Source organism: Xylanibacter oryzae DSM 17970 (assembly GCF_000585355.1).
Classification (GTDB): Bacteria; Bacteroidota; Bacteroidia; order Bacteroidales; family Bacteroidaceae; genus Prevotella; species Prevotella oryzae.
Genome location: NZ_KK073873.1, coordinates 2706774 through 2822116, shown reverse-complemented (window position 1 = coordinate 2822116; position 115343 = coordinate 2706774). Strand labels below are relative to the sequence as shown.

At 37.9% G+C, this 115343-nt stretch carries 83 protein-coding genes, 2 tRNA genes, 3 rRNA genes and 1 CRISPR repeat array (2 of these 89 cut by a window edge); of the genes, 33 read left to right on the top strand and 55 right to left on the bottom strand.

Features of this window, described 5'->3' with window-relative positions:
- From metK to XYLOR_RS11425, 3 genes are all read right to left on the bottom strand, one after another.
- Positions 1 to 201, bottom strand: partial view of a methionine adenosyltransferase gene (metK, locus tag XYLOR_RS11435; RefSeq protein ID WP_036879656.1) — the beginning only. The gene continues 1056 nt to the left of window position 1, outside the view; the window shows 201 of its 1257 coding nt (coding positions 1-201); the start codon lies at positions 199 to 201; its stop codon lies off the left edge, out of view.
- Between the two features lie 149 nt (positions 202 to 350).
- Positions 351 to 3167, bottom strand: coding sequence for a M16 family metallopeptidase (locus XYLOR_RS11430; protein WP_036879653.1), 2817 nt, complete (start codon positions 3165 to 3167; stop codon positions 351 to 353).
- Positions 3168 to 3267: 100 nt separating this feature from the next.
- Complete coding sequence (locus tag XYLOR_RS11425; RefSeq protein WP_036879649.1) at positions 3268 to 4191, bottom strand: site-specific tyrosine recombinase; 924 nt, start codon at positions 4189 to 4191, stop codon at positions 3268 to 3270.
- A gap of 46 nt (positions 4192 to 4237) precedes the next feature.
- On the opposite strand from XYLOR_RS11425, the gene aroQ reads away from it, so the two are divergent.
- The 4 genes from aroQ to XYLOR_RS11405 all read left to right on the top strand — a co-directional run bounded on the left by aroQ (position 4238) and on the right by XYLOR_RS11405 (position 7914).
- Positions 4238 to 4663: a type II 3-dehydroquinate dehydratase gene (gene aroQ, locus XYLOR_RS11420; protein WP_036879647.1), complete on the top strand. Its 426-nt coding sequence runs from the start codon at positions 4238 to 4240 to the stop codon at positions 4661 to 4663.
- Positions 4663 to 5301, top strand: a complete 639-nt coding sequence (locus tag XYLOR_RS11415; protein WP_036879646.1) for an O-methyltransferase — start codon at positions 4663 to 4665, stop codon at positions 5299 to 5301. The genes aroQ and XYLOR_RS11415 overlap by 1 nt, the downstream gene beginning before the upstream one ends.
- A gap of 1021 nt (positions 5302 to 6322) precedes the next feature.
- On the top strand, positions 6323 to 6667 hold the full coding sequence (gene rbfA, locus XYLOR_RS11410; protein WP_036879643.1) for a 30S ribosome-binding factor RbfA: 345 nt from the start codon (positions 6323 to 6325) through the stop codon (positions 6665 to 6667).
- A gap of 11 nt (positions 6668 to 6678) precedes the next feature.
- Entirely contained in the window at positions 6679 to 7914 is a 1236-nt protein-coding gene (locus tag XYLOR_RS11405) for an FtsX-like permease family protein (RefSeq protein WP_036879639.1), read from the top strand.
- Here the strand turns inward: XYLOR_RS11405 and murI are convergent.
- The 9 genes from murI to pckA form a co-directional block, all read right to left on the bottom strand.
- Positions 7901 to 8737: a glutamate racemase gene (gene murI / locus XYLOR_RS11400; protein ID WP_036879635.1), complete on the bottom strand. Its 837-nt coding sequence runs from the start codon at positions 8735 to 8737 to the stop codon at positions 7901 to 7903. The genes XYLOR_RS11405 and murI overlap by 14 nt on opposite strands.
- Positions 8734 to 9237: an OmpH family outer membrane protein gene (locus tag XYLOR_RS11395; protein WP_036879633.1), complete on the bottom strand. Its 504-nt coding sequence runs from the start codon at positions 9235 to 9237 to the stop codon at positions 8734 to 8736. The genes murI and XYLOR_RS11395 overlap by 4 nt, the downstream gene beginning before the upstream one ends.
- 136 nt (positions 9238 to 9373) lie before the next feature.
- Positions 9374 to 9877 (bottom strand): OmpH/Skp family outer membrane protein, encoded by a 504-nt coding sequence (locus XYLOR_RS11390; RefSeq protein ID WP_036879631.1) that lies wholly within the window; start codon positions 9875 to 9877, stop codon positions 9374 to 9376.
- 47 nt (positions 9878 to 9924) lie between these two features.
- The gene (locus tag XYLOR_RS11385) at positions 9925 to 10443 is read right to left on the bottom strand and encodes an OmpH/Skp family outer membrane protein (protein ID WP_036879628.1); all 519 of its coding nucleotides are present in this window, start codon (positions 10441 to 10443) and stop codon (positions 9925 to 9927) included.
- Positions 10444 to 10473: 30 nt separating this feature from the next.
- The gene (locus XYLOR_RS11380; protein WP_036879626.1) at positions 10474 to 13098 is read right to left on the bottom strand and encodes a BamA/OMP85 family outer membrane protein; all 2625 of its coding nucleotides are present in this window, start codon (positions 13096 to 13098) and stop codon (positions 10474 to 10476) included.
- A 31-nt stretch (positions 13099 to 13129) separates the two neighbouring features.
- Positions 13130 to 13870 carry an isoprenyl transferase gene (locus XYLOR_RS11375; RefSeq protein ID WP_036879622.1) on the bottom strand — a complete coding sequence of 247 codons (741 nt, stop codon included), beginning with the start codon at positions 13868 to 13870 and terminating at the stop codon, positions 13130 to 13132.
- Entirely contained in the window at positions 13863 to 14552 is a 690-nt protein-coding gene (porG, locus tag XYLOR_RS11370; protein WP_036879619.1) for a type IX secretion system protein PorG, read from the bottom strand. Before porG ends, XYLOR_RS11375 begins: the two co-directional genes overlap by 8 nt.
- Before the next feature lie 31 nt (positions 14553 to 14583).
- The gene (bamI, locus tag XYLOR_RS11365; RefSeq protein ID WP_036879618.1) at positions 14584 to 15999 is read right to left on the bottom strand and encodes a BamI family beta-barrel-assembly machinery protein; all 1416 of its coding nucleotides are present in this window, start codon (positions 15997 to 15999) and stop codon (positions 14584 to 14586) included.
- 519 nt (positions 16000 to 16518) lie between these two features.
- On the bottom strand, positions 16519 to 18132 hold the full coding sequence (gene pckA, locus XYLOR_RS11360) for a phosphoenolpyruvate carboxykinase (ATP) (RefSeq protein WP_036879614.1): 1614 nt from the start codon (positions 18130 to 18132) through the stop codon (positions 16519 to 16521).
- 242 nt (positions 18133 to 18374) lie between these two features.
- On the opposite strand from pckA, the gene upp reads away from it, so the two are divergent.
- A complete protein-coding gene (upp, locus tag XYLOR_RS11350; protein WP_036879608.1) occupies positions 18375 to 19034 on the top strand; it encodes a uracil phosphoribosyltransferase in 660 nt (219 codons plus the stop codon).
- A 76-nt stretch (positions 19035 to 19110) separates the two neighbouring features.
- On the opposite strand, the gene XYLOR_RS11345 is transcribed toward upp, so the two are convergent.
- The 3 genes from XYLOR_RS11345 to XYLOR_RS11335 all read right to left on the bottom strand — a co-directional run bounded on the left by XYLOR_RS11345 (position 19111) and on the right by XYLOR_RS11335 (position 23928).
- Positions 19111 to 20118: a 2-oxoacid:ferredoxin oxidoreductase subunit beta gene (locus XYLOR_RS11345; RefSeq protein ID WP_036879605.1), complete on the bottom strand. Its 1008-nt coding sequence runs from the start codon at positions 20116 to 20118 to the stop codon at positions 19111 to 19113.
- A 22-nt stretch (positions 20119 to 20140) separates the two neighbouring features.
- A complete protein-coding gene (locus XYLOR_RS11340) occupies positions 20141 to 21988 on the bottom strand; it encodes a 2-oxoacid:acceptor oxidoreductase subunit alpha (protein WP_036879602.1) in 1848 nt (615 codons plus the stop codon).
- Positions 21989 to 22266: 278 nt separating this feature from the next.
- On the bottom strand, positions 22267 to 23928 hold the full coding sequence (locus tag XYLOR_RS11335) for a nucleoside kinase (RefSeq protein WP_036879599.1): 1662 nt from the start codon (positions 23926 to 23928) through the stop codon (positions 22267 to 22269).
- An 88-nt stretch (positions 23929 to 24016) separates the two neighbouring features.
- Between XYLOR_RS11335 and XYLOR_RS11330 the strand changes: the two genes are divergently transcribed.
- Together XYLOR_RS11330 and XYLOR_RS11325 are read left to right on the top strand one after the other, a co-directional pair.
- On the top strand, positions 24017 to 25708 hold the full coding sequence (locus XYLOR_RS11330; RefSeq protein WP_036879597.1) for a Na/Pi cotransporter family protein: 1692 nt from the start codon (positions 24017 to 24019) through the stop codon (positions 25706 to 25708).
- Positions 25709 to 25747: 39 nt separating this feature from the next.
- Positions 25748 to 27199 (top strand): hypothetical protein, encoded by a 1452-nt coding sequence (locus tag XYLOR_RS11325; protein ID WP_036879594.1) that lies wholly within the window; start codon positions 25748 to 25750, stop codon positions 27197 to 27199.
- A gap of 13 nt (positions 27200 to 27212) precedes the next feature.
- Here XYLOR_RS11325 and XYLOR_RS11320 read toward each other — a convergent pair whose 3' ends face one another.
- From XYLOR_RS11320 to XYLOR_RS11300, 5 genes are all read right to left on the bottom strand, one after another.
- Positions 27213 to 27563 (bottom strand): hypothetical protein, encoded by a 351-nt coding sequence (locus tag XYLOR_RS11320; RefSeq protein WP_036879592.1) that lies wholly within the window; start codon positions 27561 to 27563, stop codon positions 27213 to 27215.
- 9 nt (positions 27564 to 27572) lie between these two features.
- On the bottom strand, positions 27573 to 28058 hold the full coding sequence (locus XYLOR_RS11315; protein ID WP_036879589.1) for an HD domain-containing protein: 486 nt from the start codon (positions 28056 to 28058) through the stop codon (positions 27573 to 27575).
- Positions 28059 to 28168: 110 nt separating this feature from the next.
- Entirely contained in the window at positions 28169 to 29506 is a 1338-nt protein-coding gene (gene rmuC / locus XYLOR_RS11310; RefSeq protein WP_036879588.1) for a DNA recombination protein RmuC, read from the bottom strand.
- Positions 29507 to 29518: 12 nt separating this feature from the next.
- Entirely contained in the window at positions 29519 to 29989 is a 471-nt protein-coding gene (locus tag XYLOR_RS11305) for a C-GCAxxG-C-C family protein (protein ID WP_036879586.1), read from the bottom strand.
- Positions 29990 to 29993: 4 nt separating this feature from the next.
- Complete coding sequence (locus tag XYLOR_RS11300; RefSeq protein ID WP_036879584.1) at positions 29994 to 30695, bottom strand: NAD-dependent deacylase; 702 nt, start codon at positions 30693 to 30695, stop codon at positions 29994 to 29996.
- 1381 nt (positions 30696 to 32076) lie between these two features.
- Here XYLOR_RS11300 and XYLOR_RS11295 point away from each other — a divergent pair.
- Genes XYLOR_RS11295 through XYLOR_RS11250 form a run of 10 tightly spaced genes read left to right on the top strand, consistent with a single transcriptional unit; the run spans position 32077 to position 44585 of the window.
- A complete protein-coding gene (locus XYLOR_RS11295) occupies positions 32077 to 33261 on the top strand; it encodes a glycosyltransferase family 87 protein (RefSeq protein WP_036879581.1) in 1185 nt (394 codons plus the stop codon).
- A complete protein-coding gene (locus tag XYLOR_RS11290) occupies positions 33258 to 35081 on the top strand; it encodes an LTA synthase family protein (RefSeq protein WP_036879579.1) in 1824 nt (607 codons plus the stop codon). Before XYLOR_RS11295 ends, XYLOR_RS11290 begins: the two co-directional genes overlap by 4 nt.
- Positions 35078 to 36232 (top strand): glycosyltransferase family 4 protein, encoded by a 1155-nt coding sequence (locus XYLOR_RS11285; RefSeq protein ID WP_036879577.1) that lies wholly within the window; start codon positions 35078 to 35080, stop codon positions 36230 to 36232. Before XYLOR_RS11290 ends, XYLOR_RS11285 begins: the two co-directional genes overlap by 4 nt.
- Positions 36233 to 36245: 13 nt before the next feature.
- Positions 36246 to 37259 carry an NAD-dependent epimerase/dehydratase family protein gene (locus XYLOR_RS11280; RefSeq protein WP_036879575.1) on the top strand — a complete coding sequence of 338 codons (1014 nt, stop codon included), beginning with the start codon at positions 36246 to 36248 and terminating at the stop codon, positions 37257 to 37259.
- An 18-nt stretch (positions 37260 to 37277) separates the two neighbouring features.
- The gene (locus XYLOR_RS11275) at positions 37278 to 38261 is read left to right on the top strand and encodes a phosphatase PAP2 family protein (RefSeq protein ID WP_036879574.1); all 984 of its coding nucleotides are present in this window, start codon (positions 37278 to 37280) and stop codon (positions 38259 to 38261) included.
- Positions 38262 to 38311: 50 nt separating this feature from the next.
- Positions 38312 to 39622 carry a tRNA (N6-isopentenyl adenosine(37)-C2)-methylthiotransferase MiaB gene (gene miaB / locus XYLOR_RS11270; RefSeq protein WP_036879573.1) on the top strand — a complete coding sequence of 437 codons (1311 nt, stop codon included), beginning with the start codon at positions 38312 to 38314 and terminating at the stop codon, positions 39620 to 39622.
- An 11-nt stretch (positions 39623 to 39633) separates the two neighbouring features.
- Positions 39634 to 41463, top strand: coding sequence for an ABC transporter ATP-binding protein (locus XYLOR_RS11265; RefSeq protein ID WP_036879571.1), 1830 nt, complete (start codon positions 39634 to 39636; stop codon positions 41461 to 41463).
- Between the two features lie 3 nt (positions 41464 to 41466).
- Positions 41467 to 42372, top strand: coding sequence for a lysophospholipid acyltransferase family protein (locus XYLOR_RS11260; RefSeq protein ID WP_036879569.1), 906 nt, complete (start codon positions 41467 to 41469; stop codon positions 42370 to 42372).
- A 60-nt stretch (positions 42373 to 42432) separates the two neighbouring features.
- Complete coding sequence (gene glf, locus XYLOR_RS11255) at positions 42433 to 43560, top strand: UDP-galactopyranose mutase (protein ID WP_036879567.1); 1128 nt, start codon at positions 42433 to 42435, stop codon at positions 43558 to 43560.
- A gap of 23 nt (positions 43561 to 43583) precedes the next feature.
- Positions 43584 to 44585: a glycosyltransferase gene (locus XYLOR_RS11250; RefSeq protein ID WP_036879565.1), complete on the top strand. Its 1002-nt coding sequence runs from the start codon at positions 43584 to 43586 to the stop codon at positions 44583 to 44585.
- A gap of 37 nt (positions 44586 to 44622) precedes the next feature.
- On the opposite strand, the gene XYLOR_RS11245 is transcribed toward XYLOR_RS11250, so the two are convergent.
- Positions 44623 to 45384, bottom strand: coding sequence for a lipopolysaccharide kinase InaA family protein (locus XYLOR_RS11245; protein WP_036879563.1), 762 nt, complete (start codon positions 45382 to 45384; stop codon positions 44623 to 44625).
- Positions 45381 to 46160: a glycosyltransferase family 2 protein gene (locus tag XYLOR_RS11240; protein ID WP_036879561.1), complete on the bottom strand. Its 780-nt coding sequence runs from the start codon at positions 46158 to 46160 to the stop codon at positions 45381 to 45383. The genes XYLOR_RS11245 and XYLOR_RS11240 overlap by 4 nt, the downstream gene beginning before the upstream one ends.
- Before the next feature lie 442 nt (positions 46161 to 46602).
- Between XYLOR_RS11240 and XYLOR_RS11235 the strand changes: the two genes are divergently transcribed.
- The 5 genes from XYLOR_RS11235 to XYLOR_RS11215 all read left to right on the top strand — a co-directional run bounded on the left by XYLOR_RS11235 (position 46603) and on the right by XYLOR_RS11215 (position 51889).
- The gene (locus XYLOR_RS11235; RefSeq protein ID WP_036881056.1) at positions 46603 to 47388 is read left to right on the top strand and encodes a glycosyltransferase family 2 protein; all 786 of its coding nucleotides are present in this window, start codon (positions 46603 to 46605) and stop codon (positions 47386 to 47388) included.
- 4 nt (positions 47389 to 47392) lie between these two features.
- Positions 47393 to 48418 (top strand): glycosyltransferase family 2 protein, encoded by a 1026-nt coding sequence (locus XYLOR_RS11230; RefSeq protein WP_051508988.1) that lies wholly within the window; start codon positions 47393 to 47395, stop codon positions 48416 to 48418.
- A 24-nt stretch (positions 48419 to 48442) separates the two neighbouring features.
- Complete coding sequence (locus tag XYLOR_RS11225) at positions 48443 to 49411, top strand: glycosyltransferase family 2 protein (RefSeq protein WP_051508987.1); 969 nt, start codon at positions 48443 to 48445, stop codon at positions 49409 to 49411.
- Positions 49412 to 49977: 566 nt separating this feature from the next.
- On the top strand, positions 49978 to 50901 hold the full coding sequence (locus tag XYLOR_RS11220; RefSeq protein ID WP_036879558.1) for a glycosyltransferase family 8 protein: 924 nt from the start codon (positions 49978 to 49980) through the stop codon (positions 50899 to 50901).
- 139 nt (positions 50902 to 51040) lie between these two features.
- Entirely contained in the window at positions 51041 to 51889 is an 849-nt protein-coding gene (locus XYLOR_RS11215; RefSeq protein ID WP_211242076.1) for a glycosyltransferase family 2 protein, read from the top strand.
- A gap of 2 nt (positions 51890 to 51891) precedes the next feature.
- Here the strand turns inward: XYLOR_RS11215 and XYLOR_RS11210 are convergent, their stop codons facing one another.
- Both XYLOR_RS11210 and XYLOR_RS11205 read right to left on the bottom strand, forming a co-directional pair.
- Complete coding sequence (locus XYLOR_RS11210; protein WP_036879553.1) at positions 51892 to 53865, bottom strand: LTA synthase family protein; 1974 nt, start codon at positions 53863 to 53865, stop codon at positions 51892 to 51894.
- Between the two features lie 112 nt (positions 53866 to 53977).
- Positions 53978 to 55981: a helix-hairpin-helix domain-containing protein gene (locus XYLOR_RS11205; protein ID WP_245602007.1), complete on the bottom strand. Its 2004-nt coding sequence runs from the start codon at positions 55979 to 55981 to the stop codon at positions 53978 to 53980.
- Positions 55982 to 56072: 91 nt separating this feature from the next.
- On the opposite strand from XYLOR_RS11205, the gene XYLOR_RS11200 reads away from it, so the two are divergent.
- Entirely contained in the window at positions 56073 to 56729 is a 657-nt protein-coding gene (locus XYLOR_RS11200; protein WP_036879550.1) for a DUF4294 domain-containing protein, read from the top strand.
- Between the two features lie 3 nt (positions 56730 to 56732).
- Here XYLOR_RS11200 and XYLOR_RS11195 read toward each other — a convergent pair whose 3' ends face one another.
- The 29 genes from XYLOR_RS11195 to XYLOR_RS11060 all read right to left on the bottom strand — a co-directional run bounded on the left by XYLOR_RS11195 (position 56733) and on the right by XYLOR_RS11060 (position 93972).
- Positions 56733 to 57764 carry a M28 family peptidase gene (locus XYLOR_RS11195; protein WP_036879547.1) on the bottom strand — a complete coding sequence of 344 codons (1032 nt, stop codon included), beginning with the start codon at positions 57762 to 57764 and terminating at the stop codon, positions 56733 to 56735.
- Positions 57765 to 57778: 14 nt separating this feature from the next.
- On the bottom strand, positions 57779 to 59536 hold the full coding sequence (locus XYLOR_RS11190) for a membrane dipeptidase (protein WP_036879545.1): 1758 nt from the start codon (positions 59534 to 59536) through the stop codon (positions 57779 to 57781).
- Positions 59536 to 60006, bottom strand: a complete 471-nt coding sequence (locus XYLOR_RS11185; protein WP_036879543.1) for an Lrp/AsnC family transcriptional regulator — start codon at positions 60004 to 60006, stop codon at positions 59536 to 59538. The genes XYLOR_RS11190 and XYLOR_RS11185 overlap by 1 nt, the downstream gene beginning before the upstream one ends.
- A 200-nt stretch (positions 60007 to 60206) precedes the next feature.
- Complete coding sequence (gene bamJ, locus XYLOR_RS11180; RefSeq protein WP_036879542.1) at positions 60207 to 61199, bottom strand: BamJ family beta-barrel-assembly machinery protein; 993 nt, start codon at positions 61197 to 61199, stop codon at positions 60207 to 60209.
- 15 nt (positions 61200 to 61214) lie between these two features.
- Entirely contained in the window at positions 61215 to 62090 is an 876-nt protein-coding gene (bamJ, locus tag XYLOR_RS11175) for a BamJ family beta-barrel-assembly machinery protein (protein WP_036879541.1), read from the bottom strand.
- A gap of 17 nt (positions 62091 to 62107) precedes the next feature.
- Positions 62108 to 62713, bottom strand: a complete 606-nt coding sequence (bamJ, locus tag XYLOR_RS11170; protein ID WP_036879535.1) for a BamJ family beta-barrel-assembly machinery protein — start codon at positions 62711 to 62713, stop codon at positions 62108 to 62110.
- Between the two features lie 234 nt (positions 62714 to 62947).
- Positions 62948 to 65050, bottom strand: a complete 2103-nt coding sequence (locus tag XYLOR_RS11165) for a glycoside hydrolase family 97 protein (protein WP_036879531.1) — start codon at positions 65048 to 65050, stop codon at positions 62948 to 62950.
- A gap of 4 nt (positions 65051 to 65054) precedes the next feature.
- Positions 65055 to 66833: an endo-dextranase gene (locus XYLOR_RS11160; protein WP_036879529.1), complete on the bottom strand. Its 1779-nt coding sequence runs from the start codon at positions 66831 to 66833 to the stop codon at positions 65055 to 65057.
- A gap of 12 nt (positions 66834 to 66845) precedes the next feature.
- On the bottom strand, positions 66846 to 68342 hold the full coding sequence (locus tag XYLOR_RS11155; protein WP_036879527.1) for a SusE domain-containing protein: 1497 nt from the start codon (positions 68340 to 68342) through the stop codon (positions 66846 to 66848).
- 23 nt (positions 68343 to 68365) lie between these two features.
- Positions 68366 to 69850, bottom strand: coding sequence for a RagB/SusD family nutrient uptake outer membrane protein (locus tag XYLOR_RS11150; protein ID WP_036881048.1), 1485 nt, complete (start codon positions 69848 to 69850; stop codon positions 68366 to 68368).
- A gap of 12 nt (positions 69851 to 69862) precedes the next feature.
- Positions 69863 to 73096 carry a TonB-dependent receptor gene (locus XYLOR_RS11145; protein ID WP_245602005.1) on the bottom strand — a complete coding sequence of 1078 codons (3234 nt, stop codon included), beginning with the start codon at positions 73094 to 73096 and terminating at the stop codon, positions 69863 to 69865.
- 138 nt (positions 73097 to 73234) lie between these two features.
- A complete protein-coding gene (locus XYLOR_RS11140; RefSeq protein ID WP_036879526.1) occupies positions 73235 to 74236 on the bottom strand; it encodes a FecR family protein in 1002 nt (333 codons plus the stop codon).
- Between the two features lie 40 nt (positions 74237 to 74276).
- Positions 74277 to 74825, bottom strand: a complete 549-nt coding sequence (locus XYLOR_RS11135) for an RNA polymerase sigma-70 factor (RefSeq protein ID WP_036879524.1) — start codon at positions 74823 to 74825, stop codon at positions 74277 to 74279.
- Positions 74826 to 74982: 157 nt separating this feature from the next.
- Positions 74983 to 77614: direct repeats of the CRISPR family, unit length 30 nt; unit sequence GTTTCAATTCCATATAGGTACGATTAAGAC.
- Between the two features lie 215 nt (positions 77615 to 77829).
- Complete coding sequence (cas2, locus tag XYLOR_RS11130) at positions 77830 to 78093, bottom strand: CRISPR-associated endonuclease Cas2 (RefSeq protein WP_036879523.1); 264 nt, start codon at positions 78091 to 78093, stop codon at positions 77830 to 77832.
- A gap of 1 nt (position 78094) precedes the next feature.
- Positions 78095 to 79111 carry a type I-B CRISPR-associated endonuclease Cas1b gene (gene cas1b, locus XYLOR_RS11125; RefSeq protein ID WP_036879521.1) on the bottom strand — a complete coding sequence of 339 codons (1017 nt, stop codon included), beginning with the start codon at positions 79109 to 79111 and terminating at the stop codon, positions 78095 to 78097.
- Positions 79108 to 79620, bottom strand: coding sequence for a CRISPR-associated protein Cas4 (gene cas4, locus XYLOR_RS11120; RefSeq protein WP_036879519.1), 513 nt, complete (start codon positions 79618 to 79620; stop codon positions 79108 to 79110). The genes cas1b and cas4 overlap by 4 nt, the downstream gene beginning before the upstream one ends.
- Positions 79621 to 79679: 59 nt before the next feature.
- Positions 79680 to 80783, bottom strand: coding sequence for a CRISPR-associated protein Cas7/Cst2/DevR, subtype I-B/TNEAP (locus tag XYLOR_RS11115; protein WP_036879517.1), 1104 nt, complete (start codon positions 80781 to 80783; stop codon positions 79680 to 79682).
- Between the two features lie 6 nt (positions 80784 to 80789).
- Positions 80790 to 82109: a hypothetical protein gene (locus XYLOR_RS11110; RefSeq protein ID WP_036879515.1), complete on the bottom strand. Its 1320-nt coding sequence runs from the start codon at positions 82107 to 82109 to the stop codon at positions 80790 to 80792.
- Positions 82110 to 82121: 12 nt separating this feature from the next.
- Complete coding sequence (locus XYLOR_RS11105; RefSeq protein WP_036879513.1) at positions 82122 to 84251, bottom strand: CRISPR-associated helicase/endonuclease Cas3; 2130 nt, start codon at positions 84249 to 84251, stop codon at positions 82122 to 82124.
- A complete protein-coding gene (locus tag XYLOR_RS11100) occupies positions 84244 to 84819 on the bottom strand; it encodes a hypothetical protein (protein WP_036879511.1) in 576 nt (191 codons plus the stop codon). Before XYLOR_RS11100 ends, XYLOR_RS11105 begins: the two co-directional genes overlap by 8 nt.
- A gap of 11 nt (positions 84820 to 84830) precedes the next feature.
- Entirely contained in the window at positions 84831 to 85499 is a 669-nt protein-coding gene (cas6, locus tag XYLOR_RS11095; protein WP_036879509.1) for a CRISPR-associated endoribonuclease Cas6, read from the bottom strand.
- 195 nt (positions 85500 to 85694) lie between these two features.
- Positions 85695 to 85807, bottom strand: a 5S ribosomal RNA gene (rrf, locus tag XYLOR_RS11090).
- A gap of 84 nt (positions 85808 to 85891) precedes the next feature.
- A 23S ribosomal RNA gene (locus tag XYLOR_RS11085) occupies positions 85892 to 88790 on the bottom strand.
- A 166-nt stretch (positions 88791 to 88956) separates the two neighbouring features.
- A tRNA-Ala gene (locus XYLOR_RS11080) sits at positions 88957 to 89030 on the bottom strand.
- A gap of 30 nt (positions 89031 to 89060) precedes the next feature.
- Positions 89061 to 89134: transfer RNA gene (locus XYLOR_RS11075), tRNA-Ile, on the bottom strand.
- A gap of 180 nt (positions 89135 to 89314) precedes the next feature.
- A 16S ribosomal RNA gene (locus XYLOR_RS11070) occupies positions 89315 to 90843 on the bottom strand.
- Together the 16S, 23S and 5S rRNA genes with 2 tRNA genes alongside form the textbook arrangement of a ribosomal RNA operon.
- A 137-nt stretch (positions 90844 to 90980) precedes the next feature.
- Positions 90981 to 91127, bottom strand: coding sequence for a hypothetical protein (locus tag XYLOR_RS13940; RefSeq protein WP_169730537.1), 147 nt, complete (start codon positions 91125 to 91127; stop codon positions 90981 to 90983).
- Positions 91128 to 91250: 123 nt separating this feature from the next.
- Positions 91251 to 91667: an HU family DNA-binding protein gene (locus XYLOR_RS11065; RefSeq protein WP_036879507.1), complete on the bottom strand. Its 417-nt coding sequence runs from the start codon at positions 91665 to 91667 to the stop codon at positions 91251 to 91253.
- Positions 91668 to 91872: 205 nt separating this feature from the next.
- Positions 91873 to 93972 (bottom strand): VapE domain-containing protein, encoded by a 2100-nt coding sequence (locus tag XYLOR_RS11060; protein WP_036879505.1) that lies wholly within the window; start codon positions 93970 to 93972, stop codon positions 91873 to 91875.
- A 387-nt stretch (positions 93973 to 94359) separates the two neighbouring features.
- On the opposite strand from XYLOR_RS11060, the gene XYLOR_RS11055 reads away from it, so the two are divergent.
- The 6 genes from XYLOR_RS11055 (at position 94360) to XYLOR_RS11030 (ending at position 105080) form a co-directional block, all read left to right on the top strand.
- On the top strand, positions 94360 to 94926 hold the full coding sequence (locus tag XYLOR_RS11055) for an RNA polymerase sigma-70 factor (RefSeq protein WP_036879502.1): 567 nt from the start codon (positions 94360 to 94362) through the stop codon (positions 94924 to 94926).
- Positions 94927 to 94975: 49 nt separating this feature from the next.
- Complete coding sequence (locus tag XYLOR_RS11050) at positions 94976 to 95977, top strand: FecR family protein (protein WP_036879501.1); 1002 nt, start codon at positions 94976 to 94978, stop codon at positions 95975 to 95977.
- Positions 95978 to 96102: 125 nt separating this feature from the next.
- Positions 96103 to 99480: a SusC/RagA family TonB-linked outer membrane protein gene (locus XYLOR_RS11045; protein ID WP_036879499.1), complete on the top strand. Its 3378-nt coding sequence runs from the start codon at positions 96103 to 96105 to the stop codon at positions 99478 to 99480.
- 69 nt (positions 99481 to 99549) lie between these two features.
- On the top strand, positions 99550 to 101238 hold the full coding sequence (locus XYLOR_RS11040) for a RagB/SusD family nutrient uptake outer membrane protein (RefSeq protein ID WP_169730566.1): 1689 nt from the start codon (positions 99550 to 99552) through the stop codon (positions 101236 to 101238).
- Positions 101239 to 101255: 17 nt separating this feature from the next.
- A complete protein-coding gene (locus tag XYLOR_RS11035; RefSeq protein ID WP_036879495.1) occupies positions 101256 to 102602 on the top strand; it encodes a glycoside hydrolase family 27 protein in 1347 nt (448 codons plus the stop codon).
- A 300-nt stretch (positions 102603 to 102902) separates the two neighbouring features.
- Positions 102903 to 105080, top strand: a complete 2178-nt coding sequence (locus XYLOR_RS11030; protein ID WP_036879493.1) for a bifunctional alpha,alpha-trehalose-phosphate synthase (UDP-forming)/trehalose-phosphatase — start codon at positions 102903 to 102905, stop codon at positions 105078 to 105080.
- Positions 105081 to 105108: 28 nt separating this feature from the next.
- Here the strand turns inward: XYLOR_RS11030 and XYLOR_RS11025 are convergent, their stop codons facing one another.
- Together XYLOR_RS11025 and XYLOR_RS11020 are read right to left on the bottom strand one after the other, a co-directional pair.
- The gene (locus XYLOR_RS11025) at positions 105109 to 106908 is read right to left on the bottom strand and encodes a glycoside hydrolase family 15 protein (protein ID WP_036879492.1); all 1800 of its coding nucleotides are present in this window, start codon (positions 106906 to 106908) and stop codon (positions 105109 to 105111) included.
- Positions 106909 to 107060: 152 nt separating this feature from the next.
- Positions 107061 to 107948, bottom strand: a complete 888-nt coding sequence (locus XYLOR_RS11020; RefSeq protein WP_036879490.1) for a TIGR01777 family oxidoreductase — start codon at positions 107946 to 107948, stop codon at positions 107061 to 107063.
- A gap of 754 nt (positions 107949 to 108702) precedes the next feature.
- Here XYLOR_RS11020 and XYLOR_RS11015 point away from each other — a divergent pair.
- From XYLOR_RS11015 to XYLOR_RS11000, 4 genes are all read left to right on the top strand, one after another.
- On the top strand, positions 108703 to 110883 hold the full coding sequence (locus XYLOR_RS11015) for an alpha-galactosidase (RefSeq protein ID WP_036879488.1): 2181 nt from the start codon (positions 108703 to 108705) through the stop codon (positions 110881 to 110883).
- A 155-nt stretch (positions 110884 to 111038) separates the two neighbouring features.
- On the top strand, positions 111039 to 113237 hold the full coding sequence (rnr, locus tag XYLOR_RS11010) for a ribonuclease R (protein WP_036879486.1): 2199 nt from the start codon (positions 111039 to 111041) through the stop codon (positions 113235 to 113237).
- Positions 113238 to 113391: 154 nt separating this feature from the next.
- The gene (trhA, locus tag XYLOR_RS11005; protein WP_084608602.1) at positions 113392 to 114042 is read left to right on the top strand and encodes a PAQR family membrane homeostasis protein TrhA; all 651 of its coding nucleotides are present in this window, start codon (positions 113392 to 113394) and stop codon (positions 114040 to 114042) included.
- 16 nt (positions 114043 to 114058) lie between these two features.
- Positions 114059 to 115343: the 5' portion of a ligand-binding sensor domain-containing protein gene (locus tag XYLOR_RS11000; protein WP_051508985.1), read on the top strand. Its footprint extends 971 nt past the window's final position; 1285 of the gene's 2256 nt are visible here — the first part of the coding sequence; it begins with the start codon at positions 114059 to 114061; the stop codon falls past the right edge of the window.

Below are 115343 nucleotides of genomic sequence, written 5' to 3'. Positions count from 1 at the left end.
TACATTCTGTAAGTCAATATAAGTATCGCTGTGTACCTCTCCGGCTATAACGACCTGTCCTGTTGTGACAAGTGTTTCTACAGCTACTCTGGCTTTGTCGTCATAAGCCAAGAACTGATCTAGTATTGCGTCTGATATCTGATCAGCAACCTTATCAGGATGCCCTTCAGATACTGATTCTGATGAAAATAGATATGCCATATTTTTTATATTTATTTTAATCTGCAAAGATAATGCAAGTTGCCCATACTACAAAATAAAAAACGAAGTTTCATATTATTTCATATAAAAAGCAGCCTGTTTCCACGAGATGATGGAACAGGCTGCTTAATGTAATCTAGAAGATAGTATTACTTTTGTGGTAACATTATTACTTCCATTCTATTATTTTCTTTCAAGAAATTTTTCACAAAAATACTTATGCTTTCTGGGGTTTGGGCCTTTATCACATTTTTGTATTCTGTATGGAAATCTAATCCGTATTTTCTGAAATTGTCTATTACACCAAGCCAATAGTTGTTAGTCTTTACCGCATCATCTGCGTTTTTCAGCATAAACTCTTTCACTTTAGAAAGCATAGCCGGATCACATTTACTTGATAATGTAGTGACTTCAGAACGCAGAATAGAAAGGGCTAAATCACTCTTTTCCGGTTTCATTGGGCAACTTGCATAGATAAGTGATTCTGTATAACCATCATCTGAGTGACTTACATTGCCACCGGCACCAACTGAATAAGCAGCACTGGCATCTTCTCTTATTTTCTTGAGATATACCATGTTCAATATCTGGCCTGCAATATCTGCTTTAACACTATTCTCTAGTGTGTATGGCATTTTATCATTCTTCCATATCATAACTGCCTGTGCCTTAGGCATCTCCATCTTGCGATAGAATTTATTTACCACAACTCCGTCTGCGGTATAGTTAACTTTATGTCCCTTAACAATATTCTTCTGAACTGGTAAAGAAGCTATATACTCTTCTAACAAAGGACGAATCGAATCTTCATCGAAGTTACCAATTATAGAGAATGTATATGCACCTGCATTAGTCGTAAGTTGTTTAGCGATGTCCAATATACGATCATAGTTTATGTTCTTAAGATCATCCAATTTCATTGCTTTGAAACGTGGATTATGCATATATCTTGTATCCGTAAGAGAGTCTCCGAAAGCCTTATCAGGATCCAATGCTCTATTTTTGAGGGATATCTCATATCCATTCATAAGATTATTGAATGACTCCTGATCTTTATTGATATGTGTAAAGTATAGATAAACCAGTTGGAACATAGTTTCCATATCTTTAGGCGTCGAGTTGCCATTGATATACTGGTGTTGCGTTGATATGTTCATAGTTGCACCGGCTATCTTTCCGGCTAAAGCTTTGGTCAATTCATTATGAGAGAAATTTCCCAGTCCACTTGCTTCTATCACATCGTCAAACACTCCCAGGTTGTTGAAATCATTTTTTTCATAAAGAGATGAACCGCCAAAGCCTTCTGCTGAAAGTGATACCTGATCTTTCTTAAAGTCAGTTTTCTTAAGTACAACTTTTATTCCATTAGACAATGTAAGTTCTTTATAATCAAATTTTTTGTTTACTGATTCCTTAACGATAGAACCTTTCTTAGGCATTTCTGTTATAAGTGGTTCGTTTTTGACATTATCAACATAAGCTGTAAGTTTTTCAGCTCTTGCCTCTGCGATTGCTTTCTTAAGACCTTCTTCAGTAGGGTATATTTTGCCCTCTTTCTCGTTGTTAAAACTTAACACTATCATATTGGTATCTGATTTTGATACCATTTCTTTCATTGCTGCATTTACTGCTTCCAGAGGAATCATTGGTACAACACTCTTCAATGTAGTATAGTAATAATTAATAGACGGCATAGGTTCTTTACTCAAGAAGTTAGCTTTGTACGAATTATAAAACTCTGAGTTGTAGCGCTTATCACGGTTGCTATACATCTTGTCAAGTCCACTAAGTGTATTAGCCTTTGCACGATCATATTCTGAAGGAGTAAAACCGAATTCAGCAGCTCTGTCAGCCTCTGCCAACATTGATTTAAGAGAGGCTTCAATCTTACCATCTTTAGGTTGGGCATAAATAGTGAATGCATCTTTTGTCTTAGATAACAGATAGTTATCATCTGAGGCCTGAGCCCCTACGAAAGGACTTTCCGGTTTATTGGCATAGTCATTAAAACGTTCGTTAAGCATAGTGATAGCTGTCTGCTTTACATAGTTGGTAAGCAGATAAGCCAAATTACCTTTTACAGAATCTGGTACAGCGTCATGCTTAAACATCAACTGTATGTTATTCTGCTGTTGCTCTTTATCTTTATCTATTACAAATATTGGAGAGTTATTGTCAGGAACAGCTTCATCCACTACCTTAGCAGCATTAGCCTGCAACTTTATACCTCCAAAAAGTTTTTTTATTTCTGCTTCTACGTGATTAACATCCACATCACCTACTACTATTATGCCTTGGTTGTCTGGACGATACCATTTCTCATAATAATCACGAAGGACTTTCGGTTTAAAATTGTCAACAACGCTCATAAGTCCGATAGGCATTCGCAATCCATATTTACTATTAGGATATAGTTTAGGAAGATCACGCTCAAGCATACGTGTTTCAGGACTTGTGCGCATACGCCATTCCTCATGTATTACACCTCTCTCCTTGTCTATTTCTTTTGGATCAAGAGTCAGTCCGTCGGCCCAGTCGCTTAATATAAGCAAACATGAATCAACAGCTGTTTGTCTCGTTGTAGGAACATTAGATATGTTATAGACAGTCTGATCTATTGATGTATATGCATTGAGGTCACCACCAAACTGTACACCAATGCTCTCACAATATCTTATAAGATCATTACCCTTGAAATGTTTAGTACCATTAAAACACATATGTTCCAGGAAATGGGCAAGTCCACGCTGACTTTCATTTTCCTGCAACGAACCCACCTTCTGCGCTATGTAGAAGTCTGCTCGGTGTTCCGGCCAGTTATTATAACGAATATAATAGGTAAGCCCATTAGATAGTTTTCCTACGCGGACAGCCGAATCTGCTGGCACATTAGGTAGGGTCATCTGTGCCATTACCGTTTCTGCGGTAAGCACTAGAATGAGAAGGAGTAAATTTTTAAGTTTCATTTATTTGTGTGTATTTTGAAAATATTTTCGCAAAGATAATACTTTTAAGGTAATTAACGTTTCATTTTTTGATAAAAAAGTGAATATTAATAACAATAAGCTACCTAATAGATGATTTTATATTACGAGGATGATGATTTAAGATCTCTTCTCTTAACTTTGTGGTATCTATATGTGTATATATTTCTGTTGTTCCTATGCTTTCATGTCCAAGCATAGCTTGTATGGCACGAAGGTCAGCTCCACCTTCAAGAAGCACTGTCGCAAAAGAATGCCTTAGGGTATGCGGACTTATTGTCTTCTTAATGCCTGCCATAGCAGCTTGTTTTTTTATCATTATCAATATCATGGTACGTGTAAGATGAGAGCCGCGTCTATTCAGGAATACATAATCTTGTTCTCCCGGTTTGATATCCATAAGATTACGGTCAAGAAACCAATAGTCAAGTTCGTCTAGTGCTCTCTGCGATATTGGCACAAGGCGTTCCTTACGGCCCTTACCTGTTATACGTACGAATTTTTCTTCAGCATAAAGGTTGGAAAGTTTAAAGTTGGTAAGTTCGCTTACACGAAGTCCACAACTAAAAAGGACTTCTATAATAGCTTTATTACGATGCCCTAACGGATCAGAAAGGTCTATACATGCTTCCATTCTGTCCACCTCTTCGGTAGATAGTACTTCCGGAAGATGTTCTCCTATTTGTGGAGACTCCAACAACTCTGTCGGATCGTCTTTTAAATATCCATCTAATACCAGAAATTTATAAAATGAGCGTACTCCACTGAGTATCCTGCACTGAGATCGCGGATGGATACCGATATCATGCAGTCCGGCGGCAAAATGTCTGAGGTCTTCCAACTTTACATCAAGTGGATCAAGACCTTCTCCATGCAGATAATCTGATAATTTCTGCAAGTCACACAGATATGCGTCAAGGGTATTAGGCGAATAATTACGTTGTAATTTCAGATACCGTCGGTAGTCTCTTACCACATTAGTTACGCTTTTCTTGTCACTTTCCATTTATTTTATTAATTTTGCCAACAAATATAATAAATTATTCTGGAATATGAAAATACTTATCGTTAACGGACCGAATTTAAATTTACTTGGTGTACGCGAACCTGGAATATATGGTAGTAACTCTTTTGAGACATATCTGCCTGAGCTCCGCAAGAAGTATCAGGATATTACTATAGAATATTATCAGAGCAACATAGAGGGTGAGCTGATCAATAAGATGCAGGAGGTTGGTTTCAGTTACGACGGCATTGTATTGAATGCAGGAGCATATACGCATACCAGCATAGCTCTGCAAGACTGTATCCGAAGTCTGAAATGTCCTGTGGTAGAGGTGCATATCTCTAATGTACACAGCCGTGAAGAGTTCCGCCATAAGTCGATGATTTCATCTGCCTGCCTTGGTGTGATATGTGGTTTCGGACTTGATTCGTATCGTCTGGCTATTGAAGGTATAATATCTAACATTGGATAATGACCGAATCAGAACAGCTAGACAAGTACATTCTTAAGCACATAGACCCGGAAGGGGACTATCTGTATAGATTATATCGCGCAACCAATATTCATCTTTTGCGTGGCAGGATGGCAAGCGGTCATCTTCAGGGGCGCCTGCTAAAAATGCTTGTTGAAATGATACGCCCTAAGAATATTCTAGAGGTGGGCACTTTCAGCGGATACAGTGCTATATGCATGGCAGAAGGCCTGGAAGATGAAGGCAAAGTTTATACTTTCGAGATTAACGATGAACAGGAAGATTTTACCCGTCCATGGATTGAGGGTTCACCAGTAGCTGATAAGATAAATTTTATTATAGGTGATGCAATAACCGAAGCGCCGAAACTAGGCATAACATTTGATATGGCTTTCATAGACGGCGACAAGCGTACATACCTTGCAACATATGAGATGGCCCTAAGGATAATAAGGAAAGGTGGTTTCTTGCTTGCCGACAACACATTATGGGACGGTCATGTATTGGAAGTACCAAAAAGTAGCGATGGACAGACTAAAGGGATTGAAGATTTCAATGACTACGTAGCCCGCGATAATCGTGTAGAAAGAGTTATACTGCCTCTACGCGATGGACTTACACTCATCAGAAAGAAGTAATCTTTTTATACTATTTGCTCTACTTAATGTTATTTCTACATAAGATTATTTTTATTCTGAATACTTTTTTATTTTCACCTCCCTGAGGTGTTTTCTTTGCAACTCATTTATTATTAGTATTTTATATCCGGGGATGTGAAATTTTCACCTCCCCGTTATACTTCTAGCAGTTAATTTAAATTGAATTGCATACCAACTTAACTTGAATTGGTAACCAATCTAAATTGAATTGGCATGTAACTCAAGTTAAGTTAGTAGTATATAACTATCGCTTCATGGCACTATATAATGTCTTTCTTTCACATTTTATACGTTTATTGTCAGAAATAAATATATGCTTCTCCATATTATATAGTTTGATTATATTATTACAATACTTTCAGGGCACACTTTTATTGACTCCATTGAATTTGTAATAAAGATAGTAACATTTATCACTATCTATTTTTGGTACAAAAAGAGAATATTTGCACCACAAAGAGATGTAAAATGGCAAAAGATGACTGAAAAAAGCGGAATACGGGGAGGTAAAATTTTCACCTCCCCGCATTTAAACATTTAGAAATCAATAACTTATAGCATTTCATACCAGTGGAAGTGAAAATTCACTTTTATTTTTTTTTGTAAAGTATAATATTGAATTAAGAAAAACACAAATACTTGCATTTGATAATGATAGATTCGCTCTATATTTGTATCGGCCAATATAGCAGAGAGGCTGTCTAATGAGTCGTCCTTTAACTTTATCTTTTGAATGTTGAGGTTGTAGTATAAGATAGGATATCCGAACAGCATGCAACTTATATACATGATAGTAGATTGCTTGTGAAGAACACTATTATACTGTAAGTATTACGATGAGTTTGTGATATTAAATCCTTTATTATAAATTATATTGAGCTCACGTCAATTATACCAAGAACCTAAACCTCAACATGTTCTTTTTAACAACAAAAACAGTCCTTTCTTTGCTGAATTAAAAAAATAGATGTATTTTTGCATTAAATAAAAGAAATACATTATGCAAGAAACAAGACAAAACAAAATATCAAGACTGCTGCAAAAAGAATTGAGCGTCATATTCCAGTCACAAACTCGTATGATGCACGGTGTGATGGTTTCAGTTACACGCGTCCGCATCAGTCCTGACCTGAGTATATGCACTGCTTATTTAAGTATTTTCCCATCCGAAAAAAGTGATGAAATTCTTAAGAATGTCACTGCCAATGAGAAGACAATACGTTATGAACTCGGCACTCGCGTTCGCCATCAACTACGCATAATACCAGAACTAAGATTCTTCGTCGACGACTCTCTTGATTATATAGAACATATAGATAGTCTGCTTAAAGAAGACGAAAAATAAGAAGGCAAATAATGAATTTCCCGTTTTACATTGCACGACGTTATCTGTTCTCAAGAAAGAGCACTCATGTTATCAATATCATCAGCGGCATATCTGTCGTAGGTGTAGCTGTTGCCACTATGGCACTAGTTGTTACTTTAAGTGTGTTCAATGGTTTTGAAGACCTTGTTGCATCATTCTTTACAAGTTTCGACCCGCAACTGAAAGTAATGCCTGTGCAAGGTAAGAGTGCTCCATCTGATGATCCCATACTTACAAAGATTCGCCATCTACCGGATGTTGATGTGGCAACTGAGAGTGTAGAAGATCAAGCTTTGGCTGTATACGGAGACAGACAGGCTATGGTAACAATAAAAGGTGTAGATGATAATTTCTCGGATCTTACTCATATCAATGACATTCTGTATGGTGACGGAAGATTTGAGTTGCATGCAGCCGACCTCAATTATGGTGTACTAGGTATACGCTTGGCCGAAGATTTAGGTACAGGCGCACAATTTAAGGATGCGCTTAAGATATATGCTCCTAAGCGTGATGGACAACTCGATCTGTCAAACCCAACAGATGGATTCGTTGAGGATGAATTGTATTCTCCGGGGGTACTATTCACAGTAAAACAAGCAAAATATGATAAGAATTATATCATAACCCCTATAGCTTTCGCCCGTAACCTATTTGGACAGCAGGGAATGCTTACATCGCTTGAGTTGAGACTTAAACCCGGCTCTGACTTTGATGCAGTGAAAAGTGAAATGCAGCAGATTGCCGGCAAAAAATACAGTGTACTTGATCGTTATGAGCAACAGGAAGACACTTTCAAGATAATGAAGATAGAGAAATTTATAGCATATATATTTCTCACATTCATTTTAATGGTGGCATGCTTTAATATTATAGGAAGTCTATCAATGCTCATCATCGATAAAAAGGATGATGTTGTAACACTAAGAAATCTAGGTGCTACAGACCATCAGATAATAAGAGTATTCTTGTTTGAGGGCAGAATGATATCTACAATAGGAGCTATAATAGGCATAGGCATAGGATTATTGCTTTGTTGGCTACAACAGACTTATGGACTTGTGTCACTTGGAGAATCAAGTGGAAGTTTCGTTGTTGATGCATATCCGGTAAGCGTTCACCCGATAGATATCCTTGTAATATTCGGTACAGTCGTAATTGTAGGATATATATCTGTATGGTATCCTGTAAGATACCTAAGCAAGAGGTTGCTTAGTCAAGATTGACTTTATCAACCTCAATGCTTTTGTGTAGGAATACTTGTGCAGATTCCTTAAATTTCTCGGGACTTTCTGTAGTAAGATAACGGCATGTTCCGGCTTTAGTGCATTTTTCCTCCATTGCAGGATGACGCATGAAATAATCTTTCAGACTATTTGCCACGTATTCTCCTTGAGTTATTACCTGTACACATTTTGGAACGTACTTGATGATCTTGTTAAGTAACAGAGGATAATGAGTACATCCTAATATTATAGCGTCTATTTCAGGATCTTTCCTCATCAGATTATTAATGCGCTTCTCAACAAAATAATCCGCTCCCGGACTATCAAATTCATAGTTTTCTACCAAAGGAACCCACATAGGACAAGCTTCACCTGTAACCTTTACGTCCGGATAGAACTTATTTATCTCAAGAGGATAACTATTGCTCTTTATAGTACCCGGTGTCGCTACAATACCAACATGGCGACTATTTGTTATCTTACCGATACACTCAGCCGTAGGACGTATTATTCCAAGCACGCGACGATCCTGATCTATCTTAGGCAAATCATTCTGCTGGATAGTTCGCAAAGCCTTTGCAGATGCGGTGTTGCAACCCAAGATAACAAGATGACAGCCCATCTCGAAAAGCTTCATTACGGCCTCGCGGGTAAATTGATAGACAATATCAAAAGACCTTGTACCATACGGTGCACGGGCATTATCACCTAAATATAGATAATCATATTGAGGAAGAATCTGACGCATTTGATGTAGTATTGTCAGTCCTCCATAGCCAGAATCGAAAACACCTATTGGCCCTGGTTCTTGAGATAATTTCATTTTAACCTGTCTTTTACAATTGTACTGATATCTTCTCCTAATGTAGTATCTATATAAGGACAAGAGTTGTTGTCTGTATTGATTATAAAAGCGTAACCACGCTCTTTCCCAATTGCCTGCAAGATAGTATTCAGTTGGTCTTGAAGTGGCGCATATGCGTCATTTTCTGCTTGTTCAAGCAATCGTTTTGACTCTTCTTTGAAAGCTATATTCTTATCCATGAGTTCCTGCAGTTCTGCCTGACGCTTCTGTAGAATTGTCGGTGGAAAATCTTTCTGCCCATCAAGGAAATCTTCATATTTCTTATTAAACTCATCAGTGGCACGCTTGGTCTCAGCTTCGTATTTAGTCTTGAGATCACTGATATTCTTCATCGCTATAGAATAGCCTGGCATCGACTTAAAGGCCGCATCATAACTCAAGAAGCCAAACTTAAGAGTCTGTGCAGCAGCCATTAAAGGAAGTAATAATATTAATATAGATAGAATTGTTTTTTTCATTATCGATACTATATAATTTATTTGAGTATTCTTATTTAAAGACTAAAAGAGCATGTCATCAATAAAATAGTTTACGGATGACATACTCTGATATTTTATTAGAGTTTTACTCCTAAAGGAGCATAAATGCTAAATTCTACTTAATACCAAGTTTTACCTTAACTTCAGCTGTAACATCTTTGCTCAATGTTGTGCTTATGAATGGTAGAGAACCTGACTGCATGATGTACACATATCCACCTGTCTGACCAACAGCTTTGATAGCGTCAAGCATCTTTGCCTGTACGGGAGCCATCTTCTCCTGCTGAGCCTTTTGGAATGCCTGTGCATCGTCCTGCTGAGCCTGCTGGTATTTCTGATACAACTGCTGAACATCTTCAGTATGTCTTTTCTTTATATTCTCAGGCATCTTAGGATCTGCCTGTTCAGCTTTCTGATATTCGTCACCCTTTTTTGTTATCTCATCTTCCATAGACTTTAGTTCGTCTGTGTACTGCTTCTGAAGAGCCTGAAGATCAGATGTTGCCTTTGCATACTCAGGCATAGCTTTCATGACTGACTCAAGATCTACGTGTCCAAATTTCTGAGCAAACATTGTCAGAGGTGCGAACATAAAAAACATTAAAACTAACTTTTTCATTTTTGCGTTTAATATTAAATTGATTATTAATTATTCTTATTATTGTGTTATTGTCCTGTGTAACCCAACTTAGATAATACTTCGTTGCTAATATCGATTTTGGGTGAACCAAAAATAATACCGCTGTTAGAGGCTCTATCCAGTACAAGTGAATAACCTCTGAAATCTGAAATCTCTTTTACGGCATTGTATATTTCATCTTGTATAGGTGCCATCAGACTCTCTCGTTTCTTAAATAGTTCTCCCTCGGGGCCAAAGTATTTTTTCTTTAGTTCACTGGCTTCTTTTTCCTTGGCTACAATAGCATCCTGTCTTTTTTGTTTCTGTTCTTGCGACAGGAAGACCACCTCGTTCTGATAGTTCTTATATAGCGTCTGTGACTGTGCATTTATAGCATCCACTTCTGCCTGCCATTTTTTAGACACCTGATTTAATTGTTCGTTAGCCCTTTCATATGATGGAATATTCTTTAGTATATAGTCCATGTCTATAAGAGCTATTTTCTGAGCACTTGCTGCAATAGCCATAAATGCGAACAAACAAACAAACAATAATTTCTTTTTCATTTTTAATCTCCTCTCTAATAATTAACTCAATTAGAATTCCTGACCTAAGATGAAGTGGAACTGGCTGCCACCTTTTGTGCCATACACTTTGTCGAAACCGTAAGCCCAGTCAATACCCATAAGTCCAACCATAGGCAGATACAAACGAACACCAATACCGGCAGAACGTTTCATATCGAATGGGTTAAACTTACTTGTCTCATGCCATGCATTTCCTCCTTCCAAGAACGTCAAGCCATAAATAGTGGTGTTACCCAACATAAATGGATATCGAAGTTCCATCGTGAAACGATCGTATGCATATCCTTCTTGATAATAAGGTGTAAGAGAACCGTTCTCATATCCACGTAAACCAATTGTTTCTTCGGCATAACCGCTTGAGTATCCACTCATACCATCACCACCAACATAGAATGTTTCAAAAGGTGATTTCTTATATTTGTTATACGATCCTAATAGTCCTAATTCCACACGTGTCATCAATACGAAACACTTATCTCCTCCGGTCAGAGCTGTATATGTTTTAGCACGGAATTTCCATTTGTGGTATTCAATCCATCTGTATTTATCTTGGAGTTCATCCTTATATGTAACAGAACTTGGATTAGTAGCCAAATGAGCATAATCTTTTCCATCCCACAATGACCAAGGAGGTGTGATCGTAACTGATGCAGAGAACTCAGAACCACGACGTGGGAACAACTGGTTATCTGTAGATACACGAGATAATGTAAAGTTCAAGTTCAAGTTATTACTATTGCCATCTGTAATAAGGAAGTACTGCCAGTTTTTAAGCATATATCTCTGATAAGCCAACTGTACAGACAACTGGAAGTAATCATCAGGCCAGCGTAAACGCTTTCCCCATCCTACTGACAATCCCAAAAGTTTTACATATTTATCAGGATCAAGATAATTCTCATAATTATATCCATAGTTACTACTTGTACCGTATCCTGAATAATAATTATAATAGTTATTCATATAACTACTGTTGTAATAGTTACTTGATACGTCTGTCTGCTTTGAATAGTATGCACCTATGTTAAATGCATTTGGCCTCTTTCCACCGAACCATGGAGATGAATAGTTTACGCTATATGACTGATAATAAGAACCATTGGTCTGTGCACTTAATGCTAACTGCTCTCCATCTCCTATAGGCATTATACCTCTATGTTCTTTATTCTTATTAAATAAGTTTGACATCGAGAAGTTGTTCAATTTCAAACTTATACGTCCAATAACACCAGTCTGTCCCCATCCCAATGAGAACTCTACCTGGTCGTTTGATTTAGATGTCAAATTATAGTTTACGTCTACCGTTCCATCTTCATAATTAGGTTTAACATCCGGAGTACATTTTTCAGGATCAAAATGCCCCATTGATGCTATTTCACGAACAGAACGTTCGAGTGCATCTTTAGAGAACAAATCGCCTGGTTTGGTACGCAACTCTCTACGTACGACATTTTCATACAGTCGGTCATTACCATTTATACGTACACGGTTAATATGAGCTTGCTGACCTTCGTATATACGCATTTCCAAATCTACAGAATCGGCAACGATATTAACCTCAGTCGGCTGAAGATTATAAAATACATAACCACTATTATAATAGAGATTTCCTACGGCATCTTCATCGCTCGTAAGACGTTTGTTCATGAAAGTCTGGTTGTAGACATCTCCCTTTTTCATTCTAAGTATAGAATTCAATACATCAGTAGAATATACCGTGTTACCTACCCAGGTGATGTTACGAACATAATATTTTTTACCTTCGTTTATCTTAATATATATATTGACATGCTTTTCATCATAATTCCATACACTGTCTTTCACAATGTACATATCACGGTATCCAAGTTCGTCATATTTCTCTATAAGTTTTTCCTTATCCTTCTTATATCTCTCATCTGTAAATTTCTTAGACTTCAGGAAAGAACCGATTGTGCCGGCTTCATGCGTCTTTGAAAATACGCCCTTGCCAAACAATTTGCCCTTTATCTTTGATGATTTTAGATTATTGTTACCCTCAAGCATGATTTTGTGCACTTTCATCTTATCCTTCTTATCTATATCGACATCAAGGATTACCTGATTTTTGTTAGCCACATCCTCACGCTGAGTGATATTTATTTCAGCATTTTTATATCCTTTGTCATCAAAATATTTCTTGGCAAGAATCTTTGCACGGTCTATCATATTAGGAGTAATCTGGCTGCCCTTTATTATTCCGAGCTTTGCCTCCATATCTTCACGTTCCGATTTTTTAAGTCCAATATAATTAATATTGCTTACACGTGGACGCATTCCCAGATGAAAACGCAAATAGATCTTATTACCTACTATAGAATCTGCAGTAACGATTACTTTTGAGAATAATCCATGATGCCAATAGCGCTTAACTGCCTCTGTAATATCCGTTCCTGGAACAGATATCTCCTGACCAAGAGACAATCCTGACAAACCTGTGAGGACATAGTCTTCATAACCTTCGATACCATCTACAGCGATACCTCCGATGATACAAGTACGCGGGGTTCCACTATATGAAATATCAGGATTAATTATTTTATCCTGCGCTTCCATAATCTGGCTGAAGCCAAACGCAATTACCAATAGGATTATTACCTTTCTTATTTTATTCATCTTATATGGTTTTCTATCTTTCTAATTAGTCTTATTTTTGTGTGTCTTCAACTTGTTTTTCTGTCTTACCAAACCTGCGTTGACGACTTTGATAACTTGCAATAGCTTTGGATAATGCTTCTTCATCAAAATCTGGCCAATAAGTATCGCAGAAATATAATTCAGAATAAGCTATCTGCCATAAAAGGTAGTTTGATATTCTTACCTCTCCACCTGTTCTTATAAGCAAGTCAGGATCGGGCATAAAATTAGTTTCCAAATGACCTGATATCTTTTCCTCGTCAATATCATTTACATCAATCTTGCCTTCTTTAACTTCCTCAGCAATATCTTTCAATGCTTTTGTTATTTCCCATTTAGATGAATAGCTTAATGCTACCACCATCGTCATGGTTTTATTTTTTGATGTGTGCTCCTCTGTTTCCTTCAGTTTGGCATAGACATCTTTTGGTAAACGGTTTACATCACCAATAACTCGGAAACGAACATCGTTTTTCATAAATATTTCATCTTCCAGAGACGACAATACCAAACCCATCAGGGCAGATACTTCATCTACAGGACGGTTCCAATTCTCTGTAGAGAATGTGTAAAGTGTAAGATACTTTACGCCCAATCTAGTGCATTCTGATGTAATACGTCTTACTGAATCTACGCCAGCCTGATGTCCATAGCTGCGTGGTTTCCCTCTTTCAGCTGCCCAACGTCCATTGCCATCCATTATTATGGCTATGTGTTGAGGTATATTGTTCATGTCTATTCTATCAGTCATCATTATTATTACAAGTTTTGCATTTTGGCATTATATCATATGTTAGTGTAAACTGCAAAGCCGAGTAGCAGTCAGTGTTTTTAAAGATTCCAGTACTTTCTATCCCGTATGGATCTTTCACACCATCTAATTTATCACTAAGAGAAAAATGCAGAGCCCATTCCAAACCTATGTTTAATCTATGGCCTACTTTATATTTGACTCCTGCTCCCAAAGGCACATTCATAGTAAAAGCACTACTTCCATCACCAGAAACAGACGTTACTCCTAGTCCCATTGTTATATATGGTGTGAACCTAAGTGCTCCTCTATATTCTCGTCCTGTACCATATGGCAAGAAATTATATTCGTATCTCAGACCTGCGTCCATAAGGCTCTTGCTAAAACTTACAGGGTTTGTATCCATTCCAGGATAACTTGTTCCGGCATTTTGGGAGTTTCCTTTTATCCTCCCATAAGATACATTAAGTCTCAAGGCCATCCTTGGGTTAAGAACTCTTCTGGCTATAACCGACGCCATTGGCTGCATATTCTTTGTTATATTGCTATTAAAGTCTCCTTCGTAAGCGACAAGTCCTGTTCCACAGCCAATTTCCATCTTATATTCATAATCATCTTCTTGAGCACTTGCCTCTATAAAAGAGGATGCAATTAATATTATAAAGAGGATGATCTTTTTCATAATCCAACTTTAAAGGCCGACACCAAAACTTTTAGTTTACAAACGATGTCTGACCTTTTGTCCAGCCTAATCTGTTAAGTCGACCTTTCCATACTTGTCCTGTGCTTCCACAGAATATCCATATATAGTTGTCGTTATCTTTTAATGCAGTAAACGAAGTATCACTGCAAGTAAATCCTTTAGGGAAATAATAGTGCTTATTGTTTATCCAAGTTATGCCACTATCATAACTTTGATAGAACTGCGAAAACTTTGTTGTCTTCGAATTCTGTCCGTAGCCTCCGAAGGCCAACATTCCATTGTCGTAAGATATCATAACCAGTGATGTAAGGTCAGGAAGATAGTTCTTAACATTATCCTCACTCTTTTCTACCGTTTCCCAAGAACCTGCAGCACTTCCTTTCGAATATTCTACGAGTTTTGTCCATACTGTAGCTGTTATATCTCCTGCAGAAGTGGCACGATTACCCACAACAAGTACTCTGTCTGTTGAATCGTTTGACGACAAATTATATGTAGTATAATTGATGTCATTTATCGGAAGTAACGCTGCATCATTACCCAACTTATCATCGGACCATGTTGCACCGTTATCTTTTGATACTGATATCGTGTTATTATTGTTCAATGCATATAATTCTGTTGTACTACAACCAACCAACTGTTTCAAACTTGAATTGGTATTTACAGAAGTCCATTCATTCATGTTTGTAGATTTAAGGACTTCTCCATCACTAATTATGTAAGCACTTCCACCATTTATTATAATGCTTTTGTATGAATCCGAAGAAAGGGATCTATTAAATTGAACTTGGTTCCATGTCTTTCCATCGCTTGCAGAAGATGCATAAGCAACTGTACTTGTACCGGTTGAACCAAATACATACAAATTGCTATTATATTCAACAGCCTTCATAGCTTTTAAATTTCCAATATTACTATTGTTTACCATGTTTTTCCATACTATCGTATCAGAATCCTGCTGATGAACATTCAGCGTAATTTTGTATTTACGATAACTGGAACCATTACTTGCATACACACGAAACTCTCTCGGTGAAGAAAAATTCACTGAATCACTGGTTGAAAAATATAAAAGGGAGTCTCCTTTAAGATTAGAATAAACAACAGTTCCTGCATTCTTGGTATTGACTGTACAAAGAGCCATAGGCTTAGTACCAATAGGTAGAGAATCTGCATTATATATTTGTCCAGCAAACTGATCTATATTAAACAGATAGTTACTTCCTGTCACAGAAGTTGTATAAACGCTATCAGTTCCCTTTGAACTAGTAGTATGCATTGTTCTCGCAAGCGTACCCAGAGAGAATGATGTTATTGCCGTATCACCGTAAGATGTCGTATTCTGGTCATTACTGCCCAAGCACGAAGCAAAAATAAAAACTGCTGACAACAGCGTTAATAGGGATAATATGTTTCTTCTCATCAGTTACTATTTTGATTTTAGCTGCAAATTTACTCACATTTCCTCAAATAGAGCAAATTTTAAGTGCTTTATTATGTAAATTATTAGAAAAAGAACTTATTTTAAGTACAATTTCATGAATTTATAGTTCAATATTAAAGGAATTTACAAAAAAATGAGAACGATGTGATCACTCATACCGTTCTCCTGAAAATTTTCTCAACGTAAGTTGGTGTAAACCAAAGCTATAATGCTTAGTATTGCCGCTAAAGTAACGGCGGCCAACATTACCGTTGTTTCAAAATCTAATAACATAATCTTTACCTTAAATCTATTAACTATTAACCTAATGAATAACTAGTATTCTCACGAACACGATGCAAAGATAATTATAATTGTGCCCGTACACAAAATATTTATGGCTATTTTTGCATATTTAGCGGATTTTATTGATTTATATCAAATAACATAATAAAAAAAATAAGACTCACACCCTTACAGGTGCAAGTCTTATTGATATGTATTATTCTAATTAGCGAATTAGAGTTTTGGACCAGCAGCAACAAGTGCCTTACCAGCTTCATTTCCTTCATATTTAGCGAAGTTCTTGATGAAACGTCCAGCAAGATCCTTAGCTTTAACATCCCATTCAGAAGCATCCTTGTATGTATCACGAGGATCAAGGATTTTTGAATCTACGCCACCCAACTCTGTAGGAACTACGAAGTCGAAGAAAGGAATAGTCTTAGTAGGAGCTTTGTCAATAGAACCGTTCAGGATAGCATCAATGATACCACGTGTATCGCGGATAGAGATACGTTTGCCTGTTCCGTTCCAACCTGTGTTAACCAAGTATGCCTTAGCACCGCTCTTCTCCATGTGTTTAACCAATTCTTCAGCATATTTTGTTGGGTGCAATTCCAAGAATGCCTGACCGAAACAAGCTGAGAATGTAGGAGTTGGCTCTGTGATACCACGCTCTGTACCAGCTAGTTTAGCTGTGAATCCAGAGAGGAAGTAGTACTGTGTCTGATGTTTGTTCAGGATAGATACTGGAGGAAGAACTCCGAAAGCATCAGCTGAAAGGAAGATTACCTGTTTAGCAGCTGGAGCATGAGAAACAGGACGTACTATATTCTTGATATGATAGATAGGATAAGAAACACGAGTATTCTCTGTTACACTCTTATCATCAAAGTCTATTTTGCCATCAGCAGCTACTGTTACGTTCTCAAGAAGAGCGTCACGACGGATAGCTCCGTAGATGTCTGGTTCTGATTCTTTGTCAAGTTTGATAACCTTAGCATAGCAACCACCTTCGAAGTTGAATACACCATTGTCATCCCATCCGTGCTCATCATCACCGATCAACTTACGTTTAGGATCAGTAGACAATGTTGTCTTACCTGTACCAGAAAGACCGAAGAAGATAGCTGTATTCTCACCGTTCATGTCACAGTTTGCAGAGCAGTGCATTGCTGCGATACCCTTCAATGGCAAGAAGTAATTCATCATTGAGAACATACCCTTCTTCATTTCACCACCGTACCATGTATTGATGATTACCTGCTCTTTAGAAGTTACGTTGAATACAACGGCTGTCTCAGAGTTAAGGCCTAATTCTTTATAGTTAGTAACTTTAGCTTTTGATGCATTGTAAACGATAAAGTCTGGCTCCTGTTCGAAATCTGCCTCGTTCTGAGGACGGATGAACATGTTTGTTACAAAATGAGCCTGCCAAGCTACCTCTACGATGAAACGTACTTTCATACGTGTATCGTTGTTAGCTCCACAGAAACCGTCTACTACATAAAGTTTCTTATTAGAAAGCTCTTTCTTAGCTATTTCCTTAACTACATTCCAAGCCTCTTTAGAAGCTGGTTTGTTATCATTTTTATACTCGTCTGATGTCCACCAAACTGTATCGTGAGAAGTTTCATCGTCAACGATGAATTTGTCTTTAGGAGAACGGCCTGTGTATACACCAGTCATTACATTGACTGCGCCTAACTCTGTTTCCTGACCTTTGTCAAAACCTGAAAGACCTTCTTTGGTCTCCTCATTGAACAATACTTCGTAAGAAGGATTGTAGAGAACCTCAGTTGAACCTGTGATTCCGTACTTTGCTAATACTGACTTATCAAACTTTGCCATTTTGTAATGTATTTAGTTGTGAATGTTTACAATTAAGTTACCTTAAATCGACCGCAAAGATACTAAAAATGACTTTAACAGCAAAGTTTAAATCAACAAAAATACTATTCATAAATCTTTTTAGGTTAAAGTATTTAAATTTTATAGACCCATGCTTATATTTGTAATTTGCACTTTGCAAAAATACAAATATTTTTTCTACTTTTGCAGCCAAATAATTATTTGCTAACGCACAACACTTTATGAAAATTATTAATTTAGGCGAAAATAACACCATAATAAATCAATATATGGCTGAAATTCGCGACAAAGATTATCAGCAGAACCGTCTGTTGTTCCGTAATAATATTACCCGTATCGGAGAGTTGGAAGCATACGAGTTGAGTAAAACATTAGATTATACTGAACGTGAAGTACAGACTCCTCTTGGAGTCTCTAAAATTAATGTACCGACCGACAAAATCGTACTGGCCACGATCTTTCGTGCAGGACTTCCTTTCCATGGAGGTTTCTTGAATATATTCGACCATGCCGGCAATGGATTTGTAAGTGCATTCCGCGAATATACTGATGAAGACAAGACTCAGGTTGGTATACATATAGAATATCTGGCCACTCCAGAAATAGAGGATAAGACTCTTATCATCGCCGATCCAATGCTTGCTACCGGTGGTTCTATGGAACTGGGATACAAGGCTTTTCTTTCAAAAGGTACTCCTAAACGTATTCATGTAGCATGTGTGATAGCGACCCCCGAAGGTATAGAGCACATCTCTAGTGTTTTCCCTGAGGATAAGACTACAATTTGGTGTGCAGCCATCGACCCCGGAATGAATGAACATAAATATATTGTACCTGGATTTGGTGATGCCGGAGACCTATGCTACGGCGACAAATTATAAACGACACATCTATATAATATATAAGCCTCGACTTTTAATAGAAGTCGAGGCTTATTCTTTTTCAGTCAGTCAACTTTTATTTTACTTCCCAGGTGTCATTTGTCTCTAGCAGTTCCATAAAGTTATGATAAGGCTTCTTTGCCTTAACTTCCTCTATCTGCTCGTTAACGGCATCATTATATGTTGGAGCCTCAACGTCACGGATTACTCCGAGTGCTACGGGGAAGCCATTTTCATTGTCCATCATAGCCAACTTCAATTGTAATGTGTTGTCAAGACTGTGTGGGTTGTGTACCAGAATATCTTTCATCGTTACACCATTCTCGCCTATCTTAACTACTTTCAGTCCGAAACCTTCCTGAACCAATCCGAATTCATTATTTTCTCCGAACACTAGCGGTTCACCATCCTTTACATAGATAGCATTTTTAGAGCGGCCCTCCTTAGTATATATAGGGTCGAAAGCGCCATTATTGAAAATTACACAGTTTTGTATAATCTCACAGACAGACGCACCCTTATGCTTATAAGCAGCCTGCAGAACATCAACAGTACCTTTTGCATCTGTTGCCACAGCACGTGCAAAGAAATGTCCGCGCGCTCCGAAGCATAATTCAGCCGGGCGGAACGGATCCTCAACAGTGCCGTAAGGAGATGACTTGCTTACAAAACCACGTGGAGATGTAGGAGAATACTGTCCTTTAGTAAGACCATAGATACGATTATTAAGAAGTATCATATTAAGGTCTATATTACGACGCATTGCATGTATAAAGTGATTACCACCGATAGCCAGTCCATCACCGTCACCGCTGATCTGCCAAACTGTAAGTCCAGGATTTACCACCTTAGTACCTGTAGCAATGGCAGCAGCACGTCCATGTACAGTCTGCATGGCATAAGTATTGACGTAATAAGGCAGACGGCTCGAACAACCGATGCCAGATATCACTGCTGTTTCATAAGGTGCAACGCCGAGTTCGGCCATTGCTTTGTGCAGGGATGCCAAGAAGAAATGGTCTCCGCAACCAGGACACCAACGTGGCTGTCCTTTCTTATAATCATTTGCTGTATATTCGCTCATTTTTTCCTTGTCTTTTCGGTTCTTATTTATTGATTATCTCTTCGAAAGCCGCAACTAGTTCTGATACGATGAACGGCTGTCCCTTAACCTGATTAAACTGGTAAGGTACAAAATTGTCCACCTTAGACCGCAGATAAGCGGCAAACTGTCCGAGATTCTGTTCTGCGACAACCACTTTCTTATATTTTTTCAAGACCTCTGTAGTATTCTTTGGCAGTGGGTTGATAAACTTAAACTGTGCTATTGCAGCCTTATGGCCTTTTTTCTGCAATTCTTCCATTGCCGAATACAGATGTCCGTAAGTACTTCCAAACCCTACAATAAGCAGCTCTGCATCATTATCACCTTCCACTTCTACGTCAGGAACTTGTATCTTTGCAATCTTATCAGCACGCAGATGCACCATTTTATCATGGTTTTCAGGTTCTGTAGATATAGCGCCCGTGTCACTGTCTTTCTCTAGTCCGCCAATAATATGGGTATATCCCTCTTGCCCTGGTATAGCCCAATAACGTACCAGAGACTCCGGATCTCTGAGATATGGTGTATAGTTGTCTTTCTGATCTGGTGTTACATAGTGGGGATGTATCTCCGGCAATCCTTCCATTGTAGGAAGTTTCCATGCAGCCGAACCATTAGCTATGAATGCGTCAGTGAGTAATATTACAGGTGTAAGATGCTCCAGCGCTATCTTTGCAGCCGAGTATACAGCATCAAAACAGTCAGTAGGACTTGTTGCTGCTATTACAGGCATTGGAGACTCACCATTACGGCCATACAGAGCCTGTAAAAGGTCTGTCTGTTCACTCTTAGTAGGAAGACCTGTTGACGGGCCTCCGCGCTGCACATTGAGTATTACCAAAGGCAACTCGTCTATTACAGCTAGATTAATTGCTTCTGACTTCAGACAGACACCGGGACCAGATGTAGACGTTGCAGCAAGGGCACCTGCGAAAGCAGCACCTATAGAACTGGCGCAACCTGAAATTTCATCCTCACACTGTACTGTTATTACACCGCAACTCTTATGTTTTGCCAGTTCATGCAGTACATCTGTAGCCGGAGTTATAGGATAAGAGCCTAAGAACAATTTCAGTCCTGCCTTCTCGGCAGCAGCGATAAGTCCATAAGCAGTAGCCTTGTTACCGGTGATGTCCATATAGCGTCCTTTATCCTTAGATGTAGACTCTATTCTATATGTAGCCGGAACAGAAGCATGAACATTATGTCCATAATTATAACCGGCATTTACCACCTTTATATTATTCTCTGCAATAGCAGGTTTCTTAGCGAATTTCTCTTTCAGAAAATTAGCCACAAGATCAAGGTCTCTGTTGAACAACCAGCATACCAGACCAAGTGCAAACATATTACGGCATTTCAGTATAGACTTATTATCCATACCCGTGTCAGCAAGACAAGCCTTTACCATTTTAGTTATAGGGCAAGCCACAACACGATCAGAGTCAATACCCATCTCTTCAAGATAATCCTCACTAGAGAACTGAGCCTTCTCAAGGTCTTTGGCCTCGAAACTATCTGTATCAATAATAATAGTCGCCTGTGGTTTTGAATATTTATACTGAGTTTTAAGCGCTGCAGCATTCATTGCTACCAGTACATCACATTTATCACCCGGAGTATAAACTTTACCCTTGCCGATATGAACCTGAAATCCTGAAACACCTGTCAGTGAGCCCTGCGGGGCGCGGATATCAGCGGGATAATCCGGGAATGTTGAGATACCGTTACCTACGGTAGCAGATACCGTAGAGAAGATGTTTCCGGCTAATTGCATACCATCACCGGAATCACCAGAGAAGCGGACAACAACCTGGTCCAGCTCCTTTACTTCCAATTTTTCTGCCATAACTAAATCTTTTTAATCCTTCTAGTGGATAATTACATACCTTTACGTATTCAGCGTGCAAAGGTCGCAAAGTTTATTGACATAGCAAAATGTTTTTGAATAAAAATAGCGTTATATGCAAACATTTTTTGTATTTTGCTTTTTAATGAATTTTTCTCGAAAAAGCATTCGTAAATTTGCATATTGAAATAAAAAACGGCTTTTTAAATACAAATTGTTACACATGGATTGATATTTTGTTTATATATCAATCCATGTTTTGTATAAATATGCAACACTTAATATTTGAATGAACTACCACCAAGAAATTCACGCAACAGTGATGTAGGTGGCAATTGTCTGTTGGGTACAGGACGTATATAACCCAGAAATTTTTTCAATCTGTATGCCTCAGAATATTCTTCGGCGCTTTCCGGTACAAGTTCAAGCAAAGGTTCAACTTGTGTTTTGAGTACAGCCAATTCGAATATCATAGCCGTATTAAACATCATATCCGCATTTTCCTGATATGGGAATATCCATTTATTTTCTCCAGCCCTTACGCTTGGCCATCTCCTTATTGTTTCTTGTGCAGTAACGCCTCTGTATCTATTGTCGCGGACTATACGCCTAAGCAGGCGGTTATCTGTAGTAGGCACATAGTTGTGTGTATCAAGCAGCACCGTAGTAAGAGCAGAAGCATACACTCTGAATTTTGCATTTTCGGGCACCCCACAAGTAAGGTTGGGGTTTAGTGCATGTATACCCTCAAGTATAAGGATATTATCCTCATTAAGTTTCAGTTTATTTCCACCTTTCTCGCTCTTGCCATTCTGGAAGTTATATTTAGGTAGCTCTACTTCCTTTCCCTCCAGTAGATCATTAAGCTGTTCATTAAACAGAGGTATATTAAGAGCATAAAGACTTTCAAAATCATAATCGCCATCATCATCCTTAGGGGTAAGTTCCCTATCCAGAAAATAGTCGTCTAGCGATACAGATATAGGTTTTTTGCCACAAGCCATCAGTTGTATTGAAAGTCTCTTGCTGAACGTTGTCTTTCCGCTTGATGACGGTCCGGCTATCAACACCACCTTAACATTATGGCTATTGGATATGGCATCTGCCATCTGTGAGATTTTCTTTTCTTGCAAGGCCTCCGACACATTGATAAGCGTAGACGAAAAACCATTCTGTACAGCCTCGTTCACATCACCAATAGTACTTACTTCCATGATATTCTGCCATGCATGATGTTCCTTGAACATCTCAAACATCTTCCCCTGATTAACCAGTTCGCCCAATTTAGATGGATCCGAAATAGAAGGTATGCGAAGTAACAGTCCGTCAAAGTATTTTTCTACTCCGAATAGTTTAAGTTGTGATGTATTTACCAACAAAGATCCGTAAAAATAATCCAGACTTCCATCCAGTTCATAGTAGTTTGTATAAAGAGAGCTAACACTCTTAAGCAACTTCACCTTAGAGTCGAATCCTCTTTCAGAGAATAGTTTTATGGCCTCTTCCGTTGTACATTCCCTTCTTATAAAAGGAATTTTGGCATCGATAAGCTCCTGCATTCTGGTCCGTATCTTGTCTACATCCTCATTAGTTAAAGGTCTTCCTATATTAAGATTACAGTAATAACCATTCGACACCGGGATATCAATAATCACATTACTATTCGGATAAAGATCCTCTACAGCCTTGCAGAGAACAAAGAATAAAGAACGTGTATAAGTTCTTGAACCCGAAGAAGAATGCAGATCCAGGAATTCCACATCTTTATTATGGTAAACCCTGTAATGCAAACCTTCTACCCTGTTGTTAACCTTAGCACTTACAGGTCCGTAAGGCATATCCAGATTAAATTCCCTGAATATGTCAAAAAGAGTACTGCCCATGCTGATATTTTTAATTTTTTTGTTATTTTTGCAACGAATTTGTATTAATTGTTCCATTTTTAGTACAGCTATAGTTATAAAAGTATGTAAAGATACTTATATTCTTTAGTAAAACTAACAATACCGCAATAAATTAGAGAAAAATATGTCGATTTGGATTTTTTTTAAACTTATCGGTTCGCTCGCTCTCCTGATGTATGGGATGAAATCGATGAGTGAAAGTCTGCAAAAAATGGCAGGCTCGCAGTTGCGCCACGTACTTCAGGCAATGACAACCAACCGCTTCCTCGGAGTGATAACCGGAACTTTAGTTACAGCATCAGTACAGTCGTCTACGGCTACCACTGTAATGACCGTATCATTTGTGAATGCCGGTTTGCTAACATTAGCGCAGGCTATCTCTATTATAATGGGTGCCAACATAGGCACCACGCTCACAGCATGGATAATGAGTGCCGGTTTCTCATTCAATGTAACAGACTTTGTCTGGCCGGCATTTTTCATCGCCATCATTCTTATATATAGCAAAAAGCGCAAGAATGTCGGCGATTTTTTATTTGGTGTATCATTCATGTTCCTCGGTCTGGGCATATTGAGACAAACCGGTATAGACATGGATCTGGCACATGACGCACCTATTTTGCATTTCTTCAAGTTGTTCGACCCCAACAGTTTTACTACCACTATCGTCTTCTTATTAATAGGTAGTGTGATGACTATGTTTGTGCAATCTTCGGCAGCCATTATGGCCATAACAATGATATTGTGTTCAAGTGGTGTACTTCCCATATATCAAGGTATCGCATTAGTGATGGGCGAGAACATAGGTACCACCGTTACCTCTAATATTGCAGCTATTACCGCCAACACCCAAGCACGCCGTGCAGCCTTTGCCCACATGTTCTTCAACGTCTTCGGTGTGATATGGGTACTCTGCATATTCCATCCTTTCGTTAACATGGTTTGTAGTTTCGTTGGCGTCACCGATCCATCTCATGTTACCAACAAGACAGTTCTATCATTTGTACTGGCAGCTTTTCACACCACATTCAATGTAAGCAATACACTAGTGTTGATATGGTTTATACCACAAATAGAGAAGTTTGTATGTAAGGTGATCAAGCCACGCAAAAACGAATATGAAGACGACTTCCGTCTGCGTTTTGTTACCGGTGGATTCATGAATACACCCGAGCTTTCTGTACTTGAAGCTCAGAAAGAGATAAGCAATTTTGGCGAAAGGATACAGAGGATGTTCGGCTTTGTCCGTGAACTGCTTACTACGACAGACGAGACTGCATTCGTCAAGTTGTATAGCCGTATAGAAAAATACGAGAACATAAGTGACAATATGGAAATAGAGATAGCCAACTATCTGGATAGTGTCAGCGACGCACACCTTAGCATCGAGACTAAGGGTAAGATACGTGCCATGCTGCGCGAGATATCCGAAATAGAGAGTATTGGCGATAGCTGTTTCAATATAGCCCGCACCATCAACCGTAAGATCAAAGGCAAGGAAGACTTCACCGAAAAGCAATATGAGCATATCCATCAGATGCTTGAACTTACAGATGACAGTCTTACGCATATGAATATCCTGCTTAGCGGGCGCAAGGAGAATCTCGATGCCAACCGCTCATTCAACATTGAGAACGAAATCAACAACTACCGCAACCAACTTAAGAGTGAGAATATCAATGATGTAAACACTCACCAATATACATATGCCATAGGCACGATGTATATGGATATCATAAGCGATTGCGAGAGACTGGGTGACTACGTGGTAAACGTGGTTGAAGCCCGTATGGGTACTAAACAGAAAGACGCTTAACACCTCATATTGAATATCGTCCGTGGGAGGGGACAATATATGATAGACATACAGAGCAAGATACACGACAGCAACACTATAGAGTTTAAGGTAGGTTATATCGCGCAACCGGATATGCCTGAGAGTGACTTCGTGATGAACACATGGATATTCATGCCCGAAAGCTTGGATATCAACCGCCGTACCTTTAGTAAAGCCATGTTCTATCAGAACGTGCATTCGCATATACGCCTTATCACTCCCACCTTCACGCTGGCCCAACTTACCAGTGCCGACAACATGCCTTTCCGTATGCTTGTCAGAGCCATAAATCGATTGGAAAAATTTAATAACCCAAGGGCTCTGGAAAAGTTCGAAAGCGAAGTAAAAATGGCCGCATCAATATTCAAGAGCACCCTGCGTGACACTTACCGTATGGTATTATCAGAAGGCGGACAACCGGACCATTGTCGTATTATGGCAAAAGGCATAGATACCTGGGTCAACCAATACCGTAGTCTTTACAGCACAGTTAACCGGCTTAACAACACAACAGCAAAAGAATACTACCAGTTTGCCGACGAGTTCATATCCAACGTTACCGAGCAACACCTATTCCTACTGTGCAGTTATCTGAAGAAAGAAAAACGCGATACTTGGGATGAAGCAAAAACAGATATATCAGATCTGCTTGATAAGGAACTGGCCTACAAAAAAAACATGGGGTATCTGTACGTCGAAGCACAATCTACCGATAATAACAAGGGTTTTATACACCGTGCAGGCATGCTCAAAAAGTTTGCCGAGAGCAATCTATTCCTTGCCGTAAGCAAGCGTCGCAATACATTCCTGTTAGAGCAGCTTGCATTTATGTTAGCAGCAGGCCTGTCAATGATATTTGCCACCATGATAGCGTTCTCATTCCAGCAGACCTATGGCAACTTCACCTTACCGCTATTCATTGCTCTTGTGGTGAGTTATATGTTCAAAGACCGTATTAAAGAACTTATACGCTTTTATTTCGCTCATAAAATGGGCAGCAAATTCTACGACTACAAGACATCCATGAGCATACACTATCTCAAACTGGGATGGTGCAAAGAAGGCTTCGATTATATCACGCCCGACAAACTTCCACCTAATGTTCAGCAGAAACGTCAGCGTAACACCCTACTGGAGATAAGTCGAGGTGTAAACGAACAGATTATCCTATACCGCAAGAAGATGCACCTCAAGAGGAAGAATGTGAGCAAGTCAAGTCATTATCGAATGGAAGGCGTTAACGACATAATAAGATGCAACCTGTTCGAGTTCATGCGCAATATGGATGACCCCGGTGTACCTCTATATGCCAACGACGGTTCAGGAGGATATTCAGAAGTAAGCGGGCACCGAGTTTACTTCATCAACTTTGTCATTCAATGCACATACCAGGATATCACTACCGAATATTATCACTACCGTGTAGCCATAAGCAAAAATGGTATAGAAGACATCACGGCAATACTATAAAAACGTTACAATACTAGTCGAAATATCCGTCCTGCATCAACTTAGTATAATCCTGCAATAGTTCTGAAAGATATGCAACCACATATCTATTCTCCCCGTATTTGTCATAATGGTCAATGATATCATTATCCTTAACATGCGCAACAAATTCAGTTGTATTTCTCATCACTCCGAATTTGTCTATATCATCAGTTGCCTTATTTATTATATCCCTGGCAGAATGTCTATCCATCATAGGCCAAGGCACATCACCTTTCTTCCATCTGATATACTCGCCGAAATAAGGATAAGAAGCCAAGTCTCCATTATAATAGTCATCCATCATATTCTGAATGAATTCATTTTCAATATTTTTTTGTTCCATGGCTTTACCTTAATCTTTCCTAAACATTACATTCAACATTTCAGCACCCGTAGCAGTACGGAATATTTTATCTCTTATCGTATCCACATTGGCTATGCCATCCTCATATATATTGACTAGAAAGTCAGCCTCAACCAATATCTGATAATCCTGAGCATCAATATTATTATACGTATGATGATGAGCTATCAAGAAGCATATCCTGTCTATCTGCTCATCAGTAGCCCCACATTTATTAAGCAGCGGTCTGGCCACAGCCGGTCCCTCCTTTTCCTGCAACTTACCGTCACACTGACCATACTTCTCCTCAGCCGGTTTGATGCCCGTATCATGCACCACAGCAGCAGCCTCAAGAGTATTAAGAGTGATATCATCCATACCCTCACCTTGAGCTATAAGTTTGGCAAACGAATGTACCTTAATAAAATGTTGTATACGCTTTGCGTCTCCCGCAAAGAATTTCATTGTTTCTATTATAAGGCTGTTTATATCCATCGTCGTTATCTTTGTTTATGCAAAGATAATGTTTATATCATACAAACAGTCATATTACTCTGAATAACTTTAAAAAATCACTACCTTTCACCTTTGACAGATTTGAAGAGTTATTCTTCTTCCAACATCAATTTTTCATCCTCACCAACCGGTTTGGGCAAGGGATGCTTAGGATTCTGCCTGGCACCCAACTTGATAAGACTCTGAGCAGGTTTCAGTAGATTCTGATTACCATCCTTCAATTTTTCCTGTGCAAATCCGAAGGCCTTCTGAGCAGCAACCAACTTCACACCAACATCATTAAAGCGGTCAACAAACTCACCTACACGCGATATAAATGTACTAGCCAGAGAGAACACCTTCTCCTGATTCTCTGTCTGGTGTTTCTGTGTCCATGCTATCTGTATCATCCGCAGCACAGCAAAGAGATTCTGTTCACCGGTGATAAACACATTCTTCTCGAACGCCTCTCTCCACAACATAGGTTCCTTAGACAAGGCCAGAACTAAAGCCGACTCAATAGGAACAAACATTATCACATAGTCGAGAGCCACATGCGGCTTCTTAACATAACTACTATAGTCTTTTGCCGACAGATTTCTCACCTGATTGCGTATACTCCTTATATGATCATTAAGCAGACGTTCACGATCAGAGTCATTATCAGCATTCATATAGTCAACAAAAGCCGTGAGAGACACCTTCGAGTCTATTATCACATCCTTACCGTCAGGATAATGCAATATAACATCAGTACGCATCGTATTGCCGGTCTCTGCGTTCTTAAGCAACATTCCGTTTTCATCTCTGAGCACCTCCTGCACATCATACTCCACGCCCCTCTTGAAACCGAATTTCTCGAGCAGTTCGCTGAGTATCATCTCTCCGAAATCACCCTGAACCTTCGTATTGCTATGCAAGGCACGAGTCAGTTTGTCTGCCTCCTGACCTATATTCTGCGCACTCTCCAGCAGATTACGAATCTGCTCTTTGAGCGATGAAGTATTCTCAGCATTCTTTATATTACTGTCGTCAATAGCCTTACGCATCTGCATCATAGTATCCTTGAGAGGATCTATGATAGTACCCATCTGTTTATGATTATTCTCATCCAACTCCTGCGAACGCTGCTTCAGCAGTTGCTGAGTAGCATTAGTCATACGCTCCTCTACCAGTGTAAGCTGCTCCTTCAGTTGACGGTCGCGCCTCTGGCTCTCTTCCACCTTTTCACGCTCATACCGAGCCTCAGCCTCAGCCTTGGCCAGCGCGTTCTCACTACGTATGTCATCTATCCTCTTACTAAGGAGTTCCGTCTCCGTATTCTTCGACGCAATAATATTAGACAACCGCCTGTTCTCCTCAGCCATAGAAGAAGACTTCCCATTGAGAAACAGATAAGCACCTATTGCTCCTACGAGCAATCCGATGATAAGTAACAATATAGACATATTAATATTCGATTATTTACTTTCCAGATATTCAGCGAAGATTGTTGCTGCACTCTTCACTTTCATAGCACATGGACGATTCTTATAGTATTCGGGGGTCCGTTCAGAAGCCTCCGCACTTACAGGCACAGCCTCTGCTCCGTTCAATCCGAGAATCTCGGCACATATCAGCGACCCGTTCCTGTCCTTATACTTAGCCGCCATGCCCTGCACAACACTATAGTTGTGGGATTTCCCCTCACGATCGGCACCATCAGTGGCACCGCAGTCCATCCCTGCCAGTGCCACAGCACCGCAGAAAGCCCCGCATGTCTGCCTCATCCTACCTATTCCTCCACCGAATCCGGCACTCACCTTCAGCGCCTGTTCTTCAGAGAAACCATACAAGTCGGCAAAAGCAACCGTCACCGACTGAGAACAGTTGTACCCCTTCATAAAGAGTTCTACCGCACGGTCTATTCTCTTTTGGTTACCATCAGTCATCAGTCTACTTCTCCATCAGTTTTGTGTACAGCTCCTTCATGCCATCCGAAGCCCCCTTCTGTATCTGTATCACCTTATGGTATCCACCTGCCATCACAGGTTTAGGGTCTATAAGATATACCGGCACATCACTATTCACATACTGCACCAGTCCGGCAGCAGGATAAACATTCAGCGAAGTGCCTATTATGATGAATATATCAGCCTTCTGAGCCTCTGCAGCCGCAGGTTCTATCATTGGCACACTCTCACCGAAGAATACGATGAAAGGTCTCAACAGACTACCGTCACCGGCTTTAGTACCGGGAACCACCTGCGAATTTTTAGCATCAAGAGTCTGTACGAACTTAGCATTATAAGGGTCATTACTAGAGCAGACCTTCATCAGTTCACCATGCAGATGAATAACATTTTTGCTGCCTGCCATCTCGTGCAGGTTATCCACATTCTGTGTAACCACAGTGACGTCATATTTCTCCTGCAACTTAGCCACAAGATCATGCCCCTCATTAGGTTTAGCCCCGAGCAGTTTTTTACGTAGCATATTATAAAAGTTAGTCACAAGTTCAGGGTCAGCCTCCCACCCTTCGTGCGACGCTACCTGCTGCACAGGATAGTTTTCCCATAGACCGCCGGCATCACGAAAAGTGCTCAATCCACTCTCCACAGACATTCCGGCACCCGTCAAGACTACAATTTTTTTCATAATTAAAAAATTTCTATGCCACAAAGATATTAAATTTCCATCAATTAATTCCCTTACGGCTGCATTTTTATTTAATTATTCTTACTCTCACAAAAGATTAAATGTTTATTTGCAACTTTGATACGAACAAAAAAAGTGGCTCAACACTTTCAAAAAGAGCTGATCCACTTTATGGTTATTCAAAACCATTGAAAGCCAATAAGATTAATCACTAACCCTAATGGCATAATTAAATTAATGTACTATGCGTATCTCTCGACACAAATAGTCACTTAATACAATCTTTTTTTACTAAAAAAACCTATTGTTTTCTCGATTCCTTTTTATAAAATTTATTTTAAACAGTGCAAAGATACAAATAATTTTTACTTTAATCAAAAAAATAAATAACTTTTTATACACAAAAAGTTATTAAACTTGACTTAAATCATTTATAGTGTTCGAACACAAGTAATTTTTATGCATAACAAAATAACGGAATCTTATACTATTATTCGCAGATATCATTGCAAACATTCTTTTAAATTTAGTAAACTGCTACCGCTGTATTTGTAACAAGTCCTATCAAGATACTAATTTAGAAATGGTGTCATGCGATTTTTTTATAAATAAATGTCACTATACCACTTACCCTGTGTTTATGGGACTTTCACGCATTCTGAAATATCACAAAACGTCACTCAAATACCACTCGAACGAAACTTTATATAGAGCATAGCTTCTACCTTGTCAAAAGATAGCTCCCGTAGTTTAAAAGCTATCATCTTGGGGTGTTGGAGGATAGCTCCCATGGTTCAAAAGCTATCATCCTGAGGTATTAAAGGATAGCTCCAGAGTGGTATTTGAGTGACGTTTTGTGGCATTTATATCGATCCTTTTAAGATGTTATAGTATTGACATCCAGTCGTTTAACACATATAGTGGTATTGTGACATTTTATTTGAAAAATATTCTGCGAATAACAGAGCGACAGATATACCACACAAAGACATTTCTCTTTTACTTTTATAAAATCAAATATCATATAGTGAAAAATCAGAAACAGCAGCAGTTTCTTTTATACTGCTTTAGCTGTATTTTCTTTATTAATATTAGTTTTAATTTCCGCACCTGCGTAGAAAGGGGTGTCAGAGTTCAACCGCGGTTGAACTTTAGTTGAACTTTGGTTGAACCTGATATTTAAATCTAAACGCATTTCGAACAGATTTGAATTATAAATAACATATCAACCCTTGCATAAGACAAGTACTGAATTAAAATAAGATAATCTTCCCGCTATAAATGTCCTTTTTTAAGTTTTTTCAGTAATAAAAAACGAATAAACAGTAAATTTCATTACCTTTGCACCCGCATTATATTTATATCATATATAAATTCTGACATGAAGCAATTGAAGGATTTCTTTAGGAAACCGTTTTTTTCTGACTATAGGGTGTTGTTCGGTTTATGGATGATACTCGCCGTTGTATCGTTCTTCTTGAAGTACTGGCACGAACGGCATAATAACTATTTAATATTCAAGTATGTCTTCTGGCATACCATAAAAGGGACTTCGCTATATGCGCAATATCCTCTCGAATTCAAAGACTGTAATCACTACGGACCACTGTTCAGCATAATAATAGCCCCTTTTGCATTATTGCCCGACTTCATTGGGATGCTGCTATGGTTGGTTGTGCTCACAGCTACTCTGTACTATGCAATAAGAAAGATGCCGGTATCCGACAGAGTACAGATATTCATATTATGGTTTTGCGCACAGGAACTGCTAAGTGCTCTATTCATGCAGCAGTTTAATATAGCTACTGCGGCTATGATAATAGCTACGTTCACATGCATAGAAAGGGGCAAAGACGAGTGGGCGGCTTTCTGGATAGTGATAGGTACTTTCGTAAAACTTTATGGAATCGTGGGACTGGCATTCTTCGTGTTCTCAAAGCATAAAGGCAGACTGGCATCGCATGTGCTGATGTGGGCAGTGATAATATTTGCGCTGCCAATGCTGATAAGCAATTTCGACTATCAGATATCACAGTACTCGGAATGGTATTCGTCGCTCGTGATGAAGAATGCAAGTAATGAAATGCTGGTAGGTATGCAGAATATTTCGTTGCTGGGTATGGTGCACCGGATATCGGGCAATGCGGATTTCTCTAATCTGTATATGTTCGCTCCGGGGCTGATATTGTTCTTATTGCCATACTTGAGGACACGACAGTATAAGAACATTGACTTCCGCTTGGCTTTTCTTGCGTCTACAATGATATTCGTGATACTGTTTAGTACAAGCAGCGAGTCGAGCACGTACATCATTGCGGTTATCGGAGTGGTGATATGGTATGCGGCAGTACCTTGGGAACGTAGCAAATGGGATATAGCCCTTATGGTATTCGTATTTTTACTTACCTGCATGTCCGGATCAGATATCGTTCCTAAGTTTATACGCAAGGGATATGTCCAAGCTTATTCGCTTAAGGCTCTACCGTGTACGGTAGTATGGCTCAGACTGATATATGAGATGTGTATTAAAGATTATTCAAATAAGGAACTTGAAGTAGAATCATGAAACAGAGATTATTGTATCTTCTAAAAATATTTTTAGTCATAACACTGGTGTTCGTTGTAGCAAAGCCATTCTTTATGTTATACAATGCGGCAGGGCATCATTTTTCGATTGCAGATGTATGCCGGGTGATAATGCACGGTATGACGCTGGATATGTCTACGGCTTTGTATTTCTGGTTGTTGCCTTTCCTGGTATTCATCATATCGCTGTGGTGGAACGGATGGGGTAAGATCAGGATGGTGATGAAATACTATTACGGAGTGATAGCGGTTCTCTTCGCTGTGGCTTTCGTAGTGGATGCTAGTCTGTATACATTTTGGGATTTCAAGTTAGACTATACAGTATTGCAGTATTTGGACACTACCGGCGATGCTTTCGCCAGTGTATCTGCATGGTATGTAATAGTTAGGATCATAGCAATAGCGGTAATAGGATACCTGATATATAAGTTGCTTGTGGTAGTTATGCCTAAACGTATCGATGGTATATCTATGAAAGAAAAGATTGCCTATACAGTGGTCGCATTACTGATGACGGCCCCTATCATTATCGGAATACGTGGCGGAACTAGTGCGGCTACCACGAATGTGGGACAGGTGTACTACTCGCCCGACCAGTTTCTGAACCATTCGGCAGTAAATCCGGTATTCAGTTTTCTGGCTTCGCTGGAGAAAGTGGATGAAGAAAATGTGGAGTTCAAATTTTTTGATGACAAGAAGTGTAATGACATCATCAATGGATTTTATAATACAAAGAGCATAGATTGCGATACTCTTCTCAATACCAAAAGACCTAATGTGGTAATAGTTGAGATGGAGGGATGCGGTGGCTCTTTCACCGAAATAGGCGGACATCCTGAGATAATGCCAAACCTTAACAAATTGGCAAAAGAGGGTGTATACTTCTCTAACTGTTACGGAAACAGTTTCCGTACTGACAGGGGCACAGTATGCACGTTCAGCGGTTATCCATCGTTCCCGAATATATCGGTGATGAAAATACCGACAAAAAGCAGTACGATGCCTTCTATAGCCAGGGAACTGGCTAAGAATGGATATGCTACGAATTTCCTTTATGGGGGCGACATCGACTTTACGAATATGCGCAGCTATGTGATAAGCACGCAATATCAGAAGATAACAAGTTCAGAGGATTACAGCAAGGCTGAACAGGGTGACGGCAAATGGGGCGTTAGGGATGACATAACTTTCGAAACGCTCTATAAACAGATAATCAGTCATAAGGAGAAACACTGGCATACAGCTTTTCTCACACTGAGCAGTCATGAGCCGTGGACTGTGCCTTATCATAAGTTCGACTATGAGGTGTATAACTCATTCGCTTACCTTGACAATTGTATTGGCAACTTCATCAACAAATTGAAGAAGACACCACAATGGCGCAATACACTGATAATATTCCTGCCTGACCACGGCATAAGGTATCCTAATCTGAAGGAGACTGACATACTACGCAATCATGTTCCAATGATATGGGCAGGTGGAGCCATAAAGAGCCATAGGGTGATAAGCAAATTCTGCAACCAGACCGACCTTGCTGCTACGCTGCTTGGGCAGATGGGCATAAATCATGATATGTTCAGATTCAGCAGAGACGTGACTAGCAAATCTTATACTCATCACTTTGCTTATCATACTTTCGACAATGGATATATGGTGGTAGACAGCACCGGATTTACTGTATATGATCTTAATGCCAACAAGGTGATAGCCGACAAGCCAACACCAAGCAAGAGAAGAGAAAATATGGGTAAAGCTATCCTGCAAGTTACATCAAAGGATCTAAAAAACAGACGATGAAAACAGACGACAGGCATATGGTAATAGGTTTTGACGCCAAGCGTATAGTACGTAATGCTACAGGCTTGGGCAACTATGGACGTACGCTGGTAAACGGTATCGTAAAGGAGTGTGGTGACGAGTTTCGTTTCCGACTCTATGCACCTGACAAAGGCAGAGATAACCTGAGAGGGATGATAGATGAAGACAGAAGAGTGGAATTTGTATACCCTGAGGACAGAATATTTCGTTTCGAGAGAGACTTATGGAGGATAAAGGATATCGTGAGGACTCTCAAGCATGATGGTGTGAAGTTGTATCACGGACTGAGCGGAGAACTGCCTATCGGACTTAAGAGCAGTGGCATACATGGTATAGTTACTATCCATGACCTAATCTTCATGAGATTTCCTCAGTATTACAACTGGCTGGATGCAAAGATATATGCGATGAAGTTCAGAAAAACTTGCAAGGAGGCTGAACAGATAATAGCTATAAGCGAATGCACAAAAAGAGATATAATAGAGTTCGGACATGTGGATCCTGATAAGATAAAGGTAATATACCAAGGTTGTGACGACTGTTTCAAACAGACTGTGGATGATGAGAAAAAGCATAAGGTAAGGCTGCTGTATGGTTTGCCTAAGAGGTATATACTGAACGTAGGCAGCATAGAGGAACGCAAGAATGTGATGCTTGCAGTGGAGGCACTCAAAGATATAGATGAGGATGTATCATTGGTGATTGTGGGTAAGCATACTACTTATACCAACAAGGTACTTGACTATGTGGAAAAAAACGATTTACAGCAACGTGTACTCATAATCAACGGTTTGCCGTTCGAAGATTTGCCTGCTGTATATCAGATGGCAGAAACATTTGTGTATCCGTCTCGGTATGAGGGTTTCGGAATACCAATCATCGAGGCTATAAACTGTGGACTGCCGGTAGTAGCTTGTACCGGGTCATGTCTGGAAGAGGCCGGTGGTGAAGACTGCTTATATGTATCGCCAGACGATGTAAAGGGCATGGCTGAAGCTTTGAATGCTTCGCTGAAAGGAACAGAAGGCAGAGATGAGCGTATAGCAAGGAGCAAAGAATATGTGAAACGGTTCGAAAATGACGATACTGTAATGGAGGTCATAAAGGAATATAGGCAATTGATAAGATAAAAACTTGTACGAGATGAATGACAAGGAGCGTAACAAGAAAATTCTAATAACAGGTGCCACTGGTTTTATAGGCGGTTTCATAGTAGACAGAGCATTGAAACAGGGCATGGATGTGTGGGCTGCAGTAAGAAAGAGCAGTTCGCGGAGATACCTTACCGACGGACGGATCAACTTTATAGAACTGGATCTGTCTGATGAGGAGAAGTTAAAAAGACAGTTGGATGGTATGGATTTCAATTATGTTGTGCATGCCGCCGGCGTAACCAAATGTCTGCATAAGGAGGACTTCTTCAAGGTGAATACTTTGGGCACAAAGAATCTGGTGAATGCAATAATAACTCTCAATATGCCGATAGAGAAGTTTGTATATGTAAGTAGCCTTAGTGTGCTAGGACCTGTGAGAGAAAACAGGCCATACATGGAAATAACAGAGACAGATAAGCCTCAGCCCAATACAGCTTATGGCAAGAGTAAACTGGAGAGTGAACGGTATTTAGAGTCTCTAATCGGTTTCCCATATATTATATTACGCCCTACTGGCGTATACGGTCCTCGTGAGAAAGATTACTTCATGATGGCCAAGAGTATAAAGGGACATGTGGATTTCTCTGTGGGATACAAACCACAGGATATCACTTTCATATATGTGGAGGATGTGGTACAAGCAATATTCCTTGCTATCAGCTCGGAACTGACAGGAAAAAAGTATTTCTTAAGCGATGGTAAGGTTTATTCGTCACGCACATTCAGTGACTTGATATGTCATGAACTGGGTGACAGATGGCTGATAAGGATTAAGGCTCCGATATGGTTGTTGCGAATAGTGACAATCTGCGGTGAATATGTAGGACGCCTTACAGGTCGCATATCTGCGCTTAACAATGATAAGTATAACATAATGAGACAGCGCAACTGGCGCTGTGACATAGAACCGGCTGTCAATGAACTGGGTTACAAGCCGCAGTATGATCTGGAGAATGGAGTTAAGATTACCATGAAATGGTATAAAGATAACAAATGGCTATAAACTAATTAGAAAAGTAGAATGCGGAAGTTTGGTTTCACTAATATATATTGGTTTTTTAAGGACTTGTTCAGAATAGAGAAGAATCCACGTAAGAATATGTTTGCTATGGAGTGGGTGGTAATTGCTTACCTGCTTTTTACCATGCTTATAGTATTCTTTACATATACCAAGATACAAAACCCCGAATCAATGATATGGGGGCGCATACGCATAGGTGTGATGACAATAGCCCTGTGGGCGGTATACAGGATGATACCGTGCAGGTTTACAAGGTTTGTGAGAGTGGCAGCGCAAATGGCTCTGCTCAGTTGGTGGTATCCCGACATATATGAGATAAACAGTATGTTCCCTAATCTGGACCATCTGTTCGCTGGATGGGAACAGCAGTTGTTCGGATGTCAGCCGGCATTAGTATTCTGCCATATAATTCCAAGTCATATATTCAGTGAACTGATGGATATGGGGTATGCGTCTTATTATCCAATGATAGCTGCCGTGACTCTATATTATTTCATATGGAAATATCATGAATTTGAGAGGGCTTCGTTTATAATACTTACATCTTTCTTTATCTATTATGTGATATTCATTATGCTGCCAGTAACCGGTCCGCAATTCTACTATAAGGCTGTGGGACTTGACCAGATAACTCATGGAATATTCCCAAATCTACACTATTATTTCAGTACTCACCAGGAATGTCTGGCCAGTCCGGGATATCAAGACGGACTGTTCTACCATCTGGTGGAAGATGCGAAGAACGCAGGTGAGAGACCTATTGCAGCATTTCCAAGTAGTCATGTAGGTATCAGTACTGTGCTGATGTTGCTGGCTGTGCATTCACGCAACCGCAAACTATTATTGTGTCTGCTGCCGTTCTACTTGCTGTTATGTTGCTCTACTGTATATATACAAGCACACTATCTGATAGACGCTATAGCCGGTTTTGTATCAGCAGTCGTGATATACTTTGCGCTACTGTATTCTACTAAGAGAATGTAAAATGAAGAGGCATATTTGCCAGTGAAAGAAAGATTTATTATATTTGCAGAATGAAAAAATTATTTATAGAGACATACGGTTGCCAAATGAATGTGGCAGATAGCGAAGTCGTGGCTTCAGTGATGAAGATGGCCGGCTATGAAGTATGCGAAAACGTTGAAGATGCTGATGCCGTATTTTTGAATACCTGTTCGGTACGTGACAATGCTGAACAAAAGATATATAACCGTCTTGATACACTGCATGCAGAACAGAAGAAGGGCCGGAGGATGATTCTAGGTGTGCTGGGATGTATGGCAGAACGTGTAAAAAATGACTTGATAGAAAACCATCATGTAGACTTGGTGGCAGGTCCTGATGCTTATCTTACTCTGCCCGACCTTATCGCGCAGGCTGAAACTGGAGCAAAGGCAATGAATATTGAGCTCTCGACAACAGAGACTTACCGTGACATAGTACCTCAACGTATCTGTGGTACACATATAGGAGGATTCGTAAGCATAATGCGTGGATGTAACAATTTCTGCCATTACTGCATCGTACCTTATACACGTGGACGTGAGCGCAGCCGTGATGTAGAGAGCATTCTTAGAGAGGTAAAAGACCTGCAAGATAGAGGATTCAAGGAGGTAACACTGCTTGGACAGAACGTGAACTCTTATAAGTTTGACAACATCACATTTCCGGAATTGCTGCGCAAAGTAGCAGAGAGCGTACCGGACATGCGCATAAGGTTTACTACCAGTCATCCTAAGGATATGAGTGATGAAACATTACATATAATAGCAGAGGTTCCTAATGTATGCAAACAGATACACCTACCGGTACAGAGCGGAAGTGACAGAATACTGAAACTGATGAACCGTAAATATACACGTGATTGGTATATGGACCGTGTTAACGCTATAAGAAAGATAATACCTGACTGCGGACTAACTACGGATATATTCGTAGGTTATCACAGTGAGACGGAAGAAGACCATCAGTTGTCGCTGTCGCTCATGAAAGAGGTTGGTTACGACTCTGCCTTCATGTTCAAATACAGTGAGCGTCCAGGCACTTACGCATCAAAGAACCTGCCTGATGATGTTCCTGAAGAGTTGAAACTACGCAGACTGGCCGAACTAATAGAGTTGCAGACTAAACTGTCGGCAGAGGCTAACGCAAAGAATGTAGGTAATGAGTATGACATACTGATAGAAGGAGCAAGTAAACGATCACGCGAGCAGCTCTTTGGCAGGACCGAACAGAATAAGGTGGTAATCATAGATAGAGGTAACCATCATATAGGCGATACTGTAAGAGTAAAAATAAACAACAGCACAAGCGCCACACTGTTTGGCGATGCGTGCGACCAATAAAGGGCAAAATAATGAACGAATTTCTGCAAGTATTGAGAAGATTTGTTCCGCCATATAAGAAATATCTCTTGTTGACGGTAGTTTTTAATATAATCTCTGCGATACTTAATATATTTTCATTCGCGGCTTTAATACCAATACTGCAGATACTGTTCAAAACAGATCAGGCCGTAGTAGCTACCAAACTAATGGCATGGGGCAGCGGAAGCATGAAAGAGGTGCTAAGTAATAATTCAAACTATTATATTCACCTGTTGATTAATGACATGGGGGCGTCTACAACATTATTGTTAATCGGACTGTTTCTTGCTATAATGACTTTTCTGAAGACGGCATCCTATTTTCTTTCATCTGCTACGATCATACCGATACGTACAGGAGTAGTAAGGGATATACGCAACCAGCTGTATCAGAAGATAACATCTCTGCCTCTGGGTTTCTTCTCGGAAGAGAGAAAAGGTGATATAATTGCACGAATGAGCGGTGATGTGCAGGAGATAGAAAACTCTATTATGAGTTCTCTGGATATGCTGTTCAAAAATCCTATACTTATTATTGTATATTTTGTGACACTGTTGGTTATCAGTTGGCAACTTACATTGTTTACTATTGTCATCGTACCGATAATGGGATGGTTCATGGGATTTGTAGGCAGAAAACTGAAACAGAGGTCTATAAAGGCACAAGCTCTATGGAGCGACACCATGAGTCAGGTGGAAGAAACTCTTGGCGGACTACGTATCATCAAGGCTTTCTGTGCGGAAGAGAAGATGAACAAGCGATTTGATAAAGTGAACAGCGACTACCGGGACAACATCCTGAAGGTTAACACAAGACAACAGATGGCCCATCCTATGAGTGAATTTCTGGGAACAGTAATGATTGTAATCGTGTTGTGGTTTGGAGGTATCCTTGTACTGAACAATTATACTCTATCAGGACCAACGTTCATCTATTATCTCGTTATCCTGTATAGTATCATCAACCCACTGAAGGAATTCTCCAAAGCAAGTTATAACATACCAAAGGGTCTGGCGTCAATGGAGCGTGTAGACAAGATACTCATGGCTGAGAATGATATCGTGGAACCGGAAAATCCGAAGCACATTTCTGCATTCGAGCATCAGATCGAATTCCGTCATGTATCATTCAAGTACGACCAGAAATGGGTGCTAAAGGATATTAATCTCGTTATAGAGAAAGGCAAGACTATAGCTCTAGTTGGTCAGAGTGGTGGTGGAAAATCTACACTGGTAGACCTTATCCCGCGATACTATGACGTACAGGATGGTGAAGTTCTTATCGATGGAATAAACGTAAAAGAACTTGGTATACATGACTTACGCTCGCTTATCGGCAATGTTAATCAGGAAGCTATATTGTTCAATGACACATTCTATAATAATATATCTTTCGGAGTAGAGAACGCCACACGCGAGCAGGTTGAAGAAGCCGCAAAGATAGCTAACGCAAAAGAATTCATAGAGGCATCTGAAAACGGGTATGACACTAACATAGGAGACCGTGGTGGAAGACTTTCTGGCGGACAGAGACAAAGGGTAAGTATCGCTCGTGCAATACTGAAGAATCCTCCTATCCTTATTCTTGATGAAGCTACATCGGCTCTGGATACAGAATCGGAAAGATTGGTACAGGACGCGCTGGAAAGGTTGATGAAGACTCGCACGACTGTAGCTATAGCACACAGATTATCGACAATAAAGAATGCTGACGAGATATGCGTAATACACGAAGGCCAGATAGTAGAACGTGGAACTAACGAAGAACTTCTGAGCAAAGACGGCTATTATAAAAAGCTGAAAGATATGCAATCGCTATAAGTTATGGGAAAGGTCTTTTATTACATAGTATATGCTTTCTTTTACTTGGTATCTCTCTTGCCATTCAAGTTGCTCTATGTCATATCCGATTTCTTCTATATACTGGTTTACAGCATAGTGGGTTACCGTAAAAAAATAGTAAGAAAGAATATAACGACTTCGTTCCCCGAAAAATCAGCTAAGGAATGCAAGGGTATAGAAAAAGGCTTCTATCATTTTCTGTGCGACTACTTTCTAGAAACTATCAAACTGTTGTCTATAAGTAAAGCCACAATGCTTAAGCACATAGAATTCCGCAATGTGGAAAAGTTAGAAGAATGTTTTGACAACGGACAGTCATGTGCAGCTATACTTGGGCATTACTGCAATTGGGAATGGTTATCTGCCATAGGAATATCATTTGCACGACACAAAGAAGCTGTTATGGGACTGATATATCATCCGCTGTACAGCAAGATATTCGACCGCCTTTTTATCAGAATACGTATGAGCATGGGAGGCGTTTGCGTACCTAAGAAAGATATATTGCGTCATCTGCTTACCTATCGCAGGGAGAACCGCATGTCGCTGTTTGGCTACATATCTGACCAGGCACCCAAATGGGAAAACATACATTTGTGGCTCAACTTCATGAATCATGACACGCCTGTTTTCACGGGTGGGGAGAGAATTATGAGAAAGATGAAAAACGCTGTATTCTATGTTGATATGGAAAGGCCTAAAAGAGGACATTACATATGCACTTTCCGTCTTATAACAAAAGAACCTGAGAATATGGGCGAGTTTGAAGTGACGAAAACTTTCTTCAATATGCTAGAAGATACTATAAATCGTGATCCAAGGTATTACTTGTGGAGCCATAACAGGTGGAAAAGAACAAGGGAAGAATATCAAAGGATTCACCAATGATGACTTGCCTTGAGAAGTTGACATACAATTAGGACGATGTTAAATCTTATATACTAGATTATGAAAGAATTCGATTATATAATAGTAGGAGCCGGTTTGTACGGCGCAACGTTTGCCTATATGGCAAAAAAGGCCGGAAAACGTTGCCTCGTGATAGACAAAAGACAGCACCTTGGAGGCAACTTATATTGTGAAAATATTGAGGGAATAAATGTACATAAATATGGAGCACATATATTCCATACCTCTAACAAAAAGGTATGGGACTTTGTAAATTCTATAGTTGAATTCAACAGATACACAAATTCTCCAATAGCTAATTATAATGGTAAGTTGTACAACTTGCCTTTTAACATGAATACATTCCATCAGATGTGGGGCGTGAATACGCCCAATGAGGCTCTGGCAAAGATTGAAGAACAGAAATCTGCTATCAACTCAAAAATGGAAGCGGAAGGTATATCAAAACCAAGAAACCTTGAAGAGCAAGCATTGCTACTAGTTGGAAAAGATATATATGAGAAACTAATTAAGGGATACACCGAAAAGCAATGGGGACGTAAGTGCACTGATTTGCCTAGTTTCATCATTAAAAGATTGCCGGTAAGGTTAGTCTTTGACAACAATTACTTCAACGATAAATATCAAGGCATACCGATTGGCGGTTACAACAAACTGATAGATGGCCTATTAGAAAATATTGAGACAAGTATCGGTACAGACTTTTTTGAGAACCGCTCTCATTGGGAATCGATAGCATCGAAAATAATATTCACAGGTAAGATAGATGAGTATTATGATTATTGCTTTGGAGAACTGGAATACCGTACTGTACGCTTCGAAGAGCAGACTCTTAACACAAGCAACTACCAAGGTAATGCGGTTGTCAACTATACCGACTCAAAGACTCCATATACACGTATAATAGAGCATAAACATTTTGAGATGTTTGGTGAGGATATTGACAAATGTCCCAAGACTGTGATATCAAAAGAATACTCAACAGAATGGAAAGATGGCATGGAACCATATTATCCGGTAAATGACGAGAAGAACACTATGTTATATTCTAAATATAAATCACTGGCTGACAAAGAAAATAATATCATTTTCGGTGGCAGACTGGCAGAATATAAATATTATGACATGGCACCAATTATCGAAAAGATAATAAAAATATTCAAGTAGTTAAAGAATACAATTATACAAATATGAATTGTTTTATAGGAGTACCAACAGGCAATACAGCCAAAGAACATATTGACGCTTTAATGGATAGAATGGGTTTTAGAGACCTTTCATTTAAAGTCAAAAGTAAAAGTAAAATAAGCACATTTATAGCTAAAACATTCAGTATTGCCAAGCTACCATTCATACTTAATAAAGGGGATGTACTTCTTATACAATATCCATTCAAAAAATACTATAAGGTGATTTGCCGGATCGCTCATCTAAAAGGGGCAAAAACAATTACACTTATACATGATTTGGGAACATTCCGCAGACACAAGCTTACAGCAGAGCAGGAAATAAAAAAGCTATCACTAACTGATTCTATCATTGTACATAACTGTGCAATGAATAAATGGTTGGTTAATCATGGTTGCAAAGTACCTCTTACTAATCTGGATATCTTTGACTATATAAGTAATAGTCAACCTACGTCCTATGCAATAGGCAACCCTCCTTCACGCATCGTCTATGCAGGCAGTATATCAGCACGTAAAAATGCTTTCTTATATAAGTTAGATGATAATATTAAAGGTTGTACAGTTAATCTTTATGGCAGAGGTATAGATACGGAAAGAGCTTCAAAATGGAAAAATATGCATTATATTGGTTTCGTTGAGTCTGACAAATTCATCTCTGAAGTAACAGGAGACTGGGGACTGGTATGGGATGGTGATGACATAGATGGATGCAGTGGCAATTGGGGTGAATATCTACGCATAAACAATCCCCACAAGACATCATTCTACTTGCGTAGCGGGCTGCCTGTGATACTATCGGAAGAATCTGCAATGGTGCCATTTATAAAGGCAAACAACTTAGGTATTGCTGTCAATTCTCTTCGTGAAGTTCCGGAAAGACTAGAAAGCATGTCTTTACAAGACTATTCGATCATTAAAAATAATGTGATGGAATTTAAAGACAAACTAAATGATGGTGCCTTTTTCAAAAAGGCATATAAAAAAGCTAAAAGCTACTTATAGTTAATGGGCTATATATTACCTTAGTTTATATAATTGATTATATTCGTTTCTTAAATAATCCTGTTATTCGTTTCTTCCTTTTCCAACGAATATCATGACGTAGTTTTATTTTTATTGCTTCATCAACATATCCTGTCCAACCTCTAGCATTGATATACCCATCTAAAACAGTTTTATAAGCATCATCAAATTCTGAGAACTTTGTAAGATTATCCAAACAGTCATATTTAGAAAAATTTATGCCTTCTTTCTTAAATTGCATACGATTAATATCAATCAAAGTAAATAAATATTTCTCATTAGTTTTCTTAAATAATACATTTGTACAATTTAGATCGTTATGAATAATACCTTTTTTATGTAATTCTGCTACATATATTCCAAAAGCAACAGCTAAATTTTTATCAAAAGAATTATCACAATTCAAATAATCTTTAATAGGCTCATAATCAGTATATTCACATACATAATAAACATAATTCAACAGTCCATCTTTATTCTCCTTTATATATGCGACAGGTCTTGGAGTATTAAAACCTCTTTTTAAAATTTCAAATGCATTTATATAAGCTTTTTCAGCTTTATTTTTCCTAAAGAACGAATAAATTATTTTCTTTACTATATCAGGCTTTTTGAAACGCTTTACAATCATTTTTTTAGGACCATCATTAAAACTCCTTATCTGATTGCGCCCATTATATATAACTTTTCCTTGTTCATTACGGAATAATTCAGGTATATCACTTATGAAGGACTCATAGCCATTATAATCAGCTGATACTATTATTTGTTTTCTCATAAATTTATTCTACCTTTATATCGTTTCTCTATTACTTTTGAGATAAAAACAAATTGGTATGTTGCACTTAGTACACATCTTATTAATCCACGTATCCCATCTTTGAAACCTCCGTTAATAAAATAGGTACGAAAGAAAAACCATATAGGACGAAATAGTATAGCCTTAATACCATAATGTTTTCTCATTGCCTTTCTTTCAACTTCCATATCTGTATATCTGTCCATTTTTTCAATATAGCCTTTAATATCCTCATCAGCAAGATGTATTAAATGTACATTTTCCTTTTTTAAAGGTATCTTAGCTGTTCTACCTTGAATTATAGGTATTGTATGTATGTATGGTGGCCATACCGTCCCTTCACGAATAAAGAATCTTAATTGATAGTCAGGAGAAGAATGAACAAATCTACCCATAAATTTATTTTTTCTATGGATAAAAAGACCTTCTGGGCAATTCTTTTCTGCTATTTTGGCATATAAATAATCATGTAATTCTGGAGTTACTATTTCATCTGCATCAATTAATAATATCCATTTATATAGAGCGGACTCAATAGCAAATGTCCTTGCAGGTTCTACTATTGTAATATTTCCTTTCGGAAAAGTTACTATACGACATCCATATTTCTTTGCGATTTCACATGTATGATCAGTACTCTCCATATCACATAATACAATCTCATCAAAGTTCTTTACTGCTTCAAGCACTTTGACTAAATATTCTTCTGCATTATATGTATTAATGACAACAGAAATTTTGTTTCCTTCGTTCATAACCGCAAAGTTACAAATAAATATTTATCACCCAAATTTTTAAAGCATCAAAGTTACACAAATAATTTAAGAGTTCATTTCCACACCTTATTTATGTTATTTACATTTTTATATATTAGTAGGTTATTTTTTAGTATGAGTTGGCAAATACATCATTTTAATATTAAATATTTCCATAATTTAACATGGTTTTATTGTCATTGCTCGATATTATATATATCTTTGTAACTTAGTTTTGTAAGTGTAAACAATAAATATATAATATGATTAAATAAGGGCTCCTTTCCTTGTTACAATAGTATACAAATAAATCAATGAAATGATATTACGATTTTGAAAATAAGCGTATTTATGAAACCGCATATAAAATTTAAAAGTTACTCTGACATGCAATATTTACAATAAAATAGATTTATATATAAAGATATAAATAAACATGATTATGAAAATATCCTTGATTATTTCTACATATAACAGAGTAGGTGCGCTTAGACTATGCCTGATGAGTGTTCTTAATCAGAGCCGTATACCAGACGAAGTAATAATAGCTGATGATGGCTCAGATCCAGAAACATTTAATCTTATAAAACAATTTTCATGTTCTTTTCCATGCCCTTTATACCATGCTTGGCATAAAGACGAAGGATTCCGTAAAGCCAAAATACATAATGACGCAATTAAAGAGTTTTGCACAGGAGAGTATCTAATTTTTATTGATGGAGACATCATACTAGATAGACGCTTTGTAGCTGATCATGAAAATATTGCTAAACAAGGGTGCTTTGTTATTGGTAGTCGTGCTAAGCTTAGTAAATTAATGACACGCTATATGATAATGAATCATAGCATTAATGTGGGAATTTTCAATAAAGGTGTTAGTAGAAAAACAAATGCTTTACATCTACCATCTTTCCATTTCATTACAAAGTATTTGTATTCATGGAAGAAATTCTATGGGCGCGGAGCTAATATGGCTATGTTTTACAAAGACTTTGAAAAGATAAATGGATTCGATGAGGATATGGTTGGATATGGATGTGAAGATTATGATATTTTCAATCGTTTGCAAAATATAGGAATAAAGCGACGTTACGCCAAATTCCGCGCTATAGAATATCACCTTGAACACAAAAGGCTAAATATAACTATTAAAAATTCAAATGCCCTCTATGGAGACCTTTCTAGAAAATTTTGTATTAGTGGTTTAAAAAAAATATCTAAAAAATAAAATTATGAATAAAACTATTTCTATCGTTATCCCTACATATAATATGGAAAAGTATCTTGACAGATGCCTTTCTTCACTACTTATAGAAAGAGAAGATGACATAGAGGTCCTAATAGTTAACGATGGTAGTAAAGATAGTTCTTTGACTATTGCACAAAAATATGCAAGTATGTATCCTAGCACATTTATTATAATTGATAAACCGAACGGCAATTATGGTTCATGCATAAATGCTGCATTAAAGGTTGCGACAGGGAAATATATTAAGATATTAGATGCTGATGATGCTTTTAACAGCAGCAATTTTAATTTAATGGTTGGCGTTCTTGCTAATATAGACGTAGATATGATTCTAACAGACTTCGTAAGAGTTTATGGCGTCGGAAAAGATGAAATTGAATCATTTAACTTGCAAAAGGATTCTGTTCTTAATTTTACTGAAATAACTAATAATAGGGATGTTGCCAAAATAATGATGCATTCTGTAACATATAAACTTGAAAACTTATTGAAGATAGGCTATAAGCAAAGTGAAGGCATATTTTATACTGATAATGAATGGATATTCTTACCTATATCTACAGTTAGGAAAGTATACTATATTAAGAAGCCTATATATCTTTATACGCTTAATAGAGAAGGACAATCTGTAAATTCTGAAGTTGAGAAATTACACTCTATGGATAACATAAAGGTATCTTGCTCATTACTTATTGCTAACTCATCATTGCGGAACGAAAAAATACCATATGAAATAAAAGATTATCTGAATACTAAATTATATAATAGAATAAGACATAACTATAAAGACTTTATTGTTCTAAATAAATGTTTGGATATAAATCAACTTCAAATTCTTGATGATGGAATCCATAAGTATGATTCTAGTCTTTATAAAAAATTGAATAAAATTTTACTTAGTGCACCTCTTTTTAGTTTCCATTATATTAAGATTTGGAGGCGTAAGCATAATAGTCGAAGACTAGGATTCATAATTTCCACATATAAAAAATATAAAAAATATAAATAATATCATTTATCTATCTTGCAAAACATGAATACTACACCTAAATTATCAATAATAGTCCCAATATTTAATCTGGAAAAATATCTAATTTGTTGTATAAAAAGCATTCTTAATCAGACATTTACTGATTATGAGCTTATTCTTATCAATGATGGCAGCACAGACGCTTCTGGAGAAATATGCAACGAATATGCCAAAAATGATTGTCGGGTGAAAGTTATACATCAAAAGAATTCTGGGGTTGGTTGTGCAAGACAAAAAGGACTTGATAATGCTATTGGTGAATATATAACTTATGTAGATCCTGATGATTGGATCGAAAGTAATGCCTATGAAGAAATGGTGAAAAAGGCAGAACAAGAAAATTCTGATATGCTATTTTGTGATTTTTATAGAGAACATGGAAATAAAACGACTTACGAGTCACAGAAACCATCAAAAGAAGGTAACGTTAATATTCTACTAGATATGTTTTATTTTCGACTTGCTGCCAGTTGCTGGAACAGAATAATAAGAAGAGATATTATTCAAGCATATGGAGTGACTTTTAAAGAAGGGCTTAATCATTGGGAAGACCTATATTTTATTGGAGCGTTGCTAAAGGAAAATATAAAAGTTTCACATTTTCCAAAAGCGTTCTATCATTACAATTTATGCAACGAATCATCTTTGACAAAAACGAAACCAGGGCGCTACGAAATTTATTTAGACAGTATTCCAGTATTTCAAAATAGATTTTTGGATATAATCCCGCGAAAAAGAATAAAAAATTTTTTCCTTAAGCAAGCATTGCCTCAAGCTTTTGGGGCTGGGGATTTCGAATTTAAATCATGCAGGGAAAAATTTAAAAAATACACAATAGTAATATTATTCAATGCTTCATTACGCCATAATTTACGTTATTTTTTGTCTACCTTAGGATTCTATAACGAAGTGTGTAAATACAGAAAGAGCAAACATAATCTGATTAATAAAATAAAAAAGGTAATAAAGTAGAAGGCTTTTTATTTTCGCTTTCAAAAAACTTTTAGGAATGGACTATTTTGCTATACTAATATATACCACGAAGTAGTACTGCAAATATATGAAAGTTTATAATAAGCCGTTTGCAGAATAGTATTATCCTATCTATGATGAGTTCCAATGCTCCTATCCCAAAAAGGCCGTCAAAAGGCTATGTAGTTACGGTTAGCTTTATAGAATATAACGAAGAGAACCATATTCTGATTCGTTTGTGGAATTTCGGTGATATAATTAGCAGGTACACTGTATAAATTATTCTAGTAAACAATGCGCACGGATGATATCTTTGGGCGTTGCTTTTTACCATTTATATAGATAAAAGGCATCGTTATAATATACACTTTATTTGCAATCATTTGCATACGATTATAAAGAATCTGCATGATTATTGTTTGGTATAATAATAGTCAAAAAACACCTTTCTGACTTCATCTTATATTTAATATACTATTTTTAATAGCACAAAGGCAATGTTTTTTATTAATAGTTTAATTAATCAATTATTTATTTGTAAATTTGCAATACAAAAAACAACATAAATGGATGAAGCTATAAATATAGCCTTAAATATGGATTCTATATACGTGATGCATTGTTGCACTATGTTATGTTCAATTTTTGAAAACAACAGAAATAACAAATTCTGTATTCATATTATTTCTGAAGGTTTGATTGATTCCGTTATTAGTGATATAAAAGAATTAGTCGAGATAAAATATAACCAAGGATTATTCTTTTATACCATAGACTCAGAATCATTAAAAAAAATTCCACAACATGAAAATAGTCATATATCACAGGCAGCTAATTGCCGGCTATTCATTGCTGATATTCTGCCATCTAAGATAACCAAAGTCTTATATTTGGACTGTGATCTTATAGTAGACAGTTCCTTAGAATCCTTGTGGAAAATGGATATATCTGATTTTCCGGTTGCTGTTGTTGAGGATATGTGGAGTAGTAAAAAAGATAATTATGTTCGTCTTAATTATAACAAGAAATATGGATATTTTAATTCTGGTGTCATGCTTATCAATTTAGCATGGTGGCGTGAAAAATGCATATCCAAAAATTGTATTGAATATATGAGAGAACATGATAATCTTAAATTTGTAGATCAAGATATACTAAATGGATTATTACATGACAGACGCAAATTACTACCTTTAAGATGGAATGTTCAAGACGGATTTCTTAGGCGTAAACCTAAAATAAGAAAGTCAAATATTGAATCTTTGAAATCTGAAATAAAACATCCTGCCATTATCCATTTTACAGGAAGCCGCAAACCATGGGATTACGACTGTTTGAATCCTTATAGAGAAAGATATTTTCACTATCTAGACATGACAAAATGGAAAGGTACTAGGCCTATTATGCCTATGAAATTCAAAACAAAATTACTGTTGGATAATGTTCTTTACTTCTTTTACCTCAAATTGCATAAATATATTAAAGTTTAAGAAATAATCATTAAGCAATTTTACTTATAGTAGCACGGTTTTATACTCTATATAAAGTATAGAATACTTTTCATCTTAATATTCAAAAAACTTTGACGTATGGACTATTATTATTATTTTTGCGAGAATAATATATATCATGAAGTGGTACAGCAAATATATCAAAGCATATAATAAGCCGTTTGCAGAAGGTTTTTATCCTATCTGTGATGAAGTTAAGGCTCGTATCCAGAATATGCAATCACAACAACCAGTGGTTACTGTTAGCGTTATCTCATATAATGAGGAGTGCCATCTCCTTGCTTGTTTGTGGGCTCTCAGTGATATGATTTGCAAATATCCTGTTGAAATCATAGGCGTTAACAATGACTCGAAAGACCGCACAGCAGAGATATTTGAGCGGTGCGGTGTACCTTATTATAATGAAGAAAGGCATAGTTGCGGATTCGCACGACTTTGTGGATTAAAGAAAGCCCGGGGTAAATATCATATAAATATTGATTCAGACACTCTTTATCCTCCTCTATATGTGGAAACAATGGTTGATGCTCTTAATAAAAAAGGTATAGTCGGAGCCTGTTCATTATGGAGCTATATACCTGACGAAAATCATCCTGCATGGGGCATAAGACTATTCGAATTTATGCGTGATATACATTTATGGATACAACACTTCAAGCGTCCAGAACTTAGTGTACGAGGACTTGTATTTGCTTATGAAACTGAACTTGCTAAGAAAATAGGTATACGTACTGACATAATAAGAGGTGAAGACGGATTCCTTGCTTTTAAATTAAAACACTACGGCAAAATAGCATTTATCAGAAACCGTAAAGCCCGAGCTATTACCGGTTATGGTACGATGGACAATGACGGCTCTTTCTGGCACAGCTTCTGGTTCAGAATAAAGAAATACACAACTAGCTTAGGAAGAATTTTCTATACTAAAGATGAATACAAAGACGATGATTCAAATTTGGTAAAATAATACTATCTGTCATGCATCTTCTGCTGAATAAATTCAGCTGTCTGTATCATAGAGAACACGTATTGTTTTAAAGGTTTAAAACCTTTCTCATTATCATTTTTTCGTAATCCCCAATGTGGTGTAACGTCATAGCAGAAACTCTTCTGTAGTGATGGCGTATATATGTAGCACTTCTCTTTGCTACGAGCCACTATCTGATTATCTGCCGAATAGAAGACCATGTCTCTATGTTGTTTCAAGAGATTTATTCCAAATCCATTATACTTATAACTCATGTGCATCAAACCTAACAATGTTGGCATGATGTCTACTTGTGTTCCTAATCCGCTATATAACTTTTGAGGCACACCTGCTCCGAATATTATCAGAGGTATATGGTTGTACGACTGTGGAAGTTCGGAATCAACGTTTCCTACTATCTTACCATGATCTGCCAATATAACAAATATTGTATTCTTATACCAAGGCTGCGCTTTGGCTTTTCTTATGAAATCACCGATACACCAGTCGGCATATTCTACAATCTGCGTTTCAGGTTTGGTTGTCTTTGCATGAAACCATTTTGGTATAATAAATGGAGGATGGTTGCTCACAGTAAGTAATGTAGCAAGAAAAGGGTTGCCATTCTTTGCCATTCTGTTTATCACCGGCATGGCATATTCAAATAGGAAATGATCTGGGACACCAAATGCATTTACGACAGCATTCTTTGGATAGTTCTCCTGTGAGTATATATCATCATATCCGTTGGTTCTGAAAAAGGCATTCATATTATCATACTGTGCCTCGTGAGTCATAAAGAACATATTGTGATAACCGTACTGCTTGAGTACTGTTGGTATTCCATCGCGATGCGGAGTGACAGTTCCTTTCATCAGGTTACGCTCCATAAGAGCCGGGAATGAGTATAAAGATGCCGTCATTCCATGATTGGTATGTATACCAGCCGAATAGAAATTAGTAAAAGCAAGCGAATGATGATACAGACTATCCAAATTGGGAGTAAGTTTTTCTTGCTGTCCTAAAGATTGCAGTAATGCTCCAGACATAGATTCCATAAGTATGAATACCACATTCTTCTTGGTTACTGCCGAGTCGGCCTTAATATATCTTTGCATTATATGCATACTGTCTGCCTTTCCTGCAATTCCAAGATTCTCTCTTGCATAGCTTATGGCCTCTGGATAAGGTAGAAGATGTAATTCTTCATTCTCTTTACGCATATCATCCATAACACTTGTAAGCAGATTGTATGTTGGGTTAATGCCTAATTGATTGAGAAAAGGGTCTTCACAATAATATGCCTCGCTTATCTTTATTGGGTTATATCCAGTGCGGCCTCTTATACCGAATATACACAGACCGACAAGACATAAGGTAATCACTATATCTGTTATTGACAATTTTAGTTTACCCAAGTTGAGTTTAATCAATGCGATGTCTTTACCCGCTTCTATCTTACGGTCAAACAGTCGCCTCAGTCTTATCATTGCATATACGAATCCTATAACAGAGACGACAAAAAGGAATATGTACAAGTAGAATGATGCCTCACCGAAAACCATTCCGGCGGTAGTTCCTGCATAACCAAACCATTCGAATATTGATGAATTAATATTCTTGAAGAAGAATGCGAAGTAAGGTATATTAGATGCAGACACAAGGAATGTGACAGGGTACAATATTGAGAACCAGATTGATGCGCCTTTGCGCCAATAACGATGGAAATGTCCCAGACTACCGGCTATAAGAAGTATTGCAAGAGGCGCTACCATCAGATAACAGGCAATTACGTTATCAAACCATACACCATTTATAAAAGCAGTGATTACAGATGGGGCTTCTTTACCTACTTGCGGTTTTTCCATGCCATGAAGACTGGCAAACTGTATAATTCTAAAGAGAGACAAAACAATCAATCCCAAAATATGGATTGATAAGAGATATTCTATAGTTAATATGAAACGCCTTTTCATGTCTTTAACGATAAACTTTTAATGTTATATACCTTATAATGCCTACTATTGGCATATGGTCTGCAAAGATAAATAATTTTGTATATAATCGAAGATAAAAATGGATATTTCTTCATAATTTCAACCTCAACTGCAATTCCATATCCGTTAAGGCTGATTTGTTTATCTTTTGATATCCATTACCTATGCTCGTACGATCCAGATAGTCGGTTGTACTGATTTTGGCTATTACCATAACTTTCTTGTTGAATGTCGTCTTTGCCATCAAGGCGTAACGTATACCTTCACCATATAGCATAGGAAATGCGAAGTCATACAATAATCCTCTTTCGTAAGTGTATATTCTGCTATCGTATCCATCTGTATGAAAGTAACCGAAGTTGGCATTTATCTTAAGCCATTCTTTTACTTTACAATCAACATTGTGGTTTATCATCCATCCCTTTTCTTTAACTTTATATTCTGTGTGCACCATATCTGCCTGAGTAATCAGGCTGATGTCTTTCGCGGGAGAATATGTAGCCGAAAGCCTTATTCTATGCTGCGTCTGATTAGTAAGCCCACTTTTTGAAGCATTATCCTTCTGCTTTACGGTCATCCTATATCTTGCCAATACAGACCAGTTGCCTGTATTATATGTAGCTGATATCATATTATCTAGACTATGCGAAGAACCTGATACCTGGTACCGTGGCCATACAAAATATGCAAAATCCGTGTAACCAGATACATTTAGATTCCTACTCGGATGCCAATTAGCACCTATGTATACGCCATTCTCATTCTGAACACTACCTCCATCGCTAAAGCTATTAGCGTATAGAGCTGTGTATCTCTTCGAATAGTATCTATACAGTCCAAGAATATCCAGATTGCCAGTGACATTTACACTCAGACTATTTATTGTGGCTATGGCATTATGATCGTTTAATGCCATTTCACCATTGAAACAAAAGCGATGGCATATATATCCATAATCTGTACTGATATTGAAGAAGTCATTACCATGAGCGTAAAAACGTCTGTATATTACTGCAGTATTTGGATTCAATGTTTTATCAAGAGACGTGTAGAGAGCCGTAGCCCCTATATGATAACCATCCTTAAAATAATGAATATTGGCACCAAGTGTAGTAGCTGACAGATTATGCTTCTTGTCGATTTCTGCTTGTGTACGATGATACCCATTAGTGATTATAGTCGTTACCGTACCGTCTTTACGCATCGTACCGTCCATCAACCTGTAAGATGCGAAAACACTTGCAGTGAGTCCCTTTGTTATCTCAATTGTAGCTGCAGCACCCTGCATATAGTTACCTTCAGCCCTTGAAGTGTTACCTCTTACATTGTTGGTACTCCTACCTAGAGAAGACAACATCATTATCTTGCCCATATTAAAGCCTCCGTTAACTACCAACCCCATACCAAACGATACTTTATAGCAACCTAAGGCTAGTGTTTTCAGTCTACCCATATCACGCATTACCATATAATAAGAATAATGATCATAACCCAGACTATTCTTATTACTCAAAAAGGGTTCACCTGCATCCTGTGCTCCCACTATACCTATCTTAAAGCGGTCGCCATAGGTAAGATTATATCTTATCGAGTGTTTGTATCTATAACCCAAATATCCGTTACTATCACCCTTTCTCATATAAAAAGGTATCTTGGCTGATGTTAGAATTTCACTTTTCCCATATCTCATAATCTTTTGCAGACTGGGAAATCTGTCCCTCCCATCATCACCGACATACACAAAGCACTGAAGGATATGCCTGCCGTAATAGTCCAGACTCCTTATCATCTGAAGTTCACCAAGTGTCTTCATTCCTTTGTACCTGTAAAGATATTCACATATTTCCTCTATCTGGTTTTCGTTTAGAAAAGGTAAACGTTCAAGATCTTCACGTGTAGCTGTATTGATATTTATAGGATGTTCCTCAATATCGCATAATTCATCAAATGTACTTTGAGATAATCCGGTTTTGTCATCCTCTATAGTTGATAATTCGTTATAATATTTCTCCCATTGGTGTTCTTTCTGTGCGCAGACTTTCTCTGATAAAGTGTCTAATAGAATAAGAATAAGTAGTGTTCTCAATAGTTTCATAACGCGAAGGTAGCAATATAAATTCAAAATTTGCTAAATATGGCCTAAATAATATCGTAAATGGAATAATATTACTACTTTTGCAGACAAAATGAAGAAACTTAAATTAACAATATCATTCATATTCTGCCTGCTGACTTGTACAAGTCTAAATGCTCAGACAGATAAGGATCACCCAGGCCATGTCAACCCTGAAGATCTTCAGATAGATATGGACAATCCTACATTTGTACCTATGGTTAAGGTTGGAAAATGTCTGGATCATGGTGATAGTATACAATATGTAGAGATGAACTACGTGTATGTCTTCCCTCAAATGGTGTTCAAAGATGCCAAACAGGCACAGGAATACAACCGCCTTGTATATAACGTTAAAAAGGTACTGCCTATCGCCAAAGAGGTGAACACCATTATCCTTGAAACATACGATTATCTAGAGACGCTGCCTAACAAGAAGGCAAAGGATGCACACATGAAACTCGTTGAGCAAAGTATAAGAAAAGAATATACACCAAGGATGAAAAAACTTACTTATTCACAAGGTAAATTACTTATCAAGTTAGTTTACCGTGAGTGCAATTCTTCATCTTATGATATCATCAAAGCATTTATGGGACCTATAAGGGCTGGGTTTTGGCAAGCTTTCTCATGGGCCTTCGGTGCCAGTCTCACCAAGACATACGACCCTAACGGAACAGATCGTCTTACAGAGCGTGTAGTTCTTATGGTCGAGGCTGGACAGTTATAAGATTTATTTCTCAGTATACAGTACCTGTATAACCGTCTGCCCTACAGCCTTCATTGTATTTTTGTCTATATGATTCATATCGTCACTTACGGTATGCCAAGTAGGTCCAAAACTACTAGCCTTACAATCTGGATAATAAGGTATTATATCTATTGTAGGTATATTTGCTTTCTGATTGATGGGAATATGGTCGTCAGTTATCATTCCACCTTCTTCTGTAGGAAAATAACTTGCATATCCTATATCGTTTGCAGCTTTCCATACCTTATCAACAATAGCCTGAGCATATTGCTTTGACATTCCCTCCTGGTAGAATCTGGCTCCCTGGCCACCCACCATATCTAAAAGTATACCGTATCTTGCTTCATAACCTTTTTTATGAGGATTAGCAGCCCAATATTGAGCTCCCAGAGCCCAACTGTCACCATCATCTTGTTTTTTACTCCATTGGGGTGTTCCCCAATCTTCAGCATCAAGACAAATAAAGTCTACACCTATATTCAGTTTTTTTGCCTTATTGATGTTACGTGCTATCTCCATCATTACAGCCACACCACTAGCACCATCATTCGCAGCCATCACCGGCTTATGATGGTTCTTCTTGTCTGGATCATTATCCGCCCATGGTCTGCTGTCCCAGTGTGCACAAATCAGAATTCTGGTAGTAAGTTCAGGTTTATAACTTGCTATAACATTAGTAGAGTTAAGCCTTGTCCCGTCATAACCCTTCACCACAGTCTTCTGAGCTATAACACTCATACCGTAATATTTGAATTTACTTATGATATACTGTTCACATTCATCATGGGCAGTACTGTTCATCGTACGCGGTCCGAATTCGCACTGTGCCTTACAATAAGCATAAGCACTGTCTGAATTGAATGATGGTCCTACAGGTGAAGATACTGACTGCTCTGTATCATCTGTCAACACCTCATTCTTATTAAAAATGCTGCCCCAGTTTACGAGCGCATATATGATTGCTACCAGAACTGCTGTTCCCACGATTATTATTACTTTCTTCTTTTTCTTCATAAATAATATAGACGCTACAACTTCTTACTGTTTTGTACCAGACTCATTACCCTAAGCCAGTTACCACCCCATATTTTTTCTATGTCTTTTCTATTATATCGGCGTTCCATCAGTTTACGTGTGAAGTTGATAAGTTCTGACGAATCCGCAAGTCCCTTAACACCTCCATCACCATCAAAGTCAGTGCCCAATCCCACATGCTCAATTCCCATTATATCTATTGCATGGTCAAGATGCTCCATAGCATCAATTATGCTTGCCTCACCATCTTTGCGTAAGAATCCATGATAAAGAGTGGTATGCGCGACTCCACCTTTTAGCGCAAGTGCATGCATCTGATCATCTGTAAGGTTACGTGGTACGTCACAAAGTACTCTCGAACTGCTATGGCTGCATACAATAGGCGTACTACTTATATCCAGAGCATCGTAAAAGCTCTTCTCATTAGCATGACTCAGGTCTACCATTATGCCACAGTTGTTCATCTCCTTTATCACCTTTGCTCCGAATTTGCTCACGCCATTATGCGTATTACATCCTCTGGCACTATCGCATATATCATTATCACCATTATGACACAGAGTGATATATACGATCCCCCTTTGAGCAAAATGCTTTACATTAGCCTCATCGCCATTAAGTGCTAGTCCATTCTCAATACCAAGCATGATAGACTTGCGGTTGTTTCGCTTGTCCTCATAAAGTTCTGCAGGTGTACGTGCTATACTAAGATAGTTTTTATTCTTTTCTGCTATATCTTCTATCTTGTCAAATATCAAATCAGCATATTGCATAGGTCCGTCTACATCAAAATCAACCTTAGATGAGAAAGACTCACCCATTTTCGGTTGTGGCAGATAAGCCACCATTATGACGGCATCCTGATAGCCCTCAGTCATCTTATGAAGGTCTACCAATATTCTATTATCACGCTGGTCGAACTTTATTCCCTGCGGAAAAAACATAGGTGTATCACAATGAGTATCGAGAGTAAGCACCTGACTATGAATATCTTTTGCATCTCGATAACTTTCGGCCTCTCTTATAAGCCATTTGAACAACGGTTTACCGTTTTCCAACCATTCAGGGTGCCACTGTACACCCATCATCGACTTATATTCGGTACTCTCTATAGCTTCTATCACACCATCAGAAGACTTTGCAGATACTTTAAATTTATCTCCTGGTAATCCTATAGCCTGATGATGGAAAGAGTTTACAAAAATCTTGTTCTTATCATATATCTTGCCCAAAACTGTATCAGGCAGAATATTAACAGAGTGTGTAGCTTCATATCGTTCTGCATCCTGACTATGCTTAATCAGTCCTGCCGTATCACTGATATCCTGGCGAATTTTTCCGCCCAAGGCACCGGCCAAAGTCTGAATTCCACGGCAGATACCCAATATAGGAATCTGTCTGTTGTAAGCCAGACGTACAGTCAGCAATTCAGGCAAATCACGCTCTGCATTGATGCTATGTAGAAGCGTGGAAGGTTCTTCGTCAACCCACAGAGGGTTTATATCCCCACCGCCACTCAACAGCAGTCCATCAATATGTTCTAGCGTATTGATAATAACATTTTTATCATTCACCGGAGGAATGATTACAGGCGTACCTCCAGCCTCTATTACAGCCTTGTAATATCGGTCGCATAGTTTTGCGTTCTGGTCATCATAGTTGCCAGTTATACCAATAACAGGCTGTCTGTCAGCCTCAGGATAAGTCGCATATATATCATCAAGATGCGACTGCAGATCATACGATTCCATTAGCCCTCCTTATCTATTTCTACAGGAATTTCCCTTTTCAGGCTTTGTTCCAGAGAGATAAGAGTTTCAGTAGCGACTACTCCAGGAATATCCTGCAATTGTCCGTTGAGCAAGAACATTAATTGTTCATTATCCTTAGCATAAAGTTTTACAAGCATAGTATAAGGACCAGTCGTAAAATGACATTCCACGATTTCCGGAATATGTTGTATTCTTTCAACCACATCTTTATACATGCTGCCTCGTTCTAGAGTTATGCCAACATAAGTACAGGTAGAATACCCAAGGCTCTTCGGATTCACATCAAATCCACTGCCTGTGATAACACCGTTATCCATAAGATGTTGCACGCGCTGATGAATGGCAGCACGAGATACACCACATTCAGCAGCCACGTCTTTGAATGGTATTCTTGCATTGCTAGACAGGATGCTTAAAATCTTCTTATCAAGGTTGTCAATTTTATCCATTTGCTAATATTATTATGTTTTTATTATTTTATTCTTCGTAACTACAAATAGTTAGCAAAAGTAGTTATTATTATTGAATAACGCAACATTTTGATAATAGAAAATAGATAAAAAGGTCAAAATGTATATAAAGTGTGGTAAAAACGAAAAAACTCCTCATTTTATAAATGAGGAGTTTACATTCTTAAGAGTATTTATTTTTACTTTCTCTTTTTCTTCATTTCCTTGCTTTTTGCATCTTTTGCACCTTTTGAACTTTGTGCGCCAACTTTGGCAGCATCAGCTTTCTCATCAGGATTTACAGCAACAAGTTCTATAGTGAACACCAATGCACTGTATGGTTTGATTTTATCCATATCACGCTCACCGTAAGCCAAAGAATAAGGAACGAAAATTTGCCATTTGCTTCCTTCTGGCATCAATGTCAGAGCCTCAGTCCATCCTTTTATTACCTGACTGGCAACAAAAGTATTTGTACCATCTCCACGGTTGTATGAGCTATCAAATGTTGTACCGTCAATAAACTTACCTTCGTATTTTACTCTTACCTTATCAGTACTCTTCGGAGTCACGCCAGTGCCTTTTACCAGCACCTTATACTGCAGTCCGTCAGGTAAAACAGTTACGCTGTCCTTTTTTGCATTAGCAGCCAAGAAATCCTCACCAGCTTTGCGATTTGCTCCATACAATTTTTCAGTTCTGGCAGCCTTGTCAGCCTCCATTTTGTCTCTAAAGTATTTCTCAGCCACAACAGAAGTCATAATACTGTTATTCTTCAGTAGCGCATCTGTAAATCCTTTGTAGAACACATCCTTATTGATAGAGTCTGGGCTATCCTTAAATTGAGCAGACATATTAGGTAGCATCTGTCTTTCCACCTGACTTGCTATCTGCATACCAGTAGCATAAGCAGTAAACTTAGGATCTTTACTCTTGCTTATAGCCTCTTCAAAACCACGTACGAAGTCAGCCATATAAGTAGTATCCACACCATTCTGCTGCTGTATGAAAGACACTAAACCCTGTGTCATTGATTTACCACCAGCATAACTAATAGAATCAATAGAAGAATTTAATTTAAAAACCGTTTGAACAGGAGTCTTCTGAACCTGTTTCTTCTTTGCGCCTCCAGCTACAACAGAAGAAGCACTCGCCATAAAAGCGAGTGCCAATATTATTACCTTACTTTTCATATATAAGATTAGAAATTATTTTCCACCAATAGAGAGAAGTTCAATCTTGAATATAAGAGTAGAGAATGGTTTGATACCACCCTGCTCACGTTCTCCATAAGCTTTGTCCTGAGGTATATAAACTTCCCATACAGAACCTACAGGCATATGAGTCAAAGCCTCAGTCCATCCCTTGATTACCTGGTTAGCACGTAAAGCGATAGGCTGTTTACGTTTATATGAACTATCAAATACCTTACCGTCTATAGTGCGTCCCTCATAGTTGCACTTTACCATAGAAGTATCTTTTGGAATATCACCGGTACCCTCTTTAATAACACGATATTGTACACCACCAGGAAGAGTCTTTACACCAGCTTTTTTAGCGTTTGCAGCGAGGAATTTATCACCTGCAGTTTTATTTACGCCATACTGTTTCATCATATTTTTAGCCTTAATCTGCTGCATCTTAAACTGAGCAATAGTATTAGCCTGAGCAGCGGTCATAAGTCCCTTCTTTCCAGTAGTTCCACTGATGAAACCTGCCATGAAATTCTTAAGAGATATAGATTTTGTAGAGTCAGCTCCGAAGACCTCGTGGTTTACGCCCTTTATCATCTGCTGAGATATCTGCTGTCCTATCTGGATACCAGCATAGTAAGCAGCCTTTTTCTTATCGTCACCTGCATTTGCACCCTCATTAAGACCCTTTATGAACTCATCCATGTATGTAGTGTCAACACCGAGACGTCCCACTAGATACTCTTTCAAACCTTGAGTCTGAGCCATACCTATTGCATAGCTCATTGAGTCAACATCATTCTTAAGGTCAGCCTTAGGAGTGGAATTACCGCAAGATGTGAATGCTGCGGCTGCAATAGCCATAACGGCTACGATGCTTAATTTTTTCATTTAATTAGTCTTATTAATTATATAACTTCTATTAGTTCTACGTCAAAGATAAGTGCAGAGAATGGAGGTATTGCACCAGCTGCACCAGTCTCGCCATAACCTAATGTATAAGGTATGAAGAAACGATATTTAGCACCTTCCTGCATAAGTTGCAGACCCTCAGTCCATCCTGCAATAACTTGATTTAATGGGAATGTAGCCGGTTCGCCACGCTGTATGCTGCTGTCAAACATTGTTCCGTCTACAAGCATACCTTCATAATGACATTTTACCTGATCAGTAGCCTTAGGCTTCTTTCCGTTACCCTCTTTTACGACCATGTATTGCAATCCGCTAGGTAGCGTCATCACGCCATCTTTTTTAGCATTATCTGCAAGATATTTTTCACCTTCACTTTTAGCAGTCTTGCCTTTCTCAGCGCTTTCTGCTTTTTGCTTAGCTTCTTGTTTTGCGAAAAAATCTTGTACTATTGTTTGTGCGTCTTGATTAGAAACTTTCAGTTCATTTCCGGCTATCACATCCTTAATAGCAATTGCGAAGTCGTCTATGTTGAGTTCGCCTGCACCCATCTGTGCTAACTGGCGTCCTATGCCTAATCCCAAGGCGTAACTTAATTTATCCATTTTTATTTTTTTATTGATTTATAAAATATCATGCAAAGTTAATATTTATTCTTGTAAGAATGGTTATTAGTCATTTGTTTTAACAAATTTTCTAACAAATTCCGTTTTGATGGTTATTAATACTTGCTTTTTATTATGGATGGTCAGTTATAATTGATGGTGTTATTTTTAAATAAGAATGTTAACCCAACAAAATAAGAGAGACAGAATGATTCTATCTCTCTTATTATAAGTTTATTTGGCAAATAAAGACATGGCGAAACCACCACCACTTGCCTCCTTTATCTTCAATACATCGCCTCTTTTTACGATACGGTGCGTTATTGTATATGCTTTAGGATTCTTCTGATAATCAGCATCTTTTGCATCTTGATATATATCGCATCTATATTTACGTCCTTTATCAAGAAAGTCCATACGGACTACTGCTACATGACCGTTTTCATCACACTTACCTCCTACAAACCAATTATTAGTACCCTTAGCCTTACGTGCTACTGTAATATAGTCTCCTGGCTCTGCCTCAAGGTATTTTGTATCATCCCAGTCTACAGCAACATCTCGTATAAACTGGAAAGCATCATCGTATTTTTCGTAATGTTCCGGCAGATCTGCTGCCATCTGCAATGGACTATACATAACAAGATATAATGATAGCTGCCCACATAGAGTAGTATGTACATAAGACTTATTAGAAGACCATGTATTAAGTTGTGTTTCAAATATTCCAGGAGTATAGTCCATTGGACCACCCTGAAGACGAGTGAATGGAAGAATTACTGTATGATCTGGGTTACTACCTCCAAAAGCTTCGTATTCGGTACCTCGCGCAGCCTCATTACCTATAAGATTAGGATATGTACGACAAAGTCCGGTTGGTCGTGATGCCTCATGTGCATTTACCATAATATGGTGTTTTGCAGCTTCTTTTACAGCATAAAGATAGTGGTTGTTCATAAACTGTCCATAGTGGTGCTCTCCTCGAGGTATTATATCTCCTACATATCCACTCTTAACAGCATCATAACCATATTTATTCATAAGATTATATGCATCTTCCATATGTCTCTCATAATTTGTAACCGATGAAGATGTCTCATGATGCATCATCAATTTTACACCTTTTGAGTGTGCATAATCATTGAGCATTTTAATATCAAAATCAGGATACGGTGTAACGAAATCAAATACATCAAACTTTGAATGTCCGAACCAGTCTTCCCATCCTTGGTTCCATCCTTCTACCAAGACTTCATTCAGCCCGTTTTTTGCAGCAAAATCAATATATTTTTTTACTTCTTGATTATTAGCTCCATGAGTACCATTCGGTCTACACTTACTATAATCAGTTTCGCCAAGACGTACAGAAGGATAGTCATCAGTATAGCTCCATGAATTACGTCCAACAATCATCTCCCACCATACACCACAATATTTTACAGGATGTATCCATGAAACATCTTTAAGTGCGCAAGGTTCATTCAGATTCAGTATAAGATTTGACGATAGCATATCACGAGCATCATCACTAACCATCACCGTTCGCCAAGGTGTATGACAAGGTGTCTGCATATATCCCTTTTTGCCTTGTGCATCAGGTGTTAGCCATGATTCGAATACCATATTCTTATCATCTAGATTAAGGCTCATGGTTGGATAATCTACGCATGCAGCTTCATGGATATTTATATATAGTCCATCTTTACTTTTCATCTGCAAAGATGTTTGTACACCTGTAGGCGAGAATACTGTCTGAGAAGCATTTGACGTAACAGATTTTTTCATCAGTCCTCTTATCTCCGACAGATGAGAAGTTACAGTTTCATACTCTTCTGTATCATAATCTCCAGGTAACCACCATGCAGTATGATCACCAGTCATTGCGAACTGCGTGTGTTCTTCTTTTATTACAAAATAATTAAGAGACTTCTGTTGGGGGAATTCATATCTTAATCCTATGCCTTCATCATATACGCGGAATCGTAAATTCATTATCCGTCCTGTATTCTTTTGTTTTAATGACACAAATAATTCATTATAATGATTACGAATATTTTTAGTTTCACCCCATACAGGCTGCCAAGTTTCATCAAAAGAAGTCTTATTAGTACTATCTACCTCAAATTTATCAAGCATATCTTCTGCATCAAAAAGTGAGAATCCTAATTTACTTGACAGTATTACATTCTTTCCTTTGTATTGCAGCCTGTAATATGGTGAACCATTGTTATCCAATTCAACATCTAATACAATACGCCCCGATGGCGATGTCTGCTTAAAAGCAGACATCTGCAGGGCACATATTACCATAAAAAACACTAAAATATACTTTCTCATTTTATTATTCTATTACTATCATTGTCCAATATTTTAAATAAGGTAAAGTGAATGTTACCACACCATTGGACTGTTTGAATGACAATTCCACAGGAGCACCTGCTATAGCATCAGGAGTAGCAGCCCATATCTTGTTTACCTTATTCGATAATTTTATAGTCAATTGTACATCATTCAATATTTTAGGTAGTGGTGCAGTTCCGTCAGCATCACGCCACATAAGGTCTTTCGCCTTTATGAAATTAAAAAGACTTATAACCTGCTTGCCATCAACTACTCTCGAATATGATGTTATTCCTTTGAGTTTCGGAGGCCATACATTTATGATTGCATCACTATTCGAAGAACTTATATCAAGAGTCGTTTCCGTACCTTCTCCACGAAGCAAATTCTGATAAGCTGTTGCAAAATCATAATACCTTATTATATAAGTTTTAAGTAATTCGCTCATGGCTAACTTGCTATTCGGGAAGTATTCATTGCATAGCATATGGTCGCCACCTAATTCAAGATGATCTCCTCCTAAACCAAACATTACAGCATCAGCCATCAAGACTCCCGGTATATTAAAATTGCCGGAACTTAAATTATAATTCATATAAGCAGCCAATACCGTTTTTCTAGTATTATTACTGTTTTGATTATTGGCAGATATAATTGAATAAATATCATTGAACTGTTTCTGACTGTCCCATAATTCATTATAAAGGAAATCCACATCATTTGTAGATGCTATCTCTTTTGTTCCGAAACTGGAAACAGCATTCATAACAAGACGGCGATCAGGATGTTTTGCCTTTATTGCTGTAATAAAAGAGCCGAAACCTGAAGGAAGATCCACTTTTGTACCATCATAATTATATACACTTCCACGATCCCCGACCTGGTCTATATGATATCCATCAAAATCTAAATTAGTATATACATCATCATTTCGTTCAGATATATAATTTTGCCAGTCTTTATTTGATGGATCCATAAGATAAATACTACTTTTCCATGATGAAGGAAGTGTCAACACATCCTTATTTTGATGGTTCCCATCTTTATACAAATACCATTGATCCTGTACTCCATCACGACTTGCATCCGATAGAGCTCCATAGCATAGATTATAGAACATACATTTCATGCCAAGTTTATGCTGCTGACTGATATAATCTTTTATTACACTTGTATACGTATTACGATTAGCTATATCTTTATAAGTAGTCTGCAACTGATCGCGTGTACCGCCCAAAGGCCAATGATGCTTGTTTTGCCAATCATAGAATTGTATACCATTAATGTGACATCTGCTAAGAAAAGACATCTCATTGGCTATAACATCAGAAGTCTTTGATGCATCATAACTTGCCACGAATCCATAACGCGGGAATGCTGTCCAGTCACTTGATACGTCTACAGCTATTGTACCGTAAATGGTCTGAGATGTATTATCTTTCTGTGTATATATATCTGCTAGATAGCCTGTGAAGTCAGTCGTTGGTGGCGTCCAAGTCCATGTGTTGTTTGTAATATCTGCGTAAGATATAACATCATTACCATGGCGGTAACGGATCTTTGCCCCAAGGGGCAAAGATCCTTCAACACTGAATGTCACCGGCTCACCCGGTTTATAACAAGCTTTGTCTGTTTTCATTTCCAGACTGAGGTCTGCTGTTATTCCATTTACGATTACTGCACCTGTATTACTTCCACCACCATTATCAGAAGGGCTCCCATCACTATTGCTGCAAGCTATGAGAAGTAGTGGCAAAAGTATATATGCATTTAGTTTCATCTTCATTACTTTTTATTGTTTTACTATAGATACTGTTTCTTCAAGTTGATTAATTGTAATTGTATAATCACCCGACTTAGTTATTTTCCACTTATTATCAATGCCGCTAATAGATAAATCTCCATACTGTGCTTTAAGATAATCGCTGCTCTTATCTATGAACAGAGCTTTTTCTATATTACCTGTCGGTTCTTTATCATTACCTTGAGCACACATAAACCATGCTCCATTCCAGTCTGATTGCTTATCACATGAGAATTTAAGTTCACCAGCATTCAGATGTCCTGTCCAAGTTGATACATAAGCACTCGATGTTGTCATCGCTGTCGCATTAGAAAGATCCCAACCACTTGGTGTAGCATCACCTACAAGATAAATCATATTATATGGTGTAAATTCTTTCATCATCATCTTTTCCTTGCCTGAATGTATGTCAACGCATAACTTATATGCCTTACCGCATTGATTGTCTTGAAGCGACCATTTGTAATCAGGCGAGGAACCTTTGACCAATTCAATATTCTGATCTGTATACGGTGCTTTATCCTGAGTAGCTTTATACATATTCTCCCAACTGCCATCAGTTGTTCCAAATTTGAAATCACCTTTTTCTGAAGATGAAAAATAATGCCCATAACGGAACAAGAATGGATCTAAAGGATCTACACTCATCTTTATGAAGCTCCAACCAGTCATGTCTCCCACAAAATAAAGATTGCTATAAGCAGGCGATGCCCCTGAAGACTCTGTACAAGTAATAGCTCCGGTAAGAAGATTCACCTTCATCTGATAATAGTGCTCTTCAGTTATAGAAAACTTTCCATCGGGTTGATCATCACTTGTACGTAAAGTGAGACTATCTTTTCCATTATTGTTGTAAGACGGCAAAAACTGTCCCTTAGTTGTAATAAACTTATATGAACCTACAGTAAGTTTACCTTCCCAAGTAAATATACCGTTATCTGTTCGTGTCAGTTCGGTAGCATTATCTGCACTCCAACCATTAGGCGTAGCATCACCAAGCATATACAATGTATTTGTTACAGGTACATAAGGAGTAACACTAATTGTCATGTCAGATTGCTGTACTTCCGGCTGCCCGGCCACATAAGCTATTATACGTGCATCAATTTTTGTGGATACACCAGCAACTGCACCTATACTGTCAATCAATAATTTATTAAGATCTTCATTATTAACGCTCCATGAGTAATTCTGCGGAACACTATCTATCTCAACATAAGGATGTGAGAAGTTTGTTCCCGACTTAGCTAATTCCAACGTATAAGAGATTCTATTGCCTGTACCATAGTTGTTACCAGAGGTCCAACTGAAAGCTACAGCCTCACTAGCATGCTCCTGCTCATTCAGTTGTATGTCTGTCTGATTGGCAGTAATGGCCAGTTGATTAAATCCCTTATTCATTTCTGCATAATCATTATCCGAGCATGATGATAGAGATACTATACCAAGCAATATGAATAATAGACTATAAATATACTGTTTCATAAATATTATTATAATTAATTAGATTAATAACCCGGATTTTGTTTCATAAGAGAATTTGCATCCATTTCTGTTTGGGGTATTGGGAATAGTAAACGGTCTTTGGTAACATTCTTTTTCCCTATAGATTTTAGAAAACTTACTGCATAGTTCCCATGGTCTATACGTATCATATCAAACCATCGGTATCCCTCAAAAGCGAATTCCATACGACGCTCATGTATTATCTTCTCTCTCATATCATTTTGTGAGAGATTAGACACATGGGTAAGTCCTGCTCTGTCACGAACTATATTAAGAGGTTCAGCAGCCTTTCCTGTTTGTCCCATTTCATTAAGAGCCTCAGCTTTCATCAAAAGTATATCTGCATAACGGTATACTACGAAATTAGCTGGATTGGTATTGTATTCAGGAGATATTGATTTTGGCACCAAGAATTTCCTTACATTATAACCTGTATTTGAATAAGAAGATTTATATGTTTTCCCGTCAAAATCCGGACAACCTGAATACAATACAGTAAGGTCTTTACGTTTGTCACCAGCTTCATACTGATCTACAAACTCCTGAGTAGGCTGATTCCATCCATATCCGCCGGCTACGAAGTCTGAATTACGGGGCCCCATAAATGTAGAAAGCCAACTTGATTGAGGGTTATTACCCCAGAAATCATATTCCGTATTACCGGAAAACTGTACCTCAAATATAGATTCAGGGCCATTATTGACAGTAGCATCAAAATTATCTTTATAATTGCAATTGCCAAGGTCATACCCAAGAGCTGTAACAGAATCGCAAAGATTAACCACATGACTATAATTATTTTTATTATCAGGTGCCAACGTTAGATAAGCGTCAGCAAGCATAGTTAGTGCAGCGTCCTTAGAAGCCCTTCCTACATTATCTTTGTCATATTCAGACTTAGCCGGCAATATACTTATAGCCTTATTACAATCACTCATTATCTGAGAGTAAACCTCTTCTTTAGACGCACGCGCAATTGCCGTATTATCTCCAGGCGTAAAAGGTTCCAGTCTCAGAGGAACTCCACCATATAGTCGCACAAGCACATAGTAATAATGTGCCCGTAAGAAATATGCTTCTCCAAGACAACGCTCTTTTATATTATCATCAGCATTGCCTTCAAGATCTTTTATTACTATATTGCATTGTCCGATGCCTACCCATGGAGATCGCCACATATATAGTGCCATACCATTATCACTCTGAGTAGTAAAATTAGACGCCTGAACCGTTTCAATTCCATCAGTGCCACCTCCGGCACCTACTTCACTATTCCCGGCTACTATGTCCAAAGTCCATAAACGCTGGTTATACATATTTGATGATTGCAATGTACGATAACATGCATTAGTCATAGCTACAGCTACATCATCAGTTACTGATGTTTCAGGATCAACAGTATTTTTTGGTGATTTATCCAGAAAGTCACTGCAAGATGAAAATAAAAGAGCTACTGCTGACAGTGCTAGGATATATGTCTTTTTCATTGTACTTATCATTTAGAAATTTATATTGAATCCCACATTAAACGTTCTTGATATTGGATATCTGGCGAGATCTATTCCATTAAGATCCACTTCAGGATCGAATCCTGAATATCCCGTTATAGTAGCGACATTCTCGCACGAAAGAATAAGTCGTGCACTTTCCAATTGTATTTTACTAAGCCATGATTTAGGTAAATCATACGAAAGTGAGATATTTTTTATTCTAAGGTAAGATCCATTCTCTACATATCGATCTGATATACGGTTATTCTGATTTGGATCACCAAACACTGCACGTGGCATAAAGTTGCTTGTGCCCTCACCAGTCCAACGGCCTAACACATCTGTAGACTGATTATAAGCTGCAGACATTCCGGTTAGATCAATGTTATTCGCATTAAAGATTTTATTCCCGGCTACTCCCTGGAGATAAATTGACAATTCAAAACCTTTATACGACAGGTTATTGTTCATAGAATATAGAATAGTAGGATTAGGATTGCCAATAACAGTTCGGTCATTATCATTTATTACGCCATCATTATTGAGATCTTTAAAACGTATGTCACCCGGCTCAGCTCCTGTTTGGACTGCATGATTTTTTACATCATTCTGGTTCTGGAATATTCCATCAGTTACATATCCATAGAATACATTAATAGGATAATTTTTTGCAAGCATTGTGACATAAGAATTGTTAATCTGATTGATATAATAAGGCACACTACTATTCAAGTCCTTTATTTTATTCTTATTGAATGTAAGAGATAAATCAGTCTGCCAGTTTAATAAGCCTTTCATATTTACTGTATGCAATGCTATTTCTATACCTTTGTTTTCTACTTTTCCTGCATTAGTATATGTAACACTTGTATCCTCAAAACCAGATGTAATAGGTATTGATGCCTTTACCAGCATGTCACTAGTTCTCTTAATATAAGCATCAACAGTTAGCATAACTCTCTGATTAAGCAACACCGCATCAAATCCAAGATTGGTCTGAGCCACCTGTTCCCAATGTATATCAGGGTTAGACAATGTAGTAGATACAAGTGCACTCTGTTCTTTACCGGAAGTTCCAAATGGATACACACTGGTATTATATGTAGCCATATAACTGTAATTGCCTACACTTGCCTGACTACCAGTCACGCCATATCCGGCACGAATTTTCAAATCACTTAGTATATCAGATTTTGGGAACCACTTTTCTTCAGACATACGCCATGCCAAAGATAAAGATGGGAAAGTACCCCAGCGGTGATTACGTCCAAAACGGCTACTTCCATCACGACGTATCGTTGCTGTCAAAAGATATTTATTCGAATAATCATAATTAGCACGTGCCATATAAGAGAATAACGACCATTCTGTTTCATTTCCACCTATTGCATACATCTTTTGTCCGTTATCCATCTCATGTACATTCTCAAAAGCAAAAATGTTTTTCTGAGCATTAAGATAATCATAATCATTCCATTGTGCTGAAGTTCCTGCCATAAGACCAACATGATGCTTCTGAGCAAAAGTATAATCCAGTATGAAATAATTATCCCAAAGATAAGTAAACGATTTGTTATCTCCTTTATATCTTGAACTCTCTTCTACAGGAGTTGGTTTCCAATTATACTTAGGTGTATAATTATCATAATACCAGAATTTGGCATCAAGGCCAAGAGTGCTTCTGAACTTTAGCCATTTTGCGAATGTGATCTCACCGGTAAGATTGGTTAGTAAATTATATCCGTTCGTTTTGTTTTTATTTAGTTCTGTAGTACCTATTGGATTGCGTACGCTTCCATACCAGTCTGAATTCCCCTCAGGACCAGTCCAGTTTCCATTATCATCCTTTACAGCAAAAACAGGTAGAGCTTTCATTGTAGAACCTATATCATATGTGCCTTCCTTATGTTCATCTGCACTTATTGCTATGTTGTCAGTGAACTTCAACCATTTCAGAACCTGAGCATCACTATTTGCCTGGAATGTATAGCGACGATAACTTACACTTTTTACTATACCGCTCTGGTCTAAAAGACCTCCTGAAATATAATAATGAGCCTTGTCACTTCCACCAGAGTAACTCACTGTATAATTCTGCATAAAACCACTGCGCAATAGTTCGTCCATCCAGTCTGTACTTTTTTTAATAACAGAAGGATCTTCCCATTCCGGATTTGCATTACGCCCGCTATTATTCATCATATCATTACTCAGAGCTGCATATTGGCTTGCATTCAACAAGTTAGGTATATTCATAGCATGCTGCATTGAGAAGTTTGCAGTCAACGAAAGTCTGCCCTGTCCTTCCTTTCCTTTCTTAGTGGTTATCATAATAACACCATTCGCACCACGAGAACCGTATATCGCAGTTGCAGATGCATCTTTAAGTACATCCAGACGCTCAATATCAGATGTATTCAATGCATTCAATCCTAGATCGGTAGGCACTCCATCAATGACCACTAGCGGATCACAATTGTTGATAGATCCCAAGCCTCGTATCTTTATTGTTACGTTATCACCGGGTTTTCCTGCGTCAACAACCTGAAGACCCGGAACCTTTCCTTCTATTGCCTGGCCGATGTTTGATACCGGAGCATTTGATACATCTTTCGATGATATAGAAGATACCGCACCGGTAAGGTCACTCTTACGCATTGTGCCATATCCTACCACCACCACTTCATTTAGAAGTTTGTTGTCATTGCTCATCGTCACAATGCATTTATCCCTTCCACTTATCTTAACAGTCTGCGTCTTATATCCTATATACGAAATAGTAATAGGACTATCCTCGGCTACATCCATCGAAAAATTACCATTAAGATCAGTAATAGTACCATTCGACGAACCTTTCTGCATTACAGTAGCACCAATTACCGGGTCTCCATTTTCATCCTTTACAAAACCCGTCAGTTTCTTTTTTTTACTATTAGGTTGTGTTTTCTTTTGTGTAATGACAATATAATTGCCATTAATCTCATACGTGCAATTGGTACCGGATAGAAGATAACTGACAACCTTCAGTATATCAATATTCTTCTGATTTAAGGTTACATTACGATTCTCATCCAATTGAGAAGAATTGTAAGCGAATTTGTACTTTGACAAAGATTCGATTTTCTCGAAAGCTTTTTTGAGTGTTGTCCTTTCATTATTAAAAGAGAGTTTCTGTGCATTCACAGTCATACTGCCAAATAATAAGAGACATAGACATACGCCCTTAATTTTCTTTAGATTCATGTTCATTTATTAAGTTAGTGTTAACGTGATTTATAGTAAAAATCTAATAATAAGACATTCATAAAATCCGTTACACCCAAATGTATTGTGTTAATATTTGTAAAGAAATGAAAAGCGAACAAATGTTCGCTTTTCATATTATCTTATTGTAACCTTATCTTTTTGTATGTCGTACTCCATTCCCGGTATTAATGCTTTTATTATTGTCATCACATTAACCAATGATTCTTTCTTGTTAAAGTGTGCAATTATCCGCTGATTATTATATCTTGACGTAGTCAATCTTATTTTTACGTTATAATATCGTTCAAGCTTTTCGATTACTGTACTTAAAGGTTCATCATTTATACTTAGAGACCCGGCACTCCATTCTGTGTAATAAGCAGTCTTTACCTTCGACAGCACTGTACTGTTATTACCACAAGTATACGTCAACTGATCATTCGGATTAAGTATATACTTTTTATTTGTTGTCTCCACAGTTACTTCCACCCTTCCTGTTTTAAGAGTAGTCTGAGCCTTTTTATCAGCAGGATAAGCAGAAACATTAAATTTCGTACCTAAAACTTTCATTCTAAGGTATTGTGTATTCACTATAAACGGATGAGTTTTATCCTTTGTAACCTCAAAGAAAGCCTCACCTGAAAGATATACCTTACGTTCTTTCGAAGCGAACCTTGAAGGATATAACAATATACTTCCTGAATTTAAATGAACCTTACTTCCATCAGGCAATACTACTATAGCATCCTCACCCATGGCTGTAAAACGCTGACGCATCACTACCTCAGAAAGTAGCTTTTGCTGTGCGTCATAACTTATATATTCATTTATTGATAATCCCAATACTAATAGAGGGATTATCCATATGGCCGCGATACGCAGAATCTTCTTAATATTAAAAGTCTTTTTCTTACCATCATCAAGTCCCAAACGAACAGACAAATCACTATAAGCCTCCTCAACACTATCATCATCCATTAAGGCATTATTCTGATCATCCCATATTTTACGCATTTCGTCAGTTACTGCATCAGTCTCGCCAGGCATCGTTATACGCTTGTATACACGTTCGCGAAGCCCGTCTGATACATCATGGCTAAAAAAATACCTAATTATTTTTCCCAGTTCTTTACCCATATCTTTTCCCTTTATAATTATAAGACAACTAAAACAGGTATCATACCCAATTAGCAAGTAAAATAGTGATTATCATTATAGCCTTACGAATGTCCGAAAGAGCCAGATTGATATGATTCTCTACAGTTTTCTTCTGCAATCCCAATTTTTCTGCAATTTCTTCATTCTTCATATGCTGTTCTCTACTCATCCTATATATTGTCTGCCTTTGTTTTGGCATATCCTCCACCACCATATCTATAAGCAATTTCATATCATGCTCCACTAGTTTGTCATAAGGAGATGCATCACCCTTTATATCAGGTATCACATCTATATCAAGAGGCACAACTTTTTTTGCAGCTATATAATTTAAAACTGTATATTTAGTAAGTGTAAATATATAAGAATCAAAATTATTAACTGCAACAAACTTCTCATGGTTAGTCCAAAGCTTTATAAAAACCAATTGTGTAGCATCCTCAGCATCATCATGATTTTTCAAGAACCCCAATACGAAGTTAAAAATTCTAGGATAGAGAGATTTAAAGATGTCATGAAATGCATCACTATCTCCTCTTGTGAATTTCAATATAGTATTATTGTCCATCTCCTTCTGTAGTTAATATAGTGGCTGCAAAAATATAAAAAAAATGGCAATATCAATTTTTTTATATTAAAAATATTAAGGTGCCCGCACACAACTAAATTAAAATAAAGAACTATTTTAATTAACAAGCATTAGCAATAAAATTATCAAATAACTAAATTCAATTCCATATAGGTACGATTAAGACTTGAGTTCATCGACGAAATAGAAAGGGATAACAAAAGTTTCAATTCCATATAGGTACGATTAAGACTAGTAATATCCGTTGTATTCTTGCATTTAATCAGATTGTTTCAATTCCATATAGGTACGATTAAGACCCGCTATTGCAAATCGATAGTAGACCTACGCACGTGTTTCAATTCCATATAGGTACGATTAAGACTAAGTATTTTAGAACCTTTAGCATGACATCCTGTGTTTCAATTCCATATAGGTACGATTAAGACATTAATGAAATAAGTTATATTAAATATATGTTTATCAGTTTCAATTCCATATAGGTACGATTAAGACACGCCAGTTGGTAAAGCCACAAGACCTCGAGGACGTTTCAATTCCATATAGGTACGATTAAGACGGAGTAAACAAGATTAAGGGGTATGAGACGGGTAGTTTCAATTCCATATAGGTACGATTAAGACTCTTTTCAGGCTGTGCATTTATTTTTATGATATCTAGTTTCAATTCCATATAGGTACGATTAAGACAATAAATAAGCCTTGTTTTACTTTAATAGCTCGTAGTTTCAATTCCATATAGGTACGATTAAGACTATTATAATTTTTATCTGTAACTTTAAAAAATCTGTTTCAATTCCATATAGGTACGATTAAGACACTCTATACCCATTGCCGCCACACTCCCATACGCTGGTTTCAATTCCATATAGGTACGATTAAGACTTCCAATAACTTTCTTCTGAATTTGAGTGAGGTAGTTTCAATTCCATATAGGTACGATTAAGACCTATAAATGCATCAAATATATCTAACCAGGATGTGTTTCAATTCCATATAGGTACGATTAAGACTCCAATTGCTCAGATTGTAATATCTGTAACTTAATGTTTCAATTCCATATAGGTACGATTAAGACCTGCATCTACTGCACAAGACACCGCGGATGAAAAAGTTTCAATTCCATATAGGTACGATTAAGACTTGTGGCTACTATCCTGCTACGTAATCGTACGCAGTTTCAATTCCATATAGGTACGATTAAGACTGCGATGAAAGGCAATCCATAATTTTTTTTAAGTAGTTTCAATTCCATATAGGTACGATTAAGACATTACATGTTTTCCTTTTTTCTTGAAAGCTTCTTTGTTTCAATTCCATATAGGTACGATTAAGACAAGTATTGTGCAGCGGGCGTAAATGCAACAGCGAGGTTTCAATTCCATATAGGTACGATTAAGACACTTGCATCCATTACAAGCACCATTTGTCATATTAAGTTTCAATTCCATATAGGTACGATTAAGACGAAAATCCCTTTAATGAAAAATGTTGTCTTTCCTTGTTTCAATTCCATATAGGTACGATTAAGACCCATTCGCCTCATTGATAGCATAGTTTGTCATAAGGTTTCAATTCCATATAGGTACGATTAAGACAAGAATTTTAAAGCGGGAAAGTACGGACAATTCTAGTTTCAATTCCATATAGGTACGATTAAGACATTAGATACTGATAATTGCTTTATCGTCAACGAACAGTTTCAATTCCATATAGGTACGATTAAGACCATAGAAAATCTTGCTGATATCGCAGGCGAATATTTGTTTCAATTCCATATAGGTACGATTAAGACAATATCAGGACGAGATGGAACGCCTTGAACTCGAGTTTCAATTCCATATAGGTACGATTAAGACATAATGCTTTTACAACATTAGCTAACTATCTGAAGTTTCAATTCCATATAGGTACGATTAAGACAGATAGACCTAATGATACACGTATACCATTCAGTTCAGTTTCAATTCCATATAGGTACGATTAAGACACAGTATCATTTACTGCAAAGGTGCAATTTCCATCGTTTCAATTCCATATAGGTACGATTAAGACTTGTTTTCAGGCATAGAGGATGTCAAAGATGATAAGTTTCAATTCCATATAGGTACGATTAAGACATAGACCGTAGGATGGGAAAACTTCTTTCAGTTTTGTTTCAATTCCATATAGGTACGATTAAGACGCAAAAGTCCTTAATTCGACGTTAGAACCAAATCAAGTTTCAATTCCATATAGGTACGATTAAGACAATTGTTAACTTTATCCATAAACTCTGAACATGGAGTTTCAATTCCATATAGGTACGATTAAGACAGCATTATTCTTACATCATCTTGGCCTCATTTTGGTTTCAATTCCATATAGGTACGATTAAGACTTAGAGGGTTAAAGCAATGCTTTAACTAAAAAGGGTTTCAATTCCATATAGGTACGATTAAGACCAAGATGAAAAGATTATAAGGGTAACATCATCTTTGGTTTCAATTCCATATAGGTACGATTAAGACGCCACCAATTCTCAAATTATAGAGTTAGCCCCAGTAGTTTCAATTCCATATAGGTACGATTAAGACTATCGCAGATTTATGCGAAGATACTCTCATGAGCTGTTTCAATTCCATATAGGTACGATTAAGACCAAAGAAAGTAGAATTAGATGTACGATTAAAGCAGTTTCAATTCCATATAGGTACGATTAAGACGATTTACTACCTAAACAAGGTGATTTAGTCACCAGTTTCAATTCCATATAGGTACGATTAAGACCCTATGATCACGAATAGGGTAGCCCTTATTATTAGGGCATTTTTGCGTTGCAAAGATACTAATAATAATCGAAAAATATGTCGATGTGTAATTATTTATTTTTCTCAGGGGATCGACATTCCTCTGATTTATATAGGGTTACAATAAGTCAAAGAACGAATTCTGTACAATGTCAATACAATAAAAAGCATAAATTTAGGGCATCGACATTTTTCCTAAAGAAAGTTGTCAAGTTTCATTCTCTCTTTTCCCACAATATGCTTATCCATATAATAACCTGTACGATTGCTAAATATTATAATACTATCCTCTGAAGGATCCATAAAAGCTTTTGATGCTATCGTTAGTTCTTTTAGTCTTACTTCTGATATTTCGCCTTCAAAGACAGAATTCTGAATCCAATTAAGATATTTACGGCAAAGTTTAAGCATTTTACCGACTCTCTTCTCTCCAAAATCATAAACTAATATAACATACATATCACCAATACATTTTAAACGGTTTATATTCCTCTATGCCAAGCAAATCCTTAAGCAATTTATAGCACTCTAGTTTTATCAAATGCTTATAGCTTACGTTTCTGCCCAACGAACGGTGTTTAAAAGTCTCTTCGTACCGTTCTTCCATAGCTTTAAGATAAATTTTCTTCCCGTTCTGATTAAGCAGACAACTATTCAATTTATTATCAAAATGTTGCTTTTGAATAAGGCGTTTATTGAGGACCTTAAATATAACCCTATCTACAATTATTGGCTTAAATATTTCCGACACATCTAGACATAAAGAATAGCGTCTTTCTCCAGGTGTATGAAGATAACTAATTGTTGGATTTAATTGTGTCTGATGAATAGCACGCAACGTTTCAGAATAGCAAACCATATTACCAAACGATATCAAAGCATTAACTTCGTTTTCTGGTGGCTGTTTTGTTCTAGAGCCCATATTAAAATCATTAAGAATAATATCAAATGCTGTATAGTATTCCTGTCTTATAAGTCCTTCTATACCCATCAACTCCGGAACTGTATTAGTGCTGCATATTGTATCAGCCAACGCTTTTATCTTGTCAATAGAAGCATCCAATTCTTTTCCACGTCTATTATAATAGTTTAAATTCATAAGCATATTCCAAACAGCACCGTCAATAAACTTATGGGCTATCTCCACTCTCTTTTTCTTATTCTGATAAGCAGCAGTTTGAGCCAACAACACTTTACCTGATAGCAAGCTATCACGCGGCATAAAACTACCCGTATAATTCTCGTAATAATCAAAGAAATGGACAGCAATATCCTTTTGTCCTAGAAAATTATAAAGAGAACTAGTTGCCTTAAGACTTCCAAATACATAAAATTCTGAAATATCCTCTACAGGCAAATATCTAGGTTGCATAGGATGTTCTGTACCATCATCATCAACTTGAAAAGGCGTAAATTTCAGTGTATTATCTTTACGTTCAAGCATACCAGGATTAAATAAATAAAAAGTTTTTTTCATTCGTCTATCTCTTTAGTGAAACAAAACTCATAGTAGCTACAATTTTTGCATATACCTTTTTTCTGAAGAGGAGGACACTCTTCACTTTCTATAATTTTGCGAATATCTGTCAACATTCCTTTTATAATATTCCTATCTGCATCAGAAAGGAACACCTGTTCCGTTTTCCTTAATGTTGGATATTCCAATAGACCTGTTACACCAGTAACGCCATGTTGTTCGAACACATACATATAATATTTTAGTTGCCATTCATGAGCAGGTTCAATTTTATTAGACTTTTTAATTTCATGGATTATTCTATTTTTGGTATCGTAATAATCTACCTTAATACCATCTATTTCTACTTCTTCATATTTGCTAGAACGCAATGGATAGCTATCCTCATGAATGAGTTTACCATCATACACGAGATCGGAAGTCTGCTCAAAGTTAACGTTGTTAGCAAAAAGCCATAACTTACGTTTGCAAACTTGGAAATAGTTAAAATGAGTGCCGGTTATATTCATATTATACTAAAAAATATTGAGCCTATGTTTTTTACGACACAGGCTCATTATATTTATAGTTACTTTTGATTTTGAAAATCAAACGCATTCATCCTATCAATAAGATCTTGTTTTGCTTCTGCTAATGCATTTGCATTTTCTGATTCTGTAACTATATAATTTGCGCAAGGCAAGGTTATATATAAATCTGCACCATCAATTTTTTCTACAATAGGTTTTGCTTTGGGTTTTTCACCATCATCAATTAATTTTGCACGTATTGTTGCAGCTATAGTATTTGCATTGTCACTAATTGCAACTGCTAATGTTTCCATTAAACTAAATGTACGTGCTTGATTAGAAGTTATACGCCAATTGATTAAAGAATCTGCTAATGCAGGAATAACTTTATCACGCTCTTCCTTGGGCAACAATAAACATTTTCCAAAAACATTTTCAGTTTCTATCCAACCTCTCTCTTTTAAATTTTCAAGCATTACTTTGGAAACCTCTGGTTCTATTTGATTCGTTGAAACACAAAATAAAGTTCGCAAATCAATTGCCACATCATAGACATATAACCCAGAAGCTCTATATTGAGAATTAGGATTATAATAATGGGGAGGTAATTCCCTCTCTTTTTGTTTTAACCAATCATTTAACTCTTTATCTGTTAGCTCAATTTGTTTTTTATCATCAACTCTATATACTCGAATATTATTGACACCGGCGACTTCATCTTTAGAATTATAAGTAGATGGAAATCCTTTTCTATCAAAATTAGCGGCTTCAGGTTCTCTTTCCAAACCTCCTAATAAAGGATGTAGAGGACGCATTGCAGATATAGACAACGGGCTTCTCCTCTTAATAGTTAGGGCATCATTTTCAGCTTTCATGTAACCACCTATAAGTTGATCAATATAAGTCGGATTACAAGGATGAAATGGCTGTCCTTGTTTAGCAGGGGAGTTACCACTAATTTGCCAGTTAAATGTAATTGGAGCCATTCTAACATTAAGTATATCAGCCATAGCCTGAATAATAGAGCGTTTAACTTGTTGACCACTAGAATAAGCCATTAATCTATTAAATTGAAAGTCACGATAACTTTTTTGTCTGTCTTGAACACAGAATACTGTGTGTTCTACATTTCTTAATTCTCTTAAATAAATATAAGGATTCATATCTTTTTATTTTTTAATTAATGCATAGTTAAACCTCACTAAAGCCAAAAAATAGGGAACATTATCTGATTCCATAATATTGACAATTTTTGCTATATCTTTTATATCATTTTTATTATCAATATCAGATACAATATCAGTCAATGCTTTAAAAAAATTGCACTTACTAGTTGTTTCTAATACATTCATAACTTTGTTAACTTTCTCATTTTTGCTTCTATTTTCAATAGACGCATAAGTCTGCAGATAATTTGCAAACTCTTGAGCTTTATCCCATAATTGTTCATTGTTTAGCATAGCCATAATCCAAGTTAAATAAACATTATTATTAATTTGTATTTTTTCATCATTACTATTTTTTGGTATTTCCCCATCAAAAATATAATCTTTTAGGCCTTTGGGTTCCATTGCCTTTAATCCAATTGAACCTGCTTGGCAGGACCTAGAAAAGGCATAAGCCGTTCCCCATAGACTTTCTTCAATATCCTTTTTACCAAATCCAAACAACTTTTGATACAAATCGATTGGTTTTCGTATTTGATCTAACATAAATGGAATAAAACCTATCGTTTTATTCATAGTTCCGAAGCTATATACATATCCCATTATATTGATATTATAATTACTTTTTGAAATGGCTATTAACAAAGAAGTCCATTCCAACATTTTAATCTGAACGCATCCTATGTATTTTTTTTCTTTACAAGTTTCCAGAATATTATTAAAATTTGCAAGAGGATTACCTTCTACAAATCTATTTTTATCATATTTATGTAAAAGCCATTGAGAATTCCATGATGTTATCTGATTACCCTTCATTTTTGAAGTTGCTTCAAGCATTCTCCTATATAAAATCCAGCCTTCAAAAATATCTAATAATATTTTTGTGTCAAAAAATATGATAGAGAGTCCACCTTTAACGCCAACACCTAAAGAAGCGCCAATCCATGATAAATATAAATCATCAATAGATGTAACGATATTCATATTTGTGATTTGTGATGATGTTGTTGCTGTTATATCCAAAGATGGATATCCTACAGCAACACTTGCATCAGGAATATTTGCATCAATTTGCTTTATTAAAGAATTGAAACGCTCATGCCTTCTTTCTGAAGTTTCATATGAAATTTTGCCATTTATCATCTTATCCCAAGTAATTTTAGGATTTTCTAATTTTGAATTTCCTGCAGTCATCATATATTTATTGCAATCAAAGAACAACGGATAATACACTTCCACAAAGAAACTCTTTGCATCATATTGCTTATTGAATTTCTCATTATATGCTTTTAGAAACTTCCTTCCTATAACAGATGTGATCATATTTCATTCATTTTATAAAAACAAGTTATATAATTGAGACTTGGCCTTTTCCATTATTAGTCCCAGTTCATCAGAGTATGCTTCATCTGGTATAACAAATGGTCTAGAACCACAATCTATTTGTGCCAACTTAGCATACCCAACAGAACGAAAACTGACAGGTATTTCTATTTTTGTCCGTTCAGTATATTCTCCTTCACGATATTTAGTAGAATCATTTTGGATAACACATACAGCTGAATCAATGTCAAGAGTTTCGAGTAATGCAGATTTTGGTCTGTGACACAATTCTTTAATAATCCACTGACCATCCATAAAAGCGACTCCGCTATAATCAATATTTTGGAAGCATATTTCAGGATAAACCTTATCCAACATATCTTGAACCTCAATCTCTTTCATCAATCCATCAGTAGGCAATGCTTCAAAGCTACGCTGCAAGACATTTACGCTATATGGCAAACAATCTTTTTCCTCTTCGAATGGTTTGATTACGTAAATCGGTTTGTAATTCCCGATTGTTTTAAGGGTGCGTTTCCTATTAATTCTCCCAAAACGCTGAATCATTGCATCTATTGGAGCACATTCTGTAACCATTACATCAAAACTTATATCAAGACTAACTTCTACTACCTGAGTGGAAACAACAATACATGCCTCATTAGTTTCATTATATATATTTTTTAATCGTGTTTCAAGTTCTTGCCGACGTTCGCGTTTAAACCTGCTATGTACAAGCATTATCATAGTATCAGAATATTGTTCTTTCAACGATTCATATATTTTTTGTGAACGTTTTACTTGATTACATACAATTAATATTTTTCGCTTATTTGTTACTGCATCTTCAATAACTTTAGAGCAGTCTTCAAATGATTCTGATTTATGTATAATATGTCTGTTGAATGTGGCTAGTATATCATTTGAAAGTTTAACTTGATATACACAGTCTTCTCCACCCAACAATTCAAGTATACTATTGTATAAGACTGTTGGCATTGTTGCTGTTCCAATATGTATTCTGCAGTTCAACGTCTTTAGAACGTCTATCAACTTTAAAACAATAGCTTGAATAACATCTGAATATGTATGAATTTCATCCAATATCACATCACATCCATAAAGGTCATCAGCCATTGCCTCAAATCCTTTTATACCAAATACTACAGAAGCAATCTGATGAGGAGTCAACACTTTAATAGAGGCGCCAATATGACGTTGCATTATACGTTCTTCCAAAGTTCCATCTTCCATCTTCAATTCAGAAGCTGCATGCAACAAATATATTTGTGAATCAGTTTCGCTTAAATCTGACTTAATCCTATCATACATTGCATTAATTGATGCCTGAAATGGAAGTATATAAAATACACGTCCTTTACATCTGCGAAGCAGAAAGTCTGTTTTACCGGCACCTGTCGGAGCAGTTACCAATGTGTATTTACGTGCATCATCTATGCCGATACTCGACAATGGATATAAATCACTCGTTCTATTATAGAATGAAAGATCTGGCTTAATATAAAGTTTATTTATAGCAGAACCTATATCATCATTGAGTGCAGAAGCCATATGATCTGCAGCCATTAACAATCCTTTCCACATAGAACAGTTCAAACGCATTTCTTCACAATAACTTAATGCGTAATCATAATTTTGCTTTGCCTCTTCAATTGAGATGTCATGGACTTTGAAGCCAAATTCTTCTAATATATCCAAGGCTACATTTTTCCATTCATAAAATTTTTCTGAATGAATTTTAAAACTATCATCATTATAATCCAAATCAAGAAATCCCAACCCGCGAACATCTTGATATAAAGATTTGTGATGAGCCACAATCATATCTATCACAGAATCTTTTTCTTTATCTTCTAATAGCGATATAAAAAATACCGAAGCGATTTCATGCCTGAATATAAAAGTTGGGGAACGCCTATATCCATGTTTAAGAGTTTGCTGAAATATAGAACTAGACTTACCTATATCATGCAGCACAGCTCCCTTGTAAGCAATTGTTTCATCCAACCCCAAATTACGAGCTACGACAATAGCAATACGAGAAACATCGTCAAGATGCTTCCAAAGAGGAACAAAACCACTATCCTCGCTTTTTGCTAATATTTCTTCGTGTTTACTCATTTATATTCAAAACAGGTTTCCCGCTTATTTCTAGCCAACCATACATAGGCTCGCATTTATTAAATCTATTATATCCTACTAAGAATGACTGGTCAGATTCGCCAAACCTCAATTCGAATCCATCGATTACTTCAAATTCTTTCTCAGTTAAATTCTGAATATCATTGTCAGGTAATAACAAATCTTCATTCCTGCATAAACATATATGTTGTTTCGAAGCAATCACCGCGTCATTAATTGTATTAAATGCCAGATATAAAACTGGATTTATCATCACACCTCGTGTAAGAATAGAACGTTCTCGTAACATTCGTTTCTCTTTAGATAAATATTTCCAGCCTCGTGTCTGAGTCTGTTCTTGTTGGCTATCTATAGATGAATAATTCAACTTATAACGTATAATTTTTTGTAGTACGCCATTATAGGCTAGCATTTCCGGAAACAATTTCTTCTCTATTCCCTCTATAATAGAAGGTGTAAGAAACTGTTGGCTAAATGTCTCCGTATCTCTCACTGCAGTCCATGGCTTAATAAAGCCAAATTTCCCTGTATATTTTACTACATACATATATATAGAAATTAATAGATTGAACCAAATCCAATACCGGTAGAATTACCTAGTCCAACATTCCATACAAATGCTTTCGTTTCTGGTTTTCCTTTTATTATAACAGGACACATATTGCATTTGTTATTAATGTTTTTATATCTCATTAGTTTTGTTTTTTTGTTTTTATAACTTAGATCAAAACTAACATCTAAAGTATCATCTTCAGCCATTCCGGCCTGCTTCATCTTATGCAAGAGTGTTTCCTTCATAAAATCATTAGCACATTCATCATTATAGGTGTATTGATTGTACCCATTGGATTCATTATCAGCTCTTTTTATAAAGACAGGACTTCCCAAATAAAATAGTTCTCTTTCAGACAAATCAGGTGTTTCTTCTATTGTAATGTCAGATACAGACATTCCACAAAACATTTCATTATGGCTAAGTATAGTTTTAATAATGGTTTTTATTCTCTTTTCATCAGCGAAACTTATAAACCATTTTGCTCCTTTTGGAAAGTTAAGACCTTCTGCAGAAGCATTTCCATCACTCAACCAAGAAAATGAGTAAAGTGACAAATCACCATGAAGATCATTGCATTTACCTAACCAGGCATGTAATATTCCTGTTAATTTCTGTTGATAATCAAATGGTACCAACATTGAATTGGGTGTCGTTTTTATGTGTATTCTCATATTATCATATATATATATTTCAAAGGTATAAATAAAAATCAAGAATGCACATTAATTAACAAAATTTAGTATGACGTTTTTATTTATACTTATTCCAAACACTACCATGAAATATATTTAAGCCAGTATCATTGACTTGACATATATAAACGCAAAGAAGCTCTGACTTCGTTAGAAATCAGAGCTTCAATTTAAAAAAGGCAGCCACCTACTCTCCCGCATTGCATTGCAGTACCATCGGCGCAGGCGGGCTTAACTTCTCTGTTCGGAATGGGAAGAGGTGGGACCCCGCCGCAATAACCACCTGATATTGGGTTTGACTTTTTCGGTACATGATAACCTTATCGTATTTCTCCTGCAAAAAAAGCAGATACATCTGAAATTATGACTGTAAAAGGAAGTTTCGGGCAATTAGTAGTGCTCGGCTTTGGCGTCACCGCCTTTACACCTACACCCTATCAACGTCATAGTCTATGACGACCCTTATGTGGAGTTCTCATCTTGTGGCTGGCTTCGCACTTAGATGCTTTCAGCGCTTATCCTTCCCAGACTCGGATACCCGGCGGTGCGCCTGGCGGCACAACCGGTTCACCGGAGGTCTGTCCATCACGGTCCTCTCGTACTAGTGACGGCACCACGCAAAACTCCCACGCCCACGATAGATAGAGACCGAACTGTCTCACGACGTTCTGAACCCAGCTCGCGTGCCACTTTAATGGGCGAACAGCCCAACCCTTGGGACCTTCTCCAGCCCCAGGATGTGACGAGCCGACATCGAGGTGCCAAACCACCCCGTCGATATGAGCTCTTGGGGGGGATCAGCCTGTTATCCCCGGAGTACCTTTTATCCTTTGAGCGACGGACCTTCCATACGGATCCGCCGGATCACTATGCCCCAGTTTCCTGCCTGCTCGGGATGTCTCCCTCCCAGTCAAGCGCCCTTATGCCATTGCACTCTATGAGACCGGTTACCAATCGGTCCGAGGGCACCTTTGGAAGCCTCCGTTACGCTTTTGGAGGCGACCACCCCAGTCAAACTACCCACCAAACAATGTCCTCGTTATACGAGTTAGACTTCAGACAGCCAAAGGGCCGTATTTCAAGGATGGCTCCACACAGGCTGGCGCCTGCGCTTCGAAGCCTCCGGCCTATCCTACACATCGGATGACCAAAGTCAATGCTAAGCTATAGTAAAGGTTCACGGGGTCTTTTCGTCCCATCGCGGGTAATCGGCATCTTCACCGATACTACAATTTCACTGAGCTCATGGTTGAGACAGCGTCCGGATCATTACACCATTCGTGCAGGTCGGAACTTACCCGACAAGGAATTTCGCTACCTTAGGACCGTTATAGTTACGGCCGCCGTTTACCGGGGCTTCAATTCAATGCTTCTCCCGAAGGATGACATCTCCTCTTAACCTTCCGGCACCGGGCAGGTGTCAGGCTGTATACTTCGTCTTTCGAATTCGCACAGCCCTGTGTTTTTGTTAAACAGTTGCCTGGACCTATTCTCTGCGCCTCTCCCGGAGGAGAGGACCCCTTATCCCGAAGTTACGGGGTTAATTTGCCTAGTTCCTTAACCATGAATCTCTCAACGCCTTAGTATGTTCTACCCGACTACGTGTGTCCGTTTGCGGTACGGGTACCGTACGGATTAAGTTTAGCGGATTTTCTAGGAAGTATGTTTACCCACACTATCAGCCTTCCCCGAAGGGACAGCCGTACTATCAGGTTCGGATCTTGACGGGGATTTGCCTCCGTCAATCAACTCCTACACCCTTCAACGCGCAATTCCGTCTGCGCGCGGTGGTTTCACTGCTCCGTCCCCGCTTCACTCCGTACGCTAGTCACGGAATATTAACCGTGTCTGCCATCGCCCTCGCCGTTCGGCTTAGACTTAGGACCCGACTAACCCCGGGCCGATTGACGTTGCCCGGGAAACCTTAGTCTTATGGCGGGGGGGGATCTCACCCCCCTAATCGTTACTTATACCTACATTTGCTTTTCCAGACGCTCCACCGGGGGTTATCCCCCGGATTCAACGCAGACTGGAATGCTCCCCTACCGATACTTTTATTATTACTATCCCGCGTCTTCGGCATCTGCCTTATACCCGATTATTATCCATGCCCGGACCCTCGACTAGTGAGCTGTTACGCACTCTTTGAATGAATGGCTGCTTCCAAGCCAACATCCTAGCTGTCACAGGGACCAGACTTCGTTAGACTAACTCAGGCAGAATTCCGGGGCCTTAGACGGCGGTCAGGATTCTTCTCCTCTCGGGCACGGACCTTAGCACCCGCGCCCTTACTGCGACACTGCGGCCGTAGAGCATTCGGAGTTCGTCAGGACTTGATAGGCGGTGAAGCCCTCTCATCCTATCGGTCGCTCTACCTCTCTACGGGATCGTGCCACGCTGCACCTAAATGCATTTCGGGGAGTACGAGCTATCTCCAAGTTTGATTGGCCTTTCACTCCTACACTCAACTCATCCAGAAGCTTTTCAACGCTTATTGGTGCGGACCTCCATCCGGTGTTACCCGGACTTCATCCTGGTCAAGTGTAGATCACTTGGTTTCGCGTCTGCCTCCGCCGACTCAGCGCCCTGTTCAGGCTCGCTTTCACTATGGCTCGGGATGTCTTCATCCTTAACCTTGCCGGCGACGGCAACTCGTAGGTTCATTATGCAAAAGGCACGCCGTCACCGATTGCTCGGCTCCGACCGCTTGTAGGCGCAGGGTTTCAGGATCTCTTTCACCCTTCTAATCGAAGTGCTTTTCACCTTTCCCTCACGGTACTGGTTCACTATCGGTCTCACGGGAGTATTTAGCCTTACCGGATGGTCCCGGTGGATTCGCGCAGAATTTCTCGTGTTCCGCGTTACTCAGGAGCTCGCTACGGCCTTATCGTCTTCTCATACTGGGCTTTCACCATCTATGGCCGTTCTTTCCAGAACGTTCCGATCGATTCTAAGGTCCGATGTCGCGGTCCTACAACACCGCTCTTGCGTTACCACAAAAACGGTTTGGGCTCTTCCCCGTTCGCTCGCCACTACTAGGGGAATCATTAGTTTATTTTCTCTTCCTGCAGGTACTAAGATGTTTCAGTTCCCTGCGTTCGCCTTTGGACATAAGTCCAAATGACAGTCCTTCAGACTGCCGGGTTGTCCCATTCGGAAATCTTCGGATTAACGGTTATTTGCACCTACCCGAAGCTTATCGCAGCTTATCACGTCCTTCATCGCCTCCGTGAGCCAAGGCATCCGCCCTGCGCCCTTATTTACTTTCTTTCTTACTATCCGGCTCTTGAGAGACCGGATGAGTAGCTCATACTTTCAGCTGTATCTTGAGATTGCTCTCTTTTCTTTACTTAAAAGTCTTACTTACAGTTTCATGTACCAATATGTCAAAGATCGTTTGGGAACTCTTTAAATCCTTGCGGACTGTTCCCGAGTGTGGAGAATAACGGATTCGAACCGTTGACCCCCTGCTTGCAAAGCAGGTGCTCTAGCCAGCTGAGCTAATCCCCCGTATGTTGTATATATACGTCCTGGGCCTTGTAGTCCCAGGCAGACTTGAACTGCCGACCTCCACATTATCAGTGTGGCGCTCTAACCAACTGAGCTATAGGACTCTATCCCGGTTTTATCGTTCAAGCCTTAGGGGCTTGTCCGCCCGGCTTCCTTTTCCTCTATATTTTATAAACAGTTCCGTGTACAAGAAGCTAAAAGGATAACTATATCCACTCGCCTCTTTATTCTTACTTTTATGGTGCCTCTCGTCTTGCATAACGTTGTATGAGAAACGTCTCCAGAAAGGAGGTGTTCCAGCCGCACCTTCCGGTACGGCTACCTTGTTACGACTTAGCCCCAATCACCGGTTTCACCCTAGGCCGACCCTTGCGGTCACGGACTTCAGGCGCCCCCGGCTTTCATGGCTTGACGGGCGGTGTGTACAAGGCCCGGGAACGTATTCACCGCGCCATGGCTGATGCGCGATTACTAGCGAATCCAGCTTCGTGGAGTCGGGTTTCAGACTCCAGTCCGAACTGAGGCGCGTTTTATAGATTCGACCGACGTTGCCGGCGGCCATCACTCTGTACGCGCCATTGTAACACGTGTGTCGCCCCGGACGTAAGGGCCGTGCTGATTTGACGTCATCCCCACCTTCCTCACACCTTACGGTGGCAGTATCCCCAGAGTGCCCAGCTTGACCTGATGGCAACTAAGGAAAGGGGTTGCGCTCGTTATGGCACTTAAGCCGACACCTCACGGCACGAGCTGACGACAACCATGCAGCACCTTCACAGACGCCCCGAAGGGCCTTGGCATCTCTGCCGCGTTCGTCTGCAATTCAAGCCCGGGTAAGGTTCCTCGCGTATCATCGAATTAAACCACATGTTCCTCCGCTTGTGCGGGCCCCCGTCAATTCCTTTGAGTTTCACCGTTGCCGGCGTACTCCCCAGGTGGGATGCTTAACGCTTTCGCTTGGCCGCTGACCACATGGGCCAACAGCGGGCATCCATCGTTTACCGTGCGGACTACCAGGGTATCTAATCCTGTTCGATACCCGCACTTTCGAGCTTCAGCGTCAGTTGCGCTCCGGTAAGCTGCCTTCGCAATTGGAGTTCTTTGTGATATCTAAGCATTTCACCGCTACACCACAAATTCCGCCTACCTCGTGCGTACTCAAGCCTGGCAGTTCGAACAGCAAGTCAGAGGTTGAGCCTCTGCATTTCACTGCCCGCTTACCAAGCGGCCTACGCTCCCTTTAAACCCAATAAATCCGGATAACGCCTGGACCTTCCGTATTACCGCGGCTGCTGGCACGGAATTAGCCGGTCCTTATTCTTCTGGTACCTGCAATAAGCCACACGTGGCTCACTTTATCCCCAGATAAAAGAGGTTTACAACCCATAGGGCAGTCTTCCCTCACGCTACTTGGCTGGTTCAGTCTTGCGACCATTGACCAATATTCCTCACTGCTGCCTCCCGTAGGAGTTTGGACCGTGTCTCAGTTCCAATGTGGGGGACCTTCCTCTCAGAACCCCTACTGATCGTCGGTTTGGTGGGCCGTTACCCCGCCAACTGCCTAATCAGACGCATCCCCATCTTTTACCGCTAAACCTTTCGTCATGATCTGATGTCGTCGCATGACCTCATACGGTATTACTCCCTCTTTCGAGGGGCTATCCCGTGGTAAAAGGCAGGTTGGATACGCGTTACTCACCCGTGCGCCGGTCGTCATCTAGTCTAGCAAGCTAGACTAATGTTACCCCGCGACTTGCATGTGTTAAGCCTGTAGCTAGCGTTCATCCTGAGCCAGGATCAAACTCTCCATTGTAAAATATTGTTTCTACTTCTTGTCTCGGACATTGCTGACCTCCACAATACGTAAAGTTGTCTCTGTTTCAGAACGCTTCTCCGTAATTCAAGTCTAAAAGCACCTATTCATTATAAATGACGGTTCGTTTCTTTTTGTTACCCGAGTACCAATATATCAATACCAGCACTCGCTTCTTGTACTACTTCTCTGTCTATGTAAATCTTTTCAAAGAACTCTTTCTTTTTGCTTACAAGAACGTTCGTTCTCGAAAGCGGATGCAAAGGTACAACTATTTTCCACAATACCAAATCTTTTCGCAAAAAAAATGAAATTATTTGCAAAGGTTTCCACTTTCTTTACAAACACTTCGACTTTATTTAGAGCTCTCCTTATTATATTATAGAAAGGGACTGCAAAAGGGGTCGTTATTCCCACACCCCGGGGGCCCAGTCAACAGCTGCATCTTTGCTTAACTGCAAGGAGAGTGTGCCGTCCATCTTACGTTTGCCTGCCTGAAGGAACTTGCATTTTACCTTTTTAATATGTCTGGCTATGCGAAAGTCCTTCGGGTCGTCAACGCCTTCACTCTCTACTGTAAGCTCAAAACGGCCGAGGCCGTCGATCACGACTGTCTGGCCGGATTCCATTGACTGCTTCATCTCCTGAAGGAAATCGTCGATCACGCCTTTTACCGTTCCCTGGCTGAACGTCGAGTTCGTCTGGATCTTCTTTGCTATATCGGCGGTATGAACCTCACCGATATGGACCGGGCGGGCAAACCATTTCTTATACGATTTATTCGATTTGATCTTGTTTTCCCTTAATGTTATTTTTAAACTCATACTTTTTTTATTTTCACCTCCCCGAGGCTGTTTTCTTTATAACTTGTTTATTATTAGTGCTTTATCTTCGGGGAGGTGAAAATTTCACCTCCCCGTGATGGTTTCAGTTACAAACTTAAGTTGATTTACATACCAACTTAACTTGAATTGGTCACCAATCCAACTTAAATTGCTAGGCTGTTCAAGTTAGATTGATACCCTAAAGCTATCGGTTCATCACATAATACGATGACATTCCCTCGCTTTTCCTATGTTCATAGCCATGACTGCGAAGATATTTACCGATATCTCGGTTGGTTGACTTTATGCGTATAAAGCTATCAAACCGGTCTTCTAGTAGATCGGCTATATCCTCTACCATCATCTTTTCAGGCGTTTCATCCGCTAATGGACGACGAATTATTGATGAAATCATCTGTCCAAGGTCCGAAATATGCTGAAAACGGGCATTCCGGTTCATTATAAGCTCTGTTTCTTTGTCATCAAACCAGTATTTATCACCGTCGTTGATCTCGTATTTGAGCTGAGCATATACCTGTTCGTAGTCAATATGAGTGCGGAAATCAATACTTTCACCATCCACAATTTCCACACAGATAAATCGACGGCTGCCTGAAGGATCTGTCAGTGGCTGGTGATTATTAGTGGTTCCAATAAAAGAAGCATAGCGGCGACGGTTCTCGTATGCCTTGCCATATGGAGGGCGAATCTTTACATCCGATTTGGTAAGCAAATACTTTAATAGCGGTTGCTGACTACGTGAAAGGCTGTCAAATTCGTCAATATTGATCAGTGCAAAAGACGTTAGTCCCATATTCAAAGCAGTATCATTTTTGAAGTCTATCTTATCATTATAATAATTGCGCAGTTCCGGTGGCAGCAAGATTGAGCAAAAGGAAGATTTACCACAACCTTGATTACCTATTAATAATGGTACATAGGCATTACCATGCAGAATATCTTTACCCATCCAATGTGCTACCATGGCTCTCATCCATACATGAAAGTTTTTTGCCCAATCTTCATTAGTTGTAGGCACACGTTCTGCTATCGCCGTTATACGGTCTACTCCGTCCCATTCAGGCAATCCGGACAAATAATCATTAACCGGGTCATACTGTTCTATGTCTACTGAGTTTATATAGCGGTTCATATCTTTATCCCACGAATCCAGTCCGGCTTTCAATGCACGGATCGTCATAGAGTTACAAACCTCATCGGTAAGGTCAACAAACTCATAATTGAAGCCATCCCGGTAGCGGTATTGTGGTACGCCTGTCATCACATTTTTACGAAGTTCATAATGAGTATTCATAAAAGCTTCCATCTTATAGGCTAGTAGGGTGGACTTTTTGATATGCTTAAAAGGAATAACACCGGTGAGTTTTTTGAAATAAGCCTCATCAAAGATTTGCCTTACCAATTGTTCATCTTTGCCAAATTCAGGCTTGTAATTTGTCATTTTTACAGCGAATTCAAGAGGAAGGCCAGACTCGTTGCAGTATTTAGCAAGTAGATTAAGAACCTTCTCTGTAGGTATATCACCTTCTTCTATAGCAGCATCTTCGAGTGCGTCTGCCATACAATAATGAAAAATGTGCTGGTTGGTGCTTTGCTGATTCATACCCGGCAACAAACTATCTGAGTAGTCTGTATTTTGCACCTTCCTGTATGTAGGTATTTTAATGTCATTATCGCTTACTACGATAGGATCGAATTCGGGATTAAAGTATATACCTTTGTCTGCACTCATAAGGCACTCTGTCTGCAAAGTGGGTTGTATGTTATCGACCGTTATATCCAGTTGTGAACTGTACAAATAATGCAAACGCTTATATGCGTTGAGCTGTATCTTTGCAGCCTTGTTGATGTCATTAGGCAGCACATCGTCTGCCGAACGGGCGCCACATACAATCTTGGCCGAGCGCATACTGGCACCTACAAAAGTGATATAAGTATACGGCAAACCAGCCGCCGCCTTTCTGATACTACAAGCATCCTCATAAGAGGGCAAATTGTTTATCTCTAATAGTACGAGGCCGTTATATTGGCGCATGTTGGATATGCCGTCACGCTTCTCATATTCAGCCGCAAAACATATATGTGGAATATGTTTTGTATAATTCATATTACTGTATGAAATCCTTGATCCACCATTATGCGCTTTTAATAAAGGGTACATCTCCCTAAGCTCGTGTAATTGGGTCTCATAATCCTCATTGTGTATTATCCTTACTATCTCTTCGGGCATAATACGTGCGAATGTCTTTTCGCTCCTGTCTTCTTTTATTAGTGTTATCTTCATCCTATTTTAATAGAAAAACGAAGCACGAAGGTACAAATAATAATCGAAAAATATACAAAAATGCCCCATATTAGCCCATTCACATAAAAAAGCGGGGAGGTGGAATTTTCACCTCCCCGGAACTATGTTACTGTGACACAATGTTTTAAGCTAAAATGTACCAGTGGAAGTAAAATAACAAATAAAATAATTACAGAGAGATTTTTTCTCCTAATTATATAATTGTTATTATCAATAGGCTATAACATAATTACAAAAGACAAAATGCGAACGGTATTATCCAATGTAATTGTTTTTGTATATTAAAAAAAGTATTTTGTTGTTTTGCAGGTTAAAATAAATTATGTATTTTTGCCACCAACAAAAGATCGAATACCTATTTCTAATATGAAAGTAATTACTGATAATGGAGAATACGAATTGTTAGAATCCTTGAGTAAAGGAAATTCTAAGGCATTTGATATTATTTTTATTTCATATTATCCCAAAGTAAAGAAATATATTAATGGCTTTATTCATGATGAAGTAGAAGCCGAAAATATATCGCAAGATATTTTTATGAGACTATGGGATAATAGATCTAATGCAAAAAATATAATGAACCTCAATTCTTACCTGTATATGATTTCTCGTAATGAATCCTTAAAAGTTATAGCTAAATCTATAAAATATAAGGACATTTCGGAAGTTGCAAATATCTATAATCCTGAAAGTACAGATAATGATACGTTCTATAACGAATTACTTGATGTCATTCAACATGAAATAGATAAAATGCCAGAGCGTCAGAAACAAGTTTTTGAAATGAGCCGCCGCGACGGAATGAGTAATGATGAAATTTCAAAGACACTAAATATAAGTAAGAGAACAGTAGAAAAACACATATGTAATGCTCTTTCTGATCTAAAAAAGGTGCTGCTAATATACATCACTATATTAATTTACATTTTTTAACTACGTATCTTTTAAATCATTATACTCTTTATAATATACAGATAATATTATGAAGTACAACAATATATATATAATTTTAAGAGCTTTTATTGACGGTGTCATACCGCAAAAATATAAGCGTGATGTTGAATGCTGGATGACTGACAATTCAGACAGGGAGGCAAAAGACGCTGCTTTCGAAAAAATATGGAATGAGACTCCATCAGATTTTGACAATACTACAATGCAGGTGCTCGAAAGAATTCATAATGAAATTGACGATGTAGACCATACACGCAACTTGATACTAAAGATTATGCGGTATGCTGCCGTCATAGCCCTACCTATTATAATCGGTTTGGGGGTATGGAAATATTCGGGCGATTATTATTATAATCAGACAGCCATGACAGAATGCTATGTCTCAAATGGTGATATTAAGGATATAACCCTTTCGGATGGAACGCATGTAAAGTTAAACTCAGGTTCTACATTAGTATATCCAAAATCATTTGGCAGAAAAGAACGAGATGTCATTCTATATGGTGAAGCATTTTTCTCTGTAGCAAAAGATAGATCACATCCCTTTATAGTGCATAATGGTGATATGAGAATAAAAGTATTAGGTACGAAATTCAATGTGAAGGCTTATCCTGATGCAGACAATGTCACAACTACTCTAGTCGAGGGTAGAGTTCAGCTATATTCTGACTGTGTAAGAGGCAACAGTGTTGTTATGACTCCAAATATGGAGGCTGTTTATAATCGTAGAACAGGCAGAATATCATTATCAGATGTTGACACAAGAGAAAATTGTGTATGGACATCTGGTGATTTAAACTTCAATGATGCCGATTTGGCTTCTATAATATATCTAATGGAACGTCATTATGATGTCAAATTTATAGTATCACCGGGAGTCAATCTCAATATAAAATATTCAATGAACTTTAAGTCTTATGAGAAGCTGGATAAGGTCTTGCACATCTTATCAGACGTCTCTGGAAATCTTTCATATAAGAAAGAAGGCAGAACAGTAAAACTATATAGAAAAGGAGGAGCACCGCAATAAAAAGGATGCCAGACAAGCCGTGGGAAAACAAGCATAATCCAGCATCCGAAACCGAATAATCTAATTTAAATCTATAAATAACACGAAATAAATTAATTATATACAGTTTAATCTAATACGAAAGTATGAAAAAAAACTTTTATTACCACCTTTACAAATCAATTAGTAAAGGTAAATATGTTTTCTTAACATTAATTATCATGAATGCGAGCCTTTGTGTTCATGCACAGAATCAGATAATAAAATTATCAGGCTCACAAATGACTGTAAGTTCAGTAATTAAAGCTATACAGAAGCAGACGGGTTTATCTGTCGATTACAGTCAGAACGCATTAAATACAGGTGAAAGAGTTTATATTAACTCAAAGACTGTAAAATTATCTTCTCTTTTGGATGAGATGTTGTCGCCCCAAGGCCTTGGTTATGAAATACAAGATCGCCATGTTATAGTAACAGTAGCAAAGGTTGGCAATAGTAATACTACACAGCCCAAAGCCACCGGAAAGAAAAAAATAACAGGGCATGTAGTTGACTCTCAAGGCGAACCTATAATTGGAGCTTCAATCATTGAGAGAGGAACATCAAATGGTACTGTGACAGACCTAGATGGAAACTTCTCTATTGAAGTAAAAAGCAATAGTAAAATAGCTATATCTTACATAGGATATTCCACTAGAGAATATAATGCAGCCAACGTATCCAAACTATCTATTGCAATGCACGAAAACGATAAGTCGCTCGAAGAGGTCGTTGTTGTAGGATATGGCGTTCAGAAGAAATCTTCTGTTACAGGTGCTATCGTATCTACCGCAGGTAAAGAACTCGCTCAGATACCTACTACGAGTGTTTCTAACACTCTTGCCGGGCGTATGCCGGGCCTTATTGCATACACAAGAAATGGAGAACCCGGTTATGATGACGCCGGATTGCTTATCCGTGGTGTGAGTACGACAGGAGACTCTTCTCCTCTTGTAGTTGTAGATGGTGTTGCAGATAGGGCCGGTGGATTTTCACGTATAGACCCTAATGATATAGAAAGTATATCAGTTCTAAAAGATGCTTCGGCTGCGATATACGGTTCAAGAGCAGCTAATGGCGTTATTCTTGTTACTACAAAACGTGGGCAGAGTGGCGGCAAAATATCTTTCCATTACACAGGTAATGTAGGCTTTAGTACCCCGACTATTTTGCCTGAAATGTGCGACTCATGGCAGTATGCAACACTAAGAAACGAAATTAGGACTACAGTTCCCGGACAATCAGGTGTGGCAGAATATACAGACGAGCAGATTCAGAAATATAAAGATGGTACAGACCCTAACTACCCAAATATAGATATATGGAAAAAAATGATCAGGCCTGCTTTACAGACACAACATAATTTCTCAATTAATGGCAGCAATAAGACCCTGAGTTTTTATGCATCAGGAGGTTACCAATATCAAGATAACTACTATAAGAACTCTGCAAGTAACTACAATCAATATAATCTTCGCTCAAATTTAGATATAACACCTAATAAAAACGTAAAGATTGGAATTAATTTATCAGCAAGACAGGAAGACCGCAATAGTCCGATTACCGGATCTGAGGATATTTGGCGTTATCTTATAAAATATGATCCATGTGTAAACCTAGTTTATCCCGGTACAGACTACCCTACTATAAATGCAGCTCAGGATAGTTTCCAACCCCTGACGGGTGTTACTGATATAGGAGGTTATCAGAAGAATAGGTCAACATATCTGAATGCAGATGTAACTCTTCATCTTGAGACACCATATATAGTTAAAGGACTATCTTTTGATGCAGGTCTTTATCTTGACAGGGCAAATACATTCTACAGAAACTTCAAGAAAAAGTTTTATCTATATGGTTCGGATGGTAATGGCAATTACACACCAACAGCTTATGGTCCGACCAATGCCAGTCTAGATGAAAATATGTCTTATAATACAGGCATTACATTCAATGCTCGTATCAACTATAAGACAACTATTGCAAATGTACATAATATAAGTGCTTTTGTTGCTTACGAACAATACACTTATAGGTCTGATTACTTACAAGGTTACCGCGAAAATTTTGTATCCACACAGATAGACCAGTTATTTGCAGGTGATAAGAAGACACAAAGTAATACAGGTACAGCAAATGAAGCTGCAAGACAGAATTATTTTGGACGTGTAGATTACGATTATAATAATAAATATCTATTCGAGTTCAACTGGCGTTATGACGGTTCAGAAAATTTCCCTAAAGGCAATAGATTCGGTTTCTTCCCCGGAGTATCTCTTGGATGGCGAGTAAGTGAAGAAAACTTCTGGAAAGAGCACATTAAAGCAATAGACTATTTAAAGATTCGTGCATCTTGGGGTGAGATGGGCAACGACAATGTGGATAAATTCCAGTATATTACAGCATATACATTCTCTAATCCGGCAATTCTAAATGGTTCCGCTCAGACAGGTGTATGGTTGAACCGTACAGCCAACCCTAATATTACATGGGAGGTCGCAGATACATATGACGTAGGTCTAGAGGCTAAATTCCTGAGAGACTTTAACTTCGAGTTTGATTGGTTCTATACAAAGCGAAACAATATTCTGGCAACCCGCAATGCCGCCATACCAGAATATGCCGGTTTAAAACTTCCTGATGAAAATATTGGTAAATGCTCTTCCAGAGGTTTCGAAATTTCTCTAGGATGGAACAAGAGAATAAATTCAGACTGGTCGTTAAGAGCAAGTGGAAACTTCTCTTATGCAAAGAGCCGTATAGACTTTATTGATGAACCTTCTACCACTCTAGCATGGCAGCGCCGCACGGGCAATAGCATAGGAACAGACGGAAGTATGTATCTTATGTATCAAGCTGATGGCATTTTCCGTACTAAAGAAGAACTCGCTGCTTACCCTCACGTAAGTAATGCAACAGTTGGTGATCTCCGTTTCCGTGATGTTAATAATGACAAAGTGATAGACGCTAAAGATAAAGTAAGGCAGGATAAGCCAAACATACCACGTATGATGTTCGGTATAAATCTGGGTGTACAATATAAGAACTGGAGTTTGCAAGCTCTTTTCCAGGGTGCAGCTCAAGTATGGCAATATACCTTTATGGAAGCAGGTATTATAGGTAATTTCACAAAAGATTTCTTTGATAATCGTTGGACTGCCAATAATCCGAACTCCAAATATCCAAAGGTCTATAACCGTGATTCCACACCGTCCGGTGCCGGCGACTACCGTAATACATTCTGGCTTGACAATGCATCTTATCTTAGACTCAAGAGCCTGGACTTAGCATATACTTTACCAAAGAAAATGGTACAAAAGATTGGCGTTGAGAATATAACTCTTGCTGTTACAGGCTATAATCTTTTTACTATTACCGGTCTGAAAAATAATGATCCTGAAATCACTGATAACAGTCAGGGATGGGCTGCATGGGTTACGCCACAGTCAAAGGTCATTAATTTCCGTTTAGATCTAACATTCTAATATAATCGTGAAAACATGAAAAAATCTTATTTAAATACTAAAAAGGCATATTTATTTATAGCCCTTTTGATGGCACTAACATCTTGTAGCGACATCTTGAATAAAAGTTCATTGACTGAAATTTCAGATAAAGATATATGGAGTGACCCTCAACTCGTTGAGACTTTCGTAAATGCACGTTACAATCAAGTTAGTCAAGGCTGGACTGAAAGTTGGGAGAGTTCTGTTGTTGACGAGACTCAACTAACATGGGACAGAGGCTGCAACCCAATCAACCTTGGGTATGTAAACTCATCAGATCTTGGTAGATCTAATGGAGCATGGTGGGGTTGGGACAACAGATCATGGTCTACTGTTTGGACAAATATAGCTAACTGCAATATTTTCTTTGAGAATATTGGTTCCGTACCATTTACAGTAGAATCTCAACGTACAAGATATAAAGGTGAGGTAAGATTTATCCGTTGCCTTATGTATTTTGACCTTATGCGCCGATGGGGTGCTATGCCTATTATAACCCATAGCTTCACAATAGATGACCGTGACGTGATTCTTGCACAAAAAAGGAATTCTTACGAAGAATGTGTAAATTTCCTTACTGCCCAACTAGACTCTGCTGCAAAAGAACTACCTGCAAAATATAGTGGTAATGACAATGGAAGAGCAACAAACGTTGCTGCTCTGGCTCTAAAATCAAGAGTACTGCTTTATGCTGCAAGTGACCTCATGAATGTAGGAGTTAAGAATGAATTGATTGGATATACATCCCCCAAATCAAATCGTTGGCGCCTAGCTGCTGATGCTGCCAGTGCCTGTATAGACCTAGCGGTATCTAATGGCTACTCTCTATACAATAAGTATTCTGATGCAACAGAAAATTATAAGCAAATGTGGTTTGATACAAGCAATCCGGAGGTATTGTTTGCTCGTGAAGGCACAACAAGTGCTAATAATGAAGCACTCCCATGTATTGACCAATATAATTTCCCGAACGGTTATGGCGGTTGGGGTGGCAACTGTCCTATACAAGAATTTGTTGACGCTTTTGAAATGAAAGATGGAACAAAATTTGACTGGAACAATAAGCAAGAATCAGCCAATCCTTATGCGAATCGTGACCCTCGTCTTCATGCTAGCGTATTATGCAATGGCGATGAATTTGCAGGTCGCAACCTTGAGACATTTCTGAATGAAGGAGAAAAGGGTGGTGGTAAAGATTCTAAATTTGGCAATGACTCATGGAATACATCCCTCACAGGTTACAATATGCGCAAATTTTTAAACCCGGCCTATGTTGGAAACAGTTGGAATATGCCATATCGCCGCGACTGGATATGGTTGCGTCTAGGTGAACAGTATCTTAATCTGGCTGAAGCTCTTTATGAATGTAATGACGAAGACGGCGCACGTAATGCCTTAAACGTAATACGTAAGCGTGCAGGAATGCCTGATGTTACTGATACCGGTACTGCCTTGTTGGAAAGGATTCGCAATGAGCGTAGAGTAGAGCTTTGTTTTGAAGAACATCGTTATTTTGATGTTCGTAGATGGAAACTTGGAGATGAATATCTGAATAAGACAGTACATGGAATAAAGATAATTAAAAAGTCGGATGGTTCTTATACTTACGATCCTACCGTTGTAGTACAGGAACGTAAATTTATAGAAAGAATGTACTGGCTTCCATTGCCACAGGCAGAACTAGATAAGAATCCGAATCTCATTCAGAATCCCGGATATTCATCAGGCGATAAATAGTAGGTTAATAATATAATATGAAGAAATCATTTTTAGCATTTGCGTTCTTGGTGTTGGCGTCTTTGACAGCCAACGCCAAGATTGGCAATTTTAAACAATGGGCGCAAACACCCCCAATGGGATGGAATAGTTGGGATTGTTATGGTCCTACAGTTACCGAAAAGGAAATAAAAGAGGCTACTGACTACATGTCGGCAAATCTTAAGCAATATGGGTGGAAATATATTGTAGTTGACATAAGATGGTTTGTGGATAACACTAAAGCAGGTGGTTATAATGAAAAAGATCCTATTTTCAATATTGATAAATGGGGACGTTATACACCATCTGTAAAGAAATTCCCTTCAGCTTTGGATGGTAAAGGATTTAAGCCTCTTGCTGATTATATCCACTCAAAAGGTCTGAGGTTTGGTATACATATAATGCGTGGTATTCCTAAGAAGGCTGTAGAAATGAACTTACCTATTAAAGGTACAAATGGAATTAATGCATCGCAAATATTTAACACAGACAATCTTTGCGCATGGTTGCATGATAACTACACAGTTGATGCTACAAAAAAAGGTGCACAGGAATATTATAATTCTTTATTTGAATTATATGCTTCATGGGGTGTAGATTTTATTAAAATAGATGATATGTCAGCTCCATATTACCATAAAGATGAAATTAATATGGTACGTAATGCGATTGATAACTGTGGAAGAAAAATAGTTCTGAGTCTTTCTCCCGGTGAGACTCCAATAGAAAGTGCGGCTCATGTTTCTACACATGCAAACATGTGGCGTATGGTCAACGATGTGTGGGACCAATGGAATGACATTAAACATCTTATGTATGTATCTCAGAAATGGTATCCCTACATTGCATCAGGAACTTGGCCTGATTGCGATATGATTCCTTTAGGACATATAGCAGTGAGGGGTGAGCGTGGTAGCAATCGTATGACTCGTCTTACAAAGGATGAGCAGTATACATTAATGACGTTCTTCTCAATATTCAAATCTCCTTTGATGTATGGAGGTGATTTACCAACTCTTGATGAATTCACCAAGAGTTTGATTACTAACCGTGCGGTTTTGAATATGCATAATAATAGTACAGATGTGCGTCAGATTTTCCAGTCTGAAGACAAATTAGCTATTACATCTAAAGACTCTAAGAGTGGGGCTACTTATCTTGCAATATTCAATATTTCAGATAGTGATAACGTACACATTAATGTAGATATTAAATCACTGAGATTAAAAAGAAAAAATGTAAGAATAGATAATTTATGGACAGGAAAAAGTGAGGTAAATAAGAAGGATAGGATAACCGGAATACTACCTAAACATGGTTGTATTTTGTTAATGTTGAAATAAACAAGAAGAAGGCTGCCTAAATTTATTAGGCAGCTTTTTTCTTGCTTATAATATTTCATTAAAAGGCGTATATATAACAATGCTTTTTATATAATAAATGCTTTTAAACGCTAATTCATTTGGAAGTGTCAAATATTTTATTTAACTTTGTGTGTTGACAATATATATCAATTGATATGTTGTATTGAAATTTTTGCAACGTTACAAGCAGACAGATCTGTCTTGTGATACGTTTTATGCCTCTTTCGTGTTTATTGAACTGGAAACTTTAGTAACTAACCAAATAAAAATAAAGTGTATATGAGAATCTTTATTATATCAAACAGATTACCAATAAAAATAATCAAAGATGAAAATGATGAATTCCAGTTGGTAAAAAGTGAAGGTGGACTGGCTACAGGGTTGGACTCTCTAAATATTCCGAATATGGAAAGGCACTGGATTGGTTGGCCTGGTATGGAAGTAAAAGAACCGAGAGTAAGGAACAAACTAAACAAGACTCTTGATAAGTATAACTACCATCCTGTATATCTGTCAGAAAAGCAAATAAGCCAATATTACGAGGGTTACTCGAACAGTATATTATGGCCATTGTTTCATTATTTCTACTCTTTTGTGGAATATGACGAAAGAAACTGGCGCACATATAAATTCGTAAATGAAAAGTTTTATGAGGAGGCAAGCAAAATAATAAGGTCAGGGGATATCGTATGGGTACAGGATTATCATTTGATGTTATTACCCAAAATGCTTAGAGATGGAATAAAAAATATTAAGATAGGCTACTTCCATCATGTGCCGTTCCCTTCTTATGAGTTATTCAGAGTGTTGCCTGAAAGGGCCGAATTGCTTAGTGGACTACTTGGAGCTGACCTGATAGGATTTCACACATCCGACTATATGAGGCATTTTGCCAGTGCAATATACAGAGTACTAAAACTGAATATAAGACTTGACTGTGTATTGCAAGGACATCATAAAGCATACATCAACGCATTTCCCATGGGCATAAATTATGATATGTACCATGATGCAGCTCTAAAGCCGGAAATGGTGGAACATGTGAAGGAACTTAAAAATAATTATGGGAAAGATAATAAACTGATTTTATCTGTCAACCGACTGGATTATAGCAAGGGTATAATACATCAGATAAAAGGTTTTCATCTCTTCCTAAAAAACCACCCTGAATATAGAGGTAAGGTTTCGTTGATGATGATAATAGTCCCATCACGCGACAACGTAAACAAATATGCAGATCTTAAGAAAATAATAGATGAAAAAATCGGTTCTGTAAACGGTAAATATTCTAACGTAAATTGGGTACCTATATATTATTTCTATCATGGTTTTGACTTTAACGACCTAATCGCAATATACTCTATGGCAGACATCGGTCTAGTTGCACCACTCAGAGACGGAATGAACTTGGTCTCAAAAGAGTATGTGGCTGTAAAAGGAAATGGACATGGAGTACTTATACTAAGTGAGATGGCTGGAGCAGCTGCTGAATTGAGTGATGCTATACTTATTAACCCAAACGATATAAAGCAGATAGAAAATGCTATAGTGAAGGCTATCAGAATGCCTGTTGCAGAACAGGAGCTTAGAATGAAACGAATGCAACTTACGATATCAAGACAAACTGTTGATAAATGGGCTTCCGACTTTATCACTAATCTTATATATGTATGCGATCAAAACTCTCAGATGAATAATAAGGAGATAAATGTGTCGAATAGCAAACAGATTCACAGTTCTTATAAAAATGCTTCACACCGTTTGTTGGTATTTGACTATGACGGAACTCTTTCGGGATTTAAAAATAATCCTGAAGAGGCTTATCCTGAAAAAGAATTATTGCATTTTCTGAAAAAAGCCTCCACTGATAAAAACAATCTGATTATCATTACTAGTGGAAGGGATAAAGACACATTGGAGAGATGGTTTGGGAATCTGAATATTGATCTCGTTGCTGAACATGGTGCTGCTTATAAAGAAGACGGAATATGGAAAGAATTAATAGGAAATGTGGAATGGGATGACGAAATAATACATATACTGAATGAATTTGTAGACAAAACTCCGGGATCACGAATAGAGATGAAGAAGACTGCACTGGTATGGCATTTCAGAAGTGTTGACGACTGGTTGGCAGTACTTCGCGAGCAACAATTGATAAATGCCCTTATAGCTCCATGCAACCGTCATGGACTACAAATGATGAGAGGCAATAAAATTCTGGAAATAAAATATCCCATATATTCAAAAGGAAATGAGATAAAAAGATTATTGAGCAAAGACAGGTATGATTTCATCTTAGCAATGGGAGATGATGTAACTGATGAAGATATGTTTATGGCTGTTCCCAAAAATGGATATAGCATAAAGGTAGGAACAACATCTGACAACGCAAGATATTGTATACCTTTACAGACAGACGTTCTACCTTTCTTATACCATTTATGTGGAATATGAAAATATAGACAGACTTAACAATTGATTGTCAAGGACGTATGAATTTTGAAATTTTGATCTCTTTTGAGAAGAGCATGGCTGTATCAATAAGTGCCAAATGGGAATATGCCTGTGGAAAATTGCCCATCTGCTGTTTAGTGTCGAAATCAAGGTCTTCACTAAAGAGTTTTACATGGTTAGAATATGAAAGTAATCTTTTAAACATCTCAAGTGCTTCATCTTGACGGCCTGTAACAAACAGACCTCTAACCATCCAGAAATTACATATTGTAAAAGCTGATTTAGGCTTTCCGAAGTCATCATGATTATTATATCTGAACATAAGTCCCTTATAGTTAAGATTGGAATATACGGCATCCACTGTTTTCTTATACTTAGGGTCATCTCCAGAAATAAATCCATATTTTTCCATCAACAATAAAGATGAGTCTAAGTCAAGATTGGAATACGTCTGAGAGAAGCTCTGGATCTCATCTTTCCACCCATGTTCCAGAACATCCTGCTTTATCACTTTTGCTTCTTCTCTATAACGCTTTGAATAGTGTTCATTATGCAACATCTCCGATATCTTTGCTGCTCTGTCAAGTGCAACCCAACACATCACTTTGGAAGAGACAAAGTGCTCCTTTTTATTACGTATCTCCCAAATTCCGCTATCAGGATTGCGCCATTCTTTCAAGACAATACGACCTATATGTTTTACTACTTCAAACAAATCCTCAATCTCGTCAAGTGTCCCACTAAAATACCGGTAATACTGATAAATAACATTCATCAGGTATCCATAAACATCATTCTGTTTCTGACAAAATGCGGCATTACCTATTCTGACAGGGCGAGACCCTTTAAAACCTTTGAGATGATTAAGCTCTTTCTCATCTATGTTGCGTTCATAGTGAATCCCATACATTATCTGGAAACTATCTGATTTGGAATGGAGAATATTAGTTATGAATTTCATAAATCTTTTGGCAGCTCCACTATGGCCTATTTGTATTAGGGTCTCAATAGACATGGAGGCATCACGAAGCCAGCAATATCTATAATCCCAATTGCGTACACCACCTATCACTTCAGGTATACTTGTGGTGATGGCGGCCAAAACAGCACCTGTTGGCTGATAAGACATGAGCTTAAGTATCAGCATGCTACGTTCTATGTAATCATCAAATAAAGAATACTTTTTAGAACGGTTAGACCAGTTCAGCCAATATAGTTTGGTACGTGAATACTCAAGATAAACTCTCTCCATATCAATATCGATGACTTTCTGATTGTATGATACAAGCATGAATTCATTTTTGGTGAGTTCAATCTCTCTATTTTTCATTATAGATGTAAAATCAAGACTGGAATATAAATAGATGGCATTCTCAATATTACCTTCCAAACATGTCTTTATGAATTTCGGACCGTATTTATTTACTATATTACCATCTGCATAATTCAATCTTGGATTGTAAACTACCTTGAATTTAGGATGCCCGCCTGTCAATTTTATCATTCTGTATAATTCGGCAGGAGTATAATAATATGATTCGTCTCCTGTTCTGTATCTTGGCATGAAGTCTATAACATCAAAACTATCCTGTTGTGGCGATTCATAAGTTGTTACAAGTACATTGGTATGGGCAAGATATTGCTGTGATATAGTATAATCTGGAGGAACGATTATCTCTATACTACCTCCTTTTTCTTCATCCAATATCTTTCCAAAGGCTGAAGGAGAATCAAAATCAGGAAGGCAAAACCAATCTACGCTGCCTCTTTCTGAGATAATGGCTGCTGTGCGACAATTTCCAACAACTGAATAATTAAGATTTTTCATTGTATTAATGATTTTGTTAGATACTGGCCATGTTGATACAGTCAGATATGCAAATATAACTATTTTTTTGTATCATGCACACATCTATTGATATTATAAAAATATATATTTAAGGTTAGATGCAAAATCATATGCGGATGCTAATATCACCGCTATATATTATCAAGTTTGGGATAATCAAATTTGAATCCGGCATCTATAATTTTTTGATTACTCACTCTTGAACCATACAACATCATATCTGACATATCTCCAGTCATCAACTTTACTAAAAAAGCGGGAATATTGGGAAGAATAGATTTCTTGTTAAGTGAAGCAAGCATATATCTGGAAAAATCATTCATAGTAATTTGCTGAGTGGATACTGCATTGAAAATACCACTGATACGATCATCTGTAAGTATGAAATAATACAGCTTAACCAAATCGCGTATATCTATCCACGGCAAGAATTGTGATCCATCCCCCATTGCTATATTAAGACCCATTTGGGCAAATGGAACCATCTTCTTATACAAGCCACCATCTTTACCGATTACTACACCTTTTCTTAGTATCACGACACGCTTTGCTACATCACTAAAACTTAGGGCAGAAGCTTCCCACTGTCTGCAGACAGAAGCTAGAAAATCATTTCCAGGGTGATCTGTTTCTACAAATATTTTTTGAGAAGTAACAGCTCCATAGAATCCAACAGCGGAAGATGATATAAATGTATCTATCCGGATGCCAAGTCTTCTGATACATGATAGAAGCAGTTCTATAGGCTTTGTCCTGCTTTCCACTATCTCAATCTTACGCTTTGATGTCCAACGCTTCTCTCCCATATTCGTTCCTGTCATATTAACAATGGCATTGACACCATCAAAGGCTTCCTTATCTATGAAACCATTTTCTACGTCCCATTTATAATATGATATAAGATTACTATGGCTGACTCTGCCTCGTGACAATACGTTTACCTCAAAACCACAATCCAACAAATAAACAGTCAAGGCTTTTCCCAAGAAACCTGTTCCTCCTGCAATAAGTATCTTCATAATCCCCTCCTTTTTTCGCAAATATAGTAATTATGATGATACAGTTGTCACAAAATATAAAAAATAATCATATTGTATGCATATCAAAACTGAAATATGTGATGATATTAATTCTTTTGTGTGCTATAAAGCATGTGTGCTCGCACACAAAGCCTTGATATAAATCAAGAAAGTGCCTATTTTAGGCACAAAAGATAATAAAACTATTGACTTGAGAGAATATTCGTTGTATCTTTGCAGTGTAAAAAGATAGAAGGATAACAACAAAGGAAAATTGATAGGATTAGTTAAGGTAAAAAAAAGATTGTAAAGGATACAGAACAATAGGTTGAGGTTAAGGTAAAAAGAAAGAAAAGGATAACTTGGAGATGTCGTGAGGCATGTACTAAAAGTAAATAACAAAATAAAGAAAGGAAAAAGATTATGACAGGATTAACATTTATGTGCTGTATGGCTGCTCTATTTTTCGCAGCATCAGCAGTAATTAACGGAACCATCGAGAGTAGCAAATAACCGGATGGTTTTATTTTGAAAACGTATTAGAAATACAATATAAGTGGCTCAGCTCTTTCAGAAAGAGTTGAGCCTTTTTCTTTTTATTTACATCAAAAAAACGAGCCACAATAAATCATAGATTAATATTCTGAACTACATCTAGAAGACTTCTACAAAAACAATTTATTCAATAAAAGTACCGGACAGAAGTATTAATTAGTTATATTTTAATATCTTTGTAACTAGAAAAATTTTAATCATGAAAAAACTTACATTTATATTCGTCGTATTATTGTCTATGACCGCAAATGTATGGTCAAAAACAAATATTGTTATTTCTACCGACAACACACAACTTATATTGCAGGTGAAGGAGAACGGTAGACTATACCAGACTTATCTGGGTGAAAGACTCGCTGATGGTACTGATCTTGACTTATTGGATATGCCTCGCACAAATGTCACTCAAACTCAAACAAAGGGTAATGAAGTGTATCCGGTAATGGGTACTGAAGATTATTTTGAACCGGCAATGGAGATAAGACATGTAGACGGTAATGCTACTTCTATACTAAAATATATATCACATTCGTCAAAGGCTATCAACGGTGGTACAGAAACCATAATAAAACTCAAGGATGATTTGTATCCCGTAAATGTTACTCTACATTTCGCTGCTTACGAAAAGGATAATATAATAAAGGAGTGGACAGAAATAAGTCATAACGAGAACGGACTGGTAAGTCTAAGCCGTTATGCTTCATCTATGTTATACTTCGAGGAAAGTAAATATTTCTTGACTGAATTTCACAGCGATTGGGCAAAAGAAATGCAGATGACTAAGACACCGTTGATATATGGCAAAAAAGTAATAGATACACGATTGGGTACACGTGCGGCTATGTTCTCACAGCCATTCTTTGAAGTGGGTCTCGGTGAAGATGTAGCCGAGAATAGCGGTAAAGTCTTGATGGGCACAATCGGATGGACCGGAAATTTTCGTTTTACATTTGATATAGACCATGATAATGAATTGAGAATAATAAGCGGCATCAACCCTGATGCTTCGTGCTATATGCTGAAAAAAGGCGAGGTGCTGAAGACACCTGAGTTTATTTTCACACTAAGCACAAAAGGTATTGGAGAAGGTAGCCGAAATTTCCAGAGATGGGCTATGAAATACCAATTGCGCAAAGGTGATGGTGACAGATATACACTGCTTAACAACTGGGAGAATACTTACTTCAACTTTGATGAAGCAAAACTAACAAGTCTGTTTAAGGAGGCTAAGGACCTTGGCGTTGACCTCTTCTTACTAGACGACGGATGGTTCGGCAATAAATATCCTCGTAAAGATGACCATGCCGGATTAGGAGACTGGCAGGCTACCAAGACTAAGTTGCCAAACGGCATTCCATATCTAGTGAAAGCAGCTAATGAGGCCGGCGTAAAATTTGGAATATGGATAGAACCAGAAATGGTAAATCCGAAGAGCGAACTGGCTGAGAAACATCCAAATTGGATGCTTAAACTACCGAACCGTGAAACCTACTATTATCGCAACCAGCTGGTCCTTGACCTGACAAATCCTAAAGTTCAAGATTTTGTTTTCGGCATAGTAGACAATATAATGACAGAAAACCCCGGACTGAAATTCTTTAAGTGGGACTGCAACAGTCCTATAACAAACATATACTCTACTTACGAAAAGGAAAAACAGGGGAATCTATATGTCGACTATGTGAAAGGATTATATAATGTGCTGCAGAGAATACAGAAAAAATATCCCGACCTTACATTGATGATGTGCTCCGGTGGTGGCGGAAGATGCGACTACGAAGCCCTAAAATATTTTGATGAATACTGGTGCAGCGACAATACGGACCCTGTAGAGAGACTATATATACAATGGGGATTCTCTCAGTTTATGCCAGCCAAGGCAATGTGTTCTCATGTAACTAACTGGAATAGGACATCAAGTATTAAATTCAGAGTGGATGTGGATATGAGTTGCAAACTTGGTTTTGACATAGATCTTAAAAGTTTAAAAGCCAACGAGATGCAGTTCTGCAAAGAAGCGGTTAAAGAGTATAACCGTCTTAAACCATTAATATACAGTGCCAATATTTACCGCCTTGCATCACCTTATAATGGAGACCACTGTGTGATACAGCGCGTATCAGACGATAAGACACATGCTTTGGTCTTCGCCTATGATATTCACCCAAGATTTATGGCTAACCTGCTACCGACCAAAATGGAAGGACTTAATCCATCAGCACTTTATACAGTAAAAGAAGTCAATCTGATGCCAGGTGAAAAGTCAAAATTGTCATTCGACAACAAAACATACACAGGTGATTATCTTATGAAAATAGGACTGATGATAACAAGTACAAACGAAATGAGTAGCCGAATCATAGAAATGACGCAAAAATAAAAGATGGCATTATAATAATACTGTCACCAATGCAACCAAGGCCTAAATAATTTTCAATTTATAAAAAAAGATATGCATTTATTGATTATTGCAAATTATTTAGTACCTTTGCGATATATAGAGTTTAGGATTAATCTAAATTAAACATAAATATTATGGGAAAGAACAAGAAAGGTGGCAAAAGGATGTCGAAGAAGCAGATTGTAGAAGCATTACAAGACTTTTTCGAGAGCAATCCTAACGAAACATATAGCTTTAAACAGATATTCAGATCATTACGTCTTGATACTCATCCGCTTAAGATGTTGGCAATAGATGTAATGGAAGAGATGGCATGGGATGATTATATAAGTAAAGTATCTGAAAGCTCTTACCGACTGAACATGAAGGGACAGGTACAGGAAGGCAAGTTTGTACGCAAGAGTAATGGCAAAAACAGTTTCTTGCCTGATGACGGTGGAGAACCTGTGTTTGTAGCCGAGCGTAACTCTATGTTTGCACTTAACGGTGACAAAGTAAGAGTTTCATTCTTAGCTCGCCGACAGAATCATATCAAGGAGGCCATGGTTACTGATATTCTGGAACATGGCAAAGATACATTCGTAGGCAGACTACGTATTGACAAGGATTTGGCTTTTTGTGTAACCGAAAGCAATCTGTTTGTACATGATATCATTATACCGAAAAGGAAACTCAAAGGCGGTAAGACTGACGACAAGGTAGTGGTAAAAATCATACAATGGCCTAGTAAAGAGAATAAGAACATCGTAGGAGAAATCCTTGACGTATTAGGCCAGAAAGGTGATAACGATGTAGAGATGAATTCTATACTGGCCACTTACGGACTTCCATATGTATATCCTAAAAATGTAGAAGAAGCCGCAGACAAGATCAGCGGAGAAATAACTGACCAGGATTACAAGGAACGTGAGGACTTCCGTGATGTAACCACATTCACTATCGATCCAAAAGATGCCAAGGACTTTGATGATGCTCTGTCTATAAGACAACTGCAAAAGGGTCTATGGGAAGTTGGTGTACACATAGCTGATGTTTCACATTACGTTACTGAGGGTTCTATTATAGATAAGGAGGCTGTAAGCCGAGCTACTAGTATATATTTGGTAGACCGCACCATACCTATGTTGCCTGAAAGACTGTGCAACTTTATCTGTTCTTTGCGCCCTAACGAAGAAAAGCTTTGTTATAGTGTAATATTCGAGATGGATGAGGATGCAAACATAAAGAAGTGGCATCTGGCTCACACTGTAATAAAGAGTAATCGAAGGTTTGCTTACGAAGAAGTGCAATCCATACTTGAAGATAATGGCGTTGTGGACGGAACAGGTGAACCGGCTCCGCAAGCAGGCAAAGATGGATATAAAGGTGAATACGCTAATGAACTCATTCAACTTGACAGACTGGCTAAAAAGCTAAGGGCTGCAAGATTCAAAAACGGTTCTGTGAAATTCGACCGCGAAGAGTTGCATTTCGATATAGATGACAAGGGCAAACCCACACGTTGCTACTTCAAGAAGTCTAAAGATGCCAACAAGTTGGTAGAAGAATATATGCTTATCGCTAACCGTACAGTAGCTGAGAGCATTGGAAAAGTAAAGAAAGGTGTAAAAGCCAAGACTCTGCCATATCGTATACACGACAATCCAGACCCAACAAAGTTGGAGACTCTGAAACAGTTTATTGTAAAATTCGGCTATAAACTAAAGACAGCAGGTACTAAAGGTGAAATATCCAGAAGCCTCAACAAACTGATGGATGACTGCGGTGGCAAGAGAGAACAAAAACTAATCGAGATGGTTGCTCTTAGAGCCATGATGAAGGCTAAATATAGTGTTCACAACATCGGTCACTATGGACTGGCATTCGAATACTATACTCACTTTACAAGTCCAATACGCCGTTATCCAGACACGATGGTTCACCGCTTGCTGACACGTTATCAAGAAGGTGGACGAAGTGGAAACAAAGATCATTACGAAGAACTTTGTGTGCACTGCTCCGACATGGAGCTGGTAGCTGCAACTGCAGAAAGAGACAGCATAAAGTATAAGATGGTAGAGTTTATGAGTGATAAGGTAGGCAATACATATGATGCACATATCAGCGGTATCACATCTTATGGCATATACTGCGAAATAAATGAAAACCACTGTGAAGGTATGGTACCAATCCGCGATCTTGGTGATGACTATTACGATTTCGATGAGAAGAACTACTGTCTTATTGGTCGGCGTCACCACAACAAGTATCTGCTTGGTGATGAGATAAAAATTCAGGTAGCAAAAGCTAATCTTGAGAAGAAACAACTTGACTTCACTATTGCAGACGAATAAAGATATAAAGGCTTTATGTAAATTATCAATAGTTCTATAACATGTTAAGAGCCCGATAATGGCATGAACATTGTCTGTTAAAGCCTAATAATTTTGTAATTGTCGTTTATTATTCTTACCTTAGCGGGCGAAATAATAAACGACAATTTTTCTTATGATACGATATACTAAGAGTGAAGAACTTATCAATACATGGTCGCATGCTGCAGGTATTGCTCTGGGCGTAGTAGCAGGAATCATATTCCTTAATATATGCTTTAAGGGTCATAACAGTTGGGCTATTATAGGTGTAATTCTATATCTGGTTGGTATGCTTGGGTCTTATATTTCATCAACAGTATATCATGCTATTCCGGCACATTATCATCATACTAAAGAGATTTCCAGGAAATATGACCATGCAGCTATTTACTGGCATATAGCAGGTAGTTATTCGCCTCTAACTCTTATAGCCCTTAGGCAACAGGGATATTGGGGATGGGGAATATTCATTTTCGTATGGCTGTGTGCAATAACTGGGACAATTACAAGTTTTGTGAAACTTAAAGAGCATAGCAACTTCGAAACTATATGCTTCATAGGTATGGGGCTCTCTGTAATGGTTGCTTTCAAACCACTTCTTGATAATGTAGGTACGAATGTTATGATATGGATTGGAGCTGAGGGTGTATCGTACATTACAGGAGCACTCTTCTACAGCCTAAATAAAAAGAAGTACATGCATTCCGTATTCCACTTTTTTGTTTTAGGAGGCAGTATATGTCATATTATTGCTGTATGGGATGTACTGATGGAATACATTTAAATAATTCATATGAACGATGAGACTAACAATACGAAATAATATTACTAGAATAATACTGATCGTATTATGTTTCTTTGTTTTCTCAGCGAAGGCTTCTGACGAAATATTCTCGTGCCTTGATGCAAAAGACGGACTATGTGACAATATGGTACTGCAAATGCTGCAGTTATCAGATGGGCGTATGATTATAACTACTGCCGGTAATGTGAACATGTACGACGGTTTCCAATTCTCATACATACACAAGAAAGACAACTATTATTTCCCAATTACATCATATCGCGGTTTTTATCATCTATATCTTGATAAGAACGACAGACTATGGGTAAAGGACTGGCAAAAGTTGTTGTGTATGGATATAAGAAATATGAGTTATACTAAAAATATAAAATCATATTTCAAAAGAATGGGAGTGAATGAAAAAATAAACGACTTCTTTATTGATTCTCAAAAAAACATATGGTTGATTACTGACCGAGGACTTCTTAATTTTGATTTGCACAAATATTATAATGCTCCTAAAGATGCGGGTAATCTTTTAGATCTAGATACAGACAGAAACAAATTATATCTTTTCTATCAGGATGGTGAAGTGGTGTGCATTGATATGCACTCTCGTAGCATCCTATTTAGAGTTTCTGCATACAAAAAAGAAGAACAGGCAATGTTTGGAAATACATCGCTTGTAGTAAAAGGTCCGGGCAATATATTCTATCAACTGAGGAATGGTACTAAATCAGGTTTTTTCTCTTTTAATACAAACACACGAAAATGGAAAAAGTTGATGCAGAAGGACTATGTCTTTCATACACTAGTGGTGACAAAACATAATAGGGCTTTTATAACTTGTCCTAAAGGATATTGGAATATCGATCTTAACAATAACAAATATACATACAATGATCGTCTGAAGTTATCTGACGGGACTGTTGTTATCACCGGACTGAATACCATGTGTATAGACAAACAGGGTGGATTATGGTTTGGCACATATAACCGTGGGATATTATATGCTTCACCATACAAAAGTGCTTTCTCATTGATTCCGAATTATAAACCGGATAAACCTGTGATCAACAATACAATATATCACGGTAAAAGATATAACACAGTATACCGTGACAGCCGCGGATGGGTATGGTGTGGAACTAATGATGGACTGAGATTATTTATCGGCAATAGTGAAAAGACATATTATACAGAAGATGGACTATGCAATAATCTGGTGCACTCTATCATAGAAGATAAAAAGCATCATTTATGGGTTAGTACAAGTTATGGAATATCTGAGATAAAAATAG

Coding starts and splice junctions, on each gene's coding strand:
- XYLOR_RS11430 (WP_036879653.1), bottom strand. CDS start 3,167: ATGAAACTTAAAAATTTACTCCTTCTCATTCTAGTGCTTACCGCAGAA.
- XYLOR_RS11425 (WP_036879649.1), bottom strand. CDS start 4,191: ATGGAAAGTGACAAGAAAAGCGTAACTAATGTGGTAAGAGACTACCGA.
- aroQ (WP_036879647.1), top strand. CDS start 4,238: ATGAAAATACTTATCGTTAACGGACCGAATTTAAATTTACTTGGTGTA.
- XYLOR_RS11415 (WP_036879646.1), top strand. CDS start 4,663: ATGACCGAATCAGAACAGCTAGACAAGTACATTCTTAAGCACATAGAC.
- rbfA (WP_036879643.1), top strand. CDS start 6,323: ATGCAAGAAACAAGACAAAACAAAATATCAAGACTGCTGCAAAAAGAA.
- XYLOR_RS11405 (WP_036879639.1), top strand. CDS start 6,679: ATGAATTTCCCGTTTTACATTGCACGACGTTATCTGTTCTCAAGAAAG.
- murI (WP_036879635.1), bottom strand. CDS start 8,737: ATGAAATTATCTCAAGAACCAGGGCCAATAGGTGTTTTCGATTCTGGC.
- XYLOR_RS11395 (WP_036879633.1), bottom strand. CDS start 9,237: ATGAAAAAAACAATTCTATCTATATTAATATTATTACTTCCTTTAATG.
- XYLOR_RS11390 (WP_036879631.1), bottom strand. CDS start 9,877: ATGAAAAAGTTAGTTTTAATGTTTTTTATGTTCGCACCTCTGACAATG.
- XYLOR_RS11385 (WP_036879628.1), bottom strand. CDS start 10,443: ATGAAAAAGAAATTATTGTTTGTTTGTTTGTTCGCATTTATGGCTATT.
- XYLOR_RS11380 (WP_036879626.1), bottom strand. CDS start 13,098: ATGAATAAAATAAGAAAGGTAATAATCCTATTGGTAATTGCGTTTGGC.
- XYLOR_RS11375 (WP_036879622.1), bottom strand. CDS start 13,870: ATGACTGATAGAATAGACATGAACAATATACCTCAACACATAGCCATA.
- porG (WP_036879619.1), bottom strand. CDS start 14,552: ATGAAAAAGATCATCCTCTTTATAATATTAATTGCATCCTCTTTTATA.
- bamI (WP_036879618.1), bottom strand. CDS start 15,999: ATGAGAAGAAACATATTATCCCTATTAACGCTGTTGTCAGCAGTTTTT.
- pckA (WP_036879614.1), bottom strand. CDS start 18,132: ATGGCAAAGTTTGATAAGTCAGTATTAGCAAAGTACGGAATCACAGGT.
- upp (WP_036879608.1), top strand. CDS start 18,375: ATGAAAATTATTAATTTAGGCGAAAATAACACCATAATAAATCAATAT.
- XYLOR_RS11345 (WP_036879605.1), bottom strand. CDS start 20,118: ATGAGCGAATATACAGCAAATGATTATAAGAAAGGACAGCCACGTTGG.
- XYLOR_RS11340 (WP_036879602.1), bottom strand. CDS start 21,988: ATGGCAGAAAAATTGGAAGTAAAGGAGCTGGACCAGGTTGTTGTCCGC.
- XYLOR_RS11335 (WP_036879599.1), bottom strand. CDS start 23,928: ATGGAACAATTAATACAAATTCGTTGCAAAAATAACAAAAAAATTAAA.
- XYLOR_RS11330 (WP_036879597.1), top strand. CDS start 24,017: ATGTCGATTTGGATTTTTTTTAAACTTATCGGTTCGCTCGCTCTCCTG.
- XYLOR_RS11325 (WP_036879594.1), top strand. CDS start 25,748: ATGATAGACATACAGAGCAAGATACACGACAGCAACACTATAGAGTTT.
- XYLOR_RS11320 (WP_036879592.1), bottom strand. CDS start 27,563: ATGGAACAAAAAAATATTGAAAATGAATTCATTCAGAATATGATGGAT.
- XYLOR_RS11315 (WP_036879589.1), bottom strand. CDS start 28,058: ATGGATATAAACAGCCTTATAATAGAAACAATGAAATTCTTTGCGGGA.
- rmuC (WP_036879588.1), bottom strand. CDS start 29,506: ATGTCTATATTGTTACTTATCATCGGATTGCTCGTAGGAGCAATAGGT.
- XYLOR_RS11305 (WP_036879586.1), bottom strand. CDS start 29,989: ATGACTGATGGTAACCAAAAGAGAATAGACCGTGCGGTAGAACTCTTT.
- XYLOR_RS11300 (WP_036879584.1), bottom strand. CDS start 30,695: ATGAAAAAAATTGTAGTCTTGACGGGTGCCGGAATGTCTGTGGAGAGT.
- XYLOR_RS11295 (WP_036879581.1), top strand. CDS start 32,077: ATGAAGCAATTGAAGGATTTCTTTAGGAAACCGTTTTTTTCTGACTAT.
- XYLOR_RS11290 (WP_036879579.1), top strand. CDS start 33,258: ATGAAACAGAGATTATTGTATCTTCTAAAAATATTTTTAGTCATAACA.
- XYLOR_RS11285 (WP_036879577.1), top strand. CDS start 35,078: ATGAAAACAGACGACAGGCATATGGTAATAGGTTTTGACGCCAAGCGT.
- XYLOR_RS11280 (WP_036879575.1), top strand. CDS start 36,246: ATGAATGACAAGGAGCGTAACAAGAAAATTCTAATAACAGGTGCCACT.
- XYLOR_RS11275 (WP_036879574.1), top strand. CDS start 37,278: ATGCGGAAGTTTGGTTTCACTAATATATATTGGTTTTTTAAGGACTTG.
- miaB (WP_036879573.1), top strand. CDS start 38,312: ATGAAAAAATTATTTATAGAGACATACGGTTGCCAAATGAATGTGGCA.
- XYLOR_RS11265 (WP_036879571.1), top strand. CDS start 39,634: ATGAACGAATTTCTGCAAGTATTGAGAAGATTTGTTCCGCCATATAAG.
- XYLOR_RS11260 (WP_036879569.1), top strand. CDS start 41,467: ATGGGAAAGGTCTTTTATTACATAGTATATGCTTTCTTTTACTTGGTA.
- glf (WP_036879567.1), top strand. CDS start 42,433: ATGAAAGAATTCGATTATATAATAGTAGGAGCCGGTTTGTACGGCGCA.
- XYLOR_RS11250 (WP_036879565.1), top strand. CDS start 43,584: ATGAATTGTTTTATAGGAGTACCAACAGGCAATACAGCCAAAGAACAT.
- XYLOR_RS11245 (WP_036879563.1), bottom strand. CDS start 45,384: ATGAGAAAACAAATAATAGTATCAGCTGATTATAATGGCTATGAGTCC.
- XYLOR_RS11240 (WP_036879561.1), bottom strand. CDS start 46,160: ATGAACGAAGGAAACAAAATTTCTGTTGTCATTAATACATATAATGCA.
- XYLOR_RS11235 (WP_036881056.1), top strand. CDS start 46,603: ATGAAAATATCCTTGATTATTTCTACATATAACAGAGTAGGTGCGCTT.
- XYLOR_RS11230 (WP_051508988.1), top strand. CDS start 47,393: ATGAATAAAACTATTTCTATCGTTATCCCTACATATAATATGGAAAAG.
- XYLOR_RS11225 (WP_051508987.1), top strand. CDS start 48,443: ATGAATACTACACCTAAATTATCAATAATAGTCCCAATATTTAATCTG.
- XYLOR_RS11220 (WP_036879558.1), top strand. CDS start 49,978: ATGGATGAAGCTATAAATATAGCCTTAAATATGGATTCTATATACGTG.
- XYLOR_RS11215 (WP_211242076.1), top strand. CDS start 51,041: ATGAAGTGGTACAGCAAATATATCAAAGCATATAATAAGCCGTTTGCA.
- XYLOR_RS11210 (WP_036879553.1), bottom strand. CDS start 53,865: ATGAAAAGGCGTTTCATATTAACTATAGAATATCTCTTATCAATCCAT.
- XYLOR_RS11205 (WP_245602007.1), bottom strand. CDS start 55,981: ATGAAACTATTGAGAACACTACTTATTCTTATTCTATTAGACACTTTA.
- XYLOR_RS11200 (WP_036879550.1), top strand. CDS start 56,073: ATGAAGAAACTTAAATTAACAATATCATTCATATTCTGCCTGCTGACT.
- XYLOR_RS11195 (WP_036879547.1), bottom strand. CDS start 57,764: ATGAAGAAAAAGAAGAAAGTAATAATAATCGTGGGAACAGCAGTTCTG.
- XYLOR_RS11190 (WP_036879545.1), bottom strand. CDS start 59,536: ATGGAATCGTATGATCTGCAGTCGCATCTTGATGATATATATGCGACT.
- XYLOR_RS11185 (WP_036879543.1), bottom strand. CDS start 60,006: ATGGATAAAATTGACAACCTTGATAAGAAGATTTTAAGCATCCTGTCT.
- bamJ (WP_036879542.1), bottom strand. CDS start 61,199: ATGAAAAGTAAGGTAATAATATTGGCACTCGCTTTTATGGCGAGTGCT.
- bamJ (WP_036879541.1), bottom strand. CDS start 62,090: ATGAAAAAATTAAGCATCGTAGCCGTTATGGCTATTGCAGCCGCAGCA.
- bamJ (WP_036879535.1), bottom strand. CDS start 62,713: ATGGATAAATTAAGTTACGCCTTGGGATTAGGCATAGGACGCCAGTTA.
- XYLOR_RS11165 (WP_036879531.1), bottom strand. CDS start 65,050: ATGAGAAAGTATATTTTAGTGTTTTTTATGGTAATATGTGCCCTGCAG.
- XYLOR_RS11160 (WP_036879529.1), bottom strand. CDS start 66,833: ATGAAACTAAATGCATATATACTTTTGCCACTACTTCTCATAGCTTGC.
- XYLOR_RS11155 (WP_036879527.1), bottom strand. CDS start 68,342: ATGAAACAGTATATTTATAGTCTATTATTCATATTGCTTGGTATAGTA.
- XYLOR_RS11150 (WP_036881048.1), bottom strand. CDS start 69,850: ATGAAAAAGACATATATCCTAGCACTGTCAGCAGTAGCTCTTTTATTT.
- XYLOR_RS11145 (WP_245602005.1), bottom strand. CDS start 73,096: ATGAATCTAAAGAAAATTAAGGGCGTATGTCTATGTCTCTTATTATTT.
- XYLOR_RS11140 (WP_036879526.1), bottom strand. CDS start 74,236: ATGGGTAAAGAACTGGGAAAAATAATTAGGTATTTTTTTAGCCATGAT.
- XYLOR_RS11135 (WP_036879524.1), bottom strand. CDS start 74,825: ATGGACAATAATACTATATTGAAATTCACAAGAGGAGATAGTGATGCA.
- cas2 (WP_036879523.1), bottom strand. CDS start 78,093: ATGTATGTTATATTAGTTTATGATTTTGGAGAGAAGAGAGTCGGTAAA.
- cas1b (WP_036879521.1), bottom strand. CDS start 79,111: ATGAAAAAAACTTTTTATTTATTTAATCCTGGTATGCTTGAACGTAAA.
- cas4 (WP_036879519.1), bottom strand. CDS start 79,620: ATGAATATAACCGGCACTCATTTTAACTATTTCCAAGTTTGCAAACGT.
- XYLOR_RS11115 (WP_036879517.1), bottom strand. CDS start 80,783: ATGAATCCTTATATTTATTTAAGAGAATTAAGAAATGTAGAACACACA.
- XYLOR_RS11110 (WP_036879515.1), bottom strand. CDS start 82,109: ATGATCACATCTGTTATAGGAAGGAAGTTTCTAAAAGCATATAATGAG.
- XYLOR_RS11105 (WP_036879513.1), bottom strand. CDS start 84,251: ATGAGTAAACACGAAGAAATATTAGCAAAAAGCGAGGATAGTGGTTTT.
- XYLOR_RS11100 (WP_036879511.1), bottom strand. CDS start 84,819: ATGTATGTAGTAAAATATACAGGGAAATTTGGCTTTATTAAGCCATGG.
- cas6 (WP_036879509.1), bottom strand. CDS start 85,499: ATGAGAATACACATAAAAACGACACCCAATTCAATGTTGGTACCATTT.
- XYLOR_RS11065 (WP_036879507.1), bottom strand. CDS start 91,667: ATGAGTTTAAAAATAACATTAAGGGAAAACAAGATCAAATCGAATAAA.
- XYLOR_RS11060 (WP_036879505.1), bottom strand. CDS start 93,972: ATGAAGATAACACTAATAAAAGAAGACAGGAGCGAAAAGACATTCGCA.
- XYLOR_RS11055 (WP_036879502.1), top strand. CDS start 94,360: ATGAAAGTAATTACTGATAATGGAGAATACGAATTGTTAGAATCCTTG.
- XYLOR_RS11050 (WP_036879501.1), top strand. CDS start 94,976: ATGAAGTACAACAATATATATATAATTTTAAGAGCTTTTATTGACGGT.
- XYLOR_RS11045 (WP_036879499.1), top strand. CDS start 96,103: ATGAAAAAAAACTTTTATTACCACCTTTACAAATCAATTAGTAAAGGT.
- XYLOR_RS11040 (WP_169730566.1), top strand. CDS start 99,550: ATGGCACTAACATCTTGTAGCGACATCTTGAATAAAAGTTCATTGACT.
- XYLOR_RS11035 (WP_036879495.1), top strand. CDS start 101,256: ATGAAGAAATCATTTTTAGCATTTGCGTTCTTGGTGTTGGCGTCTTTG.
- XYLOR_RS11030 (WP_036879493.1), top strand. CDS start 102,903: ATGAGAATCTTTATTATATCAAACAGATTACCAATAAAAATAATCAAA.
- XYLOR_RS11025 (WP_036879492.1), bottom strand. CDS start 106,908: ATGAAAAATCTTAATTATTCAGTTGTTGGAAATTGTCGCACAGCAGCC.
- XYLOR_RS11020 (WP_036879490.1), bottom strand. CDS start 107,948: ATGAAGATACTTATTGCAGGAGGAACAGGTTTCTTGGGAAAAGCCTTG.
- XYLOR_RS11015 (WP_036879488.1), top strand. CDS start 108,703: ATGAAAAAACTTACATTTATATTCGTCGTATTATTGTCTATGACCGCA.
- rnr (WP_036879486.1), top strand. CDS start 111,039: ATGGGAAAGAACAAGAAAGGTGGCAAAAGGATGTCGAAGAAGCAGATT.
- trhA (WP_084608602.1), top strand. CDS start 113,392: ATGATACGATATACTAAGAGTGAAGAACTTATCAATACATGGTCGCAT.